At 68.1% G+C, this 112,071-nt stretch carries 102 protein-coding genes, 1 tRNA gene and 1 pseudogene (2 of these 104 running past the window's edge); 65 read left to right on the top strand and 39 right to left on the bottom strand.

Annotated features, from left to right (window positions below):
- Positions 1 to 676 carry the 5' portion of a signal recognition particle-docking protein FtsY gene (gene ftsY / locus LWW96_RS20655; protein ID WP_291489741.1) on the bottom strand. It extends 656 nt beyond the left edge of the window, so the window shows 676 of its 1,332 coding nt (coding positions 1-676); its start codon is at positions 674 to 676; the stop codon falls past the left edge of the window.
- A 28-nt stretch (positions 677 to 704) separates the two neighbouring features.
- Between ftsY and LWW96_RS20660 the strand changes: the two genes are divergently transcribed.
- From LWW96_RS20660 to coaD, 4 genes are all read left to right on the top strand, one after another.
- Complete coding sequence (locus LWW96_RS20660; protein ID WP_291489742.1) at positions 705 to 2,138, top strand: pitrilysin family protein; 1,434 nt, start codon at positions 705 to 707, stop codon at positions 2,136 to 2,138.
- A gap of 20 nt (positions 2,139 to 2,158) precedes the next feature.
- Positions 2,159 to 3,508: a pitrilysin family protein gene (locus tag LWW96_RS20665; protein WP_291489743.1), complete on the top strand. Its 1,350-nt coding sequence runs from the start codon at positions 2,159 to 2,161 to the stop codon at positions 3,506 to 3,508.
- A complete protein-coding gene (rsmD, locus tag LWW96_RS20670) occupies positions 3,505 to 4,185 on the top strand; it encodes a 16S rRNA (guanine(966)-N(2))-methyltransferase RsmD (protein ID WP_291489744.1) in 681 nt (226 codons plus the stop codon). The genes LWW96_RS20665 and rsmD overlap by 4 nt, the downstream gene beginning before the upstream one ends.
- Before the next feature lie 161 nt (positions 4,186 to 4,346).
- Complete coding sequence (coaD, locus tag LWW96_RS20675) at positions 4,347 to 4,847, top strand: pantetheine-phosphate adenylyltransferase (protein WP_291489745.1); 501 nt, start codon at positions 4,347 to 4,349, stop codon at positions 4,845 to 4,847.
- A gap of 69 nt (positions 4,848 to 4,916) precedes the next feature.
- Here the strand turns inward: coaD and LWW96_RS20680 are convergent, their stop codons facing one another.
- A complete protein-coding gene (locus tag LWW96_RS20680) occupies positions 4,917 to 5,855 on the bottom strand; it encodes a LysR family transcriptional regulator (RefSeq protein ID WP_291489746.1) in 939 nt (312 codons plus the stop codon).
- A gap of 108 nt (positions 5,856 to 5,963) precedes the next feature.
- Between LWW96_RS20680 and lysA the strand changes: the two genes are divergently transcribed.
- Positions 5,964 to 7,208 (top strand): diaminopimelate decarboxylase, encoded by a 1,245-nt coding sequence (gene lysA / locus LWW96_RS20685; RefSeq protein WP_291489747.1) that lies wholly within the window; start codon positions 5,964 to 5,966, stop codon positions 7,206 to 7,208.
- Positions 7,209 to 7,599: 391 nt separating this feature from the next.
- On the opposite strand, the gene LWW96_RS20690 is transcribed toward lysA, so the two are convergent.
- The 4 genes from LWW96_RS20690 to LWW96_RS20705 form a co-directional block, all read right to left on the bottom strand.
- A complete protein-coding gene (locus tag LWW96_RS20690) occupies positions 7,600 to 8,613 on the bottom strand; it encodes an NAD(P)H-dependent glycerol-3-phosphate dehydrogenase (RefSeq protein WP_291489748.1) in 1,014 nt (337 codons plus the stop codon).
- A 207-nt stretch (positions 8,614 to 8,820) separates the two neighbouring features.
- Complete coding sequence (gene secB / locus LWW96_RS20695; RefSeq protein ID WP_291489749.1) at positions 8,821 to 9,279, bottom strand: protein-export chaperone SecB; 459 nt, start codon at positions 9,277 to 9,279, stop codon at positions 8,821 to 8,823.
- Positions 9,280 to 9,393: 114 nt separating this feature from the next.
- Positions 9,394 to 9,657, bottom strand: coding sequence for a glutaredoxin 3 (gene grxC / locus LWW96_RS20700; RefSeq protein WP_291489750.1), 264 nt, complete (start codon positions 9,655 to 9,657; stop codon positions 9,394 to 9,396).
- 77 nt (positions 9,658 to 9,734) lie between these two features.
- Complete coding sequence (locus LWW96_RS20705) at positions 9,735 to 10,142, bottom strand: rhodanese-like domain-containing protein (protein WP_291489751.1); 408 nt, start codon at positions 10,140 to 10,142, stop codon at positions 9,735 to 9,737.
- 87 nt (positions 10,143 to 10,229) lie between these two features.
- Between LWW96_RS20705 and gpmA the strand changes: the two genes are divergently transcribed.
- The 4 genes from gpmA (at position 10,230) to LWW96_RS20725 (ending at position 13,900) form a co-directional block, all read left to right on the top strand.
- Complete coding sequence (gpmA, locus tag LWW96_RS20710) at positions 10,230 to 10,973, top strand: 2,3-diphosphoglycerate-dependent phosphoglycerate mutase (protein ID WP_291489752.1); 744 nt, start codon at positions 10,230 to 10,232, stop codon at positions 10,971 to 10,973.
- A 121-nt stretch (positions 10,974 to 11,094) separates the two neighbouring features.
- On the top strand, positions 11,095 to 12,531 hold the full coding sequence (locus LWW96_RS20715) for a S41 family peptidase (protein WP_291489753.1): 1,437 nt from the start codon (positions 11,095 to 11,097) through the stop codon (positions 12,529 to 12,531).
- Positions 12,532 to 12,612: 81 nt separating this feature from the next.
- Positions 12,613 to 13,362 carry a HesA/MoeB/ThiF family protein gene (locus tag LWW96_RS20720; protein WP_291489754.1) on the top strand — a complete coding sequence of 250 codons (750 nt, stop codon included), beginning with the start codon at positions 12,613 to 12,615 and terminating at the stop codon, positions 13,360 to 13,362.
- Positions 13,363 to 13,477: 115 nt separating this feature from the next.
- Positions 13,478 to 13,900, top strand: a complete 423-nt coding sequence (locus tag LWW96_RS20725; protein ID WP_291489755.1) for a response regulator — start codon at positions 13,478 to 13,480, stop codon at positions 13,898 to 13,900.
- Between the two features lie 74 nt (positions 13,901 to 13,974).
- On the opposite strand, the gene LWW96_RS20730 is transcribed toward LWW96_RS20725, so the two are convergent.
- Positions 13,975 to 14,607, bottom strand: coding sequence for a response regulator transcription factor (locus LWW96_RS20730; RefSeq protein ID WP_291489756.1), 633 nt, complete (start codon positions 14,605 to 14,607; stop codon positions 13,975 to 13,977).
- 125 nt (positions 14,608 to 14,732) lie between these two features.
- Here LWW96_RS20730 and LWW96_RS20735 point away from each other — a divergent pair, with 125 nt between their 5' ends.
- The 6 genes from LWW96_RS20735 to LWW96_RS20760 all read left to right on the top strand — a co-directional run bounded on the left by LWW96_RS20735 (position 14,733) and on the right by LWW96_RS20760 (position 19,693).
- Positions 14,733 to 16,142 (top strand): CHASE3 domain-containing protein, encoded by a 1,410-nt coding sequence (locus tag LWW96_RS20735; protein ID WP_291489757.1) that lies wholly within the window; start codon positions 14,733 to 14,735, stop codon positions 16,140 to 16,142.
- 306 nt (positions 16,143 to 16,448) lie between these two features.
- Complete coding sequence (locus tag LWW96_RS20740; RefSeq protein ID WP_010463174.1) at positions 16,449 to 16,613, top strand: DUF1328 domain-containing protein; 165 nt, start codon at positions 16,449 to 16,451, stop codon at positions 16,611 to 16,613.
- Between the two features lie 82 nt (positions 16,614 to 16,695).
- Positions 16,696 to 17,088 carry a hypothetical protein gene (locus LWW96_RS20745; protein ID WP_291489758.1) on the top strand — a complete coding sequence of 131 codons (393 nt, stop codon included), beginning with the start codon at positions 16,696 to 16,698 and terminating at the stop codon, positions 17,086 to 17,088.
- Positions 17,089 to 17,247: 159 nt separating this feature from the next.
- The gene (locus tag LWW96_RS20750; RefSeq protein WP_291489759.1) at positions 17,248 to 17,565 is read left to right on the top strand and encodes a BON domain-containing protein; all 318 of its coding nucleotides are present in this window, start codon (positions 17,248 to 17,250) and stop codon (positions 17,563 to 17,565) included.
- A gap of 232 nt (positions 17,566 to 17,797) precedes the next feature.
- Positions 17,798 to 18,883 carry a putative zinc-binding peptidase gene (locus LWW96_RS20755; protein ID WP_291489760.1) on the top strand — a complete coding sequence of 362 codons (1,086 nt, stop codon included), beginning with the start codon at positions 17,798 to 17,800 and terminating at the stop codon, positions 18,881 to 18,883.
- Positions 18,884 to 18,931: 48 nt separating this feature from the next.
- Positions 18,932 to 19,693, top strand: coding sequence for an alpha/beta fold hydrolase (locus LWW96_RS20760; RefSeq protein ID WP_291489761.1), 762 nt, complete (start codon positions 18,932 to 18,934; stop codon positions 19,691 to 19,693).
- Positions 19,694 to 19,749: 56 nt separating this feature from the next.
- Here the strand turns inward: LWW96_RS20760 and panC are convergent, their stop codons facing one another.
- On the bottom strand, positions 19,750 to 20,601 hold the full coding sequence (panC, locus tag LWW96_RS20765) for a pantoate--beta-alanine ligase (protein ID WP_291489762.1): 852 nt from the start codon (positions 20,599 to 20,601) through the stop codon (positions 19,750 to 19,752).
- A gap of 43 nt (positions 20,602 to 20,644) precedes the next feature.
- A complete protein-coding gene (panB, locus tag LWW96_RS20770) occupies positions 20,645 to 21,538 on the bottom strand; it encodes a 3-methyl-2-oxobutanoate hydroxymethyltransferase (RefSeq protein ID WP_291489763.1) in 894 nt (297 codons plus the stop codon).
- Between the two features lie 203 nt (positions 21,539 to 21,741).
- Between panB and LWW96_RS20775 the strand changes: the two genes are divergently transcribed.
- The 9 genes from LWW96_RS20775 to LWW96_RS22235 all read left to right on the top strand — a co-directional run bounded on the left by LWW96_RS20775 (position 21,742) and on the right by LWW96_RS22235 (position 30,178).
- On the top strand, positions 21,742 to 22,278 hold the full coding sequence (locus LWW96_RS20775) for a MarR family winged helix-turn-helix transcriptional regulator (protein ID WP_291489764.1): 537 nt from the start codon (positions 21,742 to 21,744) through the stop codon (positions 22,276 to 22,278).
- Between the two features lie 89 nt (positions 22,279 to 22,367).
- Positions 22,368 to 22,904 carry a VOC family protein gene (locus LWW96_RS20780; RefSeq protein WP_291489765.1) on the top strand — a complete coding sequence of 179 codons (537 nt, stop codon included), beginning with the start codon at positions 22,368 to 22,370 and terminating at the stop codon, positions 22,902 to 22,904.
- Positions 22,905 to 22,924: 20 nt separating this feature from the next.
- Positions 22,925 to 24,238 (top strand): fumarylacetoacetase, encoded by a 1,314-nt coding sequence (fahA, locus tag LWW96_RS20785; protein WP_291489875.1) that lies wholly within the window; start codon positions 22,925 to 22,927, stop codon positions 24,236 to 24,238.
- Positions 24,239 to 24,308: 70 nt separating this feature from the next.
- A complete protein-coding gene (nadC, locus tag LWW96_RS20790; RefSeq protein WP_291489766.1) occupies positions 24,309 to 25,172 on the top strand; it encodes a carboxylating nicotinate-nucleotide diphosphorylase in 864 nt (287 codons plus the stop codon).
- Positions 25,173 to 25,282: 110 nt separating this feature from the next.
- Positions 25,283 to 26,401 carry a quinolinate synthase NadA gene (gene nadA / locus LWW96_RS20795; protein ID WP_291489767.1) on the top strand — a complete coding sequence of 373 codons (1,119 nt, stop codon included), beginning with the start codon at positions 25,283 to 25,285 and terminating at the stop codon, positions 26,399 to 26,401.
- Between the two features lie 59 nt (positions 26,402 to 26,460).
- A complete protein-coding gene (locus LWW96_RS20800; protein WP_291489768.1) occupies positions 26,461 to 28,287 on the top strand; it encodes a chorismate-binding protein in 1,827 nt (608 codons plus the stop codon).
- Between the two features lie 226 nt (positions 28,288 to 28,513).
- Positions 28,514 to 29,377 (top strand): hypothetical protein, encoded by an 864-nt coding sequence (locus LWW96_RS20805; protein WP_291489769.1) that lies wholly within the window; start codon positions 28,514 to 28,516, stop codon positions 29,375 to 29,377.
- A gap of 88 nt (positions 29,378 to 29,465) precedes the next feature.
- Positions 29,466 to 29,699: a hypothetical protein gene (locus LWW96_RS20810; protein ID WP_291489770.1), complete on the top strand. Its 234-nt coding sequence runs from the start codon at positions 29,466 to 29,468 to the stop codon at positions 29,697 to 29,699.
- Between the two features lie 272 nt (positions 29,700 to 29,971).
- A complete protein-coding gene (locus LWW96_RS22235; RefSeq protein WP_366118537.1) occupies positions 29,972 to 30,178 on the top strand; it encodes a CBS domain-containing protein in 207 nt (68 codons plus the stop codon).
- Positions 30,179 to 30,194: 16 nt separating this feature from the next.
- On the opposite strand, the gene LWW96_RS20820 is transcribed toward LWW96_RS22235, so the two are convergent.
- From LWW96_RS20820 to LWW96_RS20840, 5 genes are all read right to left on the bottom strand, one after another.
- The gene (locus LWW96_RS20820) at positions 30,195 to 30,554 is read right to left on the bottom strand and encodes a 5-carboxymethyl-2-hydroxymuconate Delta-isomerase (protein ID WP_291489771.1); all 360 of its coding nucleotides are present in this window, start codon (positions 30,552 to 30,554) and stop codon (positions 30,195 to 30,197) included.
- A gap of 72 nt (positions 30,555 to 30,626) precedes the next feature.
- A complete protein-coding gene (bioD, locus tag LWW96_RS20825) occupies positions 30,627 to 31,301 on the bottom strand; it encodes a dethiobiotin synthase (RefSeq protein ID WP_291489772.1) in 675 nt (224 codons plus the stop codon).
- Between the two features lie 38 nt (positions 31,302 to 31,339).
- The gene (gene nadB, locus LWW96_RS20830) at positions 31,340 to 32,926 is read right to left on the bottom strand and encodes an L-aspartate oxidase (protein WP_291489773.1); all 1,587 of its coding nucleotides are present in this window, start codon (positions 32,924 to 32,926) and stop codon (positions 31,340 to 31,342) included.
- A 144-nt stretch (positions 32,927 to 33,070) separates the two neighbouring features.
- Entirely contained in the window at positions 33,071 to 33,934 is an 864-nt protein-coding gene (locus LWW96_RS20835) for a ScpA family protein (protein ID WP_291489774.1), read from the bottom strand.
- Positions 33,935 to 33,996: 62 nt separating this feature from the next.
- Positions 33,997 to 34,203, bottom strand: coding sequence for a DUF3460 family protein (locus LWW96_RS20840; RefSeq protein WP_291489775.1), 207 nt, complete (start codon positions 34,201 to 34,203; stop codon positions 33,997 to 33,999).
- A gap of 42 nt (positions 34,204 to 34,245) precedes the next feature.
- Here LWW96_RS20840 and LWW96_RS20845 point away from each other — a divergent pair, with 42 nt between their 5' ends.
- Positions 34,246 to 34,761: an outer membrane protein assembly factor BamE gene (locus LWW96_RS20845; RefSeq protein ID WP_291489776.1), complete on the top strand. Its 516-nt coding sequence runs from the start codon at positions 34,246 to 34,248 to the stop codon at positions 34,759 to 34,761.
- A gap of 35 nt (positions 34,762 to 34,796) precedes the next feature.
- Here the strand turns inward: LWW96_RS20845 and LWW96_RS20850 are convergent, their stop codons facing one another.
- On the bottom strand, positions 34,797 to 36,482 hold the full coding sequence (locus LWW96_RS20850) for a SulP family inorganic anion transporter (protein WP_291489777.1): 1,686 nt from the start codon (positions 36,480 to 36,482) through the stop codon (positions 34,797 to 34,799).
- 324 nt (positions 36,483 to 36,806) lie between these two features.
- Here LWW96_RS20850 and LWW96_RS20855 point away from each other — a divergent pair, with 324 nt between their 5' ends.
- Positions 36,807 to 37,430: a YitT family protein gene (locus tag LWW96_RS20855; RefSeq protein ID WP_291489778.1), complete on the top strand. Its 624-nt coding sequence runs from the start codon at positions 36,807 to 36,809 to the stop codon at positions 37,428 to 37,430.
- 311 nt (positions 37,431 to 37,741) lie between these two features.
- Here LWW96_RS20855 and LWW96_RS20860 read toward each other — a convergent pair whose 3' ends face one another.
- From LWW96_RS20860 to LWW96_RS20875, 4 genes are all read right to left on the bottom strand, one after another.
- Complete coding sequence (locus LWW96_RS20860; protein ID WP_291489779.1) at positions 37,742 to 38,128, bottom strand: hypothetical protein; 387 nt, start codon at positions 38,126 to 38,128, stop codon at positions 37,742 to 37,744.
- A gap of 235 nt (positions 38,129 to 38,363) precedes the next feature.
- Positions 38,364 to 40,463, bottom strand: coding sequence for a methionine--tRNA ligase (gene metG, locus LWW96_RS20865; protein WP_291489780.1), 2,100 nt, complete (start codon positions 40,461 to 40,463; stop codon positions 38,364 to 38,366).
- A 114-nt stretch (positions 40,464 to 40,577) separates the two neighbouring features.
- Positions 40,578 to 41,849: a patatin-like phospholipase family protein gene (locus LWW96_RS20870; RefSeq protein WP_291489781.1), complete on the bottom strand. Its 1,272-nt coding sequence runs from the start codon at positions 41,847 to 41,849 to the stop codon at positions 40,578 to 40,580.
- 144 nt (positions 41,850 to 41,993) lie between these two features.
- Entirely contained in the window at positions 41,994 to 42,560 is a 567-nt protein-coding gene (locus tag LWW96_RS20875) for a restriction endonuclease (protein ID WP_291489876.1), read from the bottom strand.
- A 130-nt stretch (positions 42,561 to 42,690) separates the two neighbouring features.
- On the opposite strand from LWW96_RS20875, the gene apbC reads away from it, so the two are divergent.
- From apbC to LWW96_RS20950, 15 genes are all read left to right on the top strand, one after another.
- Complete coding sequence (gene apbC, locus LWW96_RS20880) at positions 42,691 to 43,782, top strand: iron-sulfur cluster carrier protein ApbC (protein ID WP_291489782.1); 1,092 nt, start codon at positions 42,691 to 42,693, stop codon at positions 43,780 to 43,782.
- A gap of 159 nt (positions 43,783 to 43,941) precedes the next feature.
- A complete protein-coding gene (locus LWW96_RS20885; protein WP_291489783.1) occupies positions 43,942 to 44,901 on the top strand; it encodes a LysR substrate-binding domain-containing protein in 960 nt (319 codons plus the stop codon).
- Positions 44,902 to 45,097: 196 nt separating this feature from the next.
- Positions 45,098 to 46,996: an NAD(P)H-dependent oxidoreductase subunit E gene (locus LWW96_RS20890; protein ID WP_291489784.1), complete on the top strand. Its 1,899-nt coding sequence runs from the start codon at positions 45,098 to 45,100 to the stop codon at positions 46,994 to 46,996.
- Positions 46,993 to 49,878: a formate dehydrogenase subunit alpha gene (gene fdhF, locus LWW96_RS20895; protein ID WP_291489785.1), complete on the top strand. Its 2,886-nt coding sequence runs from the start codon at positions 46,993 to 46,995 to the stop codon at positions 49,876 to 49,878. The genes LWW96_RS20890 and fdhF overlap by 4 nt, the downstream gene beginning before the upstream one ends.
- Before the next feature lie 66 nt (positions 49,879 to 49,944).
- On the top strand, positions 49,945 to 50,511 hold the full coding sequence (locus tag LWW96_RS20900) for a DUF3305 domain-containing protein (RefSeq protein WP_291489786.1): 567 nt from the start codon (positions 49,945 to 49,947) through the stop codon (positions 50,509 to 50,511).
- Positions 50,504 to 51,253, top strand: a complete 750-nt coding sequence (locus LWW96_RS20905; protein ID WP_291489787.1) for a DUF3306 domain-containing protein — start codon at positions 50,504 to 50,506, stop codon at positions 51,251 to 51,253. Before LWW96_RS20900 ends, LWW96_RS20905 begins: the two co-directional genes overlap by 8 nt.
- Positions 51,213 to 53,285, top strand: coding sequence for a 4Fe-4S binding protein (locus LWW96_RS20910; protein ID WP_291489788.1), 2,073 nt, complete (start codon positions 51,213 to 51,215; stop codon positions 53,283 to 53,285). Before LWW96_RS20905 ends, LWW96_RS20910 begins: the two co-directional genes overlap by 41 nt.
- A gap of 8 nt (positions 53,286 to 53,293) precedes the next feature.
- Entirely contained in the window at positions 53,294 to 53,935 is a 642-nt protein-coding gene (locus tag LWW96_RS20915) for a molecular chaperone TorD family protein (RefSeq protein WP_291489877.1), read from the top strand.
- Positions 53,936 to 54,082: 147 nt separating this feature from the next.
- Complete coding sequence (locus tag LWW96_RS20920; RefSeq protein WP_291489789.1) at positions 54,083 to 54,298, top strand: formate dehydrogenase; 216 nt, start codon at positions 54,083 to 54,085, stop codon at positions 54,296 to 54,298.
- Positions 54,299 to 54,312: 14 nt separating this feature from the next.
- Entirely contained in the window at positions 54,313 to 57,282 is a 2,970-nt protein-coding gene (locus tag LWW96_RS20925; RefSeq protein WP_291489790.1) for a formate dehydrogenase subunit alpha, read from the top strand.
- A 10-nt stretch (positions 57,283 to 57,292) separates the two neighbouring features.
- Positions 57,293 to 57,916, top strand: coding sequence for a formate dehydrogenase FDH3 subunit beta (gene fdh3B / locus LWW96_RS20930; RefSeq protein WP_291489791.1), 624 nt, complete (start codon positions 57,293 to 57,295; stop codon positions 57,914 to 57,916).
- A complete protein-coding gene (locus tag LWW96_RS20935; RefSeq protein WP_291489792.1) occupies positions 57,913 to 58,152 on the top strand; it encodes a hypothetical protein in 240 nt (79 codons plus the stop codon). Before fdh3B ends, LWW96_RS20935 begins: the two co-directional genes overlap by 4 nt.
- An 8-nt stretch (positions 58,153 to 58,160) precedes the next feature.
- A complete protein-coding gene (locus tag LWW96_RS20940; protein ID WP_291489793.1) occupies positions 58,161 to 59,351 on the top strand; it encodes a formate dehydrogenase subunit gamma in 1,191 nt (396 codons plus the stop codon).
- 23 nt (positions 59,352 to 59,374) lie between these two features.
- Positions 59,375 to 59,776 carry a hypothetical protein gene (locus tag LWW96_RS20945; protein ID WP_291489878.1) on the top strand — a complete coding sequence of 134 codons (402 nt, stop codon included), beginning with the start codon at positions 59,375 to 59,377 and terminating at the stop codon, positions 59,774 to 59,776.
- A gap of 204 nt (positions 59,777 to 59,980) precedes the next feature.
- The gene (locus tag LWW96_RS20950; RefSeq protein ID WP_291489794.1) at positions 59,981 to 60,892 is read left to right on the top strand and encodes a formate dehydrogenase accessory sulfurtransferase FdhD; all 912 of its coding nucleotides are present in this window, start codon (positions 59,981 to 59,983) and stop codon (positions 60,890 to 60,892) included.
- 21 nt (positions 60,893 to 60,913) lie between these two features.
- Here the strand turns inward: LWW96_RS20950 and LWW96_RS20955 are convergent, their stop codons facing one another.
- On the bottom strand, positions 60,914 to 61,411 hold the full coding sequence (locus tag LWW96_RS20955; protein ID WP_291489795.1) for a heavy metal-responsive transcriptional regulator: 498 nt from the start codon (positions 61,409 to 61,411) through the stop codon (positions 60,914 to 60,916).
- A 95-nt stretch (positions 61,412 to 61,506) separates the two neighbouring features.
- Here LWW96_RS20955 and LWW96_RS20960 point away from each other — a divergent pair, with 95 nt between their 5' ends.
- Complete coding sequence (locus tag LWW96_RS20960; RefSeq protein ID WP_291489796.1) at positions 61,507 to 62,424, top strand: MBL fold metallo-hydrolase; 918 nt, start codon at positions 61,507 to 61,509, stop codon at positions 62,422 to 62,424.
- 225 nt (positions 62,425 to 62,649) lie between these two features.
- Here the strand turns inward: LWW96_RS20960 and LWW96_RS20965 are convergent, their stop codons facing one another.
- Positions 62,650 to 66,084 (bottom strand): fibronectin type III domain-containing protein, encoded by a 3,435-nt coding sequence (locus tag LWW96_RS20965; RefSeq protein WP_291489797.1) that lies wholly within the window; start codon positions 66,082 to 66,084, stop codon positions 62,650 to 62,652.
- A gap of 88 nt (positions 66,085 to 66,172) precedes the next feature.
- Here LWW96_RS20965 and LWW96_RS20970 point away from each other — a divergent pair, with 88 nt between their 5' ends.
- The 6 genes from LWW96_RS20970 (at position 66,173) to LWW96_RS20995 (ending at position 73,904) form a co-directional block, all read left to right on the top strand.
- The gene (locus tag LWW96_RS20970; protein ID WP_291489798.1) at positions 66,173 to 67,873 is read left to right on the top strand and encodes a C13 family peptidase; all 1,701 of its coding nucleotides are present in this window, start codon (positions 66,173 to 66,175) and stop codon (positions 67,871 to 67,873) included.
- 39 nt (positions 67,874 to 67,912) lie between these two features.
- Positions 67,913 to 70,432, top strand: a complete 2,520-nt coding sequence (locus LWW96_RS20975; protein ID WP_291489799.1) for an FtsX-like permease family protein — start codon at positions 67,913 to 67,915, stop codon at positions 70,430 to 70,432.
- 69 nt (positions 70,433 to 70,501) lie between these two features.
- Positions 70,502 to 70,924, top strand: a complete 423-nt coding sequence (locus LWW96_RS20980) for a group II truncated hemoglobin (protein WP_291489800.1) — start codon at positions 70,502 to 70,504, stop codon at positions 70,922 to 70,924.
- A 59-nt stretch (positions 70,925 to 70,983) separates the two neighbouring features.
- Entirely contained in the window at positions 70,984 to 71,478 is a 495-nt protein-coding gene (locus LWW96_RS20985) for a RidA family protein (RefSeq protein WP_291489801.1), read from the top strand.
- A 13-nt stretch (positions 71,479 to 71,491) separates the two neighbouring features.
- Positions 71,492 to 71,719 carry a hypothetical protein gene (locus LWW96_RS20990; protein WP_291489802.1) on the top strand — a complete coding sequence of 76 codons (228 nt, stop codon included), beginning with the start codon at positions 71,492 to 71,494 and terminating at the stop codon, positions 71,717 to 71,719.
- Positions 71,720 to 71,837: 118 nt separating this feature from the next.
- A complete protein-coding gene (locus LWW96_RS20995) occupies positions 71,838 to 73,904 on the top strand; it encodes a bifunctional 2',3'-cyclic-nucleotide 2'-phosphodiesterase/3'-nucleotidase (protein WP_291489803.1) in 2,067 nt (688 codons plus the stop codon).
- An 80-nt stretch (positions 73,905 to 73,984) separates the two neighbouring features.
- Here LWW96_RS20995 and LWW96_RS21000 read toward each other — a convergent pair whose 3' ends face one another.
- From LWW96_RS21000 to radC, 3 genes are read right to left on the bottom strand one after another with little or no spacing between them, the layout of a single operon-like run.
- Entirely contained in the window at positions 73,985 to 74,656 is a 672-nt protein-coding gene (locus LWW96_RS21000) for a Smr/MutS family protein (protein ID WP_291489804.1), read from the bottom strand.
- Between the two features lie 60 nt (positions 74,657 to 74,716).
- Entirely contained in the window at positions 74,717 to 75,967 is a 1,251-nt protein-coding gene (locus LWW96_RS21005) for an esterase-like activity of phytase family protein (RefSeq protein ID WP_291489805.1), read from the bottom strand.
- 5 nt (positions 75,968 to 75,972) lie between these two features.
- On the bottom strand, positions 75,973 to 76,686 hold the full coding sequence (gene radC / locus LWW96_RS21010) for a DNA repair protein RadC (protein WP_291489806.1): 714 nt from the start codon (positions 76,684 to 76,686) through the stop codon (positions 75,973 to 75,975).
- A 90-nt stretch (positions 76,687 to 76,776) separates the two neighbouring features.
- Between radC and LWW96_RS21015 the strand changes: the two genes are divergently transcribed.
- Positions 76,777 to 77,241, top strand: coding sequence for an FKBP-type peptidyl-prolyl cis-trans isomerase (locus tag LWW96_RS21015; RefSeq protein ID WP_291489807.1), 465 nt, complete (start codon positions 76,777 to 76,779; stop codon positions 77,239 to 77,241).
- Positions 77,241 to 78,236 (top strand): 4-hydroxy-3-methylbut-2-enyl diphosphate reductase, encoded by a 996-nt coding sequence (gene ispH / locus LWW96_RS21020; RefSeq protein WP_291489808.1) that lies wholly within the window; start codon positions 77,241 to 77,243, stop codon positions 78,234 to 78,236. Before LWW96_RS21015 ends, ispH begins: the two co-directional genes overlap by 1 nt.
- A 91-nt stretch (positions 78,237 to 78,327) precedes the next feature.
- Here ispH and LWW96_RS21025 read toward each other — a convergent pair whose 3' ends face one another.
- On the bottom strand, positions 78,328 to 79,047 hold the full coding sequence (locus LWW96_RS21025) for a CBS domain-containing protein (RefSeq protein ID WP_291489809.1): 720 nt from the start codon (positions 79,045 to 79,047) through the stop codon (positions 78,328 to 78,330).
- A gap of 205 nt (positions 79,048 to 79,252) precedes the next feature.
- Between LWW96_RS21025 and LWW96_RS21030 the strand changes: the two genes are divergently transcribed.
- The 8 genes and pseudogenes from LWW96_RS21030 (at position 79,253) to LWW96_RS21060 (ending at position 87,035) form a co-directional block, all read left to right on the top strand.
- Positions 79,253 to 80,194: a threonine/serine dehydratase gene (locus LWW96_RS21030; protein WP_291489810.1), complete on the top strand. Its 942-nt coding sequence runs from the start codon at positions 79,253 to 79,255 to the stop codon at positions 80,192 to 80,194.
- 32 nt (positions 80,195 to 80,226) lie between these two features.
- Positions 80,227 to 81,546, top strand: a complete 1,320-nt coding sequence (gene serS, locus LWW96_RS21035; RefSeq protein WP_291489811.1) for a serine--tRNA ligase — start codon at positions 80,227 to 80,229, stop codon at positions 81,544 to 81,546.
- A 105-nt stretch (positions 81,547 to 81,651) separates the two neighbouring features.
- Positions 81,652 to 82,725, top strand: coding sequence for a selenide, water dikinase SelD (selD, locus tag LWW96_RS21040; protein WP_291489812.1), 1,074 nt, complete (start codon positions 81,652 to 81,654; stop codon positions 82,723 to 82,725).
- 2 nt (positions 82,726 to 82,727) lie between these two features.
- Positions 82,728 to 83,855: a tRNA 2-selenouridine(34) synthase MnmH gene (gene mnmH, locus LWW96_RS21045; protein ID WP_291489813.1), complete on the top strand. Its 1,128-nt coding sequence runs from the start codon at positions 82,728 to 82,730 to the stop codon at positions 83,853 to 83,855.
- A gap of 179 nt (positions 83,856 to 84,034) precedes the next feature.
- A pseudogene (locus LWW96_RS22240) lies at positions 84,035 to 84,151 on the top strand (AraC family transcriptional regulator); the annotation flags it as partial.
- A 172-nt stretch (positions 84,152 to 84,323) separates the two neighbouring features.
- On the top strand, positions 84,324 to 85,244 hold the full coding sequence (locus LWW96_RS21050; protein WP_291489814.1) for an IPTL-CTERM sorting domain-containing protein: 921 nt from the start codon (positions 84,324 to 84,326) through the stop codon (positions 85,242 to 85,244).
- Between the two features lie 70 nt (positions 85,245 to 85,314).
- Positions 85,315 to 86,232 (top strand): IPTL-CTERM sorting domain-containing protein, encoded by a 918-nt coding sequence (locus LWW96_RS21055; RefSeq protein ID WP_291489815.1) that lies wholly within the window; start codon positions 85,315 to 85,317, stop codon positions 86,230 to 86,232.
- Positions 86,233 to 86,528: 296 nt separating this feature from the next.
- Complete coding sequence (locus LWW96_RS21060) at positions 86,529 to 87,035, top strand: hypothetical protein (RefSeq protein WP_291489816.1); 507 nt, start codon at positions 86,529 to 86,531, stop codon at positions 87,033 to 87,035.
- Between the two features lie 115 nt (positions 87,036 to 87,150).
- Here LWW96_RS21060 and LWW96_RS21065 read toward each other — a convergent pair.
- A tRNA-Ser gene (locus LWW96_RS21065) sits at positions 87,151 to 87,240 on the bottom strand.
- 236 nt (positions 87,241 to 87,476) lie between these two features.
- Here LWW96_RS21065 and LWW96_RS21070 point away from each other — a divergent pair.
- Positions 87,477 to 90,029 carry a choice-of-anchor U domain-containing protein gene (locus tag LWW96_RS21070; RefSeq protein ID WP_291489817.1) on the top strand — a complete coding sequence of 851 codons (2,553 nt, stop codon included), beginning with the start codon at positions 87,477 to 87,479 and terminating at the stop codon, positions 90,027 to 90,029.
- A 69-nt stretch (positions 90,030 to 90,098) separates the two neighbouring features.
- Here LWW96_RS21070 and LWW96_RS21075 read toward each other — a convergent pair whose 3' ends face one another.
- Both LWW96_RS21075 and LWW96_RS21080 read right to left on the bottom strand, forming a co-directional pair.
- Complete coding sequence (locus tag LWW96_RS21075; protein ID WP_291489818.1) at positions 90,099 to 91,571, bottom strand: Ig-like domain-containing protein; 1,473 nt, start codon at positions 91,569 to 91,571, stop codon at positions 90,099 to 90,101.
- Positions 91,572 to 92,084: 513 nt separating this feature from the next.
- The gene (locus tag LWW96_RS21080) at positions 92,085 to 92,870 is read right to left on the bottom strand and encodes a glycosyltransferase family A protein (protein ID WP_291489819.1); all 786 of its coding nucleotides are present in this window, start codon (positions 92,868 to 92,870) and stop codon (positions 92,085 to 92,087) included.
- Positions 92,871 to 93,001: 131 nt separating this feature from the next.
- Here LWW96_RS21080 and LWW96_RS21085 point away from each other — a divergent pair, with 131 nt between their 5' ends.
- From LWW96_RS21085 to LWW96_RS21100, 4 genes are read left to right on the top strand one after another with little or no spacing between them, the layout of a single operon-like run.
- Positions 93,002 to 93,772, top strand: a complete 771-nt coding sequence (locus tag LWW96_RS21085; RefSeq protein WP_291489820.1) for a galactosyltransferase-related protein — start codon at positions 93,002 to 93,004, stop codon at positions 93,770 to 93,772.
- A gap of 44 nt (positions 93,773 to 93,816) precedes the next feature.
- Entirely contained in the window at positions 93,817 to 94,449 is a 633-nt protein-coding gene (locus LWW96_RS21090; protein WP_291489821.1) for a hypothetical protein, read from the top strand.
- Positions 94,450 to 94,456: 7 nt separating this feature from the next.
- Positions 94,457 to 95,638 carry a hypothetical protein gene (locus LWW96_RS21095; protein ID WP_291489822.1) on the top strand — a complete coding sequence of 394 codons (1,182 nt, stop codon included), beginning with the start codon at positions 94,457 to 94,459 and terminating at the stop codon, positions 95,636 to 95,638.
- The gene (locus LWW96_RS21100; RefSeq protein ID WP_291489823.1) at positions 95,635 to 96,465 is read left to right on the top strand and encodes a glycosyltransferase; all 831 of its coding nucleotides are present in this window, start codon (positions 95,635 to 95,637) and stop codon (positions 96,463 to 96,465) included. The genes LWW96_RS21095 and LWW96_RS21100 overlap by 4 nt, the downstream gene beginning before the upstream one ends.
- An 84-nt stretch (positions 96,466 to 96,549) precedes the next feature.
- Here the strand turns inward: LWW96_RS21100 and LWW96_RS21105 are convergent, their stop codons facing one another.
- The 9 genes from LWW96_RS21105 to LWW96_RS21145 form a co-directional block, all read right to left on the bottom strand.
- The gene (locus tag LWW96_RS21105) at positions 96,550 to 97,446 is read right to left on the bottom strand and encodes a hypothetical protein (RefSeq protein ID WP_291489824.1); all 897 of its coding nucleotides are present in this window, start codon (positions 97,444 to 97,446) and stop codon (positions 96,550 to 96,552) included.
- Complete coding sequence (locus LWW96_RS21110) at positions 97,443 to 98,873, bottom strand: glycosyltransferase (RefSeq protein WP_291489825.1); 1,431 nt, start codon at positions 98,871 to 98,873, stop codon at positions 97,443 to 97,445. The genes LWW96_RS21105 and LWW96_RS21110 overlap by 4 nt, the downstream gene beginning before the upstream one ends.
- Positions 98,874 to 99,138: 265 nt before the next feature.
- A complete protein-coding gene (locus LWW96_RS21115; protein ID WP_291489826.1) occupies positions 99,139 to 101,439 on the bottom strand; it encodes a CHASE2 domain-containing protein in 2,301 nt (766 codons plus the stop codon).
- Between the two features lie 64 nt (positions 101,440 to 101,503).
- Positions 101,504 to 103,234, bottom strand: coding sequence for a FecR domain-containing protein (locus LWW96_RS21120; protein ID WP_291489827.1), 1,731 nt, complete (start codon positions 103,232 to 103,234; stop codon positions 101,504 to 101,506).
- A gap of 88 nt (positions 103,235 to 103,322) precedes the next feature.
- Positions 103,323 to 104,021 carry a response regulator transcription factor gene (locus tag LWW96_RS21125; RefSeq protein WP_291489828.1) on the bottom strand — a complete coding sequence of 233 codons (699 nt, stop codon included), beginning with the start codon at positions 104,019 to 104,021 and terminating at the stop codon, positions 103,323 to 103,325.
- Positions 104,022 to 104,133: 112 nt separating this feature from the next.
- Complete coding sequence (locus tag LWW96_RS21130; protein ID WP_291489879.1) at positions 104,134 to 105,033, bottom strand: formylglycine-generating enzyme family protein; 900 nt, start codon at positions 105,031 to 105,033, stop codon at positions 104,134 to 104,136.
- Between the two features lie 163 nt (positions 105,034 to 105,196).
- A complete protein-coding gene (locus tag LWW96_RS21135; RefSeq protein ID WP_291489829.1) occupies positions 105,197 to 105,466 on the bottom strand; it encodes a hypothetical protein in 270 nt (89 codons plus the stop codon).
- Positions 105,467 to 105,643: 177 nt separating this feature from the next.
- Positions 105,644 to 106,945: a tryptophan--tRNA ligase gene (locus LWW96_RS21140; RefSeq protein ID WP_291489830.1), complete on the bottom strand. Its 1,302-nt coding sequence runs from the start codon at positions 106,943 to 106,945 to the stop codon at positions 105,644 to 105,646.
- 52 nt (positions 106,946 to 106,997) lie between these two features.
- Positions 106,998 to 107,666 carry a site-2 protease family protein gene (locus LWW96_RS21145; protein ID WP_291489831.1) on the bottom strand — a complete coding sequence of 223 codons (669 nt, stop codon included), beginning with the start codon at positions 107,664 to 107,666 and terminating at the stop codon, positions 106,998 to 107,000.
- Positions 107,667 to 107,893: 227 nt separating this feature from the next.
- Here LWW96_RS21145 and LWW96_RS21150 point away from each other — a divergent pair, with 227 nt between their 5' ends.
- Complete coding sequence (locus LWW96_RS21150) at positions 107,894 to 109,060, top strand: methyl-accepting chemotaxis protein (protein ID WP_291489832.1); 1,167 nt, start codon at positions 107,894 to 107,896, stop codon at positions 109,058 to 109,060.
- Here LWW96_RS21150 and LWW96_RS21155 read toward each other — a convergent pair.
- Entirely contained in the window at positions 109,057 to 109,692 is a 636-nt protein-coding gene (locus LWW96_RS21155; protein ID WP_291489833.1) for an L-threonylcarbamoyladenylate synthase, read from the bottom strand. The two genes, LWW96_RS21150 and LWW96_RS21155, sit on opposite strands and share 4 nt — an antisense overlap.
- Before the next feature lie 33 nt (positions 109,693 to 109,725).
- Positions 109,726 to 110,589 (bottom strand): 3',5'-nucleoside bisphosphate phosphatase, encoded by an 864-nt coding sequence (locus tag LWW96_RS21160; protein WP_291489834.1) that lies wholly within the window; start codon positions 110,587 to 110,589, stop codon positions 109,726 to 109,728.
- A 145-nt stretch (positions 110,590 to 110,734) separates the two neighbouring features.
- Between LWW96_RS21160 and LWW96_RS21165 the strand changes: the two genes are divergently transcribed.
- A protein-coding gene (locus LWW96_RS21165) for a methyl-accepting chemotaxis protein (RefSeq protein WP_291489835.1) crosses the window boundary here: on the top strand, positions 110,735 to 112,071 show its 5' portion. It continues 451 nt past the right edge of the window; 1,337 of the gene's 1,788 nt are visible here — the first part of the coding sequence; the start codon lies at positions 110,735 to 110,737; its stop codon lies off the right edge, out of view.

Here is a 112,071-nt window from a genome sequence, read left to right on the forward strand (position 1 = left end):
CCAGGGCATCGGCCAGCAGGCCCTTGACGGCAGCGGGTTCGGTGGCCTTGGCTTCTTTCACGCGGCGCTTGAGGTCGGCCAGCAAGTGCGTGGTGGCTTTCACGCCCGTGTCCGCCATGAGCAGCGCGGCCTCCAGTTCCTCGTACAGCGCGTCGTCGATCTGCGTGCCGGTGAAGACCGTGGTGATGCTGGTGCCCGTCTTGCGCAGCCCGGCTTTCAGACGGTCCAGCCAGCCCTTGCGTTCGGCGGGCGCAGCCGCTGGCAGGGGCAGGGGCGCAGGGGCGGGCTGCGGGGCCGCGGCGGCCGGCGCAATAGTTGGCGCGATGGTTGGCGCCATAGCGGGCGCAGAGGGCGCGGCCCGCGCGGGAGCCTGGGCCGGCACTGGGGCCGGGCTGGGGGCCGCTGGTGCGGGCACGGCCGCAGGCGCAGGTGCTGTGGCCGCAGCGGGGGCGGGAGAAGCCTCGGGCGCCTTGGAGGCAAAGGGGTTGCGCAGCCAGCCAAACGCGGACGACGCAGCCGCCGCCGGTTCGGCGGGTGCTGGCGCGGGGGCTACGCTCGGCAGGGGCTCTACGGGTGCCGCAGAGACGGGCGCGGTCTCCGCACCGGGCACGGGCGGGGCGGCGTCAGCGGGCGGCGCAGGCTGGGGGGCAGGCTTCTTCTTGAAAAAACTGAACATTGGCGGGTTCTTAGAATCACTGCATTCTATGAAACGCGCCTTCACCCTACTGGCCCTGGTGGCCTGCCTCGCGTCCGGGGCGGCCCTGGCGGCAACGACGCCAGCGGTTCCTTCTTCCGCAGCCCCCTCGGCCACCGCCTCCGGGGCACAGCAATTCACCCTCAAGAACGGCATGCAGCTCATCGTGCAGCCGGACCACCGGGCTCCCACGGCCGTGCACATGGTCTGGGTGCGCGTGGGGTCCCTGGATGAGGTGGATGGCACCTCGGGCGTGGCCCATGTGCTGGAGCACATGATGTTCAAGGGCACCAAGTCGCTGCCGCCGGGCGAGTTCTCGCGCCGCGTGGCGGCCCTGGGCGGGCGCGAGAACGCCTTCACCAGCCGCGACTACACGGGCTACTACCAGCAGATCCCCGCGAACCGGCTGGAGGACGTGATGAAGCTGGAATCGGACCGCTTTGCCCACAACCACTGGCCGGACGACGAGTTCCAGAAGGAAATCGAGGTGGTGAAGGAGGAGCGCCGCCTGCGCACCGAGGACCAGCCCCGTGCCGTGCTGGCCGAGCAGCTGTTCGCCACCACCTTCGTGGCATCGCCCTACCGCCGGCCCATCGTGGGCTGGATGAGCGACCTGGACGCCATGACCGCCGACGACGTGCGCGCCTTCCACCGCCAGTGGTACACGCCCACCAACGCCGTGGTGGTGGTGGCGGGCGACGTGCAGCCCGACCAGGTGCGGGCGCTGGCCGAGAAGTACTACGGCAGCCTGCCGGTGCATGCGCTGCCCGCGCGCAAGCCGCGCACGGAGCCCGTGCAGCAGGGCCTGCGGCGCATTGCCGTGAAGGCCCCGGCCGAGCAGGCCTACGTGGCGCTGGCCTTCCGCGCGCCCAGCCTGCGGCGGCTGGACGCGCTGACCGATGCCGACCGCGATGCGCTGGCGCTGATGGTGCTGTCGGCGGTGTTCAGCGGCTACGACGGTGCGCGGCTGGACCGCGCGCTGACCCAGGGCGAGAACCGCGTGGCCGACAGTGCCAGCAGCTCCGCCATGGTCACCGGCCGCGGCCCCAGCCTGTTCATGCTCAGCGGCGTGCCGGCTGCGGGCAAGACGGCCCAGCAGGTCGAAGACGCCCTGCGCGCCGAAGTGGCCCGCGTGGCGCAGGGCGGCGTCAGCGAGGCCGAGCTCAACCGCGTCAAGACGCAATGGATCGCCTCCACCGTGTACGAGCGCGACTCGGTGATGAGCCAGGCCCAGGAGCTGGGCGGCAACTGGGTGCAGGGCTTTCCGCTGGACGCCAACGACCGCCTGCTGGCGCTGCTGCGCACCGTGACCCCGGCGCAGGTGCAGGCCGTGGCCGCGAAGTACTTTGGCGACGACCAGCTCACCGTGGGCACCTTGCTGCCCCAGCCGCTGGATGCGCCGCGCGCGCGTCCCACGCTGCCGCCCGGTGCGGTGATCCGTTGAACCCGCAGGGGCCTTTGCTCATGATGACTCTCAAAAACATAGCTGCCCGCGCTTTACTGGTAAGCGCTGGAGCCATTTTTTATTCAAATTCTGCGTGGGCGCTGCTGCCCATCCAGCACTGGACGGAGACGAATGGCGCCCAGGTCTACCTGGTCGAAAGCCCCGTCATCCCCATGGTGGACGTGCAGATCGACTTTGACGCCGGCACGCGCCGCGACCCGGCGGGCCAGGCGGGCCTGGCCCAATCCGTGGCCGCCATGGCCAGCAAGGGCGTGAAGGCTGCGGGCAACGAGCCTGCACTGGACGAGAACGGCCTGGGCGAAGCCTGGGCCGACCTGGGCGCAAGCTTCGAGGCCAGCGCTGACAACGATGCCTTGCACTACACGCTGCGCTCGCTGACCGACCCGCCGCTGCTCGACAAGGCCTCCCGCCTGGCCGCGCGCCAGATCGGCGAGCCCAGCTGGCCGGCCGACGTGTGGCCTCGCGACCGGGCGCGCTGGATCGCCACCCTCAAGGAAGCCAACACGCGCCCGGCCACGGTGGCGGGCTACGCCTTTGCCGCCGCCGTGTACGGCAGCCACCCCTATGGCGCGCGCACCACGCAGGACACGCTGATGCGCATCGGCGTGGAGGACATGCAGGCCTTCCACGGCCAGCACATCGCCGCCTGCCGCGCCAAGGTCAGCATCGTCGGCGCGGTGTCGCGCGCGCAGGCGCAGTCGCTGGTGGCCACCCTGTTGTCGCGCCTGCCGGCCGCCACGGGCTGCGCGCCGCTGCCCCCGGTGGGCGAGATCGCGCCGCTCGCCGCGCCGGTGGAGGAGAACATTCCCTTCGCCTCGGCCCAGGCCCATGTGCTGATCGGCCAGCCGGGCTTCCAGCGGCGCGACCCGGACTTCCTGGCCCTGCTGGTGGGCAACCACATCCTGGGCGGCGGCGGGTTTGTCTCGCGGCTCACGCACGAGGTGCGCGAAAAGCGCGGCCTCTCCTACAGCGTCTACAGCTACTTCGCTGCCGGGCTGCACGCCGGCGCCTTCACCGTGGGCCTGCAGACGCGCCCCGACCAGGCCGCCCAGGCCGTGCAGGTGTCGCGCGACGTGATCGCCCGCTTTGTGGCCGAAGGCCCCACCGAGGATGAACTGCGCGCCGCCAAGGACAACCTGATCGGCGGCTTCGCCCTGCGCATCGACAGCAACAAGAAGCTGCTGGCCAACGTGGCCAACATCGCCTGGAACGAGCTGCCGCTGGACTACCTGGACCAATGGGCGCGCAAGGTCGAGGCGCTCACGGTGGCCGACGTGCGGGCCGCGATGGCGCGCAAGCTGCAGCCCGAGCGCATGGTGACCGTGGTGGTGGGGGGCAAGCAGCCATGAGCCGTTCCACCCTGCGCGGCAGCGCCATCCAGGCCGAGATCCGCAAGGCCCAGGCGGCGGCAGCCGCCCCGCCCGACCCGAAAAAGGCCCGGCCCAAGCCCGCTGCCGCTGCCGCCGCCCCCAAGGGCGCGGGCGAAATCCGCATCATCGGCGGGCAGTGGAAGCGCACCCGCCTGCCCGTGGCCCAGCGCCCCGGCCTGCGCCCCACGCCCGACCGCGTGCGCGAAACCCTGTTCAACTGGCTGGGCCAGGATCTGGCCGGCTGGCGCTGCCTGGATGCGTTTGCCGGCACGGGCGCGCTGGGGCTGGAGGCGGCCTCGCGCGGCGCGGCCTCGGTGCTGCTGGTGGAGAACGACGCGGCCCTGGCGGCGCAGCTCACCACGCTGCAGCAGCGCCTGCAGGCCGGTGCGGTGCGCGTGCAGCGCGGCGACGGCGTGGCCGCCCTGCAGCAGGCGGCGCCCGCCAGCCTGGACCTGGTGCTGCTGGACCCGCCGTTTGACGGCCCGTTCTTCGCCCCCGCGCTGCAGGCTGCCGCCCGGGCGGTGGCCGCCGAAGGGTTCGTCTACCTGGAGGCGCCCCGCGCCTGGACCGATGAAGACCTGGCCGTTGCCGGCCTGGCGGTGCACCGCCACCTGAAGGCGGGGGCCGTGCACGCGCACCTGCTGCGCCGCGCCTGATACCGGCTTCGGCGGCCCCTTCCCCCCGGCTGCCCGCGGTGGTGGCCGGCGCCATGTTGCACTGCACTGCATAATGCGCGCACGCGGCCCGCAGGCTCCATACCGGGGAAGATCCTGGAGGCCCGGGCCACCGTCATTCGCCAGACAGGAGACAACCAGCCATGGCCCAGAACGTGCTCGCCGTATACCCCGGAACTTTCGATCCCATCACGCTGGGCCATGAAGACGTGGTTCGCCGGGCCACCCAATTGTTCGAACGCGTGATCGTGGCCGTGGCCGCCGGCCACCACAAGAAGACGCTGTTCACGCTGGACGAACGGATCGACATGGTCCGCGAGGCCGTCAAGATGTACCCGCAGGTGCAGGTCGAGGCCTTTTCCGGCCTGCTGCGCGACTTCGTGGTGGAGCGGGGCGGCAAGGCCATGGTGCGCGGCCTGCGCGCGGTGACCGACTTTGACTACGAGTTCCAGCTCGCCGGCATGAACCGCAGCCTGATGCCCCAGGTGGAGACGGTGTTCCTCACGCCCAGCGACAAATACCAGTTCATCAGCAGCACCTTCGTGCGCGAGATCGCCGTGCTGGGGGGCGAGGTCCACAAGTTCGTCTCTCCCTCGGTGCAGGACCGCCTGGTTGAAAAGGTGCGCACCCTCACGCCGTCCTGAGGTGATTTGAAGGAAAAGCGGCTCCAGCGCTTGCTGGATAAGCGCTGAGAGCTATTAAAACAGTAGCATCTACGGCAGTGCTTGCAGCTGCTGCGCCTTCTCGGCCGCCTCGGCGCGCAGGGCCTGCACCATGGGCTCCACCTCCGGCAACGCCGGGCGGTACAGCGGCAGCACGGCGGCCACGCTGAACGGGATCGAAAACGCCAGCCGCCGCACCACCAGCCGGCCGCCGGCCGCCGCGGTCAGGGCCGTCAGCGGGTTCACGATGGCCAGCCCCAGGCCGTGCTCCACCATGGCGCACACGGCGGCGGCGCTGTGGGTTTCGGTGCGCAGCGTGCGCGGCACGCCGGCCTGGGCAAAGCGGGCGTCGATCAGGCGGCGGTAGGGGTCGTCGGCCGAGAGGCTCACAAACGGCTGGTCCGCAAAATCGGCCAGCTGCAGCCGGGCCTGCTGCGCCAGCGCATGCCCGGCCGGCAGCACGGCCACTTCGTCCAGCGTCAGCAGCACCTCGGCCCGCGTGCCGGGCGGGGCGCTGGCTTGCTCGCACAGCGCCAGGTCAAAGCGCTGGGCGCTGATCCATTCTTCCAGCAGGGGCGATTCCTGGGGCGTGACCGACAGCCGCGCCTGTGGGCAGGCCTGCACCAGCCGGGCCGCCGCACCCGGCAGCAGGGCGTGGGCCAGCGCGGGCAGGCAGAGCACGGAGAGTTGCACCGCGTCCGCCCGGCCCAGCGTCACCGCGCGCTCCACCACGCGCTCCAGGCCCTGCCAGGAGCGCTGCACCTCGTCCCACAATGCCAGCGCCCGGGCGTTGGCGCGCAGGCGGCCCTGCACGCGTTCAAACAGCGCGTAGCCCAGCAGCGACTCCAGCCGCGCCAGTTCCCGGCTCACCGTGGGCTGGGAGCTGTGCAGCAGGTCGGCCGCGCCCGTGGCGCTGCCGGCGGCCATCACGGCGCGGAACACTTCGATGTGGCGGTGGGTGATGCGCTGGGCCAGTGGTGCGTCGGGCATGGTCTATATCCAAAATGAATTGACAGTGCGATTCAAAGTATTAGACCAAATAGAAGGGCGCGGGCATCATCCAGGCTTCGTTGTGCTGTACCTGTCTGGAGACGCTCCATGTCCAACCCTTTCACGCCTGCCCAGCTGTGGGCTCTGGCCGACCAGTTCGGCACCCCGCTGTGGGTGTACGACGCGGCCACCATCCGCCAGCGCATCGCGCAGGTGTCCAATTTCGAAACCGTGCGGTTTGCGCAGAAGGCCTGCTCCAACATCCACATCCTGAAGCTCATGCGCGAGCAGGGCGTGAAGGTGGATGCCGTCTCGCGCGGCGAGATCCTGCGCGCGCTGGCAGCCGGCTACGTGGCGGGTGGTGAGCCCTCCGAGATCGTCTTCACCGCCGACCTGTTCGACGCCGCCACGCTGGACTGCGTGGTGGAACACGGCGTCCCGGTCAACGCCGGCTCCATCGACATGCTGCACCAGCTGGGCACGCGCTCGCCCGGCCACGCCGTGTGGCTGCGCATCAACCCCGGCTTCGGCCACGGCCACAGCAACAAGACCAACACGGGCGGCGAGCACAGCAAGCACGGCATCTGGCACACCGACCTGGAAGCCGCGCTGGCGGCCATCGCCCAGCACGGGCTGAAGCTGGTGGGCCTGCACATGCACATCGGCTCGGGTGTGGACTACAGCCACTTGGCCGAGGTTTGCGGCGCCATGGTGGGCCTGGTGCGCACGGCCCACGCGGCGGGGCACGACCTGCACGCGATTTCGGCGGGCGGCGGCCTGTCCATCCCGTACCGCAGCGGCGACCCGGTGGTGGACACCCAGCACTACCACGGCCTGTGGGATGCCGCGCGCCAGCAGGCCGAGGCCATCGTGGGCCACCGCCTGGGCCTGGAGATCGAGCCCGGCCGCTTCCTGGTGGCCGAATCGGGCGTGCTGCTGGGCCAGGTGCGCGCCACCAAAAACGCGGGCCGCAACCACTTCGTGCTGGTGGACACCGGCTTCAACGAGCTGATGCGCCCATCGATGTACGGCGCCTTCCACGCCATGGAACTGTTGCGCCGCGAGGGTTCGCTGGGCGCGGCCCAGCCCACCGTGGTGGCCGGGCCGCTGTGCGAATCCGGCGACGTGTTCACCCAGGGCGACGGCGGCGTGGTGCTGCCGCGCGAGCTGCCCGCCGCGCAAGTGGGCGACCTGCTGGTGATCCACGACACGGGCGCCTACGGCGCGTCCATGTCCTCCAACTACAACACGCGCCCGCTGATTGCCGAGGTGCTGGTGGACGGCGGCCAGGCCCGCCTGATTCGCCGTCGCCAGACGGTGGAAGACCTGCTGGCGCTCGAGCAGGGTCTTTGAGGCCACGGCCCGGCCGGGCCAGCAGGGCTGCAGGGCAGTAGGCAGGGGACTACGCGCAGCACCACCGATGGCGCACACGGGGCGCCGGGGGCGGGCGATAAGGTGGCACCACCTACCAACTGACTCACCCTTTCAAGGAGATCACCATGCCCATCATCCTGTGGCTGCTCGGCGTCCCGCTGTCCGTGGTTCTGTTGCTCATGCTGTTTGGCGTGTTCTGACCCCCGCCGCTGCGGACCCCGCTGTGCGGGCCGTGGCGGAACGGGCGTTGCAACCACGCCCCGCACGCAAGAACGCCGCAGGCGCCCTAGGGCCCTGCGGCGTTTTTTGCGTGCCCTGAGAGGCGTGGAGGTATGGAAGGGAAGGCGGCCTGCGGCTGCCCTCGCCAGCCTCAGACTTCGCCGCGCGGCCCTCGGCCCATCAGCTGGGCCACGGCCTCGGCCGGGCGGAGCTGGCCATCGAGCAAGGCCACCGCGGCCTCCGCAATGGGCATGTCCACGCCCAGGTGGCGGGCACGCTGCACCACGGTGCGGGCGGAGTACACGCCCTCGGCCACATGGCCCAGCGACTCCACGGCCTGGGCCAGGGTTTGCCCCTGCGCCAGCAACATGCCCACGCGCCGGTTGCGCGAGAGATCGCCCGTGGCCGTCAGCACGAGGTCGCCCAGGCCCGACAGGCCCATGAACGTTTCGGCGCGCGCCCCCAGCGCCAGGCCCAGCCGCGTCATCTCGGCCAGGCCGCGGGTCACCAGAGCGGCGCGGGCGTTCAGCCCCAGGGCCAGGCCGTCGCACAGCCCGGTGGCAATGGCCAGCACGTTCTTCACCGCACCGCCCACTTCCACGCCCACGATGTCGTCGTTGGCGTACACGCGCACGCTGGGGCTGTGAAAGGCATGGACGAGCGCTTCGCGCACGGCAGCGTGGGCGCTGGCGGCCACCAGGGCCGTGGGCTGCCCCAGCGCCACTTCCTGGGCAAAGCTCGGGCCGCTGAAGACACCTGCTATTAAATCAGGAGCTGTCTGCGCTTGCACCTCGTGCGCCAGCAGGCCAAAAGATGCAGAGTCAGCGCCGGCCGGCACTGCCTCGAACCCCTTGCAGAGCCACGCCACCGGGGCTGCGCAGCCAATCAGCGCCTGCAGCATGCCGCGCAGCGCCGCCATCGGCGTCGCCACGATGACGAGATCGGCGCCCGGCAGCAGCGAGGCAAAGCGGCCGTCGGCGACGCAGAGAGAAGGGGGAAAGTCGATGCCCGGCAGATAGCGCGCGTTCTGCCGTGCCGCGCGCATGGCGTTGGCCTGGCCCGCGTCGCGCGCCCACAGCGTGACCGCATGCCCGGCAGGGTGCTGGGCCGCACTCATGGCGAGTGCCGAACCCCAGGCACCCGCACCCAATACTATGATTTTCATAGCTGCTTGCGCTTGCTGGATAAGCGCTGGAGGCCAAAAAGGTTTAAACCGTGTATTCCATGCCGCTGCGCAGAAATCGCGCGCGGCCGAGGCCAGCGGACGCCGTGGAACTGGCTCTGCCAGGCCACCGGCGTCGTCCCCCTGCCCGCGTTGCACAGCAATGCGAGAGCGGGGGGAAGGCCCGCAGGGCCTCAGGGGGGTGTGGGGTCACTGCGTGATGATCGGCGAACCCTGGCCGGCGGCCTGGGCTTGCTGCTGCTCGTACATGGCCTGGAAGTTGATCTCCGCCAGGTGCACGGGCGGGAAGCCGGCGCGGTTGATCAGGTCGGCCACGTTGCCGCGCAGGTAGGGGTACACGATCTGCGGGCAGGCGATGCCCATGATGGGGCCCATCTGGTCTTCGGGGATGTTGCGGATTTCGAAGATGCCGGCCTGCTTGGCCTCGACCAGGAACACCGTCTTGTCCTTGATCTTGGTCTGCACGGTGGCCGTCACGGCCACTTCAAAGATGCCTTCGGCCACGGGCGTGGCTTCCACGCCCAGCTGGATGTCCACGCTGGGCTGCTCTTGTTCGATCAGGATGGCGGGGGAGTTGGGTTGCTCCAGCGACATGTCCTTCAGGTAGACGCGCTGGATCTGGAACACGGGGTTTTCTTGGTCGGCCATGGTTGACAAGTCTCTTTGCTGCTTACGAAATGCTGGCAAAACAAAACCCGCCCGGGACAAGCTCCCGCAGCGGGCACATGGGGCTGCATTATGCAGCGCCCGGCGAAGGGATCATCAGGCCGCGGCGCCCAGCAGCGGCATCAGCTCGCCACGGCCATCCAGCGCCACCAGGTCGTCGTGGCCGCCCACGTGCGTGCTGCCGATGAAAATCTGCGGCACGGTGCGCCGGCCGGTGATCTCCATCATGTGGGTGCGGGCGGCGGGGTCCATGTCCACGCGGATCTCCTCGATCTGCTCCACGCCCTTGGACTTGAGGATCTGCTTGGCACGGATGCAGTAGGGGCAGACGGCGGTGGTGTACATCTTCACGGGTTGCATGGCGGTCTTCCTGGGTTCCTGGGTATCAACATCGAATGAGGCGCAAGCCTATCGGCGATGGAATAACTGGGGGCGGATCAGGCTTTTTCCACCGGCAGGCTGGCTTCGCGCCAGGCCTTCAGGCCGCCCGCCAGGCTTTCGGCCTTTTCGTAGCCCAGCTTCTTGGCGATGGCCGCGGCGCGGGTGGAGCGGGCGCCGCTCGCGCACACCAGCACCACCGGCACGGCCTTGTTCTTGACCACGGTGGGCAGGCGCTCTTCCAGCTGGCCCAGCGGAATGTTCTTGGCGCCGCCCACGTGGCCGGCCGCAAACTCCTCGGCCTCGCACACGTCGATGACGACGGCTTTCTCGCGGTTGATGAGCTGCACGGCGCTCGCAGGGGTGAGCGCGCCGCCACTGGCACTGCGCAGGACCGGCCACAGCAGCATGCCGCCCGAGGCCAGCGCAACAAAAACCAGATACCAGTTGTCAATGATGAATTTCACGAAGATTCCTTGGGTTGCCGAACCGCGTAATTTTAGAATGTCTGGTTTTGGCCCGTATTTCTTAGACCCGCCTTTCCTGGGGAAACCATGTACAAGCTCGTTTTGATCCGCCACGGCGAATCCACCTGGAACCTTGAAAACCGCTTCACCGGCTGGACCGATGTCGACCTCACGCCCACCGGCGTGTCGCAGGCCATGTCGGCCGGCAAACTGCTCAAGGCCGAGGGATACGAGTTCGACCTGGCCTTCACCAGCGTCCTCAAGCGCGCCATCCACACCCTGTGGTACACGCTGGACGAAATGGACTGCACCTGGCTGCCCGTGGTGAAGGACTGGCGCCTGAACGAGCGCCACTACGGCGCCCTGCAAGGCTTGAACAAGGCCGACATGGCCAAGCAGTACGGCGACGAGCAGGTGCTGGTCTGGCGCCGCAGCTACGACACCCCGCCGCCCGCGCTGGAAACCACCGACCCCCGCAGCGAACGCGGCGACCGCCGCTACGCGGGCGTGCCCGAAGGCAGCGTGCCGCTGACCGAATGCCTCAAGGACACCGTGGCCCGCGTGCTGCCGTTCTGGAACGAAGCGATGGCGCCCGCCATCCGCTCGGGCAAGCGCGTGGTGGTGGCCGCGCACGGCAACTCCATCCGCGCCCTGGTGAAGTACCTGGACAACATCTCCGACGCCGACATCGTGGGCCTGAACATTCCCAACGGAATCCCGCTGGTATACGAGCTGGACGCGAACCTCAAGCCGCTGCGCCACTACTATCTGGGCGACGCCGAAGCGGCCGCCAAGGCCGCGGCAGCGGTGGCGTCGCAGGGCAAGGCGTAAAGCCTGTGTAAAGACCGGCGAAACCGGGCGATATCCTCTTCAAAGCAAGTGCCGGCGCGGAACCGCCAGGGGTCCGCGCCTTCCAAGGTGTATATTGGTTCGTTGCGGTAAAAGGTGTTGTATGGGGCACAAACTCAAAATTGCAGGATGGGTGTCGGTCGGTGTGGTGGCAGGGGCGTTGACAACGATTTCGTTGCAGACCGTGGCCCGCGGCGCCATGACCCCGCTGCCACTGGAAGAAATCCAGCAACTGTCGGCCGTCTTCGGGCTGGTGAAGACCGACTACGTCGAGCCGGTGGACGACAAGAAGCTCATCACCGATGCCATCTCCGGCATGGTGTCCAGCCTGGACCCGCACTCGCAGTATTTCGACAAGAAGTCCTTCAAGGAATTCCGCGAAGGAACGTCCGGCCGCTTCGTGGGCGTGGGCATCGAGATCACCCAGGAAGACGGCTTGATCAAGGTGGTGTCGCCCATTGAAGGCTCGCCCGCATTCCGCGCAGGCCTGCTGACCAACGACCTGATCACCAAGATCGACGAGACCGCCGTCAAGGGCCTGTCCTTGAACGACGCCGTCAAGCGCATGCGGGGCGAGCCCAATACCAAGGTCACGCTCACCATCTTCCGCAAGGACGAGAGCCGCACCTTTCCCGTGACCATCACGCGCGAAGAGATCAAGACCCAGTCCGTCAAGGGCAAGGTGGTGGAGCCCGGCTACGGCTGGATCCGCCTGTCCCAGTTCCAGGAACGCTCGGTGGACGACTTCGTGCGCAAGATCGAAGAGATCTACAAGCAGGAGCCCAACCTCAAGGGCCTGGTGCTGGACCTGCGCAACGACCCCGGCGGCCTGCTGGACGCCGCCGTGGCGGTGTCGGCGGCCTTCCTGCCCGACAACGTCACCGTCGTCACCACCAACGGCCAGCTGGCGGACAGCAAGGCCACGTACAAGGCCTCGCCCGACTACTACCTGCGCCGCGGCGGCGGGGACCCGCTGCGCCGGCTGCCGGCCGCCCTGAAGACCGTGCCGCTGGTGGTGCTGGTCAACGAAGGCTCCGCGTCTGCCAGCGAAATCGTGGCGGGTGCGCTGCAGGACCACAAGCGCGCCACCATCATGGGCAGCCAGACCTTCGGCAAGGGCTCCGTGCAGACCGTGCGGCCCCTGGGGCCGGACACGGGCATCAAGCTCACTACCGCACGCTACTACACGCCCAGCGGCCGTTCCATCCAGGCCAAGGGCATCGTCCCTGATGTAATGGTGGATGAGTCCGAGGAGGGCAGCCCCTTCGCGGCCCTGCGCATGCGCGAGGCCGACCTCGACAAGCACCTGGGCAGCGGCCAGGGCGAGGAAAAGAAGGACGAGGCCCGTGAAAAGGCCCGCGACGAGGCCCGCAAGCGCCTGGAGGAAGAGGCCAAGAAGCCTGCCCCCGACCGCAAGGTGCCCGAGTTTGGTTCGGACAAGGACTTCCAGCTGGCGCAGGCCCTCAACCAGCTCAAGGGCCGCACGGTGATGGTGAGCAAGACGCTGACGGAGCGCAAGGAAGAAAAGAAAGAAAATTGAGCTTTCCGCTCTCCAGGTTCCCCAAGCCGGATTCCCGCGGAATCCGGCTTTTTTCTTTGTCCGTGCCCCACCGCCCGCCCCATGACCGACGACCAGCTTCTGCGTTACTCCCGCCACATTCTTCTCGACGAAATGGGCATCGAAGGCCAGGAGCGCGTGCTGGCGGCCCATGCACTCATCATCGGAGCGGGGGGACTCGGCTCGCCCGCAGCGCTGTACCTGGCGTCCGCGGGGGTCGGCCACATCACGCTGGTGGACGACGACGTGGTCGACCTGACCAACCTCCAGCGCCAGATCGCCCACACCACGGCCCGCGTGGGGCAGCCCAAGGTGGCCTCGGCCGCAGTGGCCCTGGAGGCCATCAACCCCGAGGTGCGGGTGACGGCGCTTCAGACGCGGGTGGACGCCGAGACCTTGCAGGCGCTGGTGCGGGACGCGTCGGTGGTGCTGGACTGCAGCGACAACTACGCAACGCGCCACGCGGTCAACGCGGCGTGCATGCGCCACGGCAAGCCGCTGGTGGCAGGCGCGGTGATCCGTTTTGACGCCCAGATCACGGTGCTTGACCCGCGGGATGCACAGTCCCCGTGCTACGCCTGCATCTTTCCGCCGCAGGCGGAGTTCGAGGAAGTGCGCTGTTCCACCCTGGGCGTATTTGCGCCGCTGGTGGGGGTGGTGGGCGCCATGCAGGCGGCCGAGGCGCTCAAGCTGCTGGCGGGCGTGGGTACCTCGCTGGCCGGCCGCCTGCTGATGCTGGACGGACGGACCATGGAGTGGAGCACCCTGCGCCTGCAGCGCGCTCCGCACTGCAGCGTGTGCGCCACAAGGTAGGAAAGCTCCTACAACCTGCGCGTGTGGCGGCTGGCAGAATGGCCTTGCGATAGCCCCTACATTCGAGGCTAGACCCTTGGCATCTCCCAGGGGGTCGCGAATCTGGACACCGCCCGTGAAACTCCGCACCTATATCGTTGAAGACAACGCCACCATCCGCGAGAACCTGATTGGTACGCTCGAGGAGCTGGCGTCGGTGGAAGCTGTGGGCGTGGCGGAGACCGAAGACGATGGCAAGAACTGGCTGCTGGCCCACCCGGGTGACTGGGACTTGGCCATTGTCGATCTGTTCTTGCGCCAAGGCAGCGGCCTGGGCGTGCTGGCGGCCTGCCGCGATCGCAAGCCGGGCCAGAAGATGGTGGTGCTCAGCAACTATGCCACGCCCGATGTGCGGATGCGCTGTGCGCAGCTGGGCGTCGATGCCGTCTTCGACAAGTCCAATGAAATTGATGCGCTGGTGGATTACTGCATCCAGCACAGCGCGCCTGCGGGGATGAACTTCAATCCTCCCATGCCTGCCTCCGGGCAGGCGGCCTGATCCGCCGGCGCGGCGGGCCGGCGAGCAGGCCATCGGGCAGCCCGGAACCTTCGGCCCCGGGCGTTTTTTCCATGTCAGTCAATCAGGCGGTTCTTGAGCGCGTAGTACGTCAGGTCGCTGTTGGACGACAGGCTCATTTTCTCCATCAGCCGCGTGCGGTAGGTGCTCACCGTCTTCACGCTCAGCGACAGCGCCTTGGCGATGTCGCCGGCTGTTTCGCCCTTGGCGAGCTTGAGGAACACCTGGAATTCGCGCTCGGACAGCTGCTCGTGCGGCGGCGCGTCGTCCTTGCGGTTGAGCTGCTGCGCCAGCAGCTCCGCCACGGCGGGCGTGAGGTAGCGGCGGCCCAGGGCAATGGTGCGGATGGCTTCCACAATTTCCGCGGGGTCGCACTCCTTGTTCAGGTAGCCGCTGGCGCCTTGCCGGATCAGGTTGATGGCGTAGTGTTCCTCGGGATAGCCGCTCAGGATCAGGATGCCCATGTCCGGTGCCTTGGCGCGCAGCATGGCCAGGGCGTCCAGCCCGCTTTGCCCGGGCATCGACAGGTCCATCAGCAGAACGTCGATCTCCTTGTTGCGCACCAGGTCGATGGCTTCGCGGCCGTTGGCTGCCTCGCCTTCCACGCGCAGGTCCACGTGCTCCGACAGGAATTGCCGCAGCCCGGAGCGAACAATCGCGTGGTCATCCACAATGCCAATTTTGATCATCGAACTCTCTTTCGCAGGGCGGTGATTCCGCGCCTGATGTTGTTGAAGGGAAGGGTTCTCGGGCACGCTGTCTCTGCGAAAGAGGAACGTGCCGGGGGGCTCACACATTATCCAGAATACCGCGTATGAGCCTCAAAGAAAACACCCGTATCTGGCTGCCCAAGGTTCGCAAGATGGCGCTGAGCCTGCCGATGGCGCTGCTTGCGGCCATGGTGCTTGTGGGGATTAACGAGACGGGCCACATGCGTTCGCAGGACGCGGTGGAGCAGATGACGCACGGCATCAACACGCGCAAGGCGGTGAACCAGCTGCTGCAGAGCATGCTCGACGCCGAGACCGGCCAGCGGGGCTACCTGCTCACCGGCAACGACACGTACCTAGAGCCCTACGACACTGCAGTGGCCAGCGTGCAGTCGGACCTGGACGGCTTGCGCAAGCTGTTCATGGATGCGCCGGACGACATGCAGGAGTTTGCGCTGTTGTCGCGGCAGATCTCGCGCAAGCTCGCCGAGATGGAGTTGAGCCTGCGGCTGCGCCGCCAGGGCAATGAGGATGCGTGGAAGTTCATCCTGCACACCGACGTGGGCAAGGAGCACATGCAGGCCATTCGCAAGCATGCGATGGAGCTGATCGCCCGCGCGGACGAGCATGTGCGGCAGGGGCGGGAGCAGATCGAGCAGTCGCTCATGCTCTCGCGCATCGGCATTGCCACGGTGACGGCCATCGGGCTGCTGGCGTTCTACATGTACCTGCGCCAGGCCCAGGCGCTGAGTGTCGTCAACCAGCGCGAGCAGACCTTGCTGGAGCGCGAGCGCGACCGGCTTGAGGGCCTGGTGAAGCTGCGCACGGCCACGCTGTCCGAACTGGCCAACCACTTGCAGCAGGTGCGCGAAGAAGAGCGGGGCCATCTGGCGCGCGAGCTTCACGATGAGCTGGGCGCGTTGCTCACGGCCGCGAAACTGGATGTGGCCCGCCTCAAGTCCAAGCTGGACCCGCAGATGCCGGAAGTGGCCGAGCGGCTCAAGCACCTGACCGAGACGCTCAACAGCGGCATCGCGCTCAAGCGGCGCATCATCGAGGACCTGCGGCCCTCGTCGCTGTCCAACCTGGGCCTCACGGCCGCCATCGAGATCCTCACGCGCGAGTATGCCGAGCGCGCGGGCATCGAGGTGGAGACGAGCCTGGAGGCCGTCCAGCTGCCCGATGCATCGCAGCTCACCGTCTACCGCATGGTGCAGGAGGCCCTGACCAACATCGGCAAGTACGCCAAGGCGTCGAAGGTGCTGGTGTCGGTCCACGGCTACCCCACCCATGTGGCCGTGCAGGTGCGCGATAACGGCCAGGGCTTTGACCCCGCCGCGGTGCGGCCCACGTCCCACGGCCTCTCGGGCATGCGCCACCGCGTGGAGTCGGCCGGGGGGCGGCTGTCCATCACCTCGCGCCCCGGTGGCGGCACCCTGGTGTCCGCCGTGCTGCCGCTGCAGCAGGCCCGCGCCGACGAGCTGCCGGCCAGCCCACCGCCGCCTGCGGCCTGACCCGCAAAGGCGGCTGCGCGCTGCCCCCACGGCCCCCGATCCCACCCGCCACCAGACCGCGTCTCAGCCCGGGCAGGGCAGCGTGAGGGTATGACCGGGCGGTGCTGACCGCTTCCGGCAGGGCTCTCGCGCCTGCGCCCGCGTTGCAGGCGCTCTCCTACATACCGCCCGCTGGGCCGCCGACAACCCTGCGCGCCAGGGGCCGGCAGCCCGGGCGCCGGGTCCTGCCTACAGTAAACGGCAGGCGCAGAACTTTCCTGTGCCCTCAACAACGCCGGCAGGCCGGCCCCGCAAAGGAGAAGACAAATGTTGCACTATGCAGTGGTGTTTCTGGTGATCGCATTGATTGCGGCGCTGTTCGGTTTTGGTGGCATCGCCGCGGGTGCGGTGGGCATCGCCAAGATTCTTTTCTTCGTGTTCGTGATCATGGCCGTGGTGACCTTTGTCCTGGGGCTGCTCAAGAAGGGCTGACGCCCGCCCGCTGGCCTTGCGCCGCGCAGCCTGCGGCGCACAACGCCTTCCCTTTTAGTTTCCCGGATCCAAGGAGTCCCTCATGAGCATTCAGACCGCTACCGACAAGGCCGCCGACGGCGCCCGCAATCTCGCTGACGACGTGCTGCAAAGCGCCCAGGACGCCGTGCAGACCACGCGCACTGCGGCCCACGCCACGCTGGAGAAAGCCGAAGACGGCGTGCGTTCGCTTCGCAGCCAGGCCGACCCGGTCATCGATGACCTGGCGGCACGGGCGCAGGAACTGGCGTCCCGCAGCATCGACTATTGCGCCGAAACCGGCGCCAAGGCCCGCCAGAAGATCAATGAGGCGACCGAGGCCACCACCCGCTATGTGGCGGAGCAGCCCGGCAAGTCCATGGTCATTGCAGCGGCCTCGGGCGCGGCGCTGGCGACGCTGGTGCTGTGGATGTCGCGCCGCCGGCACGCCTACTGAACCCCGGTCAGCGTACTAAGATGACCGCATGGGGTGCCTGGCCTGTGTCGCCAGCCCGTTCCCCTCAGTCCGCCGGCCGCGGAGGGTGCTACACACCGGCAGATTGCCCACCGTTTAGCACCCGTGACCCCTTCTCATTTTGTTAACAAAGGAAAAATCATGAAATACGCACGTGCCCTCGCCTTCGCCGCCATGGCCGGTATCACCATCGTCACGGCCACGGGCTGCTCGGTGGCCCGCAACCAGCAGACCGTGGGCTCTTATGTGGATGACGCCGGCATCACCACGGCGGTCAAGGCCCGCATGGCCGAAGACAAGTCGGTGTCCGCCACGGCCATCAGCGTGGAGACGCTGAACGGCACGGTGCAGTTGTCGGGCTTTGCCAAGTCGCAAGCCGAGAAGAACCAGGCTGAAGCCATCGCGCGCAACACGAAGCATGTGCGCGAAGTGCGCAACAGCATCGTCGTGCGTCCCTGAGCCGCGCTGGCCGCGGCCGCCGACCCCGGGAGGGGACCGGCGCCGCGGTGATGCTGAAGGAGAGGCCTTTGACCACCGGGGGCCTCTCGGAGCCTGCTCACGATCTTTTCCCTGAGAGGACCGTGAACAGGTTTGGACAAAAGGCAGAAGACGGCAGAAGACGCGCACCGTCTTTCTGCCTTTTTTGCTCCCGGGGCCCGTTCCCGGGAGGGAGGTGTATAAGCTCGCCCCCATGCGTGTATTCAATTGCGACCACTGCGGTCACGTCGTGTTTTTTGACAGCGTGCAATGCCTGCATTGCGGCAGCACGTTGGCCTTCTTGCCGGACTCCTTCACGATCGCGGCGCTGGTGCCGGTGCCCGAGGAAGGCGCCGGCCTGTGGCGCCGCGTGGACCCGCGGGGCGACGGGCTGCAAAGCGGGCGCCGCTACCGCATGTGCCGCAACCACACCACCTACCAAGCCTGCAACTTTGCGCTGCCTGCGCACCACCCGGGCGACCTGTGCGTGTCGTGCTGCCAGACGCGGGTGCTGCCCGACCTGTCCCACGCCCCCAACGTGCGCCGCTGGAAGCAGATCGAGGCGGCCAAGCGCCAACTGTTCTATACCCTCGCACGGCTCGGTCTGGAGCCGGCGCCGGGTGGCGCGGGGCCGGTGTTCGAGTTTCTGGCCGACGTGCCGGGCGGCCCGCCCATCCTCACGGGCCATCTGGGCGGCACCATCACCCTGAACATTGCCGAGGCGGATGACGACGAGCGCGCCCGCCGCCGCATTGCCTTGGGCGAGCCGTACCGCACGCTCATCGGCCACTTGCGGCACGAGTCGGGCCACTTTTACTGGGACCAGCTGGTGCGCGACGGCGGCCGGCTGGAGAGTTTTCGCGAGGTGTTTGGCGACGAGCGCCAGGACTACGCCGCCGCGCTGCAGGCGCACTATGCGCGCGGCACCGCGAACGCCGACTGGGCTGCCCGCCACGTCAGCGCCTACGCCGCGGCCCACCCGTGGGAGGACTGGGCCGAAACCTGGGCCCACTACCTGCACATGATCGACCTGCTGGAGACGGCGGCCAGCTACGACGCCGGCGTGACCGTGCCCGACCCCCATGCCGCCGTTCGCCAGCATGTCACCGACCCGTTCGCGGTGCCGCGCCCTGCGTTCCAGGACATGGTGCGCCAGTGGGTGCCGCTGACGCTGATGCTCAACAGCCTGAACCGCAGCCTCGGGCAGCACGATGCGTACCCGTTCGCGCTGTCTCCGGGGGCCATGGTCAAGCTGCGGTTCGTGCACGACCTGGTGCAGGGCCAGGCCGGGGCGCACTGAGAGGCGGGTGCCGCGCGCACGGCGGCGTTCTTTGCGACACTGGGGGCCATGACGACGACCGCTCCCACCAATACTTCTTCTTCCGCGCCCCAGCTGGTGTTGATCCCCGGCCTGGCGGGCGACGCAACCATGTGGCGCGCCCAGCAGCCGGCGCTGCCGGCCGCCCTGCGGCCCGTCGTGGCCACGGCCCACACCCATCCCTCGGCGCAGCGCATCGAGGACATGGCCGCGCTGCTGCTGCAAGAGCATGCCGGCCCGCTGGTCCTGTGCGGCGCGTCCATGGGCGGCATGATCGCCATGGAAGCAGTCCGCCAGGCGCCTGCGCGCGTGGCGGGCCTGGCGCTGCTGGGCACCACCGCGCGGCCCGAGACGCCGGAGATGCGCGCCCTGCGCGAGGCGGCGATGGAGCTGTTTGCCCAGGGCCGCGTGCGCGAGGTGATCGAGCCCAACGTGGCCTTCGCCTTCCACCCTGCCAATGCAGCCCGGCCCGCGCTGGTGCAGGCCTACCTGGACTTCGTGCTGGGCGCGGGCCCCGAGCAGCTGGTGCGGCAGAACCAGGCCGTGATCCACCGGCCCGATGCGCGCCCGCACTTGCCGCGCGTGGCCTGCCCCACGCTGGTGGTGTGTGGCGAGGCGGACCAGCTCACGCCGCCGGAATGCTCCGAAGAAATCGCTGCGCTGGTGCCGGGGGCGCGCCACGCCGTGCTGCCCACCTGCGGCCACATGCTCACCATGGAGCAGCCCGACGCCGTCAACCAGCTGCTGCGGGAGTGGATCGGGCAGTCCGGTTGGGTGAAGGATTTTGGATAAAAACGGCCTGTAGCGCTTGCTGGATAAGCGCTAACAGCTACCTTATTGATAGCAAACTAGAACTCTAGGTTGTCGATAAGCCGCGTGCCGCCCAGGCGCGCGGCGCCCAGGGCCACCAGCGTGCCCGGCCCGTCATCTGCCGTGGGTGGCTGCAGGTCGCTGCGGCGGCGCACGGTGAGGTAGTCAGGCTGCCAGCCCCGTGCGCGCAGTGCGTCCAGCGCCTGCGGCTCCAGCGCCGGCGCGCCAGCCCCGGTGGCCTGCGCGGCCAGCCAGCGGTCGGCCAGCTGCCGCAGCGCCTGGGACAAGGCCACGGCCTCCTGGCGCTCTTCCAGGCCCAGGTAGCTGTTGCGCGAGCTCAGCGCCAGGCCGTCGGCCGCGCGGCGCGTCTCGCCCGCCACGATGGCGATGGGCAGGGCGAACTGCTCCACCATCTGGCGGATCACCAGCCACTGCTGGTAGTCCTTCTTGCCGAACACGGCGGTGCCGCCGGTGGCGCCCAGCACGCAGGCAAACAGCTTCATCACCACCGTGCTCACGCCCGTGAAAAAGCCGGGGCGGAACTGGCCCTCCAGCAGGTCGGCCAGCGCCGGGTCGGGCTGCACCTTGAAGGTCTGCGGCCGGGGGTACAGGTCGGTTTCGCGGGGCGCGAAGAGCACGTCGCAGCCGGCGGCCTGCAGCTGGGCGCAGTCGGCCTCCCAGGTGCGGGGGTAGCTGTCGAAGTCCTCGTGCGGCAGAAACTGCAGGCGGTTGACGAAGATGCTCGCCACCGTCACGTCGCCCAGCGGCTTGGCCTGGCGCACCAGGGCGATGTGCCCGTCGTGTAGGTTGCCCATGGTGGGCACGAAGGCGGGGTGGCGATAGGGCGCAAGCGCGTCGCGCAGGTCGGCAAGGGTGCGGGCGATCAGCATGGGTGGGGAGCCGTCAGGTCAAGAAGTCGTTCTGGCGCAGGCCTTACCAGGCGTGCCGTGCGTTGTCGGGGAAGTGGCCTTGCTTCACGGTCTGCACGTAGGCCTCGATGGCGCCGCGCACGCTGCCCGCGTCCTGCATGAAGTTGTGCACGAACTTCGGCATCTTTCCCAGGTTCATGCCCAGCATGTCATGCAACACCAGCACCTGGCCGGCCGTGCCGTGGCCCGCGCCGATGCCGATGGTGTGGCAGTGCGGCAGCTCTGCCGTCAGGTCGGCGGCCAGCGCTGCGGGCACCATCTCCAGCACCAGCATGGCGGCGCCCGCGTCCTGCAGTGCGTGGGCGTCGCGGCGCAGCGTGCGGGCCGCGTCGTCGGTCTTGCCCTGCACGCGGTAGCCGCCCAGGGCGTGCACGGTCTGGGGCGTCAGGCCCAGGTGGGCGCACACGGGCACGCCGCGCTGCACCAGGAATTCCACGGTGGGCGCCGTCCAGCCGCCGCCTTCGAGCTTGACCATGTGGGCGCCCGCCTGCATCAGCACGCAGGCGCTGCGCAGGGCCTGCTCGGGGCTTTCGGCATAGGTGCCGTAGGGCAGGTCGGCCACCAGCCAGGCCGTGCCTTGGGCCCGCTGCAGCCCGCGGGCCACGCTGGCCGTGTGGTACGCCATGGTGTCCAGCGCCACGCCCACGGTGCTGGGCAGGCCCTGGCAGACCATGCCCAGCGAGTCGCCCACGAGGATGCAGTCCACCCCGGCCGCGTCCGCCACGGCGGCAAAGGTGGCGTCGTAGGCGGTGAGCATGGCGATTTTTTCGCCCGCTTCGCGCATCTGCGCCAGGCGCGGCAGGCTCACGGGGCGGCGCTGGGGCAGGGGCGCCGCAGGGGCGAACGTGCCGTAGGGCGTGGCGCCCGTCGCGGGGCTGGAAGGGGTCGCAGCAGTCATCGAAAGTCCGGGCAGCGAAAAGGGTCGCCAGTCTATGCGATGGCACGCAGAACCCCTGCGGCGGGGGCGCGCACGGCGTGGCATGCGGGCGTCAGGGTTATTAACTAGTTGCGTGCGCAACTAGTTGTGGCACCATGGAGCCCTGCGCCAGCCGCTGGTGCTCGCCATTTGCCGTCCCTTCTGCCCTCCGCTGGAGTTGTTGCATGCCACGCCCCCCCACGCCGCCCGCCGGTGCTGCGCGCCCGGACGCCCCGGCGCCGCAGGACCTGTTTGCGGTGCCGCTGAACCGGTCGTTCACCTACCGGTTCCACCAGCTGAGCAAGCTGTCCGACCCGGTGAGCCACCAGGCTTACCTGGACGAGGCGGGGCTGTCGCTGAGCGACGGGCGCTGCCTGTCGACCATCGGTTCGTTCGAGCCGTTGTCCGTGAAGGACCTGGCGCGCCTGTCCAACCTGAACAAAAGCCAGGCCAGCCGCGCTGCGCAGGCCCTGGTCGAGCAGGGCCTGGTCGTGAAGCTGGGCGGCGAGGCCGACGGGCGCGGCGTGGTGCTCATGCTGTCGCCCGAGGGCCGGACCCGCTGGGCCGCCATTGCGCAGCTCGTGGCGCGGCGCAACCGCGAGATCTTTGGCTGCCTGAGCGTGCGCGAGCTGGCCACCCTGGACCGCCTGCTGGACCGCCTGGTGGCGCACAACGAGCGCGGCGCCGCTGCGGACGCGCCCGCTGACCGCCTGATGGCCTGATGGGTTGATTGATTAATTCCCCCGGCTGCTGCGAGACCCGTGCCTCCTGCCCGGCGCCGCGCAAGGCCCTTTACCTCAAGGAGACTTCCATGCTGATCCAGAAAATCCACCACGTTGCCTACCGCTGCAAGGACGCCAAGGAGACTGTCGAGTGGTACGTCAAGCACCTGGACATGAAGTTCGTGCTGGCGATTGCCGAGAACGAAGTGCCGTCCACCAAGGCGCCCGATCCCTACATGCATGTGTTCCTGGATGCGGGCGGCGGCAACGTGCTCGCCTTCTTCGAGCTGCCCAGCCAGCCGGCCATGGACCGCGACCGCAACACCCCCACCTGGGTGCAGCATCTGGCGCTCAAGGTTGACTCCATGGACACGCTGCTGGCCACCAAGGCACGTCTGGAGGCCGCGGGCATCGAGGTGGTGGGGCCGACCGACCACACCATCTTCAAGAGCATCTACTTCTTCGACCCCAACGGCCACCGCCTGGAGCTGGCGGCCGATGTGGGCACGCCCGAGATGTATGCCAAGCTCGACGAAGTGAAGTGGGACATGCTCCAGGAGTGGAGCGAAACCCGCCGCGCCCCGCGCCACGCCGCCTGGATGCACGACGGCAGCATGGCGCAATGAGCATGGGCGCAGCACAGACGATGACCTTGCTCAACGAAACCCACGACGCCCGGTTGCGCAGCTGGGTGGCCAGCGCCAACGCGGCGGGCTGCGATTTCCCCCTTCAAAACCTGCCGTTTGCCGTGTTCCGCCGCCGGGGCGCCAGCGAGGCCTTTCGGGGCGGCGTCGCCATCGGCGACCAGATCCTGGACCTGGCGGCAGTGGCCGCCAGCGGCGTGCTGCAGGGCCCGGCCGCTGCGGCGGCGCAGGCCGGCGCGCAAGACAAGCTCAATGCCCTGATGGCGCTGGGGCAGGGCGCCTGGAGCGCCCTGCGCCTGGCGCTGTCGCGTGCGCTGCGCGAGGGCAGCGCCCTGCAGGCCCCGCTGCAAGCCTGCCTCGTGCCCCAGCCGCAGGCCGAATACGACGTACCCGCGCGCATCGGCGATTACACCGACTTCTACACCTCGGTGCACCACGCCACCAACATCGGCAAGCAGTTCCGGCCCGACAACCCGCTGCTGCCCAACTACAAATGGGTGCCCATCGGCTACCACGGCCGGGCTTCGAGCATCGTCGTGTCGGGCCAGTCCTTCCACCGGCCCCAGGGGCAGACCCTGCCGCCCGGCGCCCAGGCGCCCGTGGTGGGGCCGTGCAAGCGGCTGGACATCGAGCTGGAGCTGGGCATCTTCGTGGGCGAGGGCAACGCCCTGGGGCAGCCGGTGCCCATCGCGCAGGCGGAGCAGCATGTGTTCGGCATCTGCCTGCTCAACGACTGGTCGGCGCGCGACATCCAGGGCTGGGAATACCAGCCGCTCGGGCCGTTCCTGTCCAAGAATTTCGCCACCACCGTCTCGCCCTGGGTGGTGACGCTGGAGGCGCTGGCGCCGTACCGCGTGGCCTTCACCCGACCCGAAGGCGACCCGGCGCCGCTGCCCTACCTGGACTCGGACGCCAACCGCGAGCGCGGCGCGTTCGACATCCAGCTGCAGGTGGGCCTGCGCACCCCCGCCATGGCCGCGGCCGGCCAGGCGGATGCCACCCTCTGCCGCACCAGCTACCGCCACGCCTACTGGACCGTGGCGCAGATGCTCACGCACCACACCATCAACGGCTGCAACCTGCAGCCGGGCGACCTGCTGGGCAGCGGCACGCTGTCGGGCCCCACGCTGGACCAGGCGGGCGCGCTGATCGAGCTGACCAGCGGCGGCAAGAACCCCGTGCAGTTGCCCGGCGGCGAACAGCGCGTGTTCCTGGAGGACGGCGACACCGTGGTCCTGCGGGGCTGGTGCGAAAAGCCGGGCGCCGCCCGGGTGGGCTTTGGCGAGTGCTGGGGGACGGTGCTGCCGGCGCTCTGACCGCGGCGCACGCCGCCGCCGCCAGGACCCGCCGCGCCCAATGCGGCTATGCTCGCGCACCATGACCGATGTGAGCATTGACCTAGACAACGGCGCGGCGGTGGCCGCCCTGGCCCAGGCCGACGTGGCCCGCGCCCTGGCCGAGGACGTGGGCGCGGGCGACCTGACGGCCGGCCTGATCGACCCCGCCCGCCGCGTGCGCGCCCGCATCCTGGCGCGCGAAGCCGCCGTCATCTGCGGCGCCCCCTGGGCCGAGGCCGCGCTGCGCGCGCTGGACCCCACCGTGCAGATCACCTGGCACGTGGCCGAAGGCCAGCGCTGCGCCGCCGACCAGGTGGTGCTGGAGATCGAAGGCCAGGCCCGGGCACTGCTGAGCGCCGAGCGCACGGCCCTCAACTTCTTGCAGCTGCTGTCGGCCGTGGCCACCAAGACGCGCACCTATGTGGACGCCGTGGCCGGCACCCGCGCCCGGATCGTAGACACGCGCAAGACCCTTCCTGGCCTGCGCCTGGCGCAAAAGTACGCGGTGCGCGTGGGCGGCGGCACCAACCACCGCATCGGCCTGCACGACGCCGTGCTCATCAAGGAAAACCACATCGCGGCCGCCGGCGGAGTGACGGCCGTGCTGCACGCTGCGCAGGCCGTGGCCGCGCAGGCGAAGTTCATCGAGATTGAAGTGGAAACGCTGGAGCAACTGGCTGAGGCGCTGGAAGCGGGCGCGAAGATGGTGCTGCTGGACAACATGCCGCTGCCCACGCTGCGCGAGGCCGTGCGCATCAATGCCGGTCGCGCGATTCTTGAAATCTCCGGCGGCGTCACGCTCGATGGCCTGCGCGAATTGGCCGAGACCGGCGTGGACCGCATCTCCATCGGCACGCTGACGAAAGACGTGAAGGCCACCGATTTCTCCATGCGCCTGCAGGAGATTCAGTGACCACCCCCTGAGCCGCTGCGCGGCGGGGCGGCCCTTGCGCGGCGTCCGCTGGCCTCGTGGGTGCCTGTGTGAAGTGCGGCTGCCGCTTTGCGAAGCAATGGAACCATGCCATGACGACAGTGATTGATATTGAATACGAGCAGCCCGGCGAGGCGGCTGCGGGCGCGGTGTGCTCCACCAAGCACGCCTGGGCCCGCGTGCCGCCCGAGCCTTCGCAGGCCGAGCGCGCGGCGCTGAAGGACAAGATCCGCCGCCTGCTGAAGGAAAAGAACGCGGTGATGGTGTCGCACTACTACGTGCACCCCGACCTGCAGGACCTGGCCGAGGAAACCGGCGGCATCGTGAGCGATTCGCTGGAGATGGCCCGCTTTGGCCGCGACCACGCCGCGCAGACCCTGGTGGTGAGCGGTGTGCGCTTCATGGGCGAGACGGCGAAAATTTTGAGCCCCGAGAAGACCGTGCTCATGCCCGACCTGGACGCTACCTGCAGCCTCGACCTGGGCTGCCCCGTGGAAGAGTTCAGCGCTTTCTGCGACGCGCACCCCGACCGCACCGTGGTGGTGTATGCCAACACCAGCGCGGCCGTGAAGGCGCGGGCCGACTGGCTCGTCACGTCCAGTTGCGCGCTCGACATCGTGGGCGCCCTGAAGGCCGCGGGCCAGAAGATCCTGTGGGCGCCCGACCGGCACCTGGGCGCGTACATCCAGCGCGAAACCGGCGCAGACATGGTGTTCTGGAACGGTGCCTGCATCGTGCACGACGAGTTCAAGGCGCTGGAGCTTACGCTGCTGAAAAAAGAGCACCCCCGGGCCAAGGTGCTGGTGCACCCCGAAAGCCCCGCGGAGGTGGTGGCCCTGGCCGACGCCGTGGGCTCCACCAGCGCCATCCTCCAGGCCGCGCGCGAGATGGCGGCCACCGAGTTCATCGTGGCCACCGACAACGGCATGATGCACAAGCTGCGCACGCTCAACCCCGGCAAGACCTTCTACGAAGCGCCCACCGCGGGCAACAGCGCCACCTGCAAGAGCTGTGCGCACTGCCCCTGGATGGCGATGAACGGCCTGGCCGACGTGGCCCGCGTGCTGGAGACCGGCGCCAACGCCGTGCACGTGGAGCCGGCGCTCATCCCCCGCGCGCGCCAGCCGATTGACCGCATGCTGGCCTTCACCGCGGCGCTTAAAAACGGGCAGCCCACCACGCACCTGGTGCCCCATCTGGGCGCGGCCTGAGAAGGATGCTATTGAAATGAGAGCTGCTTGCGCTTGCTGAATAAGCGCTGGAGCCTGATTTGATGGGTATTGCCCTGATCGACTTCGCGCAGCCGCTGCAGGGCCCGGCGGCGCCCCGGCTGCGGCACGCGTTCGGCGCGCCGCGCCGCGTGTGGGTGGCCCGCACGCCGGCCGAGGTGCGCCCCGTGCTGGAGGCCGTGCACGCCGCCGCGCAGCAGGGGCGCTGGTGCCTGGGCTATGTGCGCTACGAGGCGGCGGCCGCGTTCGACCCCGCCCTGCGCACCCACGCGGCCGGCGGCCCGCTGGCCTGGTTTGCCGAGCACGATGCGCCTGCGCCCTGGCCCGAGGCGGCCGATCGCAGCGGCCCGCCGGCCCAGGTGGCGTGGACCCCGGCGCTCACGCGGGCCCAGTTTGACGGCGCCCTGCAGCGCATGCAGGCCGCCATCCGCGCGGGCGAGCTGTACCAGATCAACTTCACCGCGCCGCTGCACGGCGTGCTGCAGCAGGGCGACGGCGCGGCGCTGTTCGCGGCCCTGCAGCGGGCCCAGCCCGGCGGCTACGCCGCGCACATCGACGCGGGCGGCGAGCAGGTGCTGTCGGTCTCGCCCGAGCTGTTCTTCGACTGGCGGGACGACGACCCCGCGGGCGGCCACATCCTGGCCCGCCCCATGAAGGGCACGGCGCCGCGCGGCGCCACGCCCGCGCAGGACGCAGCCCACGCCGAGCACCTGCGCACGGCGCCCAAGGAGCGCGCCGAGAACGTGATGATCGTGGACCTGCTGCGCAACGACCTCTCGCGCATTGCGCTGCCGCACACGGTGCAGGTGCCCGCGCTGTTCCACACGGAGCCGCTGCCCACCGTGTGGCAGATGACCTCCGACGTGACGGCCCGCACGCGGCCGGGCACCACGCTGGCCGACGTGTTCGCGGCGCTGTTCCCGTGCGGCTCGGTCACCGGCGCGCCCAAGGTGCGGGCCATGCAGCTGATCCGCGAGCTGGAGGCCGCGCCCCGCGGCGTCTACTGCGGCGCGGTGGGCGTGGTGCGCCCGGCCGGGCCGCCCGGTGCGCAGGGCCGCTGCGCGGTGGCGGCCACCTTCAACGTGCCCATCCGCACCGTGGTGCTGCGCACGGCGGCGGACCGCAATGGGGCGGTAGCGGCCACCTGCGGCATCGGCAGCGGCATCACGGCCGACGCCGGGGCGCAGGCCGAGTGGCTGGAGTGGCGCCACAAGCGCGCGTTTGTTGAAAGGGCCAGCATGCCGTTCGAGATTCTGGAAACCCTGGGCCTGCACGAGGGCAAGTTCCCCCACGCCGACCTGCATGTGCGCCGCATGGGCGAGGCCGCGGCGCATTTCGGCTATGCCTTCAACGCCCACGCCGTGCGGCAGGAGCTGCAGGTGACGGCCCTGCGCCACCTGCGCGGCCATTGGCGCGTGCGCCTGCTGCTGGCGCCGGACGGCAGCGCCCGGGCCGAGGCTTTTGCGCTGCAGCCCACGGCCGAGCCCGTGCGGCTGCAATTGGCCGCCCAGCCGTTCGAGGCCGCGCACAGCGAGTTCGTGCGCTACAAGACCACGCGCCGCGAGCACTATGCGGCCTTTGCGCCCACCACGCCGGGCGTGTTCGACACCGTGCTGTGGAACCCGGCGGGCGAGATCACCGAGGGCACCTTCGGCAACCTGGCCGCCCAGCTCCAGGATGGCCGCTGGATCACGCCGCCGCTGTCCTGCGGCCTGCTGCCCGGCGTGGGCCGTGCGCTGGCCCTTAGCGAAGGCCGCGTGACCGAGGCCGTGCTGCGCGTGGACGACCTGCCGAGCGTGCGCGGCTGGGCGTTCATCAACAGCTTGCGCGGCTGGCTCGCGGCCGAGCTGCAGCCTGCGGCCCCGTAACGCCGCGGCTCCACCGCCCGCGGTTTTCCATCAACGTCTCCGCCTGGCCGGCACATCGCCGCCCTGGGCCGACAGGCCTGTGGGGCCTGTCCTACAGGATCGAGCGGCCCAGGGTTTGAACATGGACACCACACCGGCTGGCGCGGGCGCGCCGCCGGGTGGGGTGCGCGGGCTGGCGACAGCCCGCGCACCTCCCTTGCTTGTTCACGCTACCAGGAGATCTGCCATGGGCTACCGCGACACCGACGAACACCATTCCTCCTCCCGCTACAGCAGCGGCCGCGACCCGGAAGAGATGCACTTTTCCGACCGCGGCTACGCGCAGCAGCCGCCGTACCAGGACGAACAGCGCGCCTACCGGGGCGAAGGGGGCGAGCGCTCTTCGCAACAGCACCCGCAACGCGGCGGCTACGGCATGCAGCGCGGCGGCTATGAAGGCTATGAAGAGCAGCAGCGCACTTCGCAGGGCTTTGGCGGCGCGCGCGAAGGCATGCGCCAGCCGGACCCGGCGTGGCAGGACCGGGCGGGCTTCCAGGCTGCGGGCGGCTACCGCAACGACGGCCGCAACCTGCACCTCTACCAGGACCAGGGCCAGGACCGCTGGGGCGATGGCGGCCGCGGGGGCGCGTTCGGCTTTGCCCGCGGCATGCGCCAGGGCTACGGTGGCGCACCCGGGTATGAGGGCGGGCAAGGCTATGGCGGCGGCCAGGACTTCGGCGGACCGCAGGACTATGGCAACTCGCAAGGGTATGGCGGGTATGGCGGATATGGCGGGGGCTCCGGTGCGCAGAGCTATGGCGGACAGGCGGGCCGGCAGCAACACCGCGACCCCGACTACCACCAGTGGCGCGAGGAGCAGCTGCGCATGCTCGACGACGACTACGACTCCTGGCGCAAGGAGCGCTACCAGAAGTTCTCGGACGAGTTCAACACCTGGCGCTCCAGCCGCGCCAGCCGCGGCGGCGGCGATGCGTCCACCGGCTCGGCGCAAAAGGGCGGGGCCACGGGAACGCAGGCGGGCACCGGAAGTGCCGGCACAGCATCCACCACGGGCAGCGGAGGCGGCAAGTCCGGCAAGGATGCGGGCTGAGCCGCTGCGCTGGAGCCGCGCGCAAGCGTGGTCCAGGCTCCGGCGCATTCCCTACCGTTTTCCGTCCCGCCATCCCGAGGAGGTCCCCATGGCCAAATGCGAAACCTGCGGCAATGAATACGACCGCACCTTTGAAGTCCACATCGAGGGCAAGACGCACACGTTCGACAGCTTCGAGTGCGCCGCCTACGAGCTGGCGCCGCGCTGCGCCCACTGCAGTGTTCCCATCCTGGGGCACGGCGTGCAAAAGGACGACGTCATGTTCTGCTGCAACCACTGCGCAACGGCCACCGGGGTGCGCGAGCTGCGCGACCGCGCCTGAGGGGAAATCCATGCGGACCGTGTCCCAGATCATGACCCGTGGCATTCGTACCCTGGTCCCCGAAGACACCGTGACGGCCGCCGCCCAGGCCATGCGCGAACTGGACGTGGGCGCGCTGCCGGTGTGCGACGGCACCCGCCTGGTCGGCATGGTGACTGACCGGGACATCGTCGTGCGCGGCGTGGCGCAGGAGCGCGTGGATGCGCCAGTGGCGGAGGTCATGTCCGAAGGCATGCTCTACTGCCGGGAGGACGGACGCCGCGCTCGAGTCCATGCGCAGCCAGCAGGTGCGCCGCCTGCCGGTGGTGGACAAGGACAATCGCCTGGTGGGCATGCTGTCGCTGGGCGACGTAGCCACCAAGGCCGATGGCACGGACACCGACGAGGCCGTGCGCGGCATTTCCGAGCCCTCCGAGCCCAACCGCAGCGGCCAGTCGGCGGCCAGCGGCACGGCGGGCGGGGGGCAGACGGCGCGCTGAGGAGGTTTGGCGGCCGTTACAGCCGTTCCTTGGCGTACGACCCGCGGTCCATGTCCACCACTTCCACGCTGAGCTGCACCATCACGCCCTGGGGGCGGGGGGTGCGCTCGCGCAGCACGTCGGCGATGCGCGCGGACAGTTCCTTCTTCGCCTCGGGCGAGCGGCCGGCCAGCAGGCGCAGCTGCGCGTGCACAAAGGCCCGCTGGGCCGGCGCGGTGCCGATCTCGAAGCTGTCCGCCACGATAAAGCGGCTTTTCAGGTCGGCCTCGTCCTGCACCTCCGGGTGGGCGCAGAGGGTGGCGTTCAGCGCCGCCAGGGTCTCTGCCTCGGGGTAGTGGGGCAGGTTGGCGGAGTATTCAATGGTGAGGTGGGGCATGGGAGGTCCGTTCGGTGCCGCGAGGGCGGCGCGCCAGTGTACGGGCGGGGCCCGGCCGCTGGTGGCAGTGGGTCATGCCCAGTGCGGCGGCAGGGTCAGGGCCAGGCTGCGCGCTTCTGGCAGGTCCTGGTAGGGCACGTCGGCCCACAGCGGCGCTTCCAGCCGGGGGCGTAGGCAGGCCACGGTCTCGTCGGCGGCCTCCACGCCGGGTTCAGTGCGGTTGGCCACCCAGCCGGCCAGCGTGAGCCCGCGCGCGCGAACCGCCTCGGCGGTGAGCAGTGCATGGTTCAGGCAGCCCGGGCGCAGGGCCACCACCAGCACCACCGGCAGGGCCAGGGCCTGGGCCAGGTCGGCGCCGGTGAGCGTGTCGGAAAGCGGCTCCAGAAAGCCGCCCGCGCCCTCCACCACCACCGCGTCGGTATGGGCCGCCAAGGTCTGGTACGCCCCGACCAGCGCGGCCAGGTCCACATGCACGCCGGCCCGCGCCGCCGCGATGTGGGGCGGCAGGCAGTCGTGCAGCAGCACCGGGTTGTCCAGCGTAGGCGGCGCGGCCACGGTGGAGGCGGTGCGCAGGGCGATCACGTCTTCGCTGGCCCAGTCCTCGCCCCAGGGCACCACGCCCGTGGCCACGGGCTTCATGCCCACCACGCGGCGGTGGTGGCGTGCCAGGGTGTGCAGCAGGGCCGCTGCCACCAGCGTCTTGCCGACGCCGGTGTCGGTGCCGGTCACAAAACATCCAACCGTCATCGTGCGGTCTCCTCCTCGGGATTGTTCGGGGGTGCCGCTCAGGCGGCGGGCGGCACGAGGATGGTGGGGGCCGCTGGCGCCGCCAGGTCGGGGTAGTCGCGGCTGTAGTGCAGGCCCCGGCTCTCGCGGCGCAGCTGGGCGCTTTTCACGATCAGGCCGGCCACCTGCACCAGGTTGCGCAGCTCCAGCAGGTCGCGCGTGACGTGAAAGTGCGCGTAGAACTCCTGGATCTCGGCCTGCAGCATGGCGATGCGGTGGGCGGCGCGCTCCAGGCGCTTGTTGGTGCGCACGATGCCCACGTAGTCCCACATGAAGCGGCGCAGCTCGTCCCAGTTGTGCGAGATGACCACGCACTCGTCGGCATCGGTCACGCGGCTGTCGTCCCACGCGGGCACGGTGGGCAGTTCTGTGGTTGGGGCTGCCGCGATCGCCTGGGCGGCGGCTCGGGCGAACACCATGCATTCCAGCAGCGAATTGCTGGCCAGCCGGTTGGCGCCGTGCAGGCCGGTGCAGGCCACCTCGCCCACGGCATACAGGCCGGGCAGGTCGGTGCGGCTGGCCAGGTCGGTCAGCACGCCGCCGCAGGTGAAGTGGGCGGTGGGCACCACGGGGATGGGCTCGCGGGTGATGTCGATGCCCAGCGACGCGCAGTGCGCCAGGATGTTCGGGAAGTGCTCTTGCAGGAAGGCGGGGCTCTGGTGCGAGATGTCCAGGTGCACGCAGTCCAGGCCGTGCTTCTTCATCTCGAAGTCGATGGCGCGGGCCACCACGTCGCGCGGGGCCAGTTCGGCCCGCGGGTCGTGGTCCAGCATGAAGCGCCTGCCGCCGGCCGACGGGGGCAGCTTGAGCTGCCCGCCTTCGCCGCGCACGGCCTCGCTGATGAGGAAGGACTTTTCGTGCGGGTGGTACAGCCCCGTGGGGTGGAACTGGATGAACTCCATGTTCGCCACGCGGCAGCCCGCGCGCCAGGCGGCGGCAATGCCATCGCCCGTGGCGGTGTCGGGGTTGGTGGTGTACAGGTACACCTTGCCCGCGCCGCCGGTGGCCAGGATGGTCTGCGGCGCGCGGAAGGTCACGACCTCGTCGGTGTCGCTGTCCAGCGCGTACAGCCCCAGGCAGCGGTGGCCGGGCAGGCCCAGCTTGCGCGTGGTGATCAGGTCCACCAGCGTGTGCTGCTCGAACAGCGTGATGCCGGGCGTGCTGCGCACCACGTCGATCAGCGTGCGCTGCACGGCCGCGCCCGTGGCGTCGGTCACGTGGGCGATGCGCCGCGCGCTGTGGCCGCCCTCGCGCGTGAGGTGCAACTGGTCGCCTTCCAGCGTGAAGGGCACGCCCAGCCCGCGCAGCCAGGCGATGGACTCGGGTGCGTTCTCCACCACGAAGCGCGTGGTGGCCAGGTCGCACAGGCCGGCCCCCGCGACCAGCGTGTCCTGGATGTGGGCGGCAAAGCTGTCGTCGTCGGCCAGCACGGCGGCAATGCCGCCCTGGGCCCAGGCGCTGGAGCCGTCGTGCAGGGTGCGCTTGGTGATCACGGCCACGCGGTGCGTGGGCGCCAGGTGCAGGGCGGCCGAGAGGCCTGCAAGGCCGCTGCCTACGATGAGGACGTCAAAATCGTGGGATGCCATAGAGGTCCGTCGTTGCCTTGGAAAGGGGCGCGACTTCAGGCGGGGGCCACCGTGGAACTGGCTTCGCCAGGCCACCGGTGGCGTCCCCCTCCCGAAGGAGAGGGGGAAGGCGCCGAAGGCGACTCAGGGGGTGTCATGCCGGTGTCATGCCGGGGTATAGGCGAGGCGCACGTAGATGGGTGCAAACGCTTCGGCCTGCGTGATCTCGATCAGCGTTTCCTTGGCCAGCTCCAGCAGCGCGATGAAGGTGACCACCAGCACGGTGCTGCCGTCTTCGGGATGGAACAGCTCTTCAAACTCCACAAAGCGCCGGCCCTGCAGCGTCTTGAGCACCATGCTCATGTATTCGCGCACGCTCAGCTCTTCGCGCGTGATCTTGTGGTGCTGCACGAGCTTGGCGCGCTTCAGGATGTCGCGCCAGGCCTCCTGCAGGTCCACCACGTGCACGTCCGGAAAGCGCGGCTGCAGGCTTTGCTCGATGTACACCTGGGCCTTGAGGAAGTCGCGCCCGTACTGCGGCAGGTTGGCCAGGCGCATGGCGGCCATCTTCATCTGCTCGTATTCGAGCAGGCGGCGCACCAGCTCGGCGCGCGGGTCCTCGGGCTCCTCGCCGCCCTCCTGCTTCTTGGGCGGCAGTAGCATGCGCGACTTGATCTCGATGAGCATGGCTGCCATCAGCAGGTACTCGGCCGCCAGCTCCAGGTTGCGGCTGCGGATCTCGTCCACATACGCCAGGTACTGCTTGGTCACCCCGACCATGGGGATGTCCAGGATGTTGAAGTTCTGCTTGCGGATCAGGTACAGCAACAGGTCCAGCGGGCCTTCAAAGGCCTCCAGGAAGACCTCCAGCGCGTCGGGCGGGATGTACAGGTCCTGCGGCAGCGCAAACAGCGGCTCGCCGTACAGGCGCGCCAGGGCCACCTGGTCGACCACCTCGGGCATGCCGGCGGCGTCCAGCGCAGCGCCCAGGGGCACATCGGCCCCGTCGGCGTCGTTCGCGGTGGTCATGGTGCTATGATTTTGTTAGCGTCCAGCGCTTGTTGGTCAAGCGCTGGAGGCCATTTGGACGGTCAGTCCGCGTTGGTCTGGTAGACGTAGGGCTTTTGCACCACGCGGCCTTGGCGGTACTCGTTCCAGATGGTGCGGTCCACCTGCTTGTCCCACAGCAGCGCACGGCCCGTCTGCTGCTGCTGTTCCAGCTCGGGCCGGCTGGCCTTGAGCTGGTTGATGAACTGGGTGGCGTCGGACTGGTAGTCGGGGCGGCGGAAAATGGACATGGACAGTTAACCTCTTTCGATGAATTTTACCGGGACGAATCTATGCGCTTGAGAATCCGTGCCGCGGCCCTGGCCGCCGCCGCCACCCTGGGCCTGCTGGCCCTGGCCGCCTGCGACCCGCAGCGCCTCAGCGAGCTGAAGGAGGGCGTCTCCACCGAAGCCGATGTGCGCGACCGCTTCGGCGCCCCCGAAAACGTGTGGGACGAGCCCGGCGGCGCCCGCACGTTTGAATACAACCGCCAGCCCGCCGGCCAGGTCAACTACATGATCACGCTGGGCGCTGACGGCCGGCTGGTGGCCGTGCGCCAGGTGCTCACGCCCGAAAACTTTGCCCAGGTGCAGCCCGGCATGGGCATGGACGCCGTGCGGCGGCTGCTGGGCAAGCCCGCCAAGGTCACGCCCTACGAGCTCAAGCGCGAAACCCACGCCGACTGGCGCTACCAGGCGGCGCCCAACCAGTCCAAGGTGTTCACCGTGGTCTACGGGCCCGAGCACACGGTGCTGCGCACCCAGACGGGCGAAGACCTGGACGCGCCGGAATTCAAGGGCGGCAAGTAAGGCCAGCGCCAGGGCGCCCGGCCGGTCCGTTCAGATCAGACCGGCAGGTCTTCCAGCCCCTGCGCGGCCAGCCGCGCGGCAAAGCCCGAGCGCTCCATGAGCGAGCGCGGCTGCTCGGGTGCGTTCTGCACGAGCAGCCGGCCGCCACGCGCCGCCACGGCCTTGAGGACCTGCGCCAGCGCGTCCAGCCCCGTGGTGTCCAGCACCACCAGGTCGCGTGCGTCCAGCACCACGTCCATGCCGGGCGGCCCGGCCTCCACCGCCTGCAGGATGGGGTCGATCTTGGCGGCGGCGCCAAAGAACAGCGCGCCGCGCAGGCGCCAGGCGGCCACGGGGCGCGGGCCCGGCGGCAGGGCGGCATCCCCGGCGGGCAGCGGCGGCTCCGGCAGCCGCTCCACGCGGAACTGCTCGCCCATGCGCCGCACGAACAGGGCGCAGGCCATGAACAACCCGGCTTCCACCGCCACCGTCAGGTCGAACACCACCGTGAGCAGGAAGGTGCCCAGCATCAGCAGCCGGTAGTGGTTGGTGAAGTGGCGCAGGCGCAAGAACTCGTGCCACTCGCCCATGTTCCACGCCACGGACAGCAGGATGCCCGCCAGCACGGCCAGCGGAATGTGCAGCGCCAGCGGCGCCGCCACCAGCACGATCACCGCCAGGGTGACGGCATGCACCATGCCTGCCACGGGCGAGGTGGCACCGGCGCGCAGGTTGGTGACGGTGCGCGCAATGGTGCCGGTGGCCGGCATGCCGCCAAAGAAGGGCACCACCAGGTTGGCCACGCCCAGGGCCACCAGTTCCTGGTTGGGGTCGTGCTTCTGATGGTGCGGGTCGGTGGCCAGCTGGTCGGCCACCCGGGCGCACAGCAGGGATTCGATGGCGCCCAGCAGCGCAATGGTGACGGTGGGCGTGACCAGCAGCCGCACCGTGTCCCACGAAAAATCCGGCAGCGCGAAGACCGGCAGTGCCTGCGGAATGCCGCCAAACCGGGTGCCGAGGGTCTCCACGGGGAACTTCAGCGCCCAGGACAGCAGGCTCAGCGTGACCAGTGCCACCACCGGCGCGGGGACGCGGGCAAAGGTGCGCACCGTGTGCCGCTCCAGCACCTGCATCATCGGCGAGCCTGTCATCGTGAGCCGGGGCCACAGGAAGAGCCCGGCCACGCACGCCGTGCCCAGGCCGAAAGCGTAGGGGTTGAAACTGCCCAGGTGCCGCGCCAGCGTGTCGATCTGCGAGAAAAAATTGCCCGGCATGCGGTCGATGGACAGGCCCAGCCAGTCCTTCACCTGCGACAGCGCAATCAGCACCGCGATGCCGTTGGTAAAGCCGATGACGATGCTCACCGGCACGAAGCGCACCAGCGTGCCCAGGCGGAACAGCCCCAGCAGCACCAGCAGCACGCCCGCGCAGGCGGTGGCAATCAGCAGGTTGGCCAGGCCGTAGCGCTCGACGATGCCGTACACGATCACGATGAACGCGCCCGCCGGCCCGCCGATCTGCACGTTGGTGCCGCCCAGGGCCGAGATCAGGAACCCCGCGATGATGGCCGTCCACAGCCCCGCCTCGGGCTTGAGCCCGCTGGCGATCGCAAACGCCATGGCCAGCGGCGGCGCCACGATGCCCACCGTGACGCCTGCGCCCACGTCGGCCAGCCAGCGGTTGCGGTTGTAGTGGCGCAGGGCGTTGAGCAGGCGGGGGTGGAAGGCAGGCGAAAACGGCATGGCGTATCCAGTGTAGTGAGCCCGCCCTGAAGTGCAACCGGCACGGCCGCGGCGGGCGGCCGCAGCGTGGCACCGGTGCCAGGGAGGGGCGGCCGGCGCGCGCATGGACGCCGGCCTGCTCATTTAATGATAGCTTCTCGCGCTTTGCCAGAAAGCGCTGGAGCCGGATTTCTCTTCGATTCTCTGCGGCGCGAGCCCCCGGCGCCGGGGGCATTCGCCCACAATCACCCTGTCTGCACGCTGCCGCGCCCGCCACCACCCTGGCATGTGGCTTGCAATGCCTGTGTTTGCCCTGCCCCACGCCGAAGCCGCCGCCCTCCGCCCATGTCCACTCCCGATACTCCGTTGCCCCCTTCGCTGCGCCACGGCACCTTTGAAGATGCGCAGGCCTTGTTTGCCGGCACGCTGTTCGTGGCCATGGCGCTCATGCTGTTCAACCAGGCGGGGCTGCTGGTGGGCGGCACGGCCGGGGTGGCGTTTTTGCTGCACTACGTCACCGGCGTTTCGTTCGGCAAGCTGTTCTTTGCGGTGAATCTGCCGTTCTACTGGTTTGCCTGGACGCGCATGGGGCGCGAGTTCACGGTCAAGACCTTCCTGTGCGTCGGCCTGCTGTCCTTGCTGACCGAGCTGTTCCCGCACGTCATGCATGTGGACTACCTCAACCCCCTGTTTGCCGCCGTGCTGGGCGGGCTGCTGCTGGGCACGGGCTGCCTGTTCCTGGCCCGCCACCACTCCAGCCTGGGGGGCGCCACCGTGGTGTCGCTGTACCTGCAGCACCGCTACGGCCTGCGCGCAGGCATGGTGCAGATGATGATCGACGGCACCGTGGTGCTGGCGGCCCTGTTCGTGGTGCCGATGGAGCGCGTGGCCTACTCGGTGCTGGCCGTGCTGGTGATGAGCGGGTTCTTGTGGATCAGCCACCGGCCCGGGCGGTACGTGGGGCATTGAAACCGGCGCTGGTGGTCCATTTGACGGCAACCTGACGCCCCCGCACGGGGCACTGCGGAACCTCGTCGGGTTACGCCCGTTGGGCTAACCCGACCTACGCGGCTGGGGTTTTATGTTTCTGTTTCGATAGCTTTCAGCGCATACGGGGTATGCCCTAGCAGCCGATTGGGTCCTCAACCCGTAGGTCGGGTTTGCCCGCCAGGGCGTAACCCGACACCACCCCACGGGGCGCGGTGCAGCCACGTCGGGTTACGCCCTGCGGGCTAACCCGACCTACGAGGGTAAGGCTGCTGCTGACGCTACCCGGCCTCTCACTCCGAGTGGTTCACGTAGAACACACCGTCCTCGTCTTCGTCCCCTTCCAGCGCAATGCGCCGCTGGCCCGTGCGGTGGAACAGCGAGCGCGCGGTGTCCGCAATCTCGCCGTGATGGGCCACCAGCAGGCCCAGCAGGTCGGCCGCGCTGCGTGATGTCGCAATCGCGCCCGTGCCCGCGCCGCGCCGGGGCCAGCCCACGTCCACGCCGATGACATCCTGGCCTTCGGTGTAATCCATGTGAATACGCTGTCCCGCGCGTTGGGCAGCCTGCTGGCGCCCCTTCCTGATCATCGAGCGCACCACGTCCAGCGACGCGCCGGGGTCTTCCTCTCCGGCGATGGATTCGCGGATGTGGGCTTGCGACAAATTGGGTGTTGGCATGGCGACCTCACTCACTGTTCAGTGGATGCGAAGGCGATGCCGCACAGGCATCGCGGGCTCTGTAGGGGATTGAGCGCCGCGTGCCAAAGGGTGTTTGTCGGACTTTCCCGCACAGACGGGTCGGCCACAAGCCGTGGGATGGGGGCATGCGCGCAGTACAGCGGCCGAAAAAAAGGCCCCGGTCGGGGCCTTGAAGTTTCAGGGCGCAGGCGCAGGCCGGGCCGGTCACGTCTGCTCAGCGCACCCGCATGCCCGGCGTGGCGCCCGGCCAGGGGTTGAGCACGTAGATGCCGGGGTGGGCCTTTTCGTCGCCATGGCTGGCGGCCAGCACCATGCCTTCGCTGACGCCAAACTTCATCTTGCGCGGGGCCAGGTTGGCGACCATCACGGTGTGCTTGCCGATCAGGTCGGCGGGCTGGTAGGCGCTGGCGATGCCGGAGAAGACATTGCGGGTGCGGCCCTCGCCCACATCCAGCGTCAGGCGCAGCAGCTTGGTCGATCCCTCGACGGGCTCGCAGTTCACGATCAGCGCAATGCGCAGGTCGATCTTGGTGAAGTCGTCGATGGTGATGGTGGGGGCCAGCTCCTCGCCGCCGGGGTGACCGCTGGATGCTACTGTTTCTGTAGCTGCTGGCGCTTGTGCAGCCTGGGCCGGGGGCTCAAACAACGCTTCAAGCTGCTCGGGCGTCACGCGCTGCATCAGGTGGTTGTAGGGCTGGATGGCCTGCACGTTGCCGTCCACGGCCCACGCGGTCATGCTGCGGCCCACAAAGCCTTCCACGGCGCGCGACAGTCCGGGCAGCACGGGCGCCAGGTAGCGGGTGAGGGCGTCGAACGCGTTGATGAGCACCGAGCACACCTGGTGCAGCGCCACGTTGTTGGCGGCGTCCTTCGCCAGGTCCCAGGGCTTGTTCTGGTCCACGTAGGCGTTGATGCGGTCGGCCAGCAGCATGATCTCGCGCGTGGCCTTGCCGTATTCGCGGGCTTCGTACAGCTGGGCCAGCGTGTCGCGGGCGCCGCGCACTTCGGCCAGCAGGGCGCTGCCGGCGGCGTCAAAGTCCTGGGTCAGCTGGCCCTCAAAACGCTTGGTCAAAAAGCCCGCCGCGCGGCTGGCAATGTTCACGTACTTGCCGATCAGGTCGCTGTTCACCCGCAGCATGAAGTCTTCGGCGTTGAAGTCGATGTCTTCGTTGCGGGCGCTCAGCTTGGCGGCCAGGTAGTAGCGCAGCCACTCGGCGTTCATGTTCAGGCTCAGGTACTTGAGCGGGTCCAGGCCCGTGCCGCGGCTCTTGCTCATCTTCTCGCCGTTGTTCACGGTCAAAAAGCCGTGCACGAACACGCTGTTGGGCGTCTTGCGGCCGCTGAAGTGCAGCATGGCAGGCCAGAACAGCGTGTGGAAGGTGACGATGTCCTTGCCGATGAAGTGGTACTGCTCGAGCTGCGGGTCGGCCATGTAGGCGTCGTAGCTTTCGCCGCGCTTTTCCAGCAGGTTTTTCAGCGATGCGAGGTAGCCCACGGGCGCATCGAGCCACACGTAGAAGTACTTGCCCGGCGCGTCGGGGATTTCGATGCCGAAGTAGGGCGCGTCGCGGCTGATGTCCCAGTCACCCAGTCCTTCGCTTTGCGTGCCGTCCGGGTTGGTGCGGACGGTGAACCATTCCTTGATCTTGTTGGCCACCTCGGGCTGGAGCTTGCCGTCCTGCGTCCAGTTCTGCAGAAAGTCCACGCAGCGCGGGTCCGACAGCTTGAAGAAGAAGTGCTCGGACTGTTTCAGCTCGGGCTTGGCGCCCGACAGGGCCGAGTAGGGGTTGATCAGGTCGGTGGGGGCGTACACCGTGCCGCACACCTCGCAGTTGTCGCCGTACTGGTCCTTCGCGTGGCACTTGGGGCATTCGCCCTTGATGTAGCGGTCGGGCAGGAACATGTTCTTCTCGGGGTCGAAGAACTGCTCGATGGTGCGCACTTCGATCAGGCTGCCGTCGGCGCGGTCGCGCAGGTCGCGGTAGATCTGGCGGGCCAGCTCGTGGTTTTCGGGCGCATCGGTGCTGTGCCAGTTGTCAAAGCTGATGTGAAAGCCGTCCAGGTACTGCTTGCGGCCGGCGGCAATGTTGGCCACGAACTGCTGGGGCGTGATGCCCGCCTTCTCGGCGGCGATCATGATGGGCGCGCCGTGCGTGTCGTCCGCGCCCACGAAGTTGACGGCGTTGCCCTGCATGCGCTGGAACCGCACCCAGATGTCGGCCTGGATGTATTCCATGATGTGGCCGATGTGGAAGTTGCCGTTGGCGTACGGCAGGGCGGTGGTGACGAAGAGTTTGCGGGCGGGTTGCGTCATGGAAATGCGGCTTTCTCAGGCGGAACCTGCAATTTTAAGGGGCGGCCGCACACCGCGCGCCGCCCGCAGTCCCGGCGCACACGCGCGGCGATGGGCCAGCGCGCCCTGGCCCTATCAGGTGTGGAGCTTCATCTGCACTTCGGCGCCGGTGTCGGTCCAGCCGAAGAAGCGGCACACCTGTTCCCGCTGGGCCAGCGTGTCTGCCCGGCCCAGGGCCATCAGCTCCTGCGTGTAGCCTGCCTCGAACAGCAGGTAGCTGGCCAGCGCCGCGCTGCGCACGTCGGCCATGTTGGACGTGACGCCCAGCGCGCCCAGCATGGTGCGCACTGGCGCGGGCAGGTCGCCCACATGGCGGGCGGCCACGGCGTCCAGCCGCTGGGACGGCGCGATCACCAGCAGCTCGATGGGCCGCAGCGTGCTTTGCGAGCGCACGTCGGGCGGGATGAGCGACAGCGTCTGGTTGATGCGCTGCACCCGCTCCACGTCCACCGACAGCGCGTCCAGAAAGATGTTGGACAGCGCGTGGCCTGCAATCTGCGCCAGGGACGGGTAGGTGGGCGTGGGGTTGGCGGCCGCGTCGCCCTGGGGCTCGTGCATGCGGCCCGCGCCGATGACCAGGATGCGTTCGGCCCCGAGGTGGATGGCTGGGGCAATGGGGGCGGACTGGCGCATGGAGCCGTCGCCAAAGTACTCGGTATGGTCCCCCACCGCGATGCCCTTGGCCGGGAAGATGAACGGGATGGCCGACGAGGCCAGCAGGTGTTCGTGCGTGATGCGGTCGCGCGCCGCCTTGCGCTGCGAGCGCACCCAGGGCTGCACCGGCCCGGCCGTCTCAAAGAACGTGACGTGCTCGCCCGAGCTGTAGCTGGACGCCGTCACCGCCAGCGCGGTGAGGTGCCCTTTGCGGATGAGCCGGGGCAGGCGCACCAGGGGCACCATCTTGACCAGCAGCTTTTCCAGCGGCTTGTTGTCCAGCAGCGATTGCGGGCGCATGCGCCGCCAGCGCGCCAGCGCCCAGCCGATGGACATCAGCGTGAGCCAGCGGGCGCCGCTGCGCATGACCGACAGCGAGTCGGCCCCATAGATCTGGCTGGCGTGGAACTGGCGCCAGACGCGGGCGATGCGGCGCACGGCGCGGTCGAAGTGGTCTGCCCCGCAGGCCAGCGCGGCGGCATTGATGGCGCCGGCCGAGGTGCCGGTGATGATGGGGAAGGGGTTGGGTCCGTCGCCCTCGCCGCAGGCGTTGCGCAGGTCGGCAATGGCCTCCAGCACGCCCACCTGGTAGGCCGCGCGGGCTCCGCCGCCGGTGAGCAGCAGGCCGGTGGCGGGGCGTTCGCCGTCAATGATGCTGGGGCGGGCGCGGGAGGCGCGGGAAGTGGGCGGCATCGAAAGGCGGGCAGAAAAAAAGAAGGGGTGGGGATGTGCGCGGGGGCTGGCAAAGACCCTCAGTGTGGAGGGGGCGGAGTGCCCCGCCATCTGGGGAAACCCCAAAGCGCCCCGCCGTGCGGTCGCCAGGCGGGGCGCGCCCGGTCAGCGCGCATTGAGCAGCATCTGCGCCAGCGCCTCGGCCTGCAGTACGGCAATGCCGTGGTCCCGCGCAAAGATGCGGGCGTTGTCGCTCAGCTGGCCCTGCGTGGCCACATACACGCCGGCCGGGGCGCCGCGCGCCTGCATGGCGGCGTGCAGCTCGCGCAGCGGTTCCACGCCGTGGGTGGCGGCCTTCCAGCGGCGGGCGCTGACCAGCGTGGTCTGGCCGCCCTTGGCCAGCGCCAGGTCGGCCGCGCCGCCGGCGGGCAGGCGCTCCACCGTGCAGCCTTCGCGGGTCCAGGCGGCTTCCAGTGTGTCGGCAAAGCTGCGCCAGGGCATGCTCTGGACGGCGTCCAGCATCTCGGCCACCTTGGCGGGGCTGGGCGCGCGCAGCTGGCGCCAGGCGGCGATGCAGCCCACCACGAAGATGGGAAACCCCGCCAGCGCGCCCACCACGAAATACTCCCGGGGCAGCAGCGCCCCGGCCGCCAGCACCACCAGCCCCACCACCGCAAAGCTGATCCACCAGGGCGAACGCAGCAGCAGGGCAAACAGGGACTTTTCGGCCATCTTGAATTTCACGGGGTCCTCTTTGGCAGGTTGGGCGGGTGTCGGGCGGGGGAAAGGGTGGCGCATTGTCCTTCAGTCGCCAAGGCCGGCGGCCAACGAATAGACTACCCGCCCCACAGGAGTGAATGGAATGGCTGTCACCGAACAAGACCTGCTGGCCGCGCTGGCCGGCGTGAAAGACCCGCACACGGGCAAGGATTTCGTCAGCACGCGCGCCCTGCGCAATGTGCAGATCAACGGCGGCGACGTGGCCTTCGACGTGGAGCTGGGCTACCCCGCCAAGAGCCTGGTGCCCGAGCTGCGCCGCCAGCTGGTGGCCGCCGCCAAGGGCGTGGCCGGGGTGGACAACGTGTCGGTGAACATCACCACCAAGGTCATTGCCCATGCCGTGCAGCGCGGCGTGCAGCTCTTGCCCCAGGTCAAGAACATCATTGCCGTGGCCTCGGGCAAGGGCGGCGTGGGCAAGAGCACCACGGCGGCCAACCTGGCCCTGGCCCTGGCCGCCGAGGGCGCCAGCGTGGGCGTGCTGGACGCCGACATCTACGGCCCCAGCCAGCCCATGATGCTGGGCATCAACCGCCGCCCCGAGAGCGAGGACGGCAAGACCATGGAGCCGCTGGAGAACTACGGCGTGCAGGTCATGTCCATCGGTTTTCTGGTGGACCAGGACGAAGCCATGATCTGGCGCGGCCCCATGGCCACCCAGGCGCTGGAGCAGCTCCTGCGCCAGACCAACTGGAAAGACCTGGACTACCTCATCATCGACATGCCCCCCGGCACTGGCGACATCCAGCTCACCCTGAGCCAGCGCGTGCCCATGACCGGCGCGGTGATCGTCACCACCCCGCAGGACATCGCCCTGCTGGACGCCAAGAAGGGCATCAAGATGTTCGAGAAGGTGGGCGTGCCCATCCTGGGCATCGTGGAGAACATGGCCGCCCACGTGTGCAGCAACTGCGGCCATGTGGAGCACATCTTTGGCGCCGATGGCGGCAAGAAGATGGCCGCCGAGTACGGCATGGACTACCTGGGCGCGCTGCCGCTGAACATGAGCATCCGCCTGCAGGCCGACAGCGGCAAGCCCACCGTGGTGGCCGACCCGGACGGCGAGGTCGCCGCGATTTACAAGAAGGTGGCGCGCGATGTGGCGGTGAAGATCGCCCAGCAGGCCAAGGATTTTTCGAGCAAGTTCCCGACGATCTCGGTCAGCAAGAACACCTGATCGGGTTTGCGCGCCGCGCGGAATCGTCCCACAAGCTGTTGGACGATTCCGCAGAGTTCGATCCAAGCTTCTCGCAGCAGTCAAAGCGCTCCTGAAAAGTGAGCTTGTGGCGCTTGATGCATAAGCGCTACAGCCCAATTTGACGGCAAATTCACCTTCATGAACCTGCTCGCCTCCCTGCGCTACCTCGTCGCGCTGCACGAGCACCGGCATTTCGGCCGGGCGGCGCAGGCCTGCCACATCACGCAGCCAGCGCTCTCCAACGCGCTGCGCGCGCTGGAAAAGGAGTTTGGCGTGGTGGTGGTGCGCCGGGGGCGCAGCTTTGAAGGCTTCACGCCGGAGGGCGAGCGGGTGCTGGCCTCGGCCCAGCGCATGCTGCACGAGCACCAGGTGTTGCAGCAGGACCTCTCCAGCGACGCCGCCCACCCACGCGGCACGCTGCGCCTGGGGGCCGTGCCCACGGCCATGCCCATCCTGGCACGGTTTGCCGCGCAGTTGCAGGCACGGCACCCGGGCATCGTGCCGGTGGCGCTGTCGATGAGTTCGCAGGCGCTGGAGGCCGGGCTGGAGAGCATTTCGCTGGATCTGGCGCTGGGCTACACCGAGCGCATGCCCGCGCGCGGCGGCCCGCTGCGGGCCTGGCCGCAGTATGTGGAGCATTACTTTCTGCTGCGCCGCGCGTCGCGCCCGCCCGAGGGGCCGCCGCGTGAGCTGCAGATCGGCCCGCCCATGGCCTGGGCGGAGGCGGCGGCCCTGCCGCTGTGCCTGCTCACCCCCGAGATGCACAACCGCAGCCTGGTCGATGGCGCCTTCCGCAGCGCGGGGGCCGCGGTCACCCCCGCCATGGAGACGGATTCGGTACTGACGCTGGCATTGAGCGTGGTGGCGGGCCAGGTGTGCAGCGTGCTGCCCGGCGCGCTGGTCGATGCCGTGCGCGGCCACGACGGGCTGGAGGCACTGCCGCTGACCAGCCCCGTGCTGACCACCCCCATCGGCTTCATGTCGCACCGGCAGGTCCAGCCTACCCGTGCGCTGGACGCGGCGCTGGCGCTGGCGCAGGATGCGGACTGGCTGCAGCACGCCACGGCGCACAGCGGGCTGCTGGCTGCGGCCCGCTGAGCCAGGGGCGCCGGGCCGCTGGCCCCCGCGTGATTCGCGGCGCTCGTTCCATCGCGCCGTTTCATTTGTTTTTGTGATCGCACCATGTGCATCGGCAATTTGACGCACGCGACCGCCCTGGCCGACACTGCGGCGCACCCGCGCCCTATGCAGGCGCTTTCATACAAACCCACCGACGCCCCCTGTCCCCCGGTCCATGAACCCTGCTTCCGAAGCGCCCACGGTGGCCGCCGTGTCCGTCCATGATCTGCGCGAGCGCATCCGCCGCAAAGGCCGCCTCAAGGGCCGCCAGCCCGAAGAGGCCGCGATGGCCGAGGTGGCGCAGCTGCTGGGCCCGCGCCCGCCCGCCGGTTACCGGCGCGACCTGCTCATTGAACACCTGCACCGCCTGAACGATCACTTTGGCGTGCTGCACGACCGACACTTGGTGGCGCTCGCCAAGCAGATGAATCTGGCCATGGCCGAGGTGTACGAGGTGGCGAGCTTCTATCACCACTTCGACATCGTGCGTGGCGACGAGGCCCCGGCGCCGCGCCTGGTGCTGCGCGTGTGCGACAGCCTCAGCTGCAGCATGGCCGGGGCGCGCGAGTTGCTGGCCGCGCTGCCCGAGCGGCTGCGCGCGGCGGGACAGGGCGACGTGCAGGTCCAGGCCGTGCCTTGCATGGGCCGCTGTGAGCAGGCGCCCGTGGCCGTGGTGCACCAGTGCCCCGTGCCACACGCCACCGTGGACGCGGTGCTGGAAACCGTGAAATCAAAGCCAAATCGGGCTCTAGCGCTTCATCCACAAGCGCTGGAAGCTATCAATTTTGATGTTGCCGGCCTGGCGGAGCACAGCGTGCCTGCGCAGCCAGAAGACATCAGCCCCGCCCATACCGACTTGGCCACCTACCGCGCCCACGGCGGCTACCAGACCGCCGCCGCGCTGGTCAACGGCGAGATGGACGCCGAGGCGGTGCTGGCCGCCATGGAAGACTCGGGCCTGCGCGGCCTGGGCGGCGCCGGCTTTCCGGCCGGGCGCAAGTGGCGCATCGTGCGGGATCAACTGGCGCCACGCCTCATGGCCGTGAACATCGACGAGGGGGAGCCCGGCACCTTCAAGGACCGCACTTATCTAGAACGCGGCCCGCACCGCTTCCTGGAAGGCGTGCTCATCGCTGCCCAGGTGGTGGGCACCGAGGCCGTCTACATCTACCTGCGCGACGAGTACCACGGCTGCCGCGCACTGCTGCAGCGTGCCCTGGACGACCTGCGGGCCGAGCCGCCGTGCCCGCTGCCGCACATCGAGCTGCGGCGCGGCGCGGGCGCGTACATCTGCGGCGAAGAGTCCGCCATGATCGAGAGCATCGAAGGCAAGCGCGGCGAGCCGCGCATGCGCCCGCCCTACATCGCGCAGGTGGGCCTGTTCGGCCGGCCTACGCTGGAGCACAACTTCGAGACGCTGTACTGGGTGCGTGACATCGTGGAGCGCGGGCCGCAGTGGTTTGCCAGCTTTGGCCGCCACGGCCGCAAGGGGCTGCGGTCGTTTAGCGTGAGCGGCCGGGTCAAGCACCCCGGCGTCAAGCTTGCGCCCGCAGGCATCACGGTGCAGGAACTCATCGACGAATACTGCGGCGGCATGCTGGACGGCCACCAGCTGTATGCCTACCTGCCGGGCGGCGCGTCGGGCGGCATCCTGCCCGCGAGCCTCAATCACATCCCGCTGGACTTCGACACGCTGCAGCCCTACGGCTGCTTCATTGGCTCGGCCGCCGTCATCGTGCTCAGCCAGCACGACCGTGCGCGCGATGCCGCGCTGAATGTGATGCGCTTTTTTGAACACGAAAGCTGCGGCCAGTGCACGCCCTGCCGCGTGGGCACGGCCAAGGCGGCCACGCTGATGCAAGCGCCGCAGTGGGACGAAGAGCTGCTGGACGATCTGGCACAGGTGATGGCCGACGCCTCCATCTGCGGCCTGGGCCAGGCGGCGCCCAACCCCATCCGCTGCATCCACAAGTACTTTGCGCACGAGGTGGGCGAGGGACCGTGGCCGGGCGACCTGCCCAAGCCGCGCAACAGCCCGCTGGCGGAGCAACTGCCCCAGGGAGCCCGGCCATGAGCACGTTGCAAGACACCGGCGGCGTAGCGTTTGAGCTGGACGGCCAGCCCGTCACGGCCCACCCTGGCGAAACCATCCTCAAAGCCGCGCAGCGCCACGGCGTGGAAATTCCCCACCTTTGCTACACCGAGGGCCTGCGCCCCGATGGCAACTGCCGCGCCTGCGTGGTGGAGATCGCGGGCGAGCGCACGCTGGCCCCCAGCTGCTGCCGTGCGCCCACCGCAGGCATGAAGGTGCAGGCCGCCAGCCCCCGTGCGCGAAAGAGCCAGCAGATGGTGGTGGAGATGCTGCTGTCGGACATGCCGGATGTGGGCTACCGCTGGAACGATGACAAGGCGGGTACTCCTGAATTGATAGCTGGTGGCGCTTATCCATCAAGCGCTAGCGGCCAATTTGACTCAAAAATTCCTGAAAGCATAGGCCAGCATGGCGAGCTGAGCCAATGGGCGGATCGCCTGGGCGTGGCCGTGCGCCCGGCATTGAAGGCCCTACGCCGCGAGCAGCCCGCGCCGGACCTGAGCCACCCCGCGATGGCCGTTCATCTCGACGCCTGCATCCAGTGCAACCGCTGCGTGCGCGCCTGCCGCGAGGAGCAGGTGAACGACGTGATCGGCTACGCCCTGCGCGGTGCCGACGGCAAGATCGTCTTCGACCTCGACGACCCCATGGCCGAGAGCACCTGCGTGGCCTGCGGCGAGTGCGTGCAGGCCTGCCCCACGGGCGCGCTCAGCCCCAAGACGCACATCGGCTCCCAAAAGGTGGACCGCCAGGTGGATTCGGTCTGCCCGTTCTGCGGCGTGGGTTGTCTCATCACCTACAACGTGCGCGACGAAAAGATCATCAGCGTGGAAGGCCGCGACGGCCCCGCCAACCACGGCCGCCTGTGCGTGAAGGGGCGCTTTGGTTTTGATTACGCGCACCATCCGGACCGCCTGACGGTGCCGCTGATCCGCAAGCCCGGCGTGCCCAAGGAAGTGCGGCCCCACGGCGCCGACTGGCGCAGCACCTTCCGCGAGGCGACGTGGGACGAGGCGCTGGAGCTGGCCGCCGGCACGCTCAAGGCCCTGCGCGACACGCACGGCCCCAAGGCGCTGGCGGGGTTCGGCTCGGCCAAGGGCAGCAACGAAGAGGCCTACCTGTTCCAGAAGCTGGTGCGCACCGGCTTTGGCAGCAACAACGTGGACCACTGCACGCGGCTGTGCCATGCGTCCAGCGTGGCTGCGCTGCTCGAAGGCGTGGGCTCGGGCGCGGTGAGCAACCCGGTGAACGACGTGGAGCATGCCGAGCTGATCTTCGTGATCGGCTCCAACCCCACGGCCAACCACCCGGTGGCCGCCACCTGGATGAAGAACGCGGCGAAGCGCGGCGCGAAGATTGTTCTGGCCGACCCGCGTGTGACCGACATTGGCCGCCACGCGTGGCGCACGCTGCAGTTCAAGGCCGACACCGACGTGGCCCTGCTCAACGCGCTGATCCACACGGTGATCGACGAGGGCCTGGTGGATGAGGCTTTCATCCAGGAGCGCACCACCGACTTCGAAGCGCTCAAGGCCAACGTGATGGGCTGCAGCCCCGAGGCCATGGCGCCCGTCTGCGGCATCCCGGCCGAAACGCTGCGCGAGGTGGCGCGGGCGTTTGCCACGGCCAAGTCCTCGATGATCCTCTGGGGCATGGGCGTGAGCCAGCACGTGCACGGCACCGACAACGCGCGGTGCTTGATCGCGCTGTGTGCCGTCACGGGGCAGATCGGCAAGCCCGGCTCGGGCCTGCACCCGCTGCGGGGCCAGAACAATGTACAGGGCGCTAGCGACGCTGGCCTCATCCCCATGATGTTCCCCAACTACCAACGCGTGGACAACGCGGCGGCGCATGCATGGTTTGAAGACTTCTGGGGCACCAAGCTCGATGCAGCACCCGGCTACACGGTGGTGGAAATCATGCACAAGGCCCTGGCCGATGACAGCGACCCGCACAAGGTGCGCGGCATGTACATCCAGGGCGAGAACCCCGCCATGAGCGACCCCGACCTGAACCACGCGCGCCATGCGCTGGCCAGCCTGCAGCACCTGGTGGTGCAGGACATCTTCCTGACCGAAACCGCGTGGCTGGCCGACGTGGTGCTGCCCGCCAGCGCCTGGCCCGAGAAGACCGGCACGGCCAGCAACACCGACCGCATGGTGCAAATGGGCCGCCGCGCGCTCAACCCGCCGGGCGATGCGCGGCCCGATCTCTGGATCATTCAGCAGATCGCCAAGCGCATGGGATTGCCCTGGAACTACGAAGGCGAAGAATCCGGCGTGGCCGCCGTCTACGACGAGATGCGCCAGGCCATGCACGCGAGCATCGAGGGCATCACCTGGGACCGGCTGGAGCGCGAATCCAGCGTGACCTACCCTTGCCTGACCCCCGACGACCCCGGCCAGCCCATCGTGTTCATGGAGCAGTTCCCCACGCCCACGGGCCGCCTCAAGCTCGTGCCCGCTAGCGTGATTCCAGCGGCCGAAAAGCCCGATGCCGCCTACCCCCTGGTGCTCATCACCGGCCGCCAGCTGGAGCACTGGCATACGGGCAGCATGACGCGGCGCAGTTCGGTGCTGGACGCCATCGAGCCCATGGCCACGGCATCGCTGCACGGCGACGAGCTGGCGCGGCTGGGCGTGGCGCCGGGCGCTCTGGTGGCCATTCGCTCGCGCCGCGGCATGCTGCAGGTGCGCGTGCGGCGCGATGACGGCACGCCGCGCGGCACGGTGTTCATGCCGTTTGCCTACGTGGAGGCGGCGGCCAACTTGCTCACCAACGCGGCGCTGGACCCGTTCGGCAAGATCCCGGAGTTCAAGTACTGCGCGGTGGCGGTCGAGAAGCTCGAAGCCGCCGCCAACTGACGGCGCGCAAAGGGGTTTTGCGGAAATGGCGGCCCTCGGTGCAGCGCCGGGGTACATTCCACGCCCATGACCGAACGCCCCTTCACCGACGTGGCCGTGATCATGCGCTGCGAGCGCATCGACAACCGCTGGCAGCCCTGGCGCTGGTCGCTGGCCGACGTGGTGGTCCATGAAACCGCCTTCGGCACCGAACCCCGGCCGCTGATCCAGGACGAGCGCGAGCAGCGCTGGCTGTTCCCCGGCTTTCGCGTGGAGCTGTTCCGCGACGACGCCGAGGGGTACCACCTCAACCTCACGTCACCGGCCCCTTGCTGGTTTGTGATGTGGCGCCGCGATGAAGACCCGGGCACCGGGGCAGTCCCGCTGGCCCGTCCCGTGGCGGTGAGCCTGAGCTACCACGACGCCGGCCGCTGGCTGGACGCGCAGGAAACCGTGGAGCAGGTGCCCGCAGCGCCGGAGGTGCTGGAAGTGCTGCGCGCCTTTGTGGCCGAGCACTACCAGCCCGAGCCCAAGCGCCGCAAGCGCCCCGACAGCTTCCGCCCGCTGCAGGACCGGTTTGGCAACCCCGCGTCGGTCAGCACCGAGAAACAGCGCGGTGGCGGCGGCCACGCCGGAGGTGCGGGCCATGGCTGACGGTTTCCTGGGCCGCTGGTCGCGCCGCAAGCAGGATGCGCGCGAAGGCAAGCCGCAGGCGCAAGAGCCTGCGGCCCCGGCCGTTCCCCCGCCGGCGGCGGGGGCCCCTGCACAGGCGCCGGCCGTGCAGACCAGCGCCGTTTCGCGCGTACCGGCCGTGCCGGCTTCCGCCCCTGCGGCACCCGTTGCAGCGCCGCCCGCAGAGGCACCGCCTCTGCCCACGCTGGCCGATGCCCAGGCCTTGACGCCCGCGTCGGACTTCAAGCCCTTCGTGGCGCGGGCCGTGCCGCCCGAGGTGCGCAACCTGGCCATGAAGAAGCTCTTTGCCGACCCGCACTTCAACGTGATGGACGGGCTGGACATCTACGTGGGCGACTACACCCAGCCCGACCCGCTGCCCGCCGGCATGCTGCGCCAGATGGCCAGCGCCCATGCCCTGGGCCTGTTCGATGCCGAGAAACCGCAGGAGCCGGCGGAGCCGGCCGGCCCGGCGGCCCCGCCAATAGCCCCGGAGGGCGCTCAGCCTCGGGAAGCTGCCGGGGCGGCCGGTGCGCCGGACGTGGCACAGTCGGGGGTATGCACCGCTGTTCCTAGCGCTGCCCCCAGCGAGCCGGAGCCCGGCGCCGCCCCCCGGGCGGCCGCAGCGCCCGCCAGCCAACCCGAACATGACCACGACGCTTCTTTGCGATTGCAACCAGACCATGCCCCTCAGCGCGAAGGCGCTGGGCGCGGCACTGCATGAGGACGGGCTGACCGTCCATTCCACCCTGTGCCGCCGCGAGGCCGGGGCCTTCCAGAAAGCCATCCAGTCCGGCGACGACGTGGTGGTGGCCTGCACCCAGGAACAGCGCCTGTTTGGCGAGCTGGGCCAGCAGACCGAGGGGGCGGTGTCGCCCATCCGCTTTGTCAACATCCGCGAGACGGGCGGCTGGAGCCGCGACGCGGCCCAGGCCAGCCCCAAGATCGCGGCCCTGCTGGCGGCGGCGCGCCTGCCCGAGCCCGAGCCGGTGCCCACCGTCACCTACCGCAGTGCCGGGCGCGTGCTCATCATCGGCCCGCTGGACCAGGCCGAACAGGTGGCGGCCCTGGTGTCGGATGTGCTGGATGTCACGCTGTTCACCCAGGGCCCCGGCAACGCGGGCGGCGCACAGGCGCGGCGCTACCCGGTACTGGGCGGGCGCATCACGGGCCTGGCCGGCTGGCTGGGCGCGTTCGAGCTGCAGTGGCAAGCCGACAACCCCATCGACCTGGACCTGTGCACCCGTTGCAATGCTTGCGTGGCGGCCTGTCCCGAGAACGCCATTGGGCTGGACTACCAGATCGACCTGGCGGCCTGCCAGTCGCACCGGGCCTGCGTGAAGGTCTGCCAGGTGGCAGGCGCCATCGATTTCCACCGCGACGCTGGCGTGCAGACCGAGCGCTTTGATCTGGTGCTGGACCTGCGTTCGCCCACCGCCACGCCCACCTTCCTGCAGCACGCGCTGCCGCAGGGCTACTTCCGCTGGGATGGCCGCGACATGGCAACGTTGCTGCGGCTGCGCGAGCTGGTCGGCGAGTTCGAGAAGCCCAAGTTCTTCGTCTACAAGCAAAAGCTGTGCGCCCACAGCCGCAACGAGACGGTGGGCTGCAACGCCTGCGTGGACATCTGTTCGGCCGAGGCCGTGGGCAGCGACAAGAGCCACCAGCGCATCGTGGTGAACCCCAACCTGTGCGTGGGCTGCGGCGCCTGCACCACCGTGTGCCCCACCGGCGCGCTGACCTATGCCTACCCGCGTGCGGCTGAGCAGGGCGCCAAGCTCAAGACCCTGCTGTCCACCTATGCCGCGGCCGGCGGCAAGGACGCGGTGCTGCTGCTGCACAGCCAGGAGCGCGGCCAGGCGCTGGTGGAGGAACTGGGCCGCGCCGCGCAGCTGAAGCTGGCGCACGGCGTGCCCGCCAATGTGATCCCCGTGGCCCTGTGGCACACGGCCAGTACCGGCGTGGACCTGTGGCTGAGCGCCGTCGCCTACGGGGCCTCGCAGGTGGTGGTGCTCGGCACCGGCGAGGAAGCGCCGCAGTACCTGGACGGCCTGCAGGCCCAGATGGACGTGGCGCAGACCCTTCTGCGCGGCCTGGGCTACACCGGCACCCACCTCAAGCTGCTGCGTGCCACCCACCCCACCGATCTGGATGCGGCCTTGCAGGCGCTGGCGCAGACGCGCCAGAAGATCCCCGCCGTGGCGGCGCGCTTTGCGGTGGCGCAGGAAAAGCGCAGCACCCTCGATATGGCGCTGGACCACCTGGTGGAGCAGGCTCCGCTGCCTGCGGCCGAGCGGCCCGCCGCCATCGCGCTGCCGGCCTCGGGCTCGCCCCTGGGCACCATTGAGGTCCACAAGGACCGCTGCACCCTGTGCCTGAGCTGCGTCAGCGCCTGCCCCGCCAGCGCCCTGCAGGACAACCCGCAGCTGCCCCAGCTGCGCTTCATTGAAAAGAACTGCGTGCAGTGCGGCCTGTGTGCCACCACCTGCCCGGAAGACGCCATCACCCTGCAGCCGCGCCTGCTGCTGACGCCCGAGCGCGCGCAGCCCCGCGTGCTCAACGAGGCCCAGCCCTGGGCCTGCGTGCGTTGCGGCAAGCCATTCGGCACGGTCAAGGCCATCGAAGCCATGCTGGGCAAGCTCGCGGGCCACGCCATGTTCCAGGGCGAGGCGCTGGAGCGCCTCAAGATGTGCAGCGACTGCCGCGTGATCGACCTGTACTCCGCCCAAAACGAAACGAAAGTGACCGACCTGTGAGCGAACCGTTGAGCGCCACCTCCAGCGCCCCCCTGGCCCCCCGCGGCAGCAGTGCCGCGCTGGACGAAGAGACCGCGCGGGCCGAGTTGTACGGGCTGCTGTCGCAGCTGTACTACGCAGCGCCTGGCACTGACTTGCTGGCGGCGCTGCGCGTGGCCGTGACCGAAGCGCCCAGCGCCGGCGGCTTCCTGCAGGAGCCCTGGCAACAGCTGGTGGGCGCCGCGCGCGCGCAGTCCGACGCGGACATCGCGCGCGAGTTCGACCGCCTCTTCGGCGGCGTGGGCAAGCCCGAGGTGTACCTGTTCGGCTCCCACTACCTGAGCGGCTTCCTCAACGAGAAACCGCTGGTCCGCCTGCGTGCGGACCTGGACCGCCTGGGCCTTGCCCGCGACGAAGCCGCCATGCCCGAGACCGAGGACCACGTGGCCTACCTGTGCGAGGTCATGCGCTACCTGATCGCAGGCGACGACATGGCTGTCTGCAACCTGACGGCACAGCGCGACTTTTTTGCAACGCATCTGCAGCCCTGGCTCACGGCGCTGTGCGACGCGCTGGCGTCGCACCCGCAGGCGCGCTTTTATGCCGCGGTGGCCCAGTTCACGCGGGCTTTCGCGGCGGTGGAAACGCAAGGCTTCGACATGCTGGAATGAGCCCCCGCGCGCCCAGGGCGCTTGCGCGGGGTGCTATCAAAGATGAGTAAGACAGTCGGGGGTGTGAAGCGCCGTTGCAGGGATTTACACGGTGGCATAGACTGTATGAATTTCGTTTCATAGCTGCCAGCCATTCTGGAGACACGCATGCAGAACCGCCAGCCCCATTCCTCGCGCCGCAGCTTCTTTGCCGGCGCCGCCACGGTCGGTGCCGCCGCCGCTGCCGTGGCCACGCTTCCCCCTGTCGTGCCTGCCGCTTCAGACGACCTGGCCGCAGAGCCCGCCCGGCCCGTGCCCGAAAACGGTGGTGGCTACCACCTGTCGGCGCATGTGAAGCACTACTACAAGACCACCCAGATCTGACCGCGGGACGCGCCATGTTGCTCACCAAGAAGTCTCCCCATGCCCCGCAGAGCCCCGCATCTGCGGCCTCTCCCTTTGTGCACAGCCTGCGCCGGGGCTTGTCCCACGCGCTGCCCACCATGGACCGCCGGTCTTTCCTGCGTCGCTCCGGGCTGGGCGTCGGCGTGGGCATCGCGGCATCGCAGCTCACGCTGGTCAAGAAATCCAACGCCGCCGAGGGCGCCAAGGTCGGCCTGGGCGACAGCAAGATCGAGGTGCGCCGCACCGTGTGCAGCCACTGCTCGGTGGGCTGCGCGGTGGACGCCGTGGTCGAGAACGGCGTGTGGGTGCGGCAGGAGCCCGTGTTCGACTCGCCCATCAACCTGGGCTCGCACTGCGCCAAGGGCGCGGCCCTGCGCGAGCACGGCCATGGCGAATACCGCCTGCGCTACCCCATGAAGCTCGTCAACGGCAAGTACGAGCGCATCAGCTGGGACACGGCCCTCAACGAGATCACCGCCAAGATGCAGGAGCTGCGCAAGGCCAGCGGCCCGGACAGCGTGTACTTCGTGGGCTCGTCCAAGCACAACAACGAACAGGCCTACCTGCTGCGCAAGTTCGTGAGCTTCTGGGGCACCAACAACTGCGACCACCAGGCGCGCATCTGCCACTCCACCACCGTGGCGGGCGTGGCGAACACCTGGGGCTACGGGGCCATGACCAATTCGTACAACGACATGCAGAACAGCAAGGTCGCCCTGTACATCGGCTCCAACGCGGCCGAGGCCCACCCGGTGAGCATGCTGCACATGCTGCACGCCAAGGAAACCGGCTGCAAGATGATCGTGGTGGACCCGCGCTTCACCCGCACGGCCGCCAAGGCCGACGAGTACGTGCGCATCCGCTCGGGCACCGACATTCCGTTCCTGTTCGGCCTGCTGTACCACATCTTCAAGAACGGCTGGGAAGACAAGCAGTACATCCACGACCGTGTCTACGGCATGGACAAGGTGCGCGAGGAAGTCCTGGCCAAGTGGACCCCTGACAAGGTGGAAGAGGCCTGCGGCGTCAAGGAAGACCAGATGTTCAAGGTCGCCAAGATGCTGCACGACAACAACCCTGGCACCGTCGTGTGGTGCATGGGCCAGACGCAGCACACCATCGGCAACGCCATGGTGCGCGCCTCGTGCATCCTGCAGCTGGCGCTGGGCAACGTGGGCAAGTCCGGCGGCGGCACCAACATCTTCCGCGGCCACGACAACGTGCAGGGCGCCACCGACGTGGGCCCCAACCCCGACTCGCTGCCCGGCTACTACGGCCTGGCCGAAGGCTCGTGGAAGCACTTCGCCGCCGTGTGGGGTGTGGACTTCGAGTGGATCAAGAAGCAGTACGCCACGCCCGCGATGATGACCAAGAACGGCATCACCGTGTCGCGCTGGATTGACGGCGTGCTGGAGAAGAACGAGCTCATCGACCAGGACTCCAACCTGCGCGGGGTGTTCTTCTGGGGTCACGCGCCCAACTCGCAAACCCGTGGCCTCGAGATGAAGCGCGCCATGGACAAGCTGGACCTGCTGGTGGTTGTGGACCCGTACCCGTCGGCCACCGCTGCCATGGCCGCCATGCCGGGCAAGGCTGAAGACCTCAACCCCAACCGCGCGGTGTACCTGCTGCCGGCCGCCACGCAGTTCGAGACCAGCGGGTCGTGCACGGCGTCCAACCGCTCCATCCAGTGGCGCGAAAAGGTCATCGAACCGCTGTGGGAGAGCCGCTCCGACCACATGATCATGTACCAGTTCGCGCAAAAGCTGGGCTTCGCCGACGAGCTGGTCAAGAACTACAAGCTGCAGAAGGTCAAGGGCATGGACGAGCCCGTGCCCGAGGACATCCTGCGCGAGATCAATCGCAGCGTCTGGACCATTGGCTACACCGGCCAGAGCCCCGAGCGCCTCAAGGCCCACATGAAGAACATGCACCTGTTCGACGTGAAGACGCTGAAGGCCAAGGGCGGCAAGGACAAGGACACGGGCTACGATTTCACGGGCGACTACTTCGGGCTGCCGTGGCCGTGCTTTGGCACGCCCGAGCTCAAGCATCCCGGCTCGCCCAACCTGTACGACACCTCCAAGCACGTCATGGACGGCGGCGGCAACTTCCGCGCCAACTTTGGCGTGGAAAAGGACGGCGTGAACCTGCTGGCCGAGGACGGCTCGCATTCCCTGGGCTGCGAGATCACCACCGGCTACCCCGAGTTCGACCACGTGCTGCTGAAAAAGCTGGGCTGGTGGGACGACCTCTCGGACGCAGAGAAGGCCAAGGCCGAGGGCAAGAACTGGAAGACCGACCCCACGGGCGCCATCATCCGCGTGGCCATGAAGCACGGCTGCCACCCGTTTGGCAACGCCAAGGCGCGTGCCGTGGTGTGGAACTTCCCCGACGCCATTCCGCAGCACCGCGAGCCGCTGTACGGCACGCGGCCCGACCTGGTGGCCAAGTACCCCACGCACGACGACAAGAAGGCCTTCTGGCGCCTGCCCACGCTGTACAAGACGGTGCAGGAGAAGAACGTGGCCGACAAGGTGTCCGAGAAGTTCCCGCTCATCCTCAGCTCCGGCCGCCTGGTGGAGTACGAGGGCGGCGGTGAGGAGACCCGCTCCAACCCCTGGCTGGCCGAACTGCAGCAGGAGGCGTTCGTCGAGATCAACCCCAAGACCGCTGCCGACCGCGGCGTCCGCAACGGCGAACGCGTGTGGCTGAGCTCGCCCACCGGGGCCCGCATCAACGTGCAGGCGCTGGTCACCGAGCGCGTGGCACCCGACACGGTGTGGATGCCGTTCCACTTCTCGGGCCGCTGGCAAGGGGCCGACCTGCTGGCGTACTACCCCAAGGGCGCGGCGCCGGTGGTGCGCGGCGAGGCGGTGAATACCGCGACAACCTATGGCTACGACAGCGTGACCATGATGCAAGAAACCAAGACCACGATCTGCAACGTGGAACGCGCTTAAGGAGGCAGCGATGGCACGAATGAAATTCATCTGCGACGCCGAGCGCTGCATCGAGTGCAACAGCTGCGTCACAGCCTGCAAGAACGAGCACGAGGTGCCCTGGGGCGTGAACCGCCGCCGCGTGGTCACGCTCAACGACGGCGTGCCCGGCGAAAAGTCCATCTCGGTGGCCTGCATGCACTGCAGCGACGCGCCCTGCATGGCGGTCTGCCCCGTCAACTGCTTCTACCGCACCGAAGAGGGCGTGGTGCTGCACGACAAGGATGTGTGCATCGGCTGCGGCTACTGCAGCTATGCCTGCCCCTTCGGTGCGCCGCAATTCCCGTCGCAAGGCACGTTTGGCGTGCGCGGCAAGATGGACAAGTGCACGTTCTGCGCCGGCGGCCCCGAAACCCACGGCAGCCAGGCCGAGTTCGAGAAATACGGCCGCAACCGCTTGGCCGAAGGCAAGCTGCCCGCCTGCGCCGAGATGTGTTCCACCAAGGCCCTGCTGGCCGGCGATGGCGACGTGGTAGCCGACATCTTCCGCAACCGGGTCGTGCAACGCGGCAAGGGCGCCGAAGTCTGGGGCTGGGGTACGGCCTACGGTTCGCAACAAGCGGGGCAACCGCCCGCAGGAGGCAACAAGTCATGAGCAGCCGCACCGCTTACCCCCTGATGGCCGTGTTGGCCGTTGCCGCGCTGGCGGCTTGCGGCGAAAAGCCGCAGACCGGCGCGGGTATCCGCAGCGACGCGCCACCCTACGCGGGCACCGGGAGCAACTTCACCCAGCCCGGCTGGAAGGCGGGCGACAAAGCCAGCTGGGAGTCCGAACTGAAGGCGCGCCAGCAGTACTCCCAGAACGAATACACCCGCACGCAGACCAAGTGAGGCCCGCCATGCAACACATCCTATGGTCGGTGGCGCTGGCAGCGGGCCTGGCCTGGGGCACGGCCGGGGCGCAAGCCCCCGCCGCACCGGAGCCGGCGGCGCCCGCCGTGGCCGCGCCTGCGGGTATCCAGAGCCAGAACATCTTCGAGGTCAAGCCCGACGCCAGTGCCGATCCGCACTACGCCGAGCAGACCAATGGCGAGCGCGCCAAGGTCCAGCCCGGCAACAACGCGCCCATGTGGCGCCAGGTGGGGCAGGGCGTGACGGGCTACAGCAGCCTGCCCAAGAGCCAGGCGCCCGAGGCCGGCAACCTGATCCAGTCCTTCGTGCAGTACCCGGGCTCGCGCTACACCAACGCCGGCGAGGCCTGGCGCCAGGTGCGCAACCAGTGGATCATCCCGTACGGCGCCGCGCTGCTGGCCATCGTGCTGCTGGCCCTGGGCATCTTCTACTTCGTGAAAGGCCCGCTGGGGCACGACCACCCCGAAGGGGGCGGCGCGCGCCGCATCGAGCGCTTCACGCCGTTCGAGCGCGCGGCCCATTGGGCCAATGCGTTCGCCTTCCTGGCGCTGGCGGCCTCGGGCATCGTCATGGCGTTTGGCAAGTTCTTCCTGCAGCCCGTTCTGGGGGCCACGCTGTTCGGCTGGCTGACCTATGCGCTCAAGAACGTGCACAACTTCATGGGCCCGCTGTTTGCCGTGTCCCTGCTGGTGATCATTGTCACCTTCATCAAGGACAACATCGCCAACCGCGCGGACTTCGTCTGGCTGTCCAAGGCCGGCGGCATGCTGGGCGGGGACCATCAGGTGCCTTCCCACCGCTTCAACGCCGGTGAGAAGGGGCTGTTCTGGTGGGGCATCACCATTCCCGGCATCTTTGTGGTGGCGTCGGGCCTGGTGCTGGACAAGCTCATCCCGGGGTTGGGCGACGTGCGCGGCGACATGCACATCGCCCACATGGTCCACGCCACGCTGGCGATCTGGATGGTGGCGCTGATCTGCGGCCACATCTACATGGGCACCGTGGGCATGCGCGGCGCCTACAAGGCCATGAAGACCGGCTACGTGAGCGAGGGCTGGGCGCGCGAGCACCATGAGCTCTGGTACGAAGACATCCAGGCCGGCAAGATCCCGCGCGAGCGCAGCGCCGAAGCCAAGGCCCCCGGCCAGGCACCGGCCAACCCCACCGTTCAGGCATGAGGTTTTCCATGGCGAAGTTGATGATGACGACACCGATCCGCACCGCCGCATGGCGCACCGCGGCAGCCCTGGGCGCGGCCGCGCTGTGCTCGCTGGCCTCGGCCAAGCTGCCCCCTCCGTCCCCCGAGGCGGCGGCCAAGGCAGCTGAAGCCGCCGCCAAGGCGAGCTGGAGCGCCAAGGTGGACAACTACAAGCTCTGCCAGGCCCAGGACCGCGTGGCCGCCCACTACCGCAAGACCACGCCGTCGGCCAAGCCGGCCACTGCTGCCGGCGCCGCGTGCATGGACCCGGGACCGTTTGCCTACACCCCTCCCGAGGCCAAGCCACTGGAGGCCGCCGGCGCGCACTCGCCCGCCGGCACGGCGGCCAGCCCCCACAACACTGCCGTGCCCGCCGCAGCAGGCGCCTCGGCCCCCAAGCCCTGACAGGCGGCGCCTCCTGGCGCGGGAATCGCACGTCCCTGCCATCAGCCCGCACTGTTTTCCCTCCCGCCGCGCTGCAGCCCCCTGCAGCGCGGCGTTGTTTTTGGCGCGCCGTGCGGGCGGGATGGTTTCCCGGTTCCAGCACCGCCTGGCCGCAATGCGTACATTTGGCCCATGACTGCCCTGACTTCCTCCCCTGAACCTGCGATGGTTCACACCTTAGCCAACGGGCCGCGCCTGACCGCCGCGCGCGCGCCGTTGACGCACAGCGTCACGGTGGTCAACGAGCATGGCCTGCAGGAAACGGTGCAGATCCCGGCCGAGCGGCCGCTGACGGTGTATGTGGACCGGCGCGAACTCGTCACCCTCATGACGCTGGGTGCGCACCCTGAACTGCTGGTGCTCGGCTACCTGCGCAACCAGCGCCTGGTGGATTCCGTGTCGGACATCGAGTCCATCACGGTGGACTGGGAGGTGCACGCGGCTGCGGTGCGCACGCGCCATGGCATTGCCCGGCTGGATGAGCGCACGGCCACCAAGGTGGTGACCACCGGCTGCGGCCAGGGCAGCGTGTTCGGCGGGCTGATGGATGCGGTGGAGCGCATCAGCCTGCCCGAGGCCCGGCTTACGCAGGGCCAGCTGTATGGCATCGTGAACGCCATCCGGCTCAAGGAAACCACCTACAAATCCGCCGGATCGGTACACGGGTGTGCGCTGTTCCGCGGGGAAGAACTGCTGGTGTTCGTGGAAGACGTGGGGCGCCACAACGCCATCGACACCATTGCCGGCTGGATGTGGATGAACCCCGAGCCGGGCGATGGCACCGGCCCGGCGCAAGCCCCCCTGTCCGGCACGGACAAGGTGTTCTACACCACAGGCCGCCTGACCAGCGAGATGGTCATCAAATCCGCCCAGATGGGCGTGCCCATCGTGGTGTCGCGCAGCGGCATGACGCAGATGGGCCACGCGGTGGCGCAGCAGCTGGGCCTGTGTGCCATCGGGCGTGCAACCAACCGCCGGTTCGTGTGCTACAGCGGCGCGCACCGGCTGGTGCTGCAGCCGGAGCTGGCGCAGCCGGCGGCGGCCACGGTGGCGGGCGAAGGTAGCGCGAGACCGTAACGCAACTGCAGTACGCCGGGATCAAGTGCGCGGCGGGGTCGGGGATGAAGCCGCCTTGCGGACGGTATCGCGGTTTCCGTGGGACCGTGCGAAGGCGCGCCGCACCACCGCCGCGCCGGCGCCGCTGCCGCTGTCGGGAGCGGTTGCGTGCGCCGTGGAGACAGGCTGCCGGGGGTCACATCGCAGCGCGTCGAAGGTGGCCTGGAGCTCCTTTTTCAGGGTGCGGAGCTGTGCCATGTGGGCGTCAATCTGCGCAAGCTTGGCCTTGAGCTGCCGCTCAATCTCGGTACGGCCGAAGGTGCCTTGCGCCATCTGCGGCAGGATGGCCTGTATCTCCGCCAATGAGAATCCCAATGCTTGCGCACCCCGCACAAATTGCAGCGTAGCGACGTGGGCCTGGCTGTAGGTGCGGTAGCCATTGGCCTGGCGCTGCGGCGGGGCAATGAGGCCTTGCTTTTCGTAGTAGCGGACGGTGTCGGCCGACACCCCGACCGCCTGGGCGATTTGACTGACGTTCATGGTGGCGCGGGCGCAAGTGCGCTGGCAATGGAGCTTGACATTGGAGCATAGACCAAGCTTTACGCTGCGCTCCTTTTGGCTTTCAGGACAAGACCATGCTCTGCCCTCGCTCCCGCTTTTGCACGCTCCTCGTTTCGGCGGTCATGGCCATCACGGCGCACGCCCAAACCACCGCCTCGAACCCAGGCCCGCTCCCGGACGTGGGCTTTGCCATCGTCAAGACATCGCAGGTTGCTGTGCCCGAGGTCCTGCTGGTGCCCGGTGGCAGCGTTGCCAAACAGGTGCACTCCAACTTCTCCGCTTTCCTGGTCAAGCACCACGACGACTATCTGTTGTTTGACACGGGCATGGGCAGCCAGATAGACCTCCAGTACCAGCAGGGCATGCCGGTATGGTGGCGGCCTTTCTTCAAGTACGACAAGCCCGTGGTCAGTGCGCGCGCGCAGTTGGACAAGGCTGGCATACCACCGTTGAAGCGCGTGATTCTGAGCCACAGCCATTGGGACCATGCTGGCGGTGTGCAGGATTTTCCGGAGGCGTCGGTGGGTGTTGCCGCAGCAGAGCTGGCCCGGGTGCGCACCCCCAGCACCGGGCCCGGAGGCACCTGGGAATCGCAGGTCGGTGCGGCGTCCATTCAATGGGAACCCCTGGTGTTCCAGCCCGCACCGTTCAAGGGCTATCCCGAAAGCCTTGATGTCTTCGGGGATGGCACCGTGGTTCTGGTGCCCATGCCTGGCCACACCAAGGGCTCCGTGGGGTTGTTTGTCACGGTGGATTCGGGCAGGCAGTATTTTCTGGTGGGCGATGTGGTCTGGACCGTGGCTGCCCTGCAGCAGGGCGCGCCCAAATTCTGGGTGGCCGGCAAACTGGTGGATGACAACGCACCGCAGACGCAGGCCAGCCTGGAGAAGCTGCAGGTGCTGGCGCAGTCCGAGCCGGACCTGGTAGTGATCCCTGCACACGACAGCGCGGTACAGGATCCGTTGGGGTACTTTCCGGCCTGGGTGCAATGAGCCGAGAGGACTCCGGCGGGGCGCCGTGGGTCACATCTCTTCGCCATCGGCTGACCGTGGCGCGTGCCCCAGGCGGCAGACCATTTCCATCCCGCCAGCCCAAGGCCGCTGTACCCCGTGTCTCCACGGACCGGGTGCTCACAAGGGCTGCGGGGAAACCTTGCAACGGAGTGTTGGTAAAGCGCGATGGTCAACGATCACCGTTGACTCATCGGCGCTGGGTGATCATCCCCTTGCTCGGCTTCGTTGCCTGCTCACGCCCAGCAACCCCAGCATGACCGACAACGAGACAAGAGCCCACGGTGCGTCCACCGGAACCGCGGAAGGAGGCACTACGGGCGCAAAGGGGTCGCGGATGCTGCCGACCGTTGCATCCGAGTCGCCTGCGCCGTTATCGGTAATGCTGTACGTCACCGTCTTGCGGTCGGCGCTGAGCGTCACGCCGCTGAGCGGGAACCAACGGGACGCAGCCACCACGCCACCCACCGCGGCGGTCGCGGGGCCGAACTTCCAGAATTGCACGCCCGTCGGCAGGGCCTCCGGATAAGTGATCGCCATCGTCACTGTTCCTGTACAGCTTGTGGACTCGAATGCGTATTCCCCATAGGGCATGGGTTTGTCTGCGGCCGGGTGGGTGACTGCGCCAAACCCGCTGGCAGGGCTCAACGTGCAGGACGGCCCCCCGCCGGAAAGGGTGGCGCTACCGGTGCCTGCCATGCCCGACACAGGCGTCGACACGGTGAGCAGGCGCGGGATGGCTGCTGCGGAGGGCGCGGACGCCGCGCTGTTGCCCACTGCATTCCTGGCAGCAACGGTGAACGTATAGGCCGTTCCGTTGGTCAGGCCCGTCACCACCAAGGGGCTGCCCGGACCGCTTGCGGTGGCACCGCCCGGACTCGCAGTCACCGTATACCCTGTGATGGAACTGCCGCCATCAAATGCTGGCGCAGCAAAAGCCACGGACACCTGCCCGTTTCCGGCGGTACCTGCTGCATCGGTCGGTGCACCTGGCACAACGGCGTTCACGGCAAAGGTGCGGCTGACAGTCGCCGCCGCGCTATAGGCACTGTCTCCGGGCTGATCGGCATTGATCGTGCAATTGCCCGCTGCAACGAACGCCAGCGCACCGCCGGATGTGATCGTGCAGATGCCGGTCGAGATGGAGGTGAACAACGGCGTCAAGCCCGAGGTGGATGTTGCCGTCAGCGTTGGGGTTGTGCCGAAGGCCTGCGCCCCGGGGTTTGTAAACGTGATGGTTTGGGATGCCCTTGGCGTCACCGCCGCGGATGCGATCGATGCCGGACCGGAGCCCGCGGTGTTTCTAGCGGTGACGGTAAAGGTATATGCCGTACCGTTGGTCAGGCCGGTGACGGTAATCGGGCCGGTCGTGGCGGTCGCCGCGGCGCCGCCGGGGCTGGCCGTGGCCGTGTAATCCAGGATGGGGCTGCCGCCTGTGAAGACCGGCTCGGCAAAGGCGACAGAGACCTGCCCCCCGGCAGCGGTACCCACCACCGCGGTAGGTGCACCGGGCACTGCCGCGTTCACTGCAAAGGTTTGCTGAACCGTTGTTGCTGGCAAATAGGTGCCATTGCCGCCTTCGTCCGCGTTGATCTTGCAGCTGCCTGGAGTGACGAATGTCAGTGTCCCGCCGGGAGTAATCAGGCACACGCTGGCTGTGCCGGTGGTGAAGGTAGGTACCAGTCCGGAAGTGGACGTCGCCGTCAGGGCGGGGGACGTGCCGAAGGTCTGCGCCCCGGGGTTGTTGAAGGTAATCGTTTGCGTTGCCTTGGGCGTCACTGCGGCGGAGGCGGCTGAGGCCGGGCCGGTTCCCGCCGCGTTCTTCGCGGTGACGGTAAAGGTATAGGCCGTCCCATTGGTCAGGCCCATGAGCACGATGGGGCTGGCAGCCCCGGTCCCCGTGGCGCCGCCTGGGTTGGCGGTGACGGTATAGCTGGTAATGGGGCTGCCGCCGTCCGACCCTGGCGCGGTGAATGCGACGCTGGCCTGCCCGCTTCCGGCTGTTGCCACGGGATGGGTGGGGGCGCCCGGTGCAACCGCGTTGACCACGAAATTTTGCCCCACCGTGGGTGCGGCCAGATAAGCGGCATTGCCGGCCTGGTCGGCGTGGATCGCACAGGACCCGGTCGCCAAGAACGTGAGGGTTCCTCCGGGAGTAATCCCGCAAATCCCCGGCGTGGTGGAACTGAAGGTGGGAGCCAGCAGAGAGGTCGATGTGGCCGTCAGGGTCGGTGCAGTGCCGAAGCTTTGTGCGCCGGGGTTATTGAAGGTGATGGTTTGTGGCGCTTTGGGAATCACGGCGGCAGAAGCCGCAGACGCTGACCCTGTGCCCGCCGAGTTGGTCGCGGTCACCGTGAACGTATACGCGGTACCGTTTGCAAGACCGTTGACGGCGACGGGGCTGGCGGTGCCGGTTCCGGTGATTCCCCCCGGGTTGGACGTGACGGTATAGGCAGTAATGGCACTGCCGCCATCCGATGCGGGCGCGGTGAAGGAGACGTCCGCCTTCGCATTTCCAGCGATTCCGACAGGGTTGGCGGGTGCGCTGGGCGGAACTGCATTGATGGTGAATGTCTGTTCTACCGTGGGCGCTGCCAGATAGGCCGTATCACCTGCCTGATCGGCGTGAATCGTACACGACCCTGCCGTCAAGAACGACAGCGTTCCACCCGACGTAATGGTGCAGATGCTGGTCGATATGGACGTGAATATGGGCGCCAAGCCCGAAGTGGAAGATGCGGTCAGCGTTGGCGGAATACCAAATGTCTGGGGGCCTGGATTGAGAAACGTGAGGGTTTGCGGCGCTTGCGGCGTCACCGGGGCAGAAGCGGAGGACGCCGCGCCAGAACCATTGATATTTCTTGCCCTGACCGTAAACGTATATTCAGTGCCATTTGTCAGGCCGGTGACGGTCAGCGGGCTGAGTGCGCCGGTGCTGGTAATGCTACCGGGACTGGATGTGACGGTATAGTCAAGAATTGCACTGCCGCCATCGGACGCAGGTGCAGTGAAGGCGACGGTTGCCTGTTGATTCCCGGCCGTTGCCGTCCCGATGGTCGGGGCGCCGGGGACCGCCGCCGGGATGATGACCGTGGCCGTTTGCAAAGTGGCGTTGCCATCGAAAAACTGAAAGTTATCCGTGGTATTGGAGATGCCGTTGGGGATGGAGTAATAAAAGGCGTTGAAATCGTTGGGTCCGCCATTGTTGGTCGAGTGGACAAACATATTGCTGTTCCCCTTGCTGCTGGACTGAAGCATGAGGCCAGCGCCGTTTGTAACGCCGGTGTTGTTGATGTTGCTTGATCCATCGGCGTTTGAAAGGCCAAATGAGTCGGCATTGCCGCAATTTGAATTGTCGCTGGCAGAAAATAAATACCGGTACCTCGCTGGCTGCCCGATGTATTGGCTGTCCGCGGGTTCGAAAGTCACCTGCCCACTGTTCGCGCCAGAGGATGCCGTAAAGCTGATGTTGCAGGCGGAAATTGCCATCTGGGATGCGATGGCGGAAAATATGAATATTAATATCTTTATTAATGTTTTTGACATATTCTTGTGGTAAAGCTTTTGGGGCCTGCCTGCGGGGTTGGTGAAAAGATTTTGAGTCTCCTCATTGGCTCTTGGCTGTCCACTTTTTTTTGGCATTCGCACAACGAGGCGTGCAGACCCCGGTCGCACGGGGCTCTGCAATTCACCGCAACGGGGCGAGTCACCCCGGTGGCATGATTCCTTCATGACTGACCCGAACGCCAACAGTGCCTGGGCCGACACCCGGCCCGGCCCGTGGGACCCCGAGCCCGCCAAGATCGAAATCCCCCTCGGCCAAGGCCCGGCCGTGCTACCCCGCAGCGTCGCCACGGCTGCGGTGGGCGCCCCTCCCGCACCCCCTACAGCCCCGGCTCTCTCCCATGGCGCCTGGATGCGCGAAGGTCTTCGGTCTGCGCTGTTCCTGCCGCCGCGCACGGGGCCTGCGGCGCCATCGCCCTGGCAATTGCTGGTGCTGTCGCTGATCGGTGGTGCCTTGGTCGTGGTTGCGGCGCGGTTCCAGGTGGTGGGCCCGGCGCAGTTCAACCTGCGGGGCTGGCTGGCACCGATGTGGAGCAGCCTGGTGCTGCTGTGGGTGGCGTGGTGGGCGATGGCACCCGCGCAGCGGGCGGTGGCAGCGAGTGGAGCAGGGTCATCGCTTGCGCCCTCGCAAGGCTCGGCAGTGCCTCCGTCGGGCGGCCTGGCGGCGTGGTATGTCCTGTCGGTCTGGGCACCGCTGGCGCCGGTCTTGTTGCTGTACGGCCTGGCGGGTCTCGCGGCGCGCCAGCCCGGGCTGGTGGAGGGGGCGGTGGCGGGCACCGTCTTTTGGGCGGCCTATGGCGCACTCATGCTGTGGGTGCTGGCTGCGCTGGTGGTGGTGACAGCGCGCTTTGTCCGCTCGCGCTCGCGCACGGCAGTGTTTGCGGTGGCCATGGCGGCAGTGGTGGGCGTGGGGGCGTGGCAGTTTCAAGACCCGCCGTGGGATGACGCCAGTGCGCAGGGCCTGGCCGACGGGGTGGAGGCTGGTGCAGATGCCCAGGCGGCCGAACCTGCCGAGGCGCAAGAGCCCGCCCACCTGGTGTTGTCGCAGGCGGTGTTCGAGCAGCAGCAGGCGCTGTGGGCGCGGCAGGTGCAGGCGCTTGCGCCGCAGCGCGAGGGGGTGGTGGATGTCTACGGGCTGGTGTTCGCGCCCTATGCGGGCGAAGAGGTGTTCCGGCGCGAGAGCACCCTGGTCAGTACGCTGCTGCAGGAGCGTTTTGATGCCCAAGGCCGCGTGATCCACCTGCTCAACCACCCCGACACCGCGGACACCCTCGCCTGGGCCACGCCGCAGAACCTGCAGCGCGCCATTGCTGCGTTGGCGCAGCGCATGGACCGCGAGCACGACCTGCTCGTGGTCTACATGACATCGCACGGTGCGCGCAACCACGCACTGGCGGCTGCGCACTGGCCGCTGGAGGTGCCGCCCGTCACGCCCGAAATGCTGCGGTCGATGCTGGACGCCTCGGGCATCCGCCACCGCGTGATCGCCATCTCGGCCTGCTATTCGGGCGGCTGGATTGCGCCGCTGGCCACCGACACCAGCCTGGTGATGACCGCCGCCGATGCCACCCACACCTCGTATGGGTGTGGTACGCGCTCCGAGCTGACCTTCTTTGGCCGGGCGGTGTTCGACGAGCAACTGCGCCGCACGCATTCGTTCACCGAGGCGTTCGCCCAGGCGGTGCCCGTCATTGCGCGGCGCGAGGTGGAGGCCGGCAAGCAAGACGGGTTCTCGAACCCGCAGATCCATGTGGGTGCCAAGGTGGTGCCCGTGCTGCGGGCGCTGGAGCAGCGGCTGCAAACCGCCGAGGCGGACCGCGGCCGCGCGGGCGCCACGCAGCTGGCCGGTGCGGGCGCAAAGCCCTGAGCGCCGCGCCCCCGTTCCGTTTGCGCTACCGTTGCGCCCATGAACCTGTCTTTCTTGCGCCTGGGCTGGCGCACCCTGGCCCGCGACCTGCGTGCCGGCGAACTGCGGTTGCTGATCGTGGCCGTCACGCTGGCGGTGGCGGCCCTCACCTCGGTGGGCTTCTTTGCCGACCGGCTGCAGGGCGGCCTGCAGCGCGACGCCTTGCAGTTGCTGGGCGGCGATGCCGTGGTGGCCAGCGACAACCCCACGCCACCCGCGTTTGCCGAGCGGGCCAAGGCCCTGGGCCTGCAAACCGTGACCACGGTGGGTTTTCCCACCATGGGCCGCGCCAGCGACGCGCAGGGCGGCGCGAGCAAGCTGGTGGCCCTCAAGAGCGTGCCGCCCGGCTACCCGCTGCGCGGCAGCCTCACCGTGGCGGACGCGCCGGGTGCCATGGACCAGCCCACGCGGGACATTCCAGCCCGGGGCGAGGTGTGGGTGGATGCCCCGCTCCTCGAATCGCTGAACCTGGCCATGGGCGACAGGTTGCTGCTGGGCGACTCGCAGCTGCGCATCGCGCGCATCATCGTCATCGAGCCCGACCGGGGGGCTGGCTTCATGAGCTTTGCGCCCCGCGTGATGGTCAACGAGGCCGACCTCCCGGCCACCGGCCTGGTGCAGCCCGCCAGCCGGCTGACCTACCGCTTTGCGGTGGCCGGCCCGGCAGGCGCCGTCAAGGCCTTCAACGAATGGGCGGTGGCCGAAGCCAAGAAGCCCGAGGTGCATGGCGTGCGCGTGGAGTCGCTGGAAAGCGGCCGCCCCGAAATGCGCCAGACGCTGGACCGGGCGCAGAAATTCCTCAGCCTCGTGGCCCTGCTCGCCGCGCTGCTGTCGGCCGTGGCCGTGGCGCTGGCCGCGCGCGGCTTTGCGGCCGAGCACCTGGACGCCTCGGCCATGCTGCGCGTGCTGGGGCAGAGCCAGCGCACCATCGCCGGTGCCTACACCACCGAATTCGCCCTGGTGGGGCTGTTTGCCAGCAGCCTGGGCGTGGCGCTGGGTTACGCGGTGCACTACGCCTTTGTGCTGCTGCTGGCGGGCTTGGTCGAATCGGCCCTGCCGCCGCCCAGCCTGTGGCCTGTGGCGTTCGGGCTGGGCATGGGGCTCACGCTGCTGTTCGCGTTTGGCCTGCCGCCCGTGCTGCAGCTGGCCCAGGTGCCGCCGCTGCGCGTCATCCGCCGTGATGTGGGCGGGCTCAAGCCTGCGTCGCTGGCGGTGCTGGGCGTGGGCATCGCCGGCTTTGCCGCCCTGCTGCTGGCCGTGAGCAGCGACCTCAAACTGGGCGCCATTGCCGTGGGGGGCTTCGCGGGGGCCGTGGCGCTGTTTGCGGGGCTGTCGTGGGTGGCGGTGAAGCTGCTGCGCAGGAGCGTGAATGAAACGACCGCGCCGCGCTGGCTGGTGCTGGCCACGCGGCAGATCTCGGCCCGGCCGGCCTATGCCGTGGTGCAGGTCAGCAGCCTGGCCGTGGGTCTGCTGGCGCTGGTGCTGCTGGTGCTGCTGCGCACCGACCTGGTGGACAGCTGGCGCCGGGCCACGCCGCCCGATGCGCCCAACCGCTTCGTCATCAACGTCATGCCCGACCAGGCCGACGCGTTCCAGCAGGCGCTCAAGGACGGCGGTGTCGCCCGGTACGACTGGTATCCCATGATCCGCGGGCGCCTGGTGGCCGTGAACGGCCAGGCCGTGAGCCCGGACCACTACACCGACGACCGCGCCAAGCGCCTGGTGGACCGCGAGTTCAACCTGTCCAACGCGCTCGAGGCCCCGGCCCACAACCCGATCGTGGCAGGGCAGTGGACGCCGGGGGAGGAGGGCGCCATCAGTGTGGAGGAAGGCATTGCCGAGACGCTGGGCCTGAAGCTGGGCGACCGCCTGCGGTTCGACATGGGCGGCGTGCAGAGCGAGGCGCGCATCACCAGCCTGCGCAAGGTGGACTGGGGCTCCATGCGGGCCAACTTCTTCGTGATGTACCCGGTGGCGGGGCTCCCGGACGTGCCGGTCACCTACCTGGCGGCCTACCGCGCGCCGGAGGTGCAGGGCTTTGACAACGCCCTGGTGCGGCAGTTTCCCAACATCACCAACGTGGACATGGGCGCCACCATCGCGCAGGTGCAGCGCGTGCTGGACCAGGTGATCCGCGCCGTGGAGTTCCTGTTCGCCTTCACGCTGGCCGCCGGGCTGGTGGTGCTGTTTGCCGCCGTCACCGCCACGCGCGAAGAGCGCGCCCGCGAATACGCCATCATGCGCGCCGTGGGGGCGCGGGCCAGCCTGCTGCGGCAGGTGCAGCGCGCCGAACTGGCTGGCGTGGGCCTGCTGGCGGGCTTTCTGGCCAGCGCCGTGGCCGTGGCCGTGGGCTGGGCGCTGGCGCGCTTTGTGTTTGACTTCACCTGGACGGCGGCGCCCTGGGTGCCGCTGGCCGGCGCCATTGCCGGGGCCTTGCTGGCGCTGGCGGCCGGCTGGTGGGGGCTGCGCGAGGTGCTGCTGCGGCCGGTGGTGGACACCCTGCGGCGCGCCGCTGAGTGATGGTTGTCGAGGACTATAAAATTGATAGCTGTTTGCGCTTGCTGCAAAAGCGCTGGAGCCTGATTTGCCATGAATTCTGATTCCACCGAAGCCTCCACGGCAGCGCAGGCCGCTGCCACGCCCTACGACTGGATTGGCGGCGAGGAGCGGGTGCATGCACTGGTCGAACGCTTCTACGACCTGATGGACCTGGAACCCGCCTACACCGAGCTGCGCGCCGCCCACGGCAGCGACCTGGACTCCGCGCGCCAGAAGCTGTTCTGGTTTCTGTGCGGCTGGCTGGGCGGGCCTGATTACTACCAAAGCCGCTTCGGCCACCCGCGCCTGCGCATGCGCCACCTGCCGTTTTCCATCGGCATCAAGGAGCGCGACCAGTGGGTGGCCTGCATGGACCAGGCCATGGGCGAGACCGGCGTGCCGCCGCAGCTGCGGGCGCGGCTCAAGGAGAGCTTCATGGGCACGGCCGACTGGATGCGCAACAAGGGCGTGTGACCCGCGCAGGCTGCCGCCGGCCCGGCGCCGTCCATTCAACTCAAGGAGCGAAAACCACCATGACCCTGTTACGCGATGCCCGTTTTCAGGAACAGGCGCTGGCCCTGGGATACAGCTTTGATGGAGAGATCAAGATCGGCGGCAACTATGTGCCGCTGGTGCGCGACGGCCACCACATCTACCTGAGCGGGCAGATCCCCCGTGTGGGCGATACCGTGGTGGTCACGGGCGCGGCGGGAGCCGGCGCGTCGCTGGCCGACGCACAGAAGGCGGCCAAGGTGTGCGCCATGCGCGCGCTGGCGCTGCTGCAGCGCGCGCTCGGGTCGCTGGATGCGGTGCAGTCCATCTTGCGCATCACGGTGTATGTGCAGTCGGCGCCCAGCTTCACGCAACAAAGCGAGGTGGCGGATGGGGCGTCCGAGGTCTTGTTTGCAGTGCTGGGGGAGGCCGGGGCGCACACGCGCACCTCGGTGGGTGTGCTGCAGCTGCCCAAGAGCGCCACGGTGGAGGTGGACCTGATCGCGGCCACCGTGGCTGCACCTCCAGCCGCTTGAAGGAGCGTTTCCCATGGGCGCACCGGCTCACCCCCGCTTCAACGTGTTTGGCCGCATCGTCGAGGTACGGCGCGAGGGCGCGCTGTGGCAGGCTTACCGCGTGGGCGGGGACGGCAAGCGCACACCCGCGGGCTTTGTCATCCCCGATTTTGTGGCCGAGCAGGAGCTGGCACAGTTCCTGGAAGACCTGTTCCACGAAAGTGCCTCGCCGCACAACGGCGACGTGCGCCGCATCGACTGAGCCGCCGCAAGGCCCGTGACCGTTGCCCGCAACGCGGGTGTTGCGGCACCTTGCCACGTCACACCGCTGTCAAACCCGGCCCAGACACTCGGTCCCTTGTTTCAAACGGGGACTGTTCATGTCGGAACGCACTCTGGGCTTTTTGATCTCTCCTTCGCAGGTTTCACGCCGTGTGGCCGCACTGGGCGTGGTGGCGCTGGCTGCATCGCTGGCGGCCTGCGGTGGCGGCAGCGACAACGGCAGCACCGCTGCGGGCGCCACCGCCACGCTGGCCGTGCTGGAGACCACCGACCTGCACTTCAACGTGCGCAGCTACGACTATTTCAAGCTGGCCGACGACAAGAGCTACGGCTTCGAGCGCACCGCCACGCTGGTGCGCGCCGCGCGCAAGGAGTTCGCCAACACCCTGCTCGTGGACAACGGCGACACCATCCAGGGCACGGCCCTGGCCGACTACGAGGCCACCGTCAACCCCATCCCGTGCACGCAGCAGCTGTCGATGTACAAGGCCATGGGCGCGTTGGGCTTTGACGCCGGCACGCTGGGCAACCACGAGTTCAACTACGGCCTGCCCTTCCTGAACCAGGTGCTGGGCGGCGGGCTGGACGTGGACGGCGTCGATGCCGCCAAGAAGTGCGCCGGCGCGGGCTACCCCATCGTGCTGGCTAACGTGGTCAGCAGCAAGACGAAGAAGCCGCTGGTGCAGCCCTACACGCTGCTGGAGCGCACGCTGGTGGCCAAGGGCGCCGACGGCAAGGAAGTGAAGCTGCCCATCAAGATCGGCGTGATCGGCTTCACCACCCCCGGCATCATGAACTGGGACAAGCGCTACCTCGAAGGCAAGATCACCACCGAAGGCGCGGTGGAAGCCGCCACCAAGTACGTGCCCGAACTGCGCGCCAAGGGCGCCGATGTGGTCGTGGCGCTGCTGCACGGCGGCATGGACAACGCGCCGTATACGGCCACCATGGAGAACCCCGGCCTGCACCTGTCCAAGGTGGCCGGCATCGATGCCATGGTGATGGGCCACCAGCACGGCGTGTTCCCCGACACGGCGGCCACCCCCAGCTTCAACCTGCCGGGCGTGGACCACAAGGCCGGCACGGTGAACGGCGTGCCGGCCGTCATGGCCAGCTCCTGGGGCAAGGCGCTGGGCGTGGTGCAACTGGCGCTGCAGTGGGACGGCAGCAAGTGGGTGGTCAACAAGGCCGCCAGCAAGGCGGAACTGCGCAATATCCAGAGCAAGAACGCCGCGGGCGCCACGGTGACGGTGGACGCCGACCCGGCCATCGCCCCGCTGATCGAGACGCAGCACCAGGCGGCCATCCAGTACGTGAAGACGCCCATCGGCCAGACCGACTTCCGCATGAGCACGCTGTTCGCCGATGTGGGCGACCCGGGCGCGATCCAGATCGTCAACCAGGCCCAGCAGGCGTACGTGGCGGCCTACCTCAAGGCCAGCCTGCCGCAGTACGCGCAGCTGCCCGTGCTGTCGGTGAGCGCGCCGTTCAAGAGCGGCTTCCAGGGCGGTGCGGACTACACCGACGTGGCCGTGGGCCCGCTGGCCATCAACAACGCGGCCGACCTGTACCTGTACCCGAACACGGTGTATGCGGTGAAGGTGAACGGTGGCGACATCAAGAACTGGCTGGAGGCGGCCGCCAAGCGCTTCAACCAGATCGACCCGGCCAAGACCACCGAGCAGCCGCTCATCAGCACGTTCCCCGGCTACAACTTCGACATGTTCACCACGCCGGACGTGCAGTACGAGATCGACGTGACCCAGCCGGTGGGCAGCCGCATCAAGAACCTCACGTACCTGGGCAAGCCTATCGACGTGGCGCAGGAGTTCGTCATCGCCACCAACAACTACCGCGCCACCAGCGGCAAGAGCTTCATCGACAAGCTCGACGGCTCGGGCACCATCTGGGCCTCGCCGGACGCGAACCGCGACGTGGTGATCGACTACATCCGCAAGAACCCCGCCGTGACGCGCGCCGCCAACGGCGCAGCCAAGAGCTGGCGCTTTGCCAAGGCGAACGTGGCCGGCCCGGTGGTGTTCAGCTCGGGCGCCAACGCGCTGCCCGTGGCGCAGGCCGCGGGCCTGGCGAACGTGTCGCTGGTGGCGGCCGACGATGGCTCGGGCAAGGGCACGGCCAAGTACCGCATCGACCTGTCGAAGTGATCCAGGTCGGTTGATTGCTATATAGTTGATAGCTGCTTGCGCTTGCTGGACAAGCGCTGCAGGGCGATTTGGCTCAAACTTTACGAGCCACCGCCCAGCCGCCGGCGCCCCGGCTGCAGCAGCACCACCAGCGCGCCCGCCCCGCCGTCCGCCGGGCGGGCCTGCACAAAGGCCAGCACCTCTTTCTTCTGCACCAGCCAGCGCTGCACCCGGCCCTTGAGCACCGGCGTCTTGCCCGGCGATCCCAGGCCCTTGCCGTGCACCACGCGCACGCAGCGCAGGCCGGTGCGGTGGGCCAGGCGGATGAAGTTGCCCAGCGCCTCGCGCGCCTCGTCCGTGCGCAGGCCGTGCAGGTCCAGCTGGCGCTGAATGCTCCAGTGCCCGGCGCGCAGCTTGTGCGTCACCTCGCGGCCGATGCCGGTGCGGCGAAAGCTCAGCTGGTCGTCCACGTCCAGCAGGGTGGACACGTCGAACTCGTCGCTGATGGATTCGCGCAGCACGCGCTCCTCGTCCAGCCAGTGCTGCACGGGCAGGGGTTCGGGCGGCTCGGGGGTGTGCCAGCGGCGGTCGTGCTGGCCTTTCAAGGCCTGCACCGGGCCCACGGCGGTCTGGAACAGGTTCTGCTCGGCCCGGGCGCGGCGCTCGGCCTCGGCGCGCTCTTGCTGCAGCCGTGCCTCGCGCGCGGCCCGCTCGGCGAGGGCTTTGCGCAGGGCTTGCAGGTCTTGCAGGGATCGGGCTTGGAACGCGCTCATGGAAGGCTCGGTTGTACCGCATGCGGGCGCTGCTGCGGCCCGGGCGCGGCTTTCTCCGAGTCAGTGCACCCGGTATTCCGCCGCAATGAACTGCGTGGTCTGCGCGGGGTTGAAGTTGTCGTCGCTCACGAACACCAGCACGCGCGCGCCCCCGGCCACGGCCGGCAGCGGCGCGCCCCAGGCCATGCCCTCGATGTTGTCCACGTGGGGCAGGCCCAGCTGTGCAAAGTCGGCCACCAGCGTCTTGGTGGCGGGCGTGTGGTTGCCAGCGGCCAGGGCGGGCAGGCCCAGCGTGTCGCTGGCGCTGGCCAGCGCGATGCGATACAGGCGCACCGAGGTGCCCACGCCCAGCGTGTAGGCACGCTCCAGCACCAGCAGGTGGTCCGGGCCGTCGGCCAGGATCTCGCTCACGCCATTGGTGGTGTAGCCGCCGGGCAGGGGGCTGGCGTGGGGCACCGGGTCCAGCGGGTAGGTGATCTGGCGCAGGGCGCGGCCGGTCTCCACGTCGATGGCGGTGATGCGCACCGGGGCGCCGCCGCTGGCGGGGGTGGCGCGCGGGCCGTCCTGCACCCAGGGGCCTTCCATGGCCAGCCAGGCGATGCGCCCGTCGGGCGACAGGGCCAGGCCCTCCAGCGTGGCGTTGTCGCGCGGGCCGGACTTTTCTGCTTTGCGGGGCGCGAACGAAGCCGGCAGCGCGTAGTCGCGCAGCAGCGCGCCGTCGGCGGCCCGGGTGGAGCGCAGGGCGGGGCCGAAACCGCGGGCGAAGTCGCCTTCGCTGGTCCACAGGAAGGCGCCGCCGCCGGGCAGCCAGCGCACGGCTTCGGGGTCGGGCACGTCCGTGCCTTCGACGGCACGCAGGCGGGGCGCGTAGGGCTGGCCGGAGGGGCTGCGCAGGGTGATGACGCCGGTGAACTCGGGCGGGGCCAGCGTGTCGGCGGTGTAGCGGATGCGGGCGGTGTAGGCGCGGGCGGGGTCCACGGCCGATCGGTCGTCGGACAGCAGCAGGTACTGGTCGTGCTCCGCGTCGTAGTCCACGCCCGAGAGGCCGCCCACGGCGGTGCCGCCCACGTTCCAGCGGTGCGGCAGCGCCACCGCGCCAATGAGGCGCAGGCACGGTGCGGCCTGCTGCGCCCCGCAGGCGGAGGGCGTGACCTGCGGCGTGGGCGGCACGGCGGGCGCGGTGCAGGCGGGCAGCAGGAGGGCGGTGGCGGCCCACAGGGCGGCCAGCACGGCGGTGGCCAGGCCGCCAGTACGCAGCCGCAGCCGTGGCCGGGGGCGGCGGGGCGGGGACCCAGGAGCGTTCGAGGCCATGGGCTTCAGACCAGACCCTGCTCGGCCATGGACAGCGCCTGGCCGGGGGCGACGATGACGTGGTCGAGCACGCGCACATCGATGAGGGCCAGCGTGCTCTTGAGCGTTTGCGTCAGGGCCTCGTCGGCCCGGCTGGGCTGCACGCTGCCGCTGGGGTGGTTGTGGGCCAGCACCACGGCGGCGGCCTGGTGGTGCAGGGCGCGCAGCACCACCTCGCGCGGGTACACGCTGGTCTGGGTGAGCGTGCCGCGAAACAGCTCCTCCATGGCCACCAGGCGGTTCTGCGCGTCCAGGAACAGCACCGCAAACACCTCGTGCCCTTTGGCCGACAGGTGCAGCTGCAGGTAGTGCTTGACGGCCTGCGGCGAGCTGAACACTTCGCGCTCGCGCAGCTGCTGGGCCAGTGCGCGGCGGGCCAGCTCCAGCACGGCCACCAGCTCGGCGCGCTTGGCGGGGCCCAGGCCCTTGATGCGCTCCAGATCGGCCGCGCCCGCGTGCAGCAGCCCGGCGATGCCGCCAAATCCACCGCGGACGGCGCCGGTGGCGGCGTCCACGGCCGGCGGCTCCAGCAGTTCCTCGGCCATCTGCAGCACGCCCTTGCCGACGATGCCGGTGCGCAGCAGGATGGCCAGCAGCTCGGCGTCGGCCAGTGCGGCGGGGCCGCGGGCCAGGAGTTTTTCACGGGGCTGGGCGTCGGCGGGCAGGTGCTTGATGGCCATGGAACAGGTGGACAGGGGACGCGCCCGCAGCGGTGGCGGGGTAGGGTTTTGCCCGGTTTTCTACAATCGCAGGAGTTTATCGAGACTGCCATGACCACTACCGCTGCCGCTTTGCCCACTGTCCAGCCGGGCTCCTTTCTCACCTTGCACTACCGCCTCTCGGGCCCTGCCGGCGATGTGATCAACACCTTTGCCGACAAGCCGGCCACCCTGTCGCTGGGCACGGGCGAGCTGTCGCCGGCCATGGAGCAGCGCCTGCTGGGCCTGGCCGAGGGCACGCGCACCACGTTCGAGCTGCCCGCCGGCGAGGCCTTCGGCGAGCGCAACGCCGACATGGTCCAGTGGGTGGCGCGCAAGCTGCTGAACGAGCTGGGCGACCCGGACGAGCAGTACAGCGTGGGCGACGTGGTGCAGTTCCCCACGCCCGACGGGCAGGGCAGCTACGCCGGCGCGGTGGCGCAGGTGCGCGAAGACGGCGCTGTGCTGTTCGACTTCAACCACCCGCTGGCCGGCCAGCCGGTGACGTTCGAGGTTGAACTCATCGGGGTCCTGTGATGCCAGGACCACAGGAAATCCTGCTGGCCGAACCGCGCGGCTTTTGCGCCGGCGTGGATCGCGCGATCGAGATCGTGGAGCGGGCCCTGCAGAAGTTCGGCGCACCTATCTACGTGCGCCACGAGATCGTGCACAACACCTATGTGGTGAACGACCTGAAGGCGAAGGGCGCGATCTTCATCGAGGAGCTGTCGGAGGTGCCTCCCGGCGCGACGCTGGTGTTCAGCGCCCACGGCGTGAGCCGCGCCGTGCAGCAGGAGGCCCAGGCGCGGGGCTTCAGCATCTTTGACGCCACCTGCCCGCTGGTGACCAAGGTCCACGTCGAGGTGGCCAAGCTCGCCAAGGAGGGCTACGAGTTCATCATGATCGGCCACAAGGGCCATCCCGAGGTGGAAGGCACCATGGGCCAGCTCGACCACGGCATCCATCTGGTGGAGGACGTGCAGGACGTGGCCCGCGTGCAGCCCGCGCAGACCGCCAAGCTGGCCGTGGTGACGCAGACCACGCTGAGCGTGGACGACGCCGCCGAGATCACCGCCGCCGTGCGCGCGCGCTTCCCCAGTGTGCGCGAGCCCAAGCAGCAGGACATCTGCTACGCCACGCAGAACCGGCAGGACGCCGTGAAGCTGCTGGCCCCGCAGGTGGATCTGGTCATCGTGGTGGGCAGCCCCACCAGCTCCAACAGCAACCGCCTGCGCGAGCTGGCGGCGCGGCTGGGCACGCGCGCCTACATGGTGGATTCGGCCGACGAGCTGCGCACCGAGTGGTTCGACGGCGTGGCCCGCGTGGGCCTCACGGCCGGCGCCTCCGCCCCTGAAGTGCTGGTGAGCGCCGTGGCCGACCGCATCAAGGCGCTGGGCGCGGTGTCGGTGCGCAAGATGGACGGCATCGAGGAAACCATCAAGTTCCCCCTGCCCAAGGGCCTGAAGATCGACGCGGCCACCGGCCTGCAGATCACCGAGCGCACCCCCGAAACCGGCCCGGCCGCGCGCTGACGCGCCGTGTCGGGTTGGTTTGCTCCTGAATTGATAGCTGCTTGCGCTTGATGGGCGGGCGCTAGAGGCCGTTTTTGCTTGTAATCCAGGGCTACAGCGACACTGCGGGCCCGATCCACAGGTCCAGCGGTGGGTCGGACGCCACCGCCCGCAGGATGTCGGTGCGGGAGATGAAGCCGGCCAGCAGCCCTGCCTCGTCCGTCACCGGCAGCCCCGGCAGGCCGGTCTCCAGCAGCACGGCGGCCACGCGGCGCAGCTCGGTATCGGCCGCCACGGCGGGCACGGGGCTCACCATCACCTGCGACACCGGCCGGCGCGCCAGGTCGATGGCCTGCTTGACGGCGCCCGGTTCGGGCAGCAGATCCAGCGGCGCCATGTCGGCCCGCAGCAGCAGCCCAATCACGCGTCCCTGCGCATCCACCACCGGGGCCTGCGCCACCTGGTGCTCGGCCAGGGTCTGCCAGGCATCGTTCACCCGCACGTCCGGGCGCACGCTCAGGCCCCCCGAGGTCATCACATCGCGCACCTGGGTCAGCGGCTGGCGCGCAGGCTGCGGGCCCTGCTCGGTCTGGACATAGGCGCTCACGGCGTCCTGCAGCCGCAGGTTCACCGCCGGCGGCGCCGGGGCCGCGGCCCGGCCGGGGGCGGCGGCCCCCGGCGCGAAGGCGGGCACGGTGTCGCCCGGCGCACTGTCCAGGACCCGGGTGCGCAACGCCTGCGGCCGCTGCACGCGCCGCACCGGCGCGATCTGGGCGAGGTTTTCCGGACCGCCCCGGTACATCTGGCCCGAGGGGCCGAACACAAAGAACATGCTTTTCTCCTGCTGGCGGGCCCGTGAACCGCGCAGGGTTCGCGCCAGGGCCGCCGTGGCCATGTTATCGGCAGGGCGGCGCGGCAGCTGCAGGGCTTGGTGTATCCGCGTGTTGCGGCAGCGCAGGAGAGCAACCCCGCGCCGCGCCGGGGCCGGGCGTTGCCCTACACTGCCCGGCTTTGCCCGCACGCCCCTGGAGTCCCGCATGATCGACCGCAACGCCATCGCGGCTGCCCGCCAGCAGCTTGCCGCCCGCCCCGACTTCCTGCGCACCACGCCGCTGATGCGCCTGTCGGGCCGGTCGCTGGGCGTGGACTGCGCCGAGGTCTGGCTCAAACTGGAGCACCTGCAGGTGGGCGGCAGCTTCAAGGCGCGGGGCATGCTCTACCGCCTGCTGGCCAACCCCGTGCCCGACAGCGGCGTGATCATCGCCTCCGGCGGCAACGCCGGCATTGCCGTGGCGGCCGCGGCGCAGGCCCTGGGTGTGCGCTGCGAGGTGTTCGTGCCCGAGGTCTCGCCCGAGGCCAAGCGCGCCCGCCTGCGCGCGCTGGGCGCCGAGGTTGTGGTGACCGGCGCCGCCTATGCCCAGGCCTACGAGGCCTGCGTGGCCCGCCAACAGGCCACGGGCGCGCTGCAGGCCCATGCCTACGACCAGCCCGAAGTGGTGGCCGGGGCCGGCACCCTGGCGCTGGAGATCGAAGAGCAGGCCCGCCGCCTGCCCGACAGCCTGCTGGTGAGCGTGGGTGGCGGTGGCCTCGTCGGCGGCGTGGCCGCCTGGGTGGAAAGCCGCGCCCGCGTCATCGCCCTGGAGCCCGAGCGCGCCCCCACGCTGCACGCCGCCCGCGCCGCCGGCCAGCCGGTGGACGTGGAGGTGGGCGGCATCGCCGCCGACTCGCTGGGCGCGCGCCGCATCGGTGGCATCGGCTGGGCGGTGAGCCAGCGCCACGTGCACGACGCGCTGCTGCTGCCGGACGACGCCATCCGCGCGGCGCAGCTGTGGCTGTGGAAAGAGCTGAAACTGGCCGTGGAGCCGGCCGCCGCCCTGGGGCTGGCGGCGCTGCAGACCGGCTCCTACCGCCCCGCGCCGCACGAGACCGTGGCCCTCATCCTCTGCGGCGCCAATTTCGATCCCGCCAGCCTGGGCTGAGTCAGGGCCGACCACCCCTTTAAAATCCTGCAATGCTTGACATCCTCCTCCTCCGCAAAGACCTTGACACCGCCATCGCGCGGCTGGAAACCCGCAAAAAGCCCCAGGCCTTCCTGAACGTGGAAGCCTTCCAGGCCCTGGAGTCCGAGCGCAAGACGCTGCAGACCCGCACGGAGGAGCTGCAAGCCCAGCGCAACCAGCTGTCCAAGCAGATCGGCATGCTGATGGGCAAGGGCGACAAGGACGGTGCCGAGGCCGCCAAGGCCCAGGTGGCAGCGTCCAAGGTGGAGCTGGAACAGTCCGCCGCGCGCCTGGAGCAGATCCAGGCCGAGCTGCAGGCCATGCTGGTGGCCGTGCCCAACCTGCCGCACGAAAGCGTGCCCGTGGGCAGCGACGAGCACGGCAACGTGGAAGTGCGCCGCTGGGGCACGGTGCCCGCTTTCGATTTCGAAGTGAAGGACCATGTGGACGTGGGCACGCCGCTGGGTCTGGATTTCGACATGGGCGTCAAGCTCTCGGGCTCGCGCTTCACGGTGATGAAGGGGCCGATTGCCCGCCTGCACCGCGCGCTCAGCCAGTTCATGCTGGACGTGCAGACCCAGGAGCACGGCTACACCGAGTGCTACGTGCCCTATGCCGTCAATGCAGACTCGCTCAAGGGCACCGGCCAGCTGCCCAAGTTTGAAGGCGACCTGTTCGCCGCCAAGAAGGGCGGCCAGGACGGCGAACCCGTGCCCGACAACGCGGCCCTGTACCTCATCCCCACCAGCGAAGTGCCGCTGACCAACTTCGTGCGCGACGTGGTGGTAGCCGAATCCGAGCTGCCCATCAAGCTCACGGCCCACACGCCGTGCTTCCGCTCCGAAGCGGGCAGCTATGGCCGCGACACGCGCGGCATGATCCGCCAGCACCAGTTCGACAAGGTCGAGATGGTGCAGATCGTGCACCCCGACAAGAGCTACGAAGCGCTGGAAGAGATGACCCTCCACGCCGAGGCCATCCTGCAAAAGCTGGGCCTGCCCTACCGCGTGATGAGCCTGTGCACCGGCGACATGGGCTTTGGCGCCGCCAAGACCTACGACCTGGAAGTGTGGCTGCCCGCGCAGAACACCTACCGTGAGATCAGCTCGGTGAGCAACTGCGAAGCCTTCCAGGCCCGCCGCCTGCAGGCCCGCTTCAAGAACGCCCAGGGCAAGAACGAGCTGCTGCACACCCTGAACGGTTCCGGCCTGGCCGTCGGCCGCACGCTGGTGGCAGTGCTGGAAAACTACCAGCGCGCGGACGGAACCGTCGAGGTTCCGGCCGTTCTCCGCCCGTATATGGGCGGAGTGTCGGAGCTTGCTCCGACTTGAGCGGATAGTTTCTGTGCAGGCTCACTTTTTGGCCCCAGTAGCCTGACAGGCCCAGCGTTGCGGCGCCGCAATGGCAGCGGCCCGCAGTTTCGGGACAATCGGGGGATGACCTCCCCTGCCACCCCTTCCGAAAACGCACCCGGGTCCGCGCCCATCCGTCTCACCCAGTACAGCCACGGCGCGGGCTGCGGCTGCAAGATCAGCCCCAAGGTGCTGGACGTGATCCTTGCGGGCAGCGGCGCCCAGCACCTGGACCCGCGCCTGTGGGTGGGCAACGCTTCGCGCGACGACGCGGCGGTGTACGCGCTGGATGACGAACGCGGCGTGGTCTCCACCACCGACTTCTTCATGCCGATCGTCGACGACCCGTTCGACTTTGGCCGCATTGCCGCCACCAACGCCATCAGCGACATCTACGCCATGGGTGCCGACCCGCTGATGGCCATCGCCATCCTCGGCTGGCCGGTGAACCTGCTGCCGCCGGAGGTGGCGCGCGAAGTGGTGCGCGGCGGCCGGGCGGCCTGCGATGCGGCCGGCATTCCGCTGGCGGGCGGGCACTCCATCGACGCGCCGGAGCCCATCTTTGGCCTGGCCGTGACCGGCGTGGTGGAGCGGCGCCACATGAAGCGCAACGACACCGCCACCGCAGGGTGCCGCCTCTACCTGACCAAGCCGCTGGGCATCGGCATCCTCACCACGGCCGAGAAAAAGTCCCAACTGCGGCCCGAGGACGTGGGCCGTGCGCGTGACCTGATGTGTACCCTCAACCAACCCGGCAGCCGGTTTGGCCGGCTCCCGGGCGTGCACGCCATGACGGACGTCACGGGCTTTGGCCTCTTGGGCCACCTGGTCGAAATGGCGGACGGCAGCGGCCTCACGGCGGTGATCGACGAGGCCGCCGTGCCGCGACTGCCGGGCGTGGAACATTACCTCGCCGAGGGCTGCGTGCCCGGCGGCACCCAGCGCAACTTCGACAGCTACGGCGCCCGGATCGCGCCGTTGACAGCGTCGCAAGGGCAGCTACTGTGCGACCCGCAGACCAGCGGCGGCCTGCTGGTCGCCGTAGCGCCCGATGGAGAGCAAGAGTTTCTGCGCACTGCGGCGGAATGCGGCCTGGCGCAGTTGCAGCCCATCGGGCACCTGGTGGCGCAGCAAAGCCACGCCGTCGTGGTGGCCTGACCATGAAGACCGTGGCCGACTACCGGCACATCTTCCTGGCCGATGTGCCGCTGATGGATGTGCGCGCCCCGGTGGAGTTCGGCCAAGGCGCCTTTCCCGGTGCCATCAACCTGCCGCTGATGAACGACAGCGAGCGCCAGCAGGTGGGCACCTGCTACAAGCAGCGGGGCCAGCAGGCGGCGATTGCGCTGGGCCACTCGCTGGTGTCCGGCGAGGTCAAGCGTGCGCGCATCGCGGCCTGGGCGGCGTTTGCACAGGCCCATCCGCAGGGCGTGCTGTATTGCTTTCGCGGCGGCCTGCGTTCGCAGATCACGCAGCAATGGCTGCAGGCCGAGGCCGGCATCGCCTACCCCCGCGTGGCGGGCGGCTACAAGGCGCTGCGCGGCTTCCTGCTGCAGACCACCCAGGCTGCGGCCCAGGAGTGCGCGTTCGTGGTGCTGGGCGGCCTCACGGGCACCGGCAAGACGGAACTGATCGCGCAACTGCCCTGCGGGCTGGACCTGGAACACCATGCCAACCACCGGGGCTCCAGCTTCGGCCAGCGCGTGACCGGGCAGCCCGCCCAGATCAACTTCGAGAACCAGTTTGCCGTCGACATGCTTCGCAAGCGCGCGGCCGGGCACGCCGGTTTTGTCGTCGAGGATGAGGGGCGTCACATCGGGCGCTGTGCGGTGCCGCTGCCCCTGCGACTGCGCCTGGAGCAGGCGCCGCTGGTGCTGCTGGAAGAGCCGTTCGATGCCCGCGTCGAGCGCATCCTGCGCGACTATGTGGTGGACGCATGCGCACAGTTTCAAGCCGCGCTGGGCGCTCTGCCCGGCTTCGCGGCGTTCTCGGCCCGTTTGCTGGAGAACCTGGACAAGCTGGCAAAACGCCTGGGTGGCGACCGCCACCAAGCCTTGCGCTCCATCATGGCCCGCGCGCTTGCCGCACAGGCCTCCCATGGCGAGGTGGCCGCCCACCGCGACTGGATCGCCACGCTGCTGCGCGGCTACTACGACCCCATGTACGCCTACCAGCGCCACCACCGCGCCGGCCGCACCTTGTTCCAGGGGGATCGCGCCGCCGTGCTGGCCTATCTGCAGAGCCGAGAGGATTTGCAGGCGCCGGGCCTCGCGGGCGGGGCGGCGTAGCGCCCCGGCCCTGCCGGCGCGCGACCGTGCGGTGGCCGGATGTGCTCCAGTTAGCTGCCGCTCGGTAGCTCATTGCGCCCACCACCTCAGCCCGCGCCAATTGCAGCGCCTGTTCGCGCCCGAGGGCATCTGCTTTTCCGACTTCGTGTGCGACGCACGGCTCGACCGCGCGCGCCGCGCTGGCCGATCCCCGCCAGCGCCACCGCCTGGTGCTGCAGATCGTGCAACACAGCGGCTTCGACGACTTCTCCGCCTTCAGCCGGGCCTTCAAGCGGCGCTTCGGCACGACGCCGACCGAGGTGCGCAACGCAGGTTGCGTATTGGGCGTTGCGCACGCAACGCCAGGAGCCTTTGCGCTTTATGTCGTTTTGAACCAGTCATTTGTCGTTATCGACAACGACACCGCACGGCCCTATTCCCAGAATAGGCTGTGCCATGACAAGCACATTTCTTCACCCTTTTCGTTCTTTGCGCCGTTTCGGCGGCCTTTCCGTCATCCTCGCCCTGCTGGCCGCAGGCAGCGTACAGGCCGCCATCCCAGCATCGCAGCGGCAGTACCTGCTGGATTTGTATGTTGCCACCGGTGGCCCCACCTGGATCGACAACACCGGCTGGGGCGGCGGCGCAGGCACCGAGTGCAATTGGCACGGCGTAACGTGCGATGGGGGTGCCACCACCGTCACTGAGCTGCATCTGAGCAGCAATCACTTGGTCAATTCCGTGGGCGTGCCATTGCCCGACTGGGCGGCGCTGCCTGATCTGCAAAGAATCGCCTTGGGCAACAACCAATTGACGGGCCCCGCGCCCGCCATTGCGGGCCTTGCGCAGTTGCAGGACTTCAACGTCGCCGTCAACCAGTTCACCGGTGCGCTGCCCACCCCTGCCGGACTGCAGCACCTGGATGCCTACAACGTCAACGCGAACCAGTTCAGCGGCAGCATTCCAGCGCTTTTCGACCTCCCGGCGCTCACCCGATTCACGGCGCGTGACAACCAGCTGACCGGCCCCATTCCACCGCTCACCGACGTGTCTACCCTGGAAACCTTGGCCCTGCAGAACAACCAGCTAACGGGAGGCATCCCCGTCCTGCCGCCGGGGCTGCTTCGGCTGAACGTGAGCAACAACCAACTCACCGGCCCCGTACCCGCTGCCCCCAACGCGCTGGACGCCGGCGACTCGCACCTCTGCCCCAACTACCTCACGCCCTCGAACAGCCCGGCGTGGGATGCGGCCACAAGCGAAACACCTTGGTACGACAACTGCACCGCCCCGCCGCCGGGGCTGGGCGGCACCACGGCCGTGCCCACGCTGGGCGAATGGGCACTGGTTCTACTCGCGCTCACCGCCGCCGCGCTGGGCCTGGGCGCGCTGCAGCGGCGTAGGTTCTGAAGCCTTATTGGCCTCCAGCGCCCGCCCACCAAGCACAAGCAGCTATCTATTTCATAGAAGAACCATCACCATGACAGCCTCTCTACTCCGCCGCTTTCTAACCCTCATTGCCCTGCTGGCCGCAGGCAGTGCCCAGGCCGACATTCCCGCATCGCAGCGGCAATACCTGTTGGACTTCTACGCCGCCACCGGGGGCGCGAACTGGACACAGCAGGACAACTGGGGCGGCGCCGTCGGCACCGAGTGCACTTGGTACGGCGTGGTCTGCACGGGCGACACTGTCACGAGGCTGGAGTTCTCGTCCAACCACCTGGTCAGTCCCGCGAACACGCCGCTGCCCGACTGGTCGGTGCTGCCGGACCTGCAGGCCATCGACCTGTACAACAACCAACTGGCAGGCCCCGTGCCGGCCATCGCGGGCCTGGCACAACTGGAGTTCTTTAGCATCGGCAACAACCAGTTCACAGGTGCGCTGCCCGCCCCCGCCGGGCTGCAGCACCTGGAGCGGTACTACGCCCTCAACAACCAGTTCAGCGGCAGCCTTCCGCCATTCGACAACCTGCCCGCGCTGCAGGTGGTGGGGCTGCGCCAAAACCAGTTCACGGGCGCCATCCCCTCGCTGGCCGGCGCGCCCGCGTTGGAGCAACTGGGCCTGAGCTACAACCAGCTCACGGGCAGCATTCCTGCGCTGCCCCCGGGTTTGCAGCGCCTGTATGTGAACAACAACCTGCTCACCGGTCCCGTGCCCGCAGCGCCCAATTCGCTGCTCACCAATGATTCGCAGCTCTGCCCCAACCACCTCACGCCCTCCGTCAGCAACGACTGGAACGTGGCCACGGGCGAGACGCCCTGGCATGCCGCCTGCACCCCGCCGCCGCCCGGTCTGGGCATCACCCCCGTCCCCACGCTGGGCGAGTGGGCGCTGGCACTGCTGTCGCTGGCCGCCGCCACGCTCGGCTTCGTGGCGCTGCGGCGCCGGCGGGTTTGAAGCATTTTTGGCATCTGGGGAAATCCTGCAAAACCGCGATGGCAGCCTGATAGAAGTAGGCTAGCCATGGCATTGCGCAATGAACTGCGCTACGCGGCCTGGCTGTGAAGGCCCAATAGGTTGTTGTGTTCATCTGAGTTGAGTTTGAGAGACCGGGAATCGCCAAATCCCCTGTTTCTCAAAAGCACCCAACCAGATGAACATCCACTGCGGCAAGGGCTCTGCTGCGGCTCTCTAAAAGTTGCCCACCAGCATAAGGACCGGATAACGTTCGCCCCCAACAACCAGGGGGGAGCATGTCCAACTTCACAGACTACTTGTCGGCGTTCTCTAGTGCGGTAAGTGCTGCTGCCGCTTACTGGGCCTGGAGTACCGCAACCGAAGCACACAACCTGGCCAAATCTCTGGCTGAAAAAGCGGTTGCAGATGAGTTTGCACTTGAGCTGGAGCGTTTGACCCTGGCTGTCGCAGAGGTGGAGGCCGAGTCGGCAAAGCTCTACTTTCTCGGCGCCAACACGAAGGTGGCTGCAACTTCACGCGCAATGGCGATGGGCCCTGACAACCTGTCGAATAGTAGGTTCAGGCAATTTATTGAACGGGTTGAAGAGCATATTGCCGACTCCCTTGAGGCGACTGACAAGGTGAAGGCGTTTCGAAGTCGCGCCAACGAAATATCCCCGTCTTCAGAGCGGCAGATGGACGAAACCCGCAAGCTGCGAATTGAATGCGCTGCACTCGGTATTGAGCTTCGCGGCAAGTTTGACAGGCTACAAGTCGATAGGAGTGGGTGGGTCAATGGCTGATACGCGACGACGCTCTGACCTACCAAAACCCATGCACCGTGGCTACATGGTGTCTACACGACCACACCAAAAGAAAAACCCCGCTACCAAATTGATAGCGGGGTTTCCTCTGTACTGGCGGAGAGGGTGGGATTCGAACCCACGGTAGTGTTGCCACTACGCCTGATTTCGAGTCAGGTACATTCGACCACTCTGCCACCTCTCCTATGTGTCGAAGCCTTTGAGTATAGCAGGGATTTGCGCTCCCTCGCGCGCGTGGATGGGCACTCCGGTGCGGCGGCTGAGCGATGGTTGGCGGAATGCCCGCAGTGCCTCGTCTGAGCGCGACGGGGCATGGAACATCGTCCGGGATAGTGTTCGTCGTCTCTATCGATGAGAATGGCCGCGGCGGCAGATTGAGGGTGTCCGCTGGCATTTCGCCAAAAACGGGAGGTTCTCCGCATGGTTTCCATCAAGCACTTTGCAAGAACGGTGCGAGTCTTTCTCGTCCTGCTCCTCGCGATCCTCTCGGTGCCACAGGCCCGGGCTGCCTTCGCCACCCGCGCGGTGCATTCCACCGGCTACACCGGCCTGTTCATTTCGATGGCGCTTGACGCGGCGGAACGGCCGATCATTTCTTTTTTTGATTTCTCGACCACGGATCTTCAGATCCTGTTCTGTGCCGATCGCCAGTGCAGCGCTGCGACCGTCAAGACCCTGGACCTGAATGCCGGTGCGGTCGGGAGGTATGGGTCGCTGGTTCTCAATGCGGCGGGCCATCCGGTCGTGAGCTATTACGACAGCACGGGGCAACGGCTCAAGCTGGCCATCTGCGCGGATCCCGGCTGTGACGCGGTGACCACCGTGGTTCTCGATGATCCCGCTGCAGATGTCGGGCAGTACACCTCCTTGCAGCTTTCGCCCGCAGGGAACCCCATGGTGTCGTACTGGGATGTGACCAATCGCGACCTGAAGCTTGCGGTATGTGCCGATCCGATGTGCGCCTTGGTCACGACTACCGTGGTGGATGGCAGCGCTTCGTTAGTGGGCGAGTACAGCTCCATGCAGTTGAATGCAGCCGGCAACCCTGTCATCGCTTACCTCGATGGAGGCGCTTTCAGCCTCAAGATTGCAACCTGCAACGACCCCGCATGCAGCGCTCCGCTGATCCGCACGCTGGACCCTGGCCCTTTTGCGGGGCTCTATCCGTCCTTGCGCCTGGATGCTGCCGGCAACCCCGTCGTCGCCTATGCCGGAAACTCAGCCTCGAAAATTGTGCAGTGCCAAGACGCCAGTTGCACGGCCAGCACCATCCATTTTCTGGACCAGACGACGGTCGGCGTCGGCATTTACGCGTCTTTGCGCCTGTTGTCTGATGGCAGGCCCATCGCCAGCTATTTCAATAGCAACGGCGGCGATCTTCGGGTGGCCACCTGCGTGGACGTCGCTTGCAGTGCTGCTGCGGTCGAGGTGGTGGCCACTGCGGGCTCCATCGGCTACTACAGCACGTTACGCCTGGTGGGCGACCGGCCGGTGATTGCAAGCCATGAAGGCAACAATGGCGATCTCATGCTCAGCTACAGGGCGCCGGGCGTGACGTCGGTCTCGGTGCCCGCGAACGGCATCTACAGCGCGGGCCAGAACCTGGATTTCGTCGTGCATTGGGATGAACCCGTTACCGTGGCGGGCTCGCCAACGCTTGGCCTCACGCTGGGAAGCAGCAGCGTGAACGCGAGTTACGTCGGAGGATCCGGGGGCACAGAGCTGACCTTCCGCTATACCGTCCAGCCCGGCGATGTTGACGCCGATGGCATCGCCGTGGGAGTGCTGGGGTCCCCCCCGGGCACGATTCATGCCGATGGCTATGACGCGCTCCCGGCCTTGAACGGTGTGGGCAGCACGGCGGCCGTCCTGGTGGACGCGGTGGCGCCCGTGGTGGTGTCCGTGACGCCGCCCCCCAATGGCAATTACCTCACTGGCCAGCCGATGGAGTTCAGCGTGAGCTTCGATGGGGTCATCTTCGTGGACACCAGCGGGGGCACGCCCCGGCTTGAACTCACGGTGGGGGCAGCCCATGTGTTTGCCGACTACGTCGCCGGATCGGGCAGCGCGACTCTCGTCTTCCGCCACACGGTCGCAGCCGGGGAGAACGACAACGATGGAATCACCGTGGGTGGGCTGCAACTCAACGGCGGGACCCTTGTTGACGCTGCATCCAATCCGGCCGCGGTATCCCTCGCGGGCGTGGGCTCGACCGTGGGTGTGCTGGTGAACCGCAGTTTTCTGGTCACCGCCAGCGCAGGAGGCAATGGCACCATCGCGCCGGCGGGCGCACTGCCGGTGGCCCAAGGGGCTTCACTGGCGTTTTCACTGGTACCCCAGCCCGGCTACGCTGCCAACGTGGGCGGTACCTGCGGCGGCACATTGGCGGGCAATACGTTCACGACGGCAGCGGTCGTGGCGGACTGTACCGTCGTGGCGAGCTTTGCGCTGGTCCCTGTCAGGAGCTATACCGGCCCGTCGGCCATCGGGTCCGGGTCTATCACCGCCTCATTCACGGGTGGCGGTGCCACCTGTTCTTTCGATGCACCGCAGTACATACCGCTGGCAGGCCACACGCACAGCCCTCCCGTGGGCAGCGCGCCACCCGGAGAGGTTTTCCCACATGGACTCTTTGGCTTTCGCACGGTGGGATGTGGAGCCGGGGGGACGATCACCTTGACCGTCACGTACCCGTCGCCCGTGCCCCCCGCCAGCCGCTACTGGAAGTATGGCCCGACCCCGTCCGAGCCAGCGCCGCATTGGTACATTCTTCCCGCCACGATCTCGGGCGCTACGGTCACTTTCAGCATCACGGATGGGGGGCTAGGCGACGACGACCTGGCGGCCAATGGCACCATCGTAGACCCAGGAGGGATTGGTTATCTGGTTTCTCCGGTGCCTGCGCTGTCGGACGGGGCTTTGGCGCTGCTGGCGCTGATGCTTGTTCTGCTGACGGTACGCCGACGGTACTGATCTGCGCGAGCCTGTGAGAATCCCTGGCGCCCCTCAGGGGCGCAGGCGCCTCCCCGCACGGGTGAGAAGCTACTTGCGCTTGTTGTTGCGGTCATTTCGGCGGCGGGGCACCCAGGCACCCATGCCGGCCAGCAGCGCGGACAAGCTCGCGGCGCTCCACCCACTCAGGGCCGGCACCGGTCGCACTGTCGGTCCGGGTGGGTCGATGGGAGGAGCGGCCGTAATGGTAATGGTCACCTTGCCGGGATATTTGGCCAACGACTTACCCTGCGCATCAAACTCTTCGAGCTCATACAGGAACTCATCGATGCCGACATAAGCCGGGTCGGATACGTAGACATAGGCCCCCGTCGTGGGGTCAAAGGAAACCAGTTGGCCGTGGGCTGGCTGTGAAACTGCGTGGAACTGGCCGCTCACCATGCCCGCCAGACGGTCGTTGGGCGCCACGCTCGCCGAGAGTTGCTGACCTGCCACGACGGATGCGGCATCGTCCACCACGCGAGAAAGGACGGTGATATTGACGGTCGCAAAAGTGTTGCTGGAGTGGCTTCCTTGGGCGTCTACCCAGCCTTGCCGCAACTCATACTTGAACTGGTCGGTGCCAAAAAAACCCGGCTGAGGTTCGTACAAGAACTTTCCGGCGAAATCAATGGTGAACGTTGCTGCATGCGCAGGCGTTGAGCCCGGGTCCGGGACGCCATCAAAGTCTGCATCAGCGCCTGCCGATATGGAGTACCAGCCCACCGAAGGATGAAAGTCATCATTGTCTTTGACGTTGGCCTGAACATATTGGCCGGCGTACAGGCCATAGGCGTCATCTGCAGCGGCGTACGAGCCCACGGGAGCTGGCGGGGAAGGCGGTACGGTGACAGGAGGGTTGGTTGCACCGCCAGCAGAATTCACGGTGACACTGATCGGTGCGAAGGACGACTTGTACAGCGCCGCTCCGTCCGTATTCATCAGGGAGTAATAGAAGCGGTCGACTCCTGTAAAGCCGGGATCGGGATAGTAGACAAAAGAGGCCGGGCCGCTTGGAAACTGGCTCTCATCAGGCTTCCGGACCACCAATCCGTGTTCTGGCTGACCCAAGAGTTGGACATCGACAATGACATTCGCGGTGTTCAGTTGCACGCCAACGTCGTTGCTCAGGGGCAGGATGGTGACCGACTTGTCTGCAACGGTTGTCGCGGCATCGGGCTGTGCCTGGGGATTGGCCGGATTGATCTGGATGCCGACGGAAGCGGAACTGGTGGTGCTGCCCTCTACCAGCGAATAACTAAGCCAGTCGTTCATGATGGCATCGCTCGTATTGGGCGGTGCGACATAGCTGAAGGCCCCCGTGGCGGTATCCGTCAGCGTGAACGTGCCTATCTGGGCTGGAGTGGCCTGGAAAGCGGGAGACTGTGCAGGGTCCAGGTTGTCGTTGGTCCCGAGGCTGCCGGAGATGGTTCCGCCCGACGGCGCGAACAACTGATCGTAGAGGGCTGGTCCGGCCTTCGCTGTCTGGGATGCCGCCGAAACCAGCAGCCCCAGGGCAACCAAGGCTGAGGGCGCTGGACGCAAAAGGCGACCGCTGGGGGCGTTTCCCTCTTCCGGTACAGAGGGCTTGGTGCCTGGGAGGGAAGATGTTTGAAGACTCTTTGGCTGCATGGCACGGGACCCATTCAAAAACTAGACACGGCAACGTGGTACCGCACCAACGCGAGCGGACGCGGGGTGGGGGCCCGCTTCACGGAATGTGGGCGACGTACGGGCCGACCCAAGCGAAGCGATCCCCTTGGGCTGTCGTTGTCGCCTCCAGCCCGGGCTATGGTCGCCTCGAATAAAAATTATCCGCCGAAGTCTAGAAAATCGATGCTGCAACCATCCGGAAGATTTTCAACGATTGTTAATTTTCGGCGTTGAGCGCTTATGGGTGCAGCCGTTGTGCACGCTTAGGCTGCTTGAAAAGATATTCGGAGGGCTCCTACTTCGCGATCGCAAAATACGCCTTCCCCCCCGCTGTAATCGTCACGCCACGCCCCTTGCGTCAGGCGCGGGGCTGGCGGCCAGCGATCAAGGTATTTGCAGCGGCACCAGCATTCCGCTGGCCCGGATCTGGGCATATGGCGCAAGGTCGATGTACTCGCCAATGCGTGCACGCAATTCCGCCTTCTTCGTCGTCACAAAAGCCAGCGGCATTTGCTTCAATTCCGAAATGGCTTGGTGATGCCGGGCATCCCATACGTTGCCACCATGAAAGGTGTAGATGTAGCACCAACCGCAGTGGCGCAGCCGGGTGATGGCGTGGCCTGCGGCGAGTATGGCCAGGCACAGCCCGGTGTCCTCTCCGCGAGGCACTTCCGGGTAGGCCGGCATCTTCTCCCGCTTGCCGAGCAAGGTGCCTTGGACAAAGTTCAGTGGATAAGCCTCGTCGTTCCAGTCATCCCAGACCAGGGTCCGCTCCTGGGGAAATCCGTGCAGCTGGTCGCTGAGGAAGCAAAAGTCTGCGTTCGCTTTCTGAAGCGCTTCTAGCTGCAACGCAATGCGCAAGGGGTGGCAGCGGTCATCATCATCCCACTGGCACACCAGATCACCACGCGCCAGCTTGACGGCCTGGTTTCTCAGCGCCCCCAGGGTTTGGCCGGCCGCAAGCTGATGCACTGCAATTCTTGTTGCGGTTTCCGTGCAGGGAGGAGCGTGCGTAACCCAGCGCCTCAGCAAATCGTCAAACGCATTATCGCCGTCGTGTGCAATCAAGAGTTCCCGCTCTGGATGGCTTTGCCGGCAGAAATCGGCGATGGCCAGCTGCGCCATTTTCAAGCGGCTGGGGAGTGTCACCATAATGCCGGTCACATGCATAAGTTAATTTCTTTCATCTGGCGAATTGGAGTGGTAATGGATGATATTGTTGGGCATTGTGCAGTGGATCTGCTGATCCGCGGGGGCCCATCTTCTTCCAACTTCGGCCGGCGATGACTGTTTCTATATTGATGACCTATCGCGAGACAAGCCCGCAGCGGCGCAGAAATCTGCTCACGACATTGCAATGGCTTGCGCACGAGGTGCCGGATGTGAAGGTGCTCGTGGTTGAGCAAGATACCTATCCGCGGTTGCTGGGTGGATTGCCGCACGGCAACCAGCAGGCCCTTTTTGCCTACAACCCCCATCGGTTCAACAAATCGTGGGGCTTGAACGTGGCCATGCGTGCTTCGGGTGCGTCCATTGCCGTCTTCACGGATGCCGATCTGATGGTTGCCGGCGGCATCCGGGCGCTGATCCAGGCCTGCGTGCAGCACAGCCCGGTTGCCAAACCTTATCGCGACGTGCTGGACCTTTCGGAGGAAGAGAGTGAGCGCGTGCACCGTGGAGAGCACGACTTCCGCCCAGCTCCGCGGCCCGGGCGCCGCGCCCACAACGAACATCTGGTCCTGTGCGGCGGCATGTTCGCTATCCGTGCCGATGCCTTCTACCACGTCGGAGGCTGGGACGAGCGCTTTGTCGGCTGGGGAGGCGAAGACGATGCCTTGAGCCTGAAGATCCAGCGCGCGAACATGCAGGTCGCGGCGCGGGACGGCACGGCCCTGCATCTGTGGCACCCCCGCGCAGTGGACAAGATGGAACGGCAGCACTATCTTGCGAATGTGGCGCTGTTCGAAAGCCTGCGCGCCAGCTCGGATGCACAGCTTCATCGCATGGCGGAAGTGCAGCGCCAGGTGATCGGCCACCAGGAAAAATACCGTCCAATGGAGGGTGCGCAATGAGCGATAGCCGGCCTGTGCCCGCGGCGCCGCAGAAGACGCATCTCATGATCGGCACGCCCGCCTATGGCGGCATGCTGCACATGGACTACCTGAATTCGCTGCTGAGCTACCAGCGCGAGGGCATTGAATTCACCCTGGCCACCATTGGCAATGAGAGCCTGATCACGCGGGCGCGCAATACGTTGCTGTCGCTGTTCTGGGCGAATCAGGCGTGTACCCACCTGCTGTTTCTGGATGCTGACGTGAGCCTGCCGTCCGCCGGGCTCAGGCACATGCTTTCGCAGCAGCGGGACGTCATCGGTGCGCCGGTTGCCTTGAAAGGGCGCAACCCACAGGGGCAGCGCATCTTCAATGTTGGCAAGTGTGTGGGGGAGGCCGGCGAACAGATACTGGTGGAGCACATCGGTACGGCAGCGCTGCTGCTCAGCCGCCGGGCCGTGGGTGCCTTGGTGGAGCAAGCGATCGCCCGAGGCGGCGTGTATGCGCCAGCCAGAGCGACTCTGCGCGGCACTTACAACGAGAGCGCCCTGATGTACGACGTATTTCAGGTCGGCGTCGTGGATGGCGTCTATCTTTCGGAGGACTACTGGGTCTGCCGGGCGCTGCGCCAGTTGGGGTTCGACATCCATGTGCAACTGGACGCCATAACCCAGCACCATGGCACCATGGCCGCCTGATCACCGCATGCAGATCATCAGTTTTCTGGCGCCCGGCGAGCCAGCACAACAGCCGGACCTGTCTCTCCTGGCCATCCGGTGTGTCCGGGCGCTCGTCAACGCGCAGGTGCCCGTGCACTGGCGGGTGCTGGCCGCGCCGGGGTCGGCAGTCGCCTTTACATCCGCCCTGGCGCCGAAGACGCTGACCGCTGAAGCGGTGGTGCAGATCAGCGAGCTCGACAGCGCCTTGGGTGACCTGGGAGACCTCTTGCGAGCCACGCGTGGGCCTGTGCCAGGCGGCGTGGCCCTCGCCATGACTGCGCCCCAGTGGTGGCCCGCGCTGCTGGCACCGCTGCAGGGCCGCCGTATCGCGTACCTGGAGCCCAGCCCCTTCCTGCAGCCGGAGCAGATCGCACCCTATTGCGGCTACCCCGACGAAGTGTGGCTGCCTGATGCGGACCTGGCGCAGCAATTGCGTCGGCATCAGCCCGGCCTGCGGACACGGATGCTGCCGCCGGTGCGCCGGCATGCGGTGCAGCAGGACATCTCGGTCGACCGCCTTGCCGCCTTTCGGCAGATGATGGGTATTGGTGACCAGACTTTTGTGTTCTATGCCATGCTGGACGCACACTCGGCGGAAGGTTGCGCAGACATGCTGGCGGCCTATGCGCTGGCATTTGATGGCGAGGCGAACGCCGATGTGACATGGGTTGTCCAATGCCCGCCGGAGTTTGTGGATCCCCTCCGCGACGGCACGCCGGTGCCTGCCGCGCAATTCATCGAAGGATTGCTTGCCGGGATGCCTTCTTCGCGCGGGCACGGCAGACCAAAAATCGTCTTGCTGGACCAGGACCTGAACTCCGCCGGAAGGGATCTGCTGCACGCCTGCGGCAACGCCTTCCTGGTACCGCGCAGCGGCGACGCCCTCGGGCTGCGCGCGATCGATGCCGCCGAGGCCGGCAATGAGGTGATAGGCCCGGCCGGAGGGAATCTTGAATATCTGCTGGGCGCAGCGTGGCAGGCGCTTGCAGGCTCGCAGTCTTCAGACGGATTTGTGCAAGCGCTGGCGCACGCCATGAAGAGCGCCTGGCTGCGCCGCGATGGCGACGCCCGTGGTCGCGATAGGGTCCAGTGGCACCTGGCCAACGCGCTGTCTGAGGCCGCATGGGTCCTGAGCGTTCAGCGCCTGCTGGGAGGCGCCGAAGCATGAGCAAGCGGTTTCACTTCATCTTTGGTTTGCGCCCGCAGACAGAGCCTTTCCATCTGGTCCACTACCTGTGCCTCTCGTCCTGTATCGCCGTGAACCAGCCGCAGGAAGTCAACCTCCACTTGCGGTATGAACCCTTTGGGCCGTGGTGGGACCGGATCAAGGGCCGGCTGAACCTGCGCAGCGTCGACGACCGACAGTCGTCAGGCTTCACCGAGGCACTTTATGCGCGCACCGAGGAAGGGCGCGTCATCGCAGGGCAGGGCATCAGCTACGCACACGAAGCGGATTTCATCCGCCTGGCCTTGCTCAGGGAAGAAGGCGGCGTGTACGCCGACATGGACACCCTGTTCGTCAGGCCGTTCCCCGACTTTCTCTATGAACAGGCTTGTGTGCTGGGCGAGGAGGACGCCTATCGCGGCGACAACGGCGTCGTGCAACCATCGCTGTGCAACGCCATCATTTTTTCGCAGCCGGGCAGCACGTTTGTATCGCACTGGCAAACGCAGGCGATGGAGGTATTTGACGGGACCTGGAGCAAGCACTCATGCCAACTGGCGGCCCAGCTCTGGCAACGCATGCCCCAGCATGTGAGCATCGCTCCGCGTCAATGGTTCTACCATTTTGGCGTGAGTCCTGCCGGTATCCGGTCCCTGCTGGAGGAACGGGCCATGGTCCCCCGCCAATTGCTCAGCATGCATCTGTGGGCGCACCTGTGGTGGTCAGAGCGGCGGACCGACTTCACAACATTTCATGCTGGCTTGCTGGACGAGGCCTATGTTCGCCAGGGAGCCAGCACCTATGCCTGGGCGGCCAGGCAGTTTTTGTGAGCGGCAAAGGACGCGGTGGCTTCTTGTGAGCGCGGGACCACCAAGTGCCGCGCTGCGGCTGGGATGGCGATGCCGAACAGGCCCTCAGAACGGCACGCTGACCCGGGCCGTTGCGCTGGTGTACCGGTACGAGCCTGTGCGGCCGGACAGCAGGGGCGCGGCGTTGCTCGCCTCCAGCCCCGCGAACCATTGGACGGCGCTGCGGCGGCGGGCGCCGATGCCGAGGCTGCCGCGCCACAGCGGGTCGGAGCCGCCGTCGATGCGCTGCCGCCCTGCGTCGATGCTGGCGCTCAGCACAAAGGCCTGGGCCACCTCGAACCGCGACGACAGGCCTGCCGACGCTTCTTGCAGGCGATCCGGCGAAAAATACTCGGGGCGGTACGGATTGGTGTTGTGGTAGCTGCGCGTCCTGACGTAGGCGTTCAGGCCATAGCGCTCATCCAGCGAGAAGTTCCAGCGCGTGCGCAGGATGGGCCGGTGGTTGTCATTGGAAAACAGTGCCGTGCCGGCCGCGATGCCGACGTTGAAGCGCTCGGAGAACGCATGGTCCAGCACCAGCGCCAGCGCGGTGAAATGGGTGCCACTGTCGATGCCCCGGATGGAGTTCACCAAGTCGCGCTCCAGGCTCACGCCCAGGGCGGTGGCGGGGCTGAGCTGTTCCATGTAGTCCAGGCCCCCGATTCCATAGCTGGTGCCGGCAACGCGGGCCGTGCCCAGGTGGGCGTCGATGGTGCGTTCCTTGTTCGTCTGCTTGTACGTGGCTTCGGCCAGGTTGCCGCTGGCAGCCCAGCCGGGGGCCGTGTAGCGCAGCGCGCCCACGCGCGCACCCCAGCCCGCAGCGTTGGCGTACCCCAGGGTCTGGCGGCTCTCGTGAAAGCCGTCCGAGTCATGGCTGGCGAACAGGGTCCCAGTCATCGATTGCGCGTGCGCGCCGCAGGCGGACAGCAGCGCCAGTGCCGTGATCAGCCGCGCTGCGGTCATTTGGTCCCCCAGTTCTTGGATCGACTCACCAGTTCCTTGATGTAACCCAGCACGCAGGCCGGCTGCAGCACCACGCTGTAGAAGAGGGCGTAGAAGACAAAGCCCAGCACATTGCGGCGGACTTTGAGCCCTTGCTCGATGAACATCTTGGACTGGACGGCAAACATGAGGTAGTTGACGATCATAGCCAGCGGCAGGACCAGCAGCGTCATCGGCCCGGCGATCCAGTACACGCCCAACAGCGCGAGGACCAGGCCCGGCACGAAGGCGAAGGTATAGACCAGGTCCATGTAGGGAAACAGCAGATTCCACCAGATGAACAAGGTGCTCATGCGTGCCTTGAACAACAGCCGCCAGTGCAGCTTGAAGGCTTCGATGAGGCCGCGCGACCAGCGCTGGCGCTGGCGTATGAATTGCAGCCAGGTCTCGGGCGCGTTGGTAAAGAGACAGGCGTTCTCTGCAAAGCCCACGCGGTACCCACGCTCCAGGATGGCCCAGGTCAGCACGATGTCTTCACCCACCGTGTGGGCCCATCCGCCCAGCTCTCGCAGCAAGGCCGTGTCGTAGATAGAGAACGCGCCCTGGGCCACGAGCGTGCCCTGGTACAGGCTCTGCAGGCGCTTGATGGCCGCGATGCCGTGGAAGTAGTCCCATTCCTGGATGGCCGTGACCATGTTCTTGCGCGAGTTGCGCACCAGCACCGCGCCGGCGACCGCACGGGTGTTCGGAGGGTCGCTCATGTAGCGGCGTACCAGGTTGCTCAGTGCGTTGTGGTGCAGGTAGGAATCGCCGTCCACCGTGATGGTCAGCCGGTGGCGGACAAGCTCCAGCCCCGTGTTCAGGGCATTGGCTTTGCCTACATTGCGCTCCAGGTTGAGCACTTGGAGCCAGGGATAGTCCAGCTGCGCCAGCTTCTGGGCTGTGGCGTCCGTCGAGCCGTCGTTGATCACCAGCACCTGCAGCGGGCCGGAGTATTGCTGGCGGGCAATGCTCTCGATGGTGGAGGCGATGTTGGTCTCTTCGTTGTAAGCCGCCACCAGGATGGAGATGCCCGGCAGCGTCGCCACGGCATGGTTCGCGGCCGGGCGCCGGTCCAGCAGCAGGCTGATCACCAGAAAGGCGTTCATGAAGCCAGGGACCACGGCAATGCCATAGATCACGGGGTAAGCCACCCAGGGACTTACCACGTGCCCGAGGTCGCGTATCCATGCATCCGCCGCGTAGATGGAAAAACCCATCCACAGGATCCCGACCAGAAGCGCAAACGTGAACTTCCAGCGCACGGGGACGTAGCGCGCAGGCCGCGCTGCGGTGCCCGGGCCGGCCGCCCGGGTGTGCGGCGCCGTGGGCGAGGCACTGTGCGCCGCGGGTGCTGGCGGCGAGGTGCCTCGCAGCGCTGTGGCCGTGAGGGAGGGAGGGGGCGTCATGTGGATAGGGGCGCACGGGAGCGTGAAAATGTCACGTACATGCGTCCATTTGTAAATAAAAGAAACTAAAGTGTACAAATTTTAGGGGGACTTTGCCATGCGTCAAGGTGTGGGCCCATGACGACGCTTGGTATCCCCGTGGACTCAGGCATGGCCGGGCGGTGCCACGGGCCTGTGCCACGGTCTGCGCGCTCGGTTCGGCGTGCGCAGCACAGGTGTCAGCTTGGCCGTCCAGGCCAGGCCTTCCCTGCGGGCGCCGCGCCCGTCAGGCCTGCACGGGAAGCAACAGGACGAATTCCGCCCCTTGACCCACCTCGCTGTTCACCTGCAGCACGCCGCCGTGGCGCTCGACTACGGTGCGCACCAGGGCCAGCCCCAGTCCCACGCCTGCAATGCCCGGGTGGCTGCGCTCGTGCAGCCGTTTGAACGGGCCGAACAGCTGGTCCTGTTTCTCGGGGGCGATGCCCGGGCCCTCGTCGCGCACGGAGACGGCCCAGTATTCGCCCTGGTCCAGGACGGCGCATCGCACCGTGCCTCCTGAGGGGCTGAACTTGATGGCGTTGTGCACGATGTTGGTTACGGCGCGCGACAGCAGCCCCCGGTCTCCCAGCGTGGTCGCGGCTTCCGGCGCATGGGTGACGACCAGCGTCGCCTCATGCTCCTTGGCCAGGGCCCACAGGTCGTCCACGGCCTCTGCCAGCAGGGCGACCAAATCCACCGGCTCCCTGCGGTACTCCTGCGACTCGGCACTGGCGAGCTGAACGAAGCTCTCGGCCATGCTCAGGGACTTGTGGGCGTAGCGTTCAATGCGCTGCACCAGCTCTGCACAATCGATGTGTCCAGGGTAGGCGCGCTGCATTTCCAGAAGGGTGAGGATGGACGCGTTGGGGGCTCGGATGTCGTGTGAGATGAAGTTCAATGCCTGGTCCCGTTGCAACTGTGCGCGGCGCATCTCGGTCAGATCCACCAGCGTCAGTAGCCAGCCGGCCTGGGCCAGGTCGGTAAAGGGGCTGCATTGCACCAGCAGGCTCCGGTCCTGGGCGTCGCGCGCCTCGGTGTGGCGCGGCAAGCTCCGGTTGCGCAGCGTGTCCTGCGTGATCAGGGGCTGCTCGGTCCCGGGCAGAACCAGGTCGTGCAGCAACTCGACCACGGACTCCCCCTGCAGCGTGGTGGTCGGGTGCATGATTCCCAGGTGCCGCCGGGCCGCCGCGTTGGTGAGAAGGATGCGCCCCTGCGGATCGCAAACCAGGATGGGCGTCGGCAACTGCTGCAGGCTCTCGCTGACGAAATGGTGCAGGTCACGCAGGTGCCGCGAGGCGCGCTCCACGGCGTTGATGCGCTTTTCCAGGAAGTCGCGGGAGTCGCTGGCGCCATCGGGCAGCCGCAGGGACAGGCCCTCGCGTTGCAGGCGGTCCAGCTCCAGGCGCAAAAAGTGTGCGGCAGCGCTGAGCCGCCGCCAACTCCACAGTGGGTAGGCCAGGGCCAGACCGGCCAGCGCGCCTGCCGGGGCGAACTGCAGCCCCGCCCAGGCAGGCAGCGCCAAGCTCAGCAGCAGCGTCGCGGCGGCCAGCCCGGCGCAGGTCAGCAACCCGGCCAGCGGGCCAGCCAGCAGCAGCACCACCAGTGCAACTGCCACGGGCGCCAGGTTGAAGGCCGCGTTCAGTACCGGGCTGGCGGGTTCGAGGCGCACGCCGGACAGCCGCGCATCCAGGACATGGGCCACCACCTCCACGCCCGGCATCAGGCGCGACCCGTGGCTGACCGGGGTGGCGAACATGTCGCCCAGGCCGGAGGCGGCCGCGCCCACCAGCACGTATTTGCCCTGGAATGCCGCGGGAGGCACCTGGCCCTTGAGCACGTCAATGTAGGAGTAGGTGGTGAAATGGCCGGGGCCGCCTCCGTAGGCGATCAGGCGGCGGTCCGTGCGCTGCCAGGCGTTTCCCTGTGCCCCATGCTCCCGGGCGCCGCACGGGAGGGCGGTAGGCTCGGCAACGCACTGCAGCGCGAGGCTGAAGTGGCGCCAGGGCGCAGCCGCTGGCCCCTCTGACAGATACAGGCTGCGCACCACGCCGTCCGGGTCGGGCGCCACGTACACATGGCCCAGGGCCGCTGCGGCGTCGGCGAAGGTGTGCCAGGGCAGGTCGGAGCTGTCTGCCGCCGGGCCATGGCCGCGCTGCAGCACCGGCAGCACCACGCGGCCGCTGCGGGACAGCGCGTCGGCCAGCAGCACGTCATCCTGGGGGTAGTCCAGGTCTTCTTCGTTGAACAGAACGTCCATGCCGATGGCCAGCGGCTGCTGCGCGCTGATCCGCGAGATCAGCTCGGCATGCAAGGCCCGCCGCCAGGGCCAGCGGCCAATCGCAGCGATGCTGGCATCGTCGATGGTCACGATCACGATATTGGCGGGGGTGGGCCGCGCAACCCACCGCAGCCCCGCGTCCTGCACGATGTGGTTGATGCGGTCCAGGCTGGTGCCGAGCCAGGCAACCAGACCCAGCAAGACCGCGGACAGCAAGGCCCATTCAATATGCCGCTGAAGGCTGCGGGTGCGGGCGATGCTCCACATGGCTTAGCGGTGCAGCGGCATGGAGCGCGGCGTCAACCGGCGGGGCGTGGAAACGGTCGGCCGCTCAAGGGCGGCGGACCGGCTGGCCATCGGAAGTCGACACCGGCAGGCCGCCCCCCGAGCGTACTCCCGAGCCGACCCGGATCAGGCGCGGCTGCGAAAAATCGCCCTGCAGGCCTGTGGGGTCCAGCACCTGGATGCGCACGAGGTATTCGCCGGGCGCAAGGTGACTGGCTGCCCATTCCGGAGCCTCCAGCACGGCATCGTGCAGCACGTCGGCGAATGCGGGATCGGCCGCTGCGGCCAGTTGCAAGCGGAACCGCTGTCCCGGCTGGGCGGGCCAGTGCACGCGCACGGCTGCGTCTCCGTCCTGCGCCTGCAGGGCTTTCAGTGGCACCGTGCCCGGTCGGTCGGCAATGGTGAAAGGCTGTGGTTGCGCAAACGGCCCTTGATCGACCTCGTCAGGCGCGGGGGTGGGCAACTGGCTGGCGGTGCGCCAGAAATACCGGCCTGCCGGCAGCGAAGCCAGGGACAGGTGGCAGTCGGTCAGCCGCTGCGCGTCCAGGGCGGGCTGTGCGAACTCCGGGTCGGCGGACACCTGGATGCGGTACCAACTCACCCCCGGCACCTGCGTGCAGCGCAGTTCGCCCGCGCCCGTGGCGAGCACGGTGCCAGGCGTCGGCAGCTGGTACAGCGGGGGCACCGGCCGCGTCTTGAGGGAAAACTTCGACACGCCGGGCAGACCGGGAATTCCTGCGTCGTCCAGCGCGCGGACGGCGAGGTAGTAGGTTCCGTCGTCCAGCGTCGGCCACTGCAGGTGGCTGTCGGCAAAGCGGCCCTGGCGCAATACCTTGGTGAAGTCCGCGTCATAGGCGACCTGGGCTTCGTACGCCGCCGCACCGGCGAGCGCGGGGAGGTCGATGGTCACCGTGCCGGCCTCTTGCGGCATGGCGATGAGGTGGCCGGTGTCGGGTGCCGGCAGCAGTGGGCGCGGGGCGCCCAGCGTGCCATCGGAGGCAATGGCCATGCCCTGGCCTGGCTTCAACAGCGCGCCGCCGCCGTCGGCCGCCGCGCCCTGGCGGGGCTGAACGGCCACCGAACCGTCCAGCACCGAGGCCACGGTCTGTCCGGCGTCGTTCACCATCACGCTGTAGCGTGTGCCGCGCACGCTCGTCACCGCGCGGGGAGTGCGCAGTTCAAAGCGGCGAGCGGTTTCGCCATTGGGGGGAATGGTGGATTCCACGGCGCCGCTGCGCATTTCCAGCACCGACTGCAGGCTGCCTGCGCGACCACGGCGGCGCAGTTGCCGCAGTTGCAGTTCGGAGCGGGCCTGCACCCGCACCACGGTGCCATCGGCGAGCTTGACGGCCACGAAGGCGTCGGGGCCGACCTGCAGCACGGCCCCCTCTTCCAGCCGCCCGCCGGGCACCACCGGCATGGGGGCACTGGAGCCGTGCGGACGCAAGGTGGCTTGCCCTTGAACAAACGCGACTGTCGCGGTTTCCGAAGGTTGCAGGCGCACGGGAATCCAGACCACCGTACCTGGCTGCAGCCGGCGCGGGTTGCTGACCTTGTTGCGGGCCTGGAGCAGCGGCCACTGGGCGGGGGCGTTGAGGTAGGTTCTGGCCAGGTCTTCCAGGGTGTCGCCCTGTTGCACCGTGTGGGCGATTTCGTCGCGCTGCTGGGCTTCTGGCGCGGTGCGCGCATCGGTCGCGGCCCAGGACAGGGCTGCAAAGCCTGCCAGTGTCAGCGCGGTGGTGGCGCGCAAGGTCCAGCGGTGGCGGCCAGGGTTCATTGCCAAGTCATTCTCCTTCGTGCCACACGGCGGGCGAAGCATTGCCGGCCCGGGGGGCACGACGGGGTTGTGGGGGAAGAACGGCTTTTCAGGTCTTTGGCTCAGCGTCGATGGCTTCGAAACGGTAGCCCACGCCGTACACCGCAGAGAGGATGAAGCCGTTGGAGGGCCGCAGGTCCAGCAAGGTGCGCAGGCGCGAGATGTGGGTGTCCAGGGAGCGGGACATGACGTCGCCCACTTGGCCCCAGATGATTTCCTTGAGGTGGTCGCGCGACAGCAAACGCCCCATGTTCTGGAAGAGAAACAGGGCCAGTTCGTATTCGCGGTTCTTCAGCTCCACGGCGACGCCGTCGATTTCAATGGCCCGGGTGTCGGAAAGAAAGCGGTAGCGCCCAAATTCCTGGACGCCGCTGGTCGTGGCGGGGTAGGCGCGGCGCAGCAGGGCCGAAACGCGGGCCGTCAGCTCGCCAATGCGCACGGGTTTGACCATGAAGTCATCCGCCCCGCTGCCCAATCCTTCGACAATGTCGCGCTCTGTCTGCCGGTTCGTGACGAACAGGATCGGCAGTTGCGGGCCGATGTGCTGCCGCACCCAGCGAACCACTTCCGGGCCTGCCATGTCCGGCAGTTCCCAGTCCACGATCAGCAGATCAAAGGTCTCACGGCGCAGCGCTCGCAACAGGTCGCCACCCTGGAGGTAGGTGTGGCAGGCATGGCCCATGGCCTCGGTGGCCTGCTTGATGAGATCGAGTTGGAGTGCGTCGTCGTCCAGCGCCGCGATGCGCATGGTGTCTTCCTTTGAACATGCAGTTGACGATTATTTTCGATATCGGCCTATTGGCCGCGTCCTGCGGGACTACTGCATGTCCGTTTTGACATTTGTTGACGGAGTGTCGCGTTCAGGGGCTGATTTCGCGCACCAGCCGCATGCCCACCAGCGTGTAGCGGGTCTGGGGGGTGTTCCAGTTGCGGTAGCCGCAGCGGGCATAGAACGCCCAGGTGTGCCAGGACCCACCGCGGCGCACGCGCACGCTGCCACTGGCGGGGCCCTGCGGGTCCTTGCGGGGAGCGTGGGCGTAGTAGGTGTCTCCGTGCCAGTCGGATACCCATTCCCAGGCGTTGCCCAGCATGTCGTGCAGACCAAAGGCGTTGGGGGCGTAGCTGCCCACGGGGGCGGTGAAGGCGTAGCCGTCGCTGCCGGGCAGTGCTTGCTGGCGCCAGCGGGGCCAGAAGGGGGCGGCTTCCTGGTCAAAGGTGTTGGCCGTGCGCAGCAGGCCGCCGGGGTCGTCGCCGTGCGGGTAGCGGGTGCGGGTGCCGGCGCGGCAGGCGTATTCCCACTCGGCTTCGGTGGGCAGGCGGTAGCGGTGGCCTTCGGTGCGGGTCAGCCATTGCGCCAGGGCCTGCGCATCGTTCCAGGTGATGTTGACGACCGGGTGGTCGTCGCCCTGCGCAAAGCCCGGGTTGCGCCAGGAGTACCGTGGGTCGCGCCCTTCAAAGGCATCGCCGCGCTGCGTGGTGGAGGGATCGTATTGGGGGTTGTAGCCGTATCCGCCGGTGCCGTCGGCTTCCGATTCGGGCTGGTACCCCGAGGCTTCGAGAAAACGGCGGAACTGCCCCACGGTCACTTCATGGCGGCCCAGGTAGAACGCCCGGGTGATCTGCACCGTGTGGGCCGGGCCTTCGTCGGCCAGTTCGGTGAAACGGCGGAACTCCAGCCCGGGGTAGGCCTGCGCCAGGGCTTCGGGCGGCTCGACGCCGCCCATGGTGAAGCGGCCTGCCGGAATGCGCTGGAAGACCATGCCGAGGCTGTTGGTCCAGGTGGAAGGTGGGGCTGGGGGGCCGGCGCCGTGGGAGGACGCGGCGCCAGCGAGCAGCCATCCCGCGGCCAGCCATCGGGCTGCCTGCGGTGCGCTGCGAAGCGAAAGGCGGCGGGGCGAAGCCATGGCAGCGCTGCAGGGGCGATCAGGGCTGCCGGTCAGGGGCCTCGCTCACACACTCGAAGACGAGGCGCGAGCCGTCGTTGCGCAGCAGCTTGGGAAACAACGCGAGCCGCTGGCATTCGCGCGTGGCGGCGGCATAGGCGGGCGAGGTGTCCGGCCCGTACACAGGGACGCTGAATGTCCGGTCGCGGCCGGACGCCATGGGGCCGGAAGGGTGGTGGGGCAGGGTGGCGCTGTCACAGCCGGCCAGCAGGGCGGCCGCGCAGACAAGGGCAGCAGGCATGAGTTTCATCGGAGCCTCCAGGGTGCGGGAGGCCAGTGTATGCGCAGCCCGTGCGTTGGCAACCGGAGGATGGACTTTTAGCCATTTTGGCCCCTAGCGCTTGATGGATAAGCGCTGGCTGCTATCAAAAAATGACTGTTGGGCGGCGCTTGGCCGCTTGCTGGTGCCCGGCTGCGGCGCCGGGGACTACGCGGCAGCAGCGTCGGCCAGGGCCTGCAACGCGGCGGCCACGTCGGCGGGCGCTACGCCCTCCACCGGGACCAGCCGCGGGGCGAGGTCTTGCAGCGCCTGGGGGGCCTTCTGCAGCTGGGCGATGGCCTGGCCTGCTTCCTTGGGCGCATCGAAGCCCGCGCTTTGCAACAGCAGGCGGCCCTCGGCGTCCACCAGCTTGAAGTAAAACTTGCCATCCGCCTCGCGGTACTGCTTGAACGAAGGCAGCGCCGCCTTGGCTGCCTTGGCCGCCTTTTGCGGCGCGGCGGCCTGGGCCAGGCTGCGCAGGCCCACGGCGGCGCGCAGTTCGCGGATGAACGGCGTGGCCAGCGCGCGGGCGCGTTCCGCGCCGGCCAGCAGCGTGGCTTCGATGCGCGCCGGGTGGGCCATCAGCTCCTCGTAGTGCGCGCGCATGGGGGCAATGACCTGGTCCACGCGCTCGAACAGCACCTGCTTCGCGTCGCCCCAGGCAATGCCGTCGGCATACGCCTTGCGCAGCGCTTCGGTCTCGCCGGGCGTGGCAAAGGCCTGGTAGATCTGGAACAGCGCCGAGCCCTCGGTCTCCTTCGGTTCGCCGGGCGCGCGCGAGTCGGTCAGGATGGAGCCAATGAGCTTCTTGAGCTGCTCGCGCGAGCTGAAGAGCGGGATGGTGTTGTCGTAGCTCTTGCTCATCTTGCGCCCGTCCAGCCCGGGCAGCGTGGCCACGTGCTCGTCGATGGCGGCTTCGGGCAGCACGAAGTGCTCGCCGTACAGGTGGTTGAAGCTGGCGCCCATGTCGCGCGCCATCTCGATGTGCTGCACCTGGTCGCGCCCCACGGGCACCTTGTGGGCCTTGAACATCAGGATGTCGGCGGCCATCAGCACGGGGTACATGAACAGGCCTGCCGTCACGCCGTCATCCTGCTCGCGGCCGGCGGCGGTGTTTTTGTCCATGCTGGCCTTGTAGGCGTGGGCGCGGTTGAGCAGGCCCTTGCCGGTCACGCAGGTCAGCAGCCAGGTCAGTTCGGGGATTTCGGGGATGTCGGACTGGCGGTAGAAGGTGACGTGCTCGGGGTTCAGCCCGGCCGCCAGCCAGCTGGCCGCGATCTCCAGCGTGGAGCGCTGGATGCGCGCTGGGTCCTCGCACTTGATGAGCGCGTGGTAGTCGGCCAGGAAGTAAAAGCTCTGCACGCCAGACGTGAGGCTGGCCGCCACCGAGGGGCGGATGGAGCCCACAAAGTTGCCCAGGTGGGGCGTGCCCGTGGTAGTGATGCCGGTGAGGTAGCGCGTGGTGCTCATGGAACGAAAACTGCGGAGGAACGAAGAAGGGAGAGAAGCGCCCGTGGCGCGCTCAGCGGATCAGGGCCGTGAGCGGGGTGAGCAGCAGGTTGATGGCGCTGTAGCCCAGCGACATCAGCGGGCGCAGCCACAAGGTGCCCACCACCCCGGCGATGACCAGGCCCATGACGATGAAAAAGCCCCAGGGCTCGATGCGCGACACCATGTGCGCCTGGCGCCAGGGCAGCAGGCCCACCAGGATGCGCCCGCCGTCCAGCGGCGGCAGCGGAAACAGGTTGAACGCCCACATGACCAGGTTGACCAGCACGCCGGCGCGCGCCATCTCGATGAAAAAGCGTTCGTCCACGCCCAGCCCCACCAGGGCCACCAGCAGCACCGCCCAGACCACGGCCTGGAAGAAGTTGGACGCCGGGCCGGCCAGCGCCACCCAGACCATGTGCTGCTTGGGGTTGCGCAGGTTGCTGAAATTGACCGGCACCGGCTTGGCGTAGCCGAACAGGAAGGCGCCCGACGTAGCGAAGTACAGCAGCAGCGGCATCAGGATGGTGCCCACCGGATCAATGTGCTTGATCGGGTTGAGGGTGACGCGCCCCATCATGTAGGCCGTGTTGTCGCCAAAGTGGCGCGCGGCATAGCCATGGGCGGCCTCGTGCACGGTGATGGCAAACAGCACCGGCAGGGCGTAGATCAGAACGGTTTGGATAAGGTTGGCAAGGTCCACCCGCCGATTGTCTCAGACCGCGCGCACGCTCCGCGGTCGGCGTCCGTGGCCGGCCCCCCGCTGAGAATTGTCAACCAGCACCGGGGGGGCGATTGGGGGTAGTACGTACACCCGGGCACGCCGCGGCCGGGCAATCGTTGCTAGCATCGTGCGGGCGCATCCGGTGCGCCAGCCGCCCCGGCGGGGCGGCCACGACAAGATCACACACCTACGGAGACTCCCCCCACATGCTGAACCATCTGAAGATCGGAACGCGCCTGGCGCTGGCTTTTGGGGGCATGGCCTTGCTGGTCCTGTGGCTGGCGGGCACGGCGCTGTCCGGGATTGGCGAGGCCGAGCAGGCCCTGCGCGGCGGCGCGGCCTCGGCCCAGGCGCAGGCGGCGCTGGCGCACCTGCACAGCACGCGCGCGTGGGTCATCGGCTGCAGCGGCGTGGCGCTGGTGCTGGCGCTGGTGCTGGCGCTGGCGGCCGTCTTCGTGCTGCGCAAGAGCATCGTGGTGCCGCTCAACCAGGCCATCCTGATTGCGGAGACGGTGGCATCGGGCGACCTGAGCCAGGAATTCGAGTCGGAGCTTGGGGGCGATTTCGGCCGCCTGCTGCAGGCCCTGGGCACCATGGAAGACACGCTGACCGACCTGGTCACGCGCATCAAGCAGGACACCGACGCGGTGACCGCCTCGGTGGCAGACATTGAGCAGGGCAACACCGACCTCTCCCGGCGCGCCGAAGACCAGGTCACCTCCCTCACGCAGACCGCGGCCAGCATGGAGCAGCTCACGGCGACGGTGCGCCAGAACGCCGAACGCGCGCGTTCCGCCAGCGGCCTGGCGGTCAAGGCCTCGGCCATCGCCGAGCAGGGCGGCGCCGTGGTGGGCGATGTCGTGCACACCATGCAGGCCATCAGCGGCAGCTCGCGCAAGATCGTGGACATCATCCAGGTCATCGAAGGCATCGCGTTCCAGACCAACATCCTGGCGCTGAACGCTGCCGTCGAGGCCGCCCGAGCGGGGGAGCAGGGCCGGGGCTTTGCCGTGGTGGCGAGCGAGGTGCGCAGCCTGGCCCAGCGCAGTGCCGTGGCGGCGCGCGAAATCAAGGCGCTGATCAGTGCCTCGGTCGAGCAGGTGGAGAGCGGCGCGGGCCAGGTGGGCCAGGCCGGCTCCACCATGGCCGAGATCGTCACCGCCGTGGGCCAGGTGAGCGCGCTGCTGGGAGAGATCTCCATCGCGTTGCACGAGCAGAGCGAGGCCATTGGCCACGTGAACGGCGCCGTGTCCCACATGGATGGCACCACCCAGGAGACGGCGGCGCTGGTGCAGCGCGCCGTGGACACCGCGGCCTCGCTGAGCATGCAGGCCCGGGGGCTGGAGCAGGCGGTGGGGGCGTTCCGGCTCTAAAGCCCCAGCGCCTGCAGGCTGCCGCGGCCTTCGCGCACGACCACCGGGTCGCCGCCGGTGCCCATGGGCGTGAGGTCCACGACGGTGGTGGGCTCCTGCGGGCACGCGCCCGCGTCCACGATGGCTTCCAGCACCTTTTCGTAGCGCGCGCGGATCTCCTCGGGGTCGTTCAGCGGCTCGGTCTCGCCCGCGGGGATCAGCGTGGTGGCCAGCAGCGGGGCGCCGTGCAGTTCCAGCAGCAGCTGCAGGCCCTTGCGGTCGGGCACGCGCAGGCCGATGGTTTTGCGCGAGGGGTGGCTCACCCGGCGGGGCACTTCCTTGGTGGCCTCCAGGATGAAGGTGTAAGGCCCGGGCGTGGCCTGCTTGAGCAGGCGGTACTGGCGGTTGTCCACGCGGGCGTAGTTGGCCAGCTCCGACAGGTCGCGGCACAGCAGCGTGAGGTGGTGCTTTTCGTCCACCTGGCGGATGCGGCGCAGGCGGTCCGCCGCGTCCTTGTCGTCCAGCTGGCAGACCAGCGCGTAGCTCGAGTCCGTGGGCACGGCCAGGATGCCGCCTTTTTGCAGCAGCGTGGCGCCTTGCTTGAGCAGACGCGGTTGCGGGTTGTCGGGGTGGACTTCGAAGTACTGGGCCATGGGGTGCGGTGCGGGTCGGTGCGGCGCGCGGCTTCAGGCGGCGGGCCGCTGGATGCGGTGGGCCAGCAATTCCCACACGGGCGTCAGCGCGCCCGGCAGCGGGGGCAGCGTGCCCAGGTCGGTGTGCGATTCGTCGGGGCTGTGGAAGTCGCTGCCGCGCGATGCGGCCAGGCCGAACTCCTGCGCCATGTCGGCATAGGTGACGTATTCGGCTGCGGTGTGGCTGCCCGTGACGACTTCCACGCCGCGCCCGCCGTGCTGCTTGAATTCGGAGAACAGCGCGTATTCCTCGGTGGCGGTAAAGCGGTAGCGCGCGGGGTGCGCTATCACAGCCAGGCCGCCAGCTTCGGTGATCCAGCGCACGGCGTCTCCCAGCGTGGCCCAGCGGTGCGGCACGTAGCCCGGCTTGCCTTCGGTCAGGAAGCGGCGGAACACCTCGGCCGTGTCCTTGCACACCCCGGTTTCCACCAGGTAGCGCGCGAAATGGGTGCGCGAGATGAGGTCGGGGTTGCCCACGAACTTCAGCGCGCCCTCGAACGCATTGCGGATGCCTACCTGCGCCAGCTGGGCGGCCATTTCCTGGGCGCGCTCGGCACGGCCGCCGCGGGTGGCCGCCAGCCCCCGGGCCAGCTGCGCGTCGTCGGGGTCGAACCCCAGGCCCACGATGTGCACCGTGGTGTCGGCGAAAGTGACGGAAATTTCGGTGCCGGTGAGGTAGGCCATGCCTTGGGCCCGGGCTGCGGCCAGTGCGCGGTGCTGGCCGCCTACCTCGTCATGGTCGGTCAGCGCCCACAGCTCCACGCCGTTGGCCTTGGCGCGGGCCGCCAAGTCCTCGGGCGACAAGGTCCCGTCGGACACCCGGGAATGGCAGTGCAGGTCGGCATTGAGGTAAGTCACTGATTCATTCTACGGGTTTGTCCCTGGCACCGCCGGTCGGGCGAGGATGCCTGCCGGACAAGTTAGTGCTTGTCAATGATGTAAGCGCATGTAAACTGAATTCCAGACAAGCCCGTTGTCCAGCGGGTTGGAAGAAAGACTTTTTATGCAACTCGACAACATCCGTGTCTCGCGCAAGCTCTGGGGCGCTTTCCTCATGCTCATGCTGGCCATGCTGCTGATCTCCAGCTTCCAGCAGTACCGGGCCAACCAATCCATGTCGCAAGCCATGGACACGGTGGTGGAGATCGAAGAGCGCATCTCCGCCGCCATCCGCTGGCGCGGAGCCACCGAAACCGCCGTCACCATGGTCATGGGCGGCGCCGTGACCACCGATGCCGTGCTGGCCCAGCAGTACGACGCCAAGGTCAAGGAAATCATCGGCAACATCAACAAGATCCAGGAGCGCATCGTGGCCTCGGCCACCGCACCTGAGGAAAAGGCAGCCCTGGCCAAGGTCCAGGACGAGCGCAAGCGCGTGCTGGCCGCCACGGCCAAGACCTGGGAGCTCAAGGGCGCGGGCGACGCCGTGGAGACACAGCGCTATGCCGACAACGAGCTCACCCCGCTGGTAGCCAGCTACCTCAAGGCGCAGGACGAGTTCGTGCTCATGCTGCAAAACCGCCGGGACGCCATCCGCGCCGAGGCGGCCGAACGGCGCGTGTCCTACGCCCTGCAGGGGCTGGTGGTGTCCGCCGCCGTGGTGGTGGTGATCCTGCTGCTGGCGCGCAAGCTGGTGCACTCCATCACCGACCCGCTGAACCGGGCTGTGCAGACGCTGGACGCGATTGCGGGCGGCGACCTCACGCGCGAGCTGCAGTCGGCCCGCCAGGACGAGTTCGGCCACATGCTGCGCTCGCTGTCGGCCATGGCGGCGCGCTTGCGCGGCGTGGTCAGCGAGGTGCGCACCGGGGTGGAATCGGTGTCGGCCGCCTCCATCGAGATTGCCAACGGCAACCAGGACCTGTCGGCCCGCACGGAGCAGACGGCCTCCAACCTGGAGGAAACCGCCGCCAGCATGGAAGAGCTCACCGCCACCGTCAGCCAGTCGGCCGACACGGCCCGCCAGGCCAACCAGCTGGCCGGCTCGGCGGCCCAGGCCGCGGCCCGCGGCGGCGAAGTGGTGGGCCAGGTGGTCACCAGCATGCAGCAGATCACCGACAGCTCGCGCAAGATCAACGACATCATCGGCGTGATCGATGGCATCGCCTTCCAGACCAACATCCTGGCGCTGAACGCCGCCGTGGAGGCCGCGCGGGCCGGCGAGCAGGGCCGCGGCTTTGCCGTGGTGGCCAGCGAGGTGCGCAGCCTGGCCCAGCGCAGCGCCGAAGCCGCCAAGGAGATCAAGGCGCTGATCGGCAAGTCGGTGGAGAACGTCGAGGTCGGCTCGGCCCAGGTGGCCCAGGCCGGCCAGAGCATGCAGGAGATCGTGGCCAGCGTGCA

It is taken from the genome of Acidovorax sp., from assembly GCF_021287135.1.
GTDB lineage: Bacteria > Pseudomonadota > Gammaproteobacteria > Burkholderiales > Burkholderiaceae_C > Acidovorax.

What these genes read in the sequence shown, in the direction of transcription:
- LWW96_RS20660 (WP_291489742.1), top strand. Translation starts at nt 705, where the DNA reads ATGAAACGCGCCTTCACCCTACTGGCCCTGGTGGCCTGCCTCGCGTCC.
- LWW96_RS20665 (WP_291489743.1), top strand. Translation starts at nt 2,159, where the DNA reads ATGATGACTCTCAAAAACATAGCTGCCCGCGCTTTACTGGTAAGCGCT.
- rsmD (WP_291489744.1), top strand. Translation starts at nt 3,505, where the DNA reads ATGAGCCGTTCCACCCTGCGCGGCAGCGCCATCCAGGCCGAGATCCGC.
- coaD (WP_291489745.1), top strand. Translation starts at nt 4,347, where the DNA reads ATGGCCCAGAACGTGCTCGCCGTATACCCCGGAACTTTCGATCCCATC.
- LWW96_RS20680 (WP_291489746.1), bottom strand. Translation starts at nt 5,855, where the DNA reads ATGCCCGACGCACCACTGGCCCAGCGCATCACCCACCGCCACATCGAA.
- lysA (WP_291489747.1), top strand. Translation starts at nt 5,964, where the DNA reads ATGTCCAACCCTTTCACGCCTGCCCAGCTGTGGGCTCTGGCCGACCAG.
- LWW96_RS20690 (WP_291489748.1), bottom strand. Translation starts at nt 8,613, where the DNA reads ATGAAAATCATAGTATTGGGTGCGGGTGCCTGGGGTTCGGCACTCGCC.
- secB (WP_291489749.1), bottom strand. Translation starts at nt 9,279, where the DNA reads ATGGCCGACCAAGAAAACCCCGTGTTCCAGATCCAGCGCGTCTACCTG.
- grxC (WP_291489750.1), bottom strand. Translation starts at nt 9,657, where the DNA reads ATGCAACCCGTGAAGATGTACACCACCGCCGTCTGCCCCTACTGCATC.
- gpmA (WP_291489752.1), top strand. Translation starts at nt 10,230, where the DNA reads ATGTACAAGCTCGTTTTGATCCGCCACGGCGAATCCACCTGGAACCTT.
- LWW96_RS20715 (WP_291489753.1), top strand. Translation starts at nt 11,095, where the DNA reads ATGGGGCACAAACTCAAAATTGCAGGATGGGTGTCGGTCGGTGTGGTG.
- LWW96_RS20720 (WP_291489754.1), top strand. Translation starts at nt 12,613, where the DNA reads ATGACCGACGACCAGCTTCTGCGTTACTCCCGCCACATTCTTCTCGAC.
- LWW96_RS20730 (WP_291489756.1), bottom strand. Translation starts at nt 14,607, where the DNA reads ATGATCAAAATTGGCATTGTGGATGACCACGCGATTGTTCGCTCCGGG.
- LWW96_RS20735 (WP_291489757.1), top strand. Translation starts at nt 14,733, where the DNA reads ATGAGCCTCAAAGAAAACACCCGTATCTGGCTGCCCAAGGTTCGCAAG.
- LWW96_RS20740 (WP_010463174.1), top strand. Translation starts at nt 16,449, where the DNA reads ATGTTGCACTATGCAGTGGTGTTTCTGGTGATCGCATTGATTGCGGCG.
- LWW96_RS20745 (WP_291489758.1), top strand. Translation starts at nt 16,696, where the DNA reads ATGAGCATTCAGACCGCTACCGACAAGGCCGCCGACGGCGCCCGCAAT.
- LWW96_RS20750 (WP_291489759.1), top strand. Translation starts at nt 17,248, where the DNA reads ATGAAATACGCACGTGCCCTCGCCTTCGCCGCCATGGCCGGTATCACC.
- LWW96_RS20755 (WP_291489760.1), top strand. Translation starts at nt 17,798, where the DNA reads ATGCGTGTATTCAATTGCGACCACTGCGGTCACGTCGTGTTTTTTGAC.
- LWW96_RS20760 (WP_291489761.1), top strand. Translation starts at nt 18,932, where the DNA reads ATGACGACGACCGCTCCCACCAATACTTCTTCTTCCGCGCCCCAGCTG.
- panC (WP_291489762.1), bottom strand. Translation starts at nt 20,601, where the DNA reads ATGCTGATCGCCCGCACCCTTGCCGACCTGCGCGACGCGCTTGCGCCC.
- panB (WP_291489763.1), bottom strand. Translation starts at nt 21,538, where the DNA reads ATGACTGCTGCGACCCCTTCCAGCCCCGCGACGGGCGCCACGCCCTAC.
- LWW96_RS20775 (WP_291489764.1), top strand. Translation starts at nt 21,742, where the DNA reads ATGCCACGCCCCCCCACGCCGCCCGCCGGTGCTGCGCGCCCGGACGCC.
- LWW96_RS20780 (WP_291489765.1), top strand. Translation starts at nt 22,368, where the DNA reads ATGCTGATCCAGAAAATCCACCACGTTGCCTACCGCTGCAAGGACGCC.
- fahA (WP_291489875.1), top strand. Translation starts at nt 22,925, where the DNA reads ATGACCTTGCTCAACGAAACCCACGACGCCCGGTTGCGCAGCTGGGTG.
- nadA (WP_291489767.1), top strand. Translation starts at nt 25,283, where the DNA reads ATGACGACAGTGATTGATATTGAATACGAGCAGCCCGGCGAGGCGGCT.
- LWW96_RS20805 (WP_291489769.1), top strand. Translation starts at nt 28,514, where the DNA reads ATGGGCTACCGCGACACCGACGAACACCATTCCTCCTCCCGCTACAGC.
- LWW96_RS20810 (WP_291489770.1), top strand. Translation starts at nt 29,466, where the DNA reads ATGGCCAAATGCGAAACCTGCGGCAATGAATACGACCGCACCTTTGAA.
- LWW96_RS22235 (WP_366118537.1), top strand. Translation starts at nt 29,972, where the DNA reads ATGCGCAGCCAGCAGGTGCGCCGCCTGCCGGTGGTGGACAAGGACAAT.
- LWW96_RS20820 (WP_291489771.1), bottom strand. Translation starts at nt 30,554, where the DNA reads ATGCCCCACCTCACCATTGAATACTCCGCCAACCTGCCCCACTACCCC.
- bioD (WP_291489772.1), bottom strand. Translation starts at nt 31,301, where the DNA reads ATGACGGTTGGATGTTTTGTGACCGGCACCGACACCGGCGTCGGCAAG.
- nadB (WP_291489773.1), bottom strand. Translation starts at nt 32,926, where the DNA reads ATGGCATCCCACGATTTTGACGTCCTCATCGTAGGCAGCGGCCTTGCA.
- LWW96_RS20835 (WP_291489774.1), bottom strand. Translation starts at nt 33,934, where the DNA reads ATGACCACCGCGAACGACGCCGACGGGGCCGATGTGCCCCTGGGCGCT.
- LWW96_RS20840 (WP_291489775.1), bottom strand. Translation starts at nt 34,203, where the DNA reads ATGTCCATTTTCCGCCGCCCCGACTACCAGTCCGACGCCACCCAGTTC.
- LWW96_RS20845 (WP_291489776.1), top strand. Translation starts at nt 34,246, where the DNA reads ATGCGCTTGAGAATCCGTGCCGCGGCCCTGGCCGCCGCCGCCACCCTG.
- LWW96_RS20850 (WP_291489777.1), bottom strand. Translation starts at nt 36,482, where the DNA reads ATGCCGTTTTCGCCTGCCTTCCACCCCCGCCTGCTCAACGCCCTGCGC.
- LWW96_RS20855 (WP_291489778.1), top strand. Translation starts at nt 36,807, where the DNA reads ATGTCCACTCCCGATACTCCGTTGCCCCCTTCGCTGCGCCACGGCACC.
- LWW96_RS20860 (WP_291489779.1), bottom strand. Translation starts at nt 38,128, where the DNA reads ATGCCAACACCCAATTTGTCGCAAGCCCACATCCGCGAATCCATCGCC.
- metG (WP_291489780.1), bottom strand. Translation starts at nt 40,463, where the DNA reads ATGACGCAACCCGCCCGCAAACTCTTCGTCACCACCGCCCTGCCGTAC.
- LWW96_RS20870 (WP_291489781.1), bottom strand. Translation starts at nt 41,849, where the DNA reads ATGCCGCCCACTTCCCGCGCCTCCCGCGCCCGCCCCAGCATCATTGAC.
- LWW96_RS20875 (WP_291489876.1), bottom strand. Translation starts at nt 42,560, where the DNA reads ATGGCCGAAAAGTCCCTGTTTGCCCTGCTGCTGCGTTCGCCCTGGTGG.
- apbC (WP_291489782.1), top strand. Translation starts at nt 42,691, where the DNA reads ATGGCTGTCACCGAACAAGACCTGCTGGCCGCGCTGGCCGGCGTGAAA.
- LWW96_RS20885 (WP_291489783.1), top strand. Translation starts at nt 43,942, where the DNA reads ATGAACCTGCTCGCCTCCCTGCGCTACCTCGTCGCGCTGCACGAGCAC.
- LWW96_RS20890 (WP_291489784.1), top strand. Translation starts at nt 45,098, where the DNA reads ATGAACCCTGCTTCCGAAGCGCCCACGGTGGCCGCCGTGTCCGTCCAT.
- fdhF (WP_291489785.1), top strand. Translation starts at nt 46,993, where the DNA reads ATGAGCACGTTGCAAGACACCGGCGGCGTAGCGTTTGAGCTGGACGGC.
- LWW96_RS20900 (WP_291489786.1), top strand. Translation starts at nt 49,945, where the DNA reads ATGACCGAACGCCCCTTCACCGACGTGGCCGTGATCATGCGCTGCGAG.
- LWW96_RS20905 (WP_291489787.1), top strand. Translation starts at nt 50,504, where the DNA reads ATGGCTGACGGTTTCCTGGGCCGCTGGTCGCGCCGCAAGCAGGATGCG.
- LWW96_RS20910 (WP_291489788.1), top strand. Translation starts at nt 51,213, where the DNA reads ATGCCCCTCAGCGCGAAGGCGCTGGGCGCGGCACTGCATGAGGACGGG.
- LWW96_RS20920 (WP_291489789.1), top strand. Translation starts at nt 54,083, where the DNA reads ATGCAGAACCGCCAGCCCCATTCCTCGCGCCGCAGCTTCTTTGCCGGC.
- LWW96_RS20925 (WP_291489790.1), top strand. Translation starts at nt 54,313, where the DNA reads ATGTTGCTCACCAAGAAGTCTCCCCATGCCCCGCAGAGCCCCGCATCT.
- fdh3B (WP_291489791.1), top strand. Translation starts at nt 57,293, where the DNA reads ATGGCACGAATGAAATTCATCTGCGACGCCGAGCGCTGCATCGAGTGC.
- LWW96_RS20935 (WP_291489792.1), top strand. Translation starts at nt 57,913, where the DNA reads ATGAGCAGCCGCACCGCTTACCCCCTGATGGCCGTGTTGGCCGTTGCC.
- LWW96_RS20940 (WP_291489793.1), top strand. Translation starts at nt 58,161, where the DNA reads ATGCAACACATCCTATGGTCGGTGGCGCTGGCAGCGGGCCTGGCCTGG.
- LWW96_RS20945 (WP_291489878.1), top strand. Translation starts at nt 59,375, where the DNA reads ATGACGACACCGATCCGCACCGCCGCATGGCGCACCGCGGCAGCCCTG.
- LWW96_RS20950 (WP_291489794.1), top strand. Translation starts at nt 59,981, where the DNA reads ATGGTTCACACCTTAGCCAACGGGCCGCGCCTGACCGCCGCGCGCGCG.
- LWW96_RS20955 (WP_291489795.1), bottom strand. Translation starts at nt 61,411, where the DNA reads ATGAACGTCAGTCAAATCGCCCAGGCGGTCGGGGTGTCGGCCGACACC.
- LWW96_RS20960 (WP_291489796.1), top strand. Translation starts at nt 61,507, where the DNA reads ATGCTCTGCCCTCGCTCCCGCTTTTGCACGCTCCTCGTTTCGGCGGTC.
- LWW96_RS20965 (WP_291489797.1), bottom strand. Translation starts at nt 66,084, where the DNA reads ATGCCAAAAAAAAGTGGACAGCCAAGAGCCAATGAGGAGACTCAAAAT.
- LWW96_RS20970 (WP_291489798.1), top strand. Translation starts at nt 66,173, where the DNA reads ATGACTGACCCGAACGCCAACAGTGCCTGGGCCGACACCCGGCCCGGC.
- LWW96_RS20975 (WP_291489799.1), top strand. Translation starts at nt 67,913, where the DNA reads ATGAACCTGTCTTTCTTGCGCCTGGGCTGGCGCACCCTGGCCCGCGAC.
- LWW96_RS20980 (WP_291489800.1), top strand. Translation starts at nt 70,502, where the DNA reads ATGAATTCTGATTCCACCGAAGCCTCCACGGCAGCGCAGGCCGCTGCC.
- LWW96_RS20985 (WP_291489801.1), top strand. Translation starts at nt 70,984, where the DNA reads ATGACCCTGTTACGCGATGCCCGTTTTCAGGAACAGGCGCTGGCCCTG.
- LWW96_RS20990 (WP_291489802.1), top strand. Translation starts at nt 71,492, where the DNA reads ATGGGCGCACCGGCTCACCCCCGCTTCAACGTGTTTGGCCGCATCGTC.
- LWW96_RS20995 (WP_291489803.1), top strand. Translation starts at nt 71,838, where the DNA reads ATGTCGGAACGCACTCTGGGCTTTTTGATCTCTCCTTCGCAGGTTTCA.
- LWW96_RS21000 (WP_291489804.1), bottom strand. Translation starts at nt 74,656, where the DNA reads ATGAGCGCGTTCCAAGCCCGATCCCTGCAAGACCTGCAAGCCCTGCGC.
- LWW96_RS21005 (WP_291489805.1), bottom strand. Translation starts at nt 75,967, where the DNA reads ATGGCCTCGAACGCTCCTGGGTCCCCGCCCCGCCGCCCCCGGCCACGG.
- radC (WP_291489806.1), bottom strand. Translation starts at nt 76,686, where the DNA reads ATGGCCATCAAGCACCTGCCCGCCGACGCCCAGCCCCGTGAAAAACTC.
- LWW96_RS21015 (WP_291489807.1), top strand. Translation starts at nt 76,777, where the DNA reads ATGACCACTACCGCTGCCGCTTTGCCCACTGTCCAGCCGGGCTCCTTT.
- ispH (WP_291489808.1), top strand. Translation starts at nt 77,241, where the DNA reads ATGCCAGGACCACAGGAAATCCTGCTGGCCGAACCGCGCGGCTTTTGC.
- LWW96_RS21025 (WP_291489809.1), bottom strand. Translation starts at nt 79,047, where the DNA reads ATGTTCTTTGTGTTCGGCCCCTCGGGCCAGATGTACCGGGGCGGTCCG.
- LWW96_RS21030 (WP_291489810.1), top strand. Translation starts at nt 79,253, where the DNA reads ATGATCGACCGCAACGCCATCGCGGCTGCCCGCCAGCAGCTTGCCGCC.
- serS (WP_291489811.1), top strand. Translation starts at nt 80,227, where the DNA reads ATGCTTGACATCCTCCTCCTCCGCAAAGACCTTGACACCGCCATCGCG.
- selD (WP_291489812.1), top strand. Translation starts at nt 81,652, where the DNA reads ATGACCTCCCCTGCCACCCCTTCCGAAAACGCACCCGGGTCCGCGCCC.
- mnmH (WP_291489813.1), top strand. Translation starts at nt 82,728, where the DNA reads ATGAAGACCGTGGCCGACTACCGGCACATCTTCCTGGCCGATGTGCCG.
- LWW96_RS21055 (WP_291489815.1), top strand. Translation starts at nt 85,315, where the DNA reads ATGACAGCCTCTCTACTCCGCCGCTTTCTAACCCTCATTGCCCTGCTG.
- LWW96_RS21060 (WP_291489816.1), top strand. Translation starts at nt 86,529, where the DNA reads ATGTCCAACTTCACAGACTACTTGTCGGCGTTCTCTAGTGCGGTAAGT.
- LWW96_RS21070 (WP_291489817.1), top strand. Translation starts at nt 87,477, where the DNA reads ATGGTTTCCATCAAGCACTTTGCAAGAACGGTGCGAGTCTTTCTCGTC.
- LWW96_RS21080 (WP_291489819.1), bottom strand. Translation starts at nt 92,870, where the DNA reads ATGCATGTGACCGGCATTATGGTGACACTCCCCAGCCGCTTGAAAATG.
- LWW96_RS21085 (WP_291489820.1), top strand. Translation starts at nt 93,002, where the DNA reads ATGACCTATCGCGAGACAAGCCCGCAGCGGCGCAGAAATCTGCTCACG.
- LWW96_RS21090 (WP_291489821.1), top strand. Translation starts at nt 93,817, where the DNA reads ATGATCGGCACGCCCGCCTATGGCGGCATGCTGCACATGGACTACCTG.
- LWW96_RS21095 (WP_291489822.1), top strand. Translation starts at nt 94,457, where the DNA reads ATGCAGATCATCAGTTTTCTGGCGCCCGGCGAGCCAGCACAACAGCCG.
- LWW96_RS21100 (WP_291489823.1), top strand. Translation starts at nt 95,635, where the DNA reads ATGAGCAAGCGGTTTCACTTCATCTTTGGTTTGCGCCCGCAGACAGAG.
- LWW96_RS21105 (WP_291489824.1), bottom strand. Translation starts at nt 97,446, where the DNA reads ATGACCGCAGCGCGGCTGATCACGGCACTGGCGCTGCTGTCCGCCTGC.
- LWW96_RS21110 (WP_291489825.1), bottom strand. Translation starts at nt 98,873, where the DNA reads ATGACGCCCCCTCCCTCCCTCACGGCCACAGCGCTGCGAGGCACCTCG.
- LWW96_RS21115 (WP_291489826.1), bottom strand. Translation starts at nt 101,439, where the DNA reads ATGTGGAGCATCGCCCGCACCCGCAGCCTTCAGCGGCATATTGAATGG.
- LWW96_RS21120 (WP_291489827.1), bottom strand. Translation starts at nt 103,234, where the DNA reads ATGAACCCTGGCCGCCACCGCTGGACCTTGCGCGCCACCACCGCGCTG.
- LWW96_RS21125 (WP_291489828.1), bottom strand. Translation starts at nt 104,021, where the DNA reads ATGCGCATCGCGGCGCTGGACGACGACGCACTCCAACTCGATCTCATC.
- LWW96_RS21130 (WP_291489879.1), bottom strand. Translation starts at nt 105,033, where the DNA reads ATGGTCTTCCAGCGCATTCCGGCAGGCCGCTTCACCATGGGCGGCGTC.
- LWW96_RS21135 (WP_291489829.1), bottom strand. Translation starts at nt 105,466, where the DNA reads ATGAAACTCATGCCTGCTGCCCTTGTCTGCGCGGCCGCCCTGCTGGCC.
- LWW96_RS21140 (WP_291489830.1), bottom strand. Translation starts at nt 106,945, where the DNA reads ATGAGCACCACGCGCTACCTCACCGGCATCACTACCACGGGCACGCCC.
- LWW96_RS21150 (WP_291489832.1), top strand. Translation starts at nt 107,894, where the DNA reads ATGCTGAACCATCTGAAGATCGGAACGCGCCTGGCGCTGGCTTTTGGG.
- LWW96_RS21155 (WP_291489833.1), bottom strand. Translation starts at nt 109,692, where the DNA reads ATGGCCCAGTACTTCGAAGTCCACCCCGACAACCCGCAACCGCGTCTG.